General features: G+C 71.3%; 101 protein-coding genes, 1 tRNA gene and 10 pseudogenes (1 of these 112 cut by a window edge). 62 read left to right on the forward strand and 50 right to left on the reverse strand.

Translation table 11 applies throughout. From position 1 onward, the window contains the following. Positions 1-91: 91 nt before the first annotated feature. Positions 92-757, reverse strand: coding sequence for a response regulator (locus ACZ6Y1_RS24525; protein WP_469633601.1), 666 nt, complete (start codon positions 755-757; stop codon positions 92-94). A 425-nt stretch (positions 758-1,182) separates the two neighbouring features. On the opposite strand from ACZ6Y1_RS24525, the gene ACZ6Y1_RS24530 reads away from it, so the two are divergent. Together ACZ6Y1_RS24530 and ACZ6Y1_RS24535 are read left to right on the forward strand one after the other, a co-directional pair. Beyond that, positions 1,183-1,551 (forward strand): cyclic-phosphate processing receiver domain-containing protein, encoded by a 369-nt coding sequence (locus ACZ6Y1_RS24530; protein ID WP_469633603.1) that lies wholly within the window; start codon positions 1,183-1,185, stop codon positions 1,549-1,551. A gap of 258 nt (positions 1,552-1,809) precedes the next feature. After that, complete coding sequence (locus ACZ6Y1_RS24535) at positions 1,810-2,682, forward strand: potassium channel family protein (RefSeq protein ID WP_469633606.1); 873 nt, start codon at positions 1,810-1,812, stop codon at positions 2,680-2,682. Between the two features lie 167 nt (positions 2,683-2,849). On the opposite strand, the gene ACZ6Y1_RS24540 is transcribed toward ACZ6Y1_RS24535, so the two are convergent. Together ACZ6Y1_RS24540 and ACZ6Y1_RS24545 are read right to left on the reverse strand one after the other, a co-directional pair. Beyond that, positions 2,850-3,266, reverse strand: a complete 417-nt coding sequence (locus tag ACZ6Y1_RS24540; protein WP_469633609.1) for a hypothetical protein — start codon at positions 3,264-3,266, stop codon at positions 2,850-2,852. Between the two features lie 125 nt (positions 3,267-3,391). Continuing rightward, positions 3,392-4,534 (reverse strand): serine/threonine-protein kinase, encoded by a 1,143-nt coding sequence (locus tag ACZ6Y1_RS24545; RefSeq protein ID WP_469633612.1) that lies wholly within the window; start codon positions 4,532-4,534, stop codon positions 3,392-3,394. A gap of 121 nt (positions 4,535-4,655) precedes the next feature. Here ACZ6Y1_RS24545 and ACZ6Y1_RS24550 point away from each other — a divergent pair, with 121 nt between their 5' ends. From ACZ6Y1_RS24550 to ACZ6Y1_RS24560, 3 genes are all read left to right on the forward strand, one after another. Continuing rightward, positions 4,656-5,495: an IS5 family transposase gene (locus ACZ6Y1_RS24550; RefSeq protein WP_469633615.1), complete on the forward strand. Its 840-nt coding sequence runs from the start codon at positions 4,656-4,658 to the stop codon at positions 5,493-5,495. 888 nt (positions 5,496-6,383) lie between these two features. Further along, positions 6,384-6,665 (forward strand): hypothetical protein, encoded by a 282-nt coding sequence (locus ACZ6Y1_RS24555; protein ID WP_469633618.1) that lies wholly within the window; start codon positions 6,384-6,386, stop codon positions 6,663-6,665. Then, on the forward strand, positions 6,666-7,364 hold the full coding sequence (locus tag ACZ6Y1_RS24560) for a helix-turn-helix domain-containing protein (RefSeq protein ID WP_469633621.1): 699 nt from the start codon (positions 6,666-6,668) through the stop codon (positions 7,362-7,364). Positions 7,365-7,414: 50 nt separating this feature from the next. Here the strand turns inward: ACZ6Y1_RS24560 and ACZ6Y1_RS24565 are convergent, their stop codons facing one another. The 4 genes from ACZ6Y1_RS24565 to ACZ6Y1_RS24580 form a co-directional block, all read right to left on the reverse strand. Further along, positions 7,415-7,963 carry a transposase gene (locus ACZ6Y1_RS24565; protein ID WP_469633624.1) on the reverse strand — a complete coding sequence of 183 codons (549 nt, stop codon included), beginning with the start codon at positions 7,961-7,963 and terminating at the stop codon, positions 7,415-7,417. Next, entirely contained in the window at positions 7,911-8,414 is a 504-nt protein-coding gene (locus ACZ6Y1_RS24570; RefSeq protein ID WP_469633627.1) for a GNAT family N-acetyltransferase, read from the reverse strand. The genes ACZ6Y1_RS24565 and ACZ6Y1_RS24570 overlap by 53 nt, the downstream gene beginning before the upstream one ends. Before the next feature lie 1,221 nt (positions 8,415-9,635). After that, positions 9,636-12,533 (reverse strand): hypothetical protein, encoded by a 2,898-nt coding sequence (locus ACZ6Y1_RS24575; RefSeq protein WP_469633629.1) that lies wholly within the window; start codon positions 12,531-12,533, stop codon positions 9,636-9,638. 243 nt (positions 12,534-12,776) lie between these two features. Beyond that, positions 12,777-13,148, reverse strand: a complete 372-nt coding sequence (locus tag ACZ6Y1_RS24580; RefSeq protein ID WP_469633633.1) for a hypothetical protein — start codon at positions 13,146-13,148, stop codon at positions 12,777-12,779. 257 nt (positions 13,149-13,405) lie between these two features. Here ACZ6Y1_RS24580 and ACZ6Y1_RS24585 point away from each other — a divergent pair, with 257 nt between their 5' ends. The 10 genes and pseudogenes from ACZ6Y1_RS24585 to ACZ6Y1_RS24630 all read left to right on the forward strand — a co-directional run. Beyond that, positions 13,406-14,407: an alpha/beta hydrolase gene (locus ACZ6Y1_RS24585; protein WP_469633635.1), complete on the forward strand. Its 1,002-nt coding sequence runs from the start codon at positions 13,406-13,408 to the stop codon at positions 14,405-14,407. 374 nt (positions 14,408-14,781) lie between these two features. Then, positions 14,782-15,444, forward strand: a complete 663-nt coding sequence (locus ACZ6Y1_RS24590; RefSeq protein ID WP_469633638.1) for a hydrolase — start codon at positions 14,782-14,784, stop codon at positions 15,442-15,444. 2 nt (positions 15,445-15,446) lie between these two features. Beyond that, positions 15,447-15,938, forward strand: a complete 492-nt coding sequence (locus ACZ6Y1_RS24595) for a DoxX family protein (protein ID WP_469633640.1) — start codon at positions 15,447-15,449, stop codon at positions 15,936-15,938. A gap of 203 nt (positions 15,939-16,141) precedes the next feature. Continuing rightward, positions 16,142-16,711: a Dps family protein gene (locus ACZ6Y1_RS24600; RefSeq protein ID WP_469633644.1), complete on the forward strand. Its 570-nt coding sequence runs from the start codon at positions 16,142-16,144 to the stop codon at positions 16,709-16,711. Between the two features lie 80 nt (positions 16,712-16,791). After that, on the forward strand, positions 16,792-18,210 hold the full coding sequence (locus tag ACZ6Y1_RS24605) for a dihydrolipoyl dehydrogenase family protein (RefSeq protein WP_469634052.1): 1,419 nt from the start codon (positions 16,792-16,794) through the stop codon (positions 18,208-18,210). Positions 18,211-18,297: 87 nt separating this feature from the next. After that, entirely contained in the window at positions 18,298-19,128 is an 831-nt protein-coding gene (locus ACZ6Y1_RS24610; protein WP_469633647.1) for an alpha/beta fold hydrolase, read from the forward strand. A gap of 138 nt (positions 19,129-19,266) precedes the next feature. Then, the gene (locus ACZ6Y1_RS24615; RefSeq protein ID WP_469633650.1) at positions 19,267-20,220 is read left to right on the forward strand and encodes an alpha/beta hydrolase; all 954 of its coding nucleotides are present in this window, start codon (positions 19,267-19,269) and stop codon (positions 20,218-20,220) included. Further along, positions 20,217-22,121: an amidohydrolase gene (locus ACZ6Y1_RS24620; RefSeq protein WP_469633653.1), complete on the forward strand. Its 1,905-nt coding sequence runs from the start codon at positions 20,217-20,219 to the stop codon at positions 22,119-22,121. Before ACZ6Y1_RS24615 ends, ACZ6Y1_RS24620 begins: the two co-directional genes overlap by 4 nt. Before the next feature lie 17 nt (positions 22,122-22,138). After that, on the forward strand, positions 22,139-22,882 hold the full coding sequence (locus ACZ6Y1_RS24625) for a GPR1/FUN34/YaaH family transporter (protein ID WP_469633656.1): 744 nt from the start codon (positions 22,139-22,141) through the stop codon (positions 22,880-22,882). 49 nt (positions 22,883-22,931) lie between these two features. Next, a pseudogene (locus ACZ6Y1_RS24630) lies at positions 22,932-23,047 on the forward strand (5,10-methylene tetrahydromethanopterin reductase); the annotation flags it as partial. Between the two features lie 11 nt (positions 23,048-23,058). Here the strand turns inward: ACZ6Y1_RS24630 and ACZ6Y1_RS24635 are convergent. Together ACZ6Y1_RS24635 and ACZ6Y1_RS24640 are read right to left on the reverse strand one after the other, a co-directional pair. Beyond that, positions 23,059-24,060 carry an AraC-like ligand-binding domain-containing protein gene (locus tag ACZ6Y1_RS24635; protein WP_469633659.1) on the reverse strand — a complete coding sequence of 334 codons (1,002 nt, stop codon included), beginning with the start codon at positions 24,058-24,060 and terminating at the stop codon, positions 23,059-23,061. Positions 24,061-24,162: 102 nt separating this feature from the next. Beyond that, positions 24,163-26,862, reverse strand: a complete 2,700-nt coding sequence (locus ACZ6Y1_RS24640) for a helix-turn-helix transcriptional regulator (protein ID WP_469633661.1) — start codon at positions 26,860-26,862, stop codon at positions 24,163-24,165. A 474-nt stretch (positions 26,863-27,336) separates the two neighbouring features. On the opposite strand from ACZ6Y1_RS24640, the gene ACZ6Y1_RS24645 reads away from it, so the two are divergent. Then, positions 27,337-27,663 (forward strand): plasmid stabilization protein, encoded by a 327-nt coding sequence (locus ACZ6Y1_RS24645; RefSeq protein WP_469633663.1) that lies wholly within the window; start codon positions 27,337-27,339, stop codon positions 27,661-27,663. Between the two features lie 144 nt (positions 27,664-27,807). On the opposite strand, the gene ACZ6Y1_RS24650 is transcribed toward ACZ6Y1_RS24645, so the two are convergent. Then, complete coding sequence (locus ACZ6Y1_RS24650) at positions 27,808-28,206, reverse strand: STAS domain-containing protein (RefSeq protein ID WP_469633665.1); 399 nt, start codon at positions 28,204-28,206, stop codon at positions 27,808-27,810. Between the two features lie 421 nt (positions 28,207-28,627). On the opposite strand from ACZ6Y1_RS24650, the gene ACZ6Y1_RS24655 reads away from it, so the two are divergent. From ACZ6Y1_RS24655 to ACZ6Y1_RS24665, 3 genes are all read left to right on the forward strand, one after another. Next, complete coding sequence (locus ACZ6Y1_RS24655) at positions 28,628-29,077, forward strand: SRPBCC family protein (protein WP_469633667.1); 450 nt, start codon at positions 28,628-28,630, stop codon at positions 29,075-29,077. A 216-nt stretch (positions 29,078-29,293) separates the two neighbouring features. Further along, on the forward strand, positions 29,294-30,022 hold the full coding sequence (locus ACZ6Y1_RS24660; RefSeq protein WP_469633670.1) for an SDR family NAD(P)-dependent oxidoreductase: 729 nt from the start codon (positions 29,294-29,296) through the stop codon (positions 30,020-30,022). Positions 30,023-30,165: 143 nt separating this feature from the next. Beyond that, positions 30,166-31,311, forward strand: a complete 1,146-nt coding sequence (locus tag ACZ6Y1_RS24665) for a carboxylate-amine ligase (RefSeq protein WP_469633674.1) — start codon at positions 30,166-30,168, stop codon at positions 31,309-31,311. A gap of 2 nt (positions 31,312-31,313) precedes the next feature. Here ACZ6Y1_RS24665 and ACZ6Y1_RS24670 read toward each other — a convergent pair whose 3' ends face one another. Next, entirely contained in the window at positions 31,314-31,934 is a 621-nt protein-coding gene (locus ACZ6Y1_RS24670) for a 2OG-Fe dioxygenase family protein (protein WP_469633677.1), read from the reverse strand. A 412-nt stretch (positions 31,935-32,346) separates the two neighbouring features. Continuing rightward, positions 32,347-32,907, reverse strand: a complete 561-nt coding sequence (locus ACZ6Y1_RS24675) for a VanZ family protein (protein ID WP_469633680.1) — start codon at positions 32,905-32,907, stop codon at positions 32,347-32,349. Between the two features lie 93 nt (positions 32,908-33,000). Between ACZ6Y1_RS24675 and ACZ6Y1_RS24680 the strand changes: the two genes are divergently transcribed. Continuing rightward, on the forward strand, positions 33,001-33,888 hold the full coding sequence (locus ACZ6Y1_RS24680) for a YihY/virulence factor BrkB family protein (protein WP_469634055.1): 888 nt from the start codon (positions 33,001-33,003) through the stop codon (positions 33,886-33,888). A gap of 29 nt (positions 33,889-33,917) precedes the next feature. On the opposite strand, the gene ACZ6Y1_RS24685 is transcribed toward ACZ6Y1_RS24680, so the two are convergent. The 3 genes from ACZ6Y1_RS24685 to ACZ6Y1_RS24695 all read right to left on the reverse strand — a co-directional run bounded on the left by ACZ6Y1_RS24685 (position 33,918) and on the right by ACZ6Y1_RS24695 (position 37,289). After that, on the reverse strand, positions 33,918-34,286 hold the full coding sequence (locus ACZ6Y1_RS24685) for a DUF3618 domain-containing protein (protein WP_469633683.1): 369 nt from the start codon (positions 34,284-34,286) through the stop codon (positions 33,918-33,920). A gap of 140 nt (positions 34,287-34,426) precedes the next feature. After that, entirely contained in the window at positions 34,427-35,266 is an 840-nt protein-coding gene (locus ACZ6Y1_RS24690; protein WP_469633685.1) for a DUF429 domain-containing protein, read from the reverse strand. Positions 35,267-35,609: 343 nt separating this feature from the next. After that, positions 35,610-37,289 (reverse strand): carboxylesterase/lipase family protein, encoded by a 1,680-nt coding sequence (locus tag ACZ6Y1_RS24695; protein WP_469633688.1) that lies wholly within the window; start codon positions 37,287-37,289, stop codon positions 35,610-35,612. Positions 37,290-37,497: 208 nt separating this feature from the next. On the opposite strand from ACZ6Y1_RS24695, the gene ACZ6Y1_RS24700 reads away from it, so the two are divergent. From ACZ6Y1_RS24700 to ACZ6Y1_RS24710, 3 genes are all read left to right on the forward strand, one after another. After that, positions 37,498-38,418: a MerR family transcriptional regulator gene (locus ACZ6Y1_RS24700; RefSeq protein WP_469633691.1), complete on the forward strand. Its 921-nt coding sequence runs from the start codon at positions 37,498-37,500 to the stop codon at positions 38,416-38,418. A gap of 398 nt (positions 38,419-38,816) precedes the next feature. Then, a tRNA-Gly gene (locus ACZ6Y1_RS24705) sits at positions 38,817-38,890 on the forward strand. Positions 38,891-38,893: 3 nt separating this feature from the next. Then, positions 38,894-41,326 (forward strand): hypothetical protein, encoded by a 2,433-nt coding sequence (locus ACZ6Y1_RS24710; protein WP_469633694.1) that lies wholly within the window; start codon positions 38,894-38,896, stop codon positions 41,324-41,326. 183 nt (positions 41,327-41,509) lie between these two features. On the opposite strand, the gene ACZ6Y1_RS24715 is transcribed toward ACZ6Y1_RS24710, so the two are convergent. Both ACZ6Y1_RS24715 and ACZ6Y1_RS24720 read right to left on the reverse strand, forming a co-directional pair. Then, entirely contained in the window at positions 41,510-42,142 is a 633-nt protein-coding gene (locus tag ACZ6Y1_RS24715) for a response regulator (RefSeq protein ID WP_469633697.1), read from the reverse strand. Continuing rightward, positions 42,142-43,440 carry a sensor histidine kinase gene (locus ACZ6Y1_RS24720; protein WP_469633700.1) on the reverse strand — a complete coding sequence of 433 codons (1,299 nt, stop codon included), beginning with the start codon at positions 43,438-43,440 and terminating at the stop codon, positions 42,142-42,144. The genes ACZ6Y1_RS24715 and ACZ6Y1_RS24720 overlap by 1 nt, the downstream gene beginning before the upstream one ends. Positions 43,441-43,613: 173 nt before the next feature. On the opposite strand from ACZ6Y1_RS24720, the gene ACZ6Y1_RS24725 reads away from it, so the two are divergent. Both ACZ6Y1_RS24725 and ACZ6Y1_RS24730 read left to right on the forward strand, forming a co-directional pair. Next, the gene (locus ACZ6Y1_RS24725; RefSeq protein WP_469634058.1) at positions 43,614-44,351 is read left to right on the forward strand and encodes an ABC transporter ATP-binding protein; all 738 of its coding nucleotides are present in this window, start codon (positions 43,614-43,616) and stop codon (positions 44,349-44,351) included. After that, positions 44,345-46,801 (forward strand): ABC transporter permease, encoded by a 2,457-nt coding sequence (locus ACZ6Y1_RS24730; RefSeq protein WP_469633703.1) that lies wholly within the window; start codon positions 44,345-44,347, stop codon positions 46,799-46,801. Before ACZ6Y1_RS24725 ends, ACZ6Y1_RS24730 begins: the two co-directional genes overlap by 7 nt. A gap of 100 nt (positions 46,802-46,901) precedes the next feature. Here ACZ6Y1_RS24730 and ACZ6Y1_RS24735 read toward each other — a convergent pair whose 3' ends face one another. After that, positions 46,902-47,354: a hypothetical protein gene (locus ACZ6Y1_RS24735; RefSeq protein WP_469633706.1), complete on the reverse strand. Its 453-nt coding sequence runs from the start codon at positions 47,352-47,354 to the stop codon at positions 46,902-46,904. 336 nt (positions 47,355-47,690) lie between these two features. On the opposite strand from ACZ6Y1_RS24735, the gene ACZ6Y1_RS24740 reads away from it, so the two are divergent. Then, entirely contained in the window at positions 47,691-48,122 is a 432-nt protein-coding gene (locus tag ACZ6Y1_RS24740; protein WP_469633709.1) for a VOC family protein, read from the forward strand. A gap of 325 nt (positions 48,123-48,447) precedes the next feature. On the opposite strand, the gene ACZ6Y1_RS24745 is transcribed toward ACZ6Y1_RS24740, so the two are convergent. After that, positions 48,448-49,728, reverse strand: a complete 1,281-nt coding sequence (locus tag ACZ6Y1_RS24745) for an MFS transporter (RefSeq protein WP_469633712.1) — start codon at positions 49,726-49,728, stop codon at positions 48,448-48,450. A gap of 62 nt (positions 49,729-49,790) precedes the next feature. Between ACZ6Y1_RS24745 and ACZ6Y1_RS24750 the strand changes: the two genes are divergently transcribed. Beyond that, positions 49,791-50,768, forward strand: a complete 978-nt coding sequence (locus ACZ6Y1_RS24750; RefSeq protein ID WP_469633715.1) for a DUF5937 family protein — start codon at positions 49,791-49,793, stop codon at positions 50,766-50,768. Between the two features lie 181 nt (positions 50,769-50,949). Here ACZ6Y1_RS24750 and ACZ6Y1_RS24755 read toward each other — a convergent pair whose 3' ends face one another. Then, positions 50,950-51,459 carry an AAA family ATPase gene (locus tag ACZ6Y1_RS24755; RefSeq protein ID WP_469633718.1) on the reverse strand — a complete coding sequence of 170 codons (510 nt, stop codon included), beginning with the start codon at positions 51,457-51,459 and terminating at the stop codon, positions 50,950-50,952. A gap of 124 nt (positions 51,460-51,583) precedes the next feature. Between ACZ6Y1_RS24755 and ACZ6Y1_RS24760 the strand changes: the two genes are divergently transcribed. The 8 genes and pseudogenes from ACZ6Y1_RS24760 to ACZ6Y1_RS24795 all read left to right on the forward strand — a co-directional run. Beyond that, positions 51,584-52,171, forward strand: a complete 588-nt coding sequence (locus tag ACZ6Y1_RS24760; RefSeq protein WP_469633720.1) for a histidine phosphatase family protein — start codon at positions 51,584-51,586, stop codon at positions 52,169-52,171. 732 nt (positions 52,172-52,903) lie between these two features. Beyond that, positions 52,904-53,245, forward strand: coding sequence for a hypothetical protein (locus ACZ6Y1_RS24765; protein ID WP_469633723.1), 342 nt, complete (start codon positions 52,904-52,906; stop codon positions 53,243-53,245). 191 nt (positions 53,246-53,436) lie between these two features. Further along, positions 53,437-53,991 (forward strand): GNAT family N-acetyltransferase, encoded by a 555-nt coding sequence (locus ACZ6Y1_RS24770; protein WP_469633726.1) that lies wholly within the window; start codon positions 53,437-53,439, stop codon positions 53,989-53,991. 789 nt (positions 53,992-54,780) lie between these two features. After that, on the forward strand, positions 54,781-55,854 hold the full coding sequence (locus ACZ6Y1_RS24775) for a polyprenyl synthetase family protein (protein WP_469633729.1): 1,074 nt from the start codon (positions 54,781-54,783) through the stop codon (positions 55,852-55,854). Positions 55,855-56,029: 175 nt separating this feature from the next. Continuing rightward, positions 56,030-57,133, forward strand: a complete 1,104-nt coding sequence (locus ACZ6Y1_RS24780; RefSeq protein WP_469633732.1) for a terpene synthase family protein — start codon at positions 56,030-56,032, stop codon at positions 57,131-57,133. A gap of 157 nt (positions 57,134-57,290) precedes the next feature. Next, positions 57,291-58,067, forward strand: a complete 777-nt coding sequence (locus tag ACZ6Y1_RS24785; protein WP_469633735.1) for a hypothetical protein — start codon at positions 57,291-57,293, stop codon at positions 58,065-58,067. Positions 58,068-58,240: 173 nt separating this feature from the next. Next, complete coding sequence (locus ACZ6Y1_RS24790) at positions 58,241-59,308, forward strand: Rieske 2Fe-2S domain-containing protein (protein ID WP_469633739.1); 1,068 nt, start codon at positions 58,241-58,243, stop codon at positions 59,306-59,308. Positions 59,309-59,523: 215 nt separating this feature from the next. Further along, positions 59,524-59,746: pseudogene (locus ACZ6Y1_RS24795) on the forward strand (transposase family protein); the annotation flags it as partial. 139 nt (positions 59,747-59,885) lie between these two features. Here the strand turns inward: ACZ6Y1_RS24795 and ACZ6Y1_RS24800 are convergent. Then, the gene (locus tag ACZ6Y1_RS24800; RefSeq protein WP_469634061.1) at positions 59,886-60,455 is read right to left on the reverse strand and encodes an SMI1/KNR4 family protein; all 570 of its coding nucleotides are present in this window, start codon (positions 60,453-60,455) and stop codon (positions 59,886-59,888) included. A 178-nt stretch (positions 60,456-60,633) separates the two neighbouring features. Here ACZ6Y1_RS24800 and ACZ6Y1_RS24805 point away from each other — a divergent pair, with 178 nt between their 5' ends. Further along, on the forward strand, positions 60,634-60,984 hold the full coding sequence (locus tag ACZ6Y1_RS24805; RefSeq protein ID WP_469633742.1) for a polyprenyl synthetase family protein: 351 nt from the start codon (positions 60,634-60,636) through the stop codon (positions 60,982-60,984). Here ACZ6Y1_RS24805 and ACZ6Y1_RS24810 read toward each other — a convergent pair. Both ACZ6Y1_RS24810 and ACZ6Y1_RS24815 read right to left on the reverse strand, forming a co-directional pair. Continuing rightward, entirely contained in the window at positions 60,975-62,324 is a 1,350-nt protein-coding gene (locus tag ACZ6Y1_RS24810; protein WP_469633745.1) for a cytochrome P450, read from the reverse strand. The genes ACZ6Y1_RS24805 and ACZ6Y1_RS24810 overlap by 10 nt on opposite strands. 428 nt (positions 62,325-62,752) lie before the next feature. Beyond that, positions 62,753-63,214 carry a MarR family winged helix-turn-helix transcriptional regulator gene (locus ACZ6Y1_RS24815; protein ID WP_469633749.1) on the reverse strand — a complete coding sequence of 154 codons (462 nt, stop codon included), beginning with the start codon at positions 63,212-63,214 and terminating at the stop codon, positions 62,753-62,755. A 784-nt stretch (positions 63,215-63,998) separates the two neighbouring features. On the opposite strand from ACZ6Y1_RS24815, the gene ACZ6Y1_RS24820 reads away from it, so the two are divergent. Together ACZ6Y1_RS24820 and ACZ6Y1_RS24825 are read left to right on the forward strand one after the other, a co-directional pair. Further along, complete coding sequence (locus tag ACZ6Y1_RS24820) at positions 63,999-64,472, forward strand: SgcJ/EcaC family oxidoreductase (protein WP_469633753.1); 474 nt, start codon at positions 63,999-64,001, stop codon at positions 64,470-64,472. A gap of 334 nt (positions 64,473-64,806) precedes the next feature. After that, positions 64,807-65,929: pseudogene (locus ACZ6Y1_RS24825) on the forward strand (IS630 family transposase). A gap of 1 nt (position 65,930) precedes the next feature. On the opposite strand, the gene ACZ6Y1_RS24830 reads toward ACZ6Y1_RS24825, so the two are convergent. Together ACZ6Y1_RS24830 and ACZ6Y1_RS24835 are read right to left on the reverse strand one after the other, a co-directional pair. Beyond that, positions 65,931-66,254 (reverse strand): hypothetical protein, encoded by a 324-nt coding sequence (locus tag ACZ6Y1_RS24830; RefSeq protein ID WP_469633756.1) that lies wholly within the window; start codon positions 66,252-66,254, stop codon positions 65,931-65,933. Positions 66,255-66,313: 59 nt separating this feature from the next. After that, on the reverse strand, positions 66,314-66,445 hold the full coding sequence (locus ACZ6Y1_RS24835; RefSeq protein WP_469633760.1) for a hypothetical protein: 132 nt from the start codon (positions 66,443-66,445) through the stop codon (positions 66,314-66,316). A 980-nt stretch (positions 66,446-67,425) separates the two neighbouring features. Between ACZ6Y1_RS24835 and ACZ6Y1_RS24840 the strand changes: the two genes are divergently transcribed. From ACZ6Y1_RS24840 to ACZ6Y1_RS24855, 4 genes are all read left to right on the forward strand, one after another. Then, positions 67,426-68,406, forward strand: a complete 981-nt coding sequence (locus ACZ6Y1_RS24840) for a GlxA family transcriptional regulator (protein ID WP_469633763.1) — start codon at positions 67,426-67,428, stop codon at positions 68,404-68,406. 174 nt (positions 68,407-68,580) lie between these two features. Then, the gene (locus ACZ6Y1_RS24845; protein ID WP_469633766.1) at positions 68,581-69,993 is read left to right on the forward strand and encodes a DJ-1/PfpI family protein; all 1,413 of its coding nucleotides are present in this window, start codon (positions 68,581-68,583) and stop codon (positions 69,991-69,993) included. 481 nt (positions 69,994-70,474) lie between these two features. Continuing rightward, complete coding sequence (locus tag ACZ6Y1_RS24850; protein ID WP_469633769.1) at positions 70,475-70,915, forward strand: hypothetical protein; 441 nt, start codon at positions 70,475-70,477, stop codon at positions 70,913-70,915. Continuing rightward, positions 70,912-73,974 carry a hypothetical protein gene (locus tag ACZ6Y1_RS24855; protein ID WP_469633772.1) on the forward strand — a complete coding sequence of 1,021 codons (3,063 nt, stop codon included), beginning with the start codon at positions 70,912-70,914 and terminating at the stop codon, positions 73,972-73,974. The genes ACZ6Y1_RS24850 and ACZ6Y1_RS24855 overlap by 4 nt, the downstream gene beginning before the upstream one ends. Positions 73,975-74,868: 894 nt before the next feature. On the opposite strand, the gene ACZ6Y1_RS24860 is transcribed toward ACZ6Y1_RS24855, so the two are convergent. Further along, positions 74,869-75,564: a PAS domain-containing protein gene (locus ACZ6Y1_RS24860; protein WP_469633775.1), complete on the reverse strand. Its 696-nt coding sequence runs from the start codon at positions 75,562-75,564 to the stop codon at positions 74,869-74,871. Positions 75,565-75,986: 422 nt separating this feature from the next. Between ACZ6Y1_RS24860 and ACZ6Y1_RS24865 the strand changes: the two genes are divergently transcribed. Then, a complete protein-coding gene (locus tag ACZ6Y1_RS24865; protein WP_469634065.1) occupies positions 75,987-76,280 on the forward strand; it encodes a hypothetical protein in 294 nt (97 codons plus the stop codon). A 111-nt stretch (positions 76,281-76,391) separates the two neighbouring features. Here ACZ6Y1_RS24865 and ACZ6Y1_RS24870 read toward each other — a convergent pair. Continuing rightward, positions 76,392-76,457: pseudogene (locus ACZ6Y1_RS24870) on the reverse strand (DUF6207 family protein); the annotation flags it as partial. A 906-nt stretch (positions 76,458-77,363) separates the two neighbouring features. Beyond that, positions 77,364-77,652: pseudogene (locus ACZ6Y1_RS24875) on the reverse strand (transposase); the annotation flags it as partial. A gap of 857 nt (positions 77,653-78,509) precedes the next feature. On the opposite strand from ACZ6Y1_RS24875, the gene ACZ6Y1_RS24880 reads away from it, so the two are divergent. The 5 genes and pseudogenes from ACZ6Y1_RS24880 to ACZ6Y1_RS24900 all read left to right on the forward strand — a co-directional run bounded on the left by ACZ6Y1_RS24880 (position 78,510) and on the right by ACZ6Y1_RS24900 (position 81,273). Continuing rightward, positions 78,510-78,887 carry a hypothetical protein gene (locus tag ACZ6Y1_RS24880; protein ID WP_469633777.1) on the forward strand — a complete coding sequence of 126 codons (378 nt, stop codon included), beginning with the start codon at positions 78,510-78,512 and terminating at the stop codon, positions 78,885-78,887. Between the two features lie 49 nt (positions 78,888-78,936). Then, positions 78,937-79,288, forward strand: a pseudogene (locus tag ACZ6Y1_RS24885) (transposase); the annotation flags it as partial. Positions 79,289-79,473: 185 nt separating this feature from the next. Then, on the forward strand, positions 79,474-79,611 hold the full coding sequence (locus tag ACZ6Y1_RS24890) for a hypothetical protein (RefSeq protein WP_469633780.1): 138 nt from the start codon (positions 79,474-79,476) through the stop codon (positions 79,609-79,611). Positions 79,612-79,932: 321 nt separating this feature from the next. Then, on the forward strand, positions 79,933-80,166 hold the full coding sequence (locus ACZ6Y1_RS24895) for a DUF4436 family protein (protein ID WP_469633783.1): 234 nt from the start codon (positions 79,933-79,935) through the stop codon (positions 80,164-80,166). Between the two features lie 126 nt (positions 80,167-80,292). Beyond that, complete coding sequence (locus ACZ6Y1_RS24900; RefSeq protein WP_469633786.1) at positions 80,293-81,273, forward strand: PucR family transcriptional regulator; 981 nt, start codon at positions 80,293-80,295, stop codon at positions 81,271-81,273. 106 nt (positions 81,274-81,379) lie between these two features. Here ACZ6Y1_RS24900 and ACZ6Y1_RS24905 read toward each other — a convergent pair whose 3' ends face one another. The 3 genes from ACZ6Y1_RS24905 to ACZ6Y1_RS24915 are packed head-to-tail and all read right to left on the reverse strand — an operon-like array spanning position 81,380 to position 84,397. Continuing rightward, positions 81,380-82,678: an ArsB/NhaD family transporter gene (locus ACZ6Y1_RS24905; RefSeq protein ID WP_469633789.1), complete on the reverse strand. Its 1,299-nt coding sequence runs from the start codon at positions 82,676-82,678 to the stop codon at positions 81,380-81,382. Then, positions 82,675-83,142 (reverse strand): CBS domain-containing protein, encoded by a 468-nt coding sequence (locus tag ACZ6Y1_RS24910; protein WP_469633792.1) that lies wholly within the window; start codon positions 83,140-83,142, stop codon positions 82,675-82,677. The genes ACZ6Y1_RS24905 and ACZ6Y1_RS24910 overlap by 4 nt, the downstream gene beginning before the upstream one ends. Beyond that, positions 83,129-84,397: a cation:proton antiporter gene (locus tag ACZ6Y1_RS24915; RefSeq protein ID WP_469633795.1), complete on the reverse strand. Its 1,269-nt coding sequence runs from the start codon at positions 84,395-84,397 to the stop codon at positions 83,129-83,131. Before ACZ6Y1_RS24915 ends, ACZ6Y1_RS24910 begins: the two co-directional genes overlap by 14 nt. A 201-nt stretch (positions 84,398-84,598) precedes the next feature. On the opposite strand from ACZ6Y1_RS24915, the gene ACZ6Y1_RS24920 reads away from it, so the two are divergent. Then, on the forward strand, positions 84,599-84,808 hold the full coding sequence (locus tag ACZ6Y1_RS24920; protein WP_469633797.1) for a hypothetical protein: 210 nt from the start codon (positions 84,599-84,601) through the stop codon (positions 84,806-84,808). Between the two features lie 154 nt (positions 84,809-84,962). On the opposite strand, the gene ACZ6Y1_RS24925 is transcribed toward ACZ6Y1_RS24920, so the two are convergent. Then, positions 84,963-86,861 (reverse strand): NAD-binding protein, encoded by a 1,899-nt coding sequence (locus tag ACZ6Y1_RS24925; RefSeq protein ID WP_469633800.1) that lies wholly within the window; start codon positions 86,859-86,861, stop codon positions 84,963-84,965. 299 nt (positions 86,862-87,160) lie between these two features. On the opposite strand from ACZ6Y1_RS24925, the gene ACZ6Y1_RS24930 reads away from it, so the two are divergent. From ACZ6Y1_RS24930 to ACZ6Y1_RS24950, 5 genes are all read left to right on the forward strand, one after another. Further along, entirely contained in the window at positions 87,161-87,670 is a 510-nt protein-coding gene (locus ACZ6Y1_RS24930; protein WP_469633803.1) for a hypothetical protein, read from the forward strand. 88 nt (positions 87,671-87,758) lie between these two features. Then, on the forward strand, positions 87,759-89,282 hold the full coding sequence (locus tag ACZ6Y1_RS24935; protein ID WP_469633808.1) for a flotillin family protein: 1,524 nt from the start codon (positions 87,759-87,761) through the stop codon (positions 89,280-89,282). 103 nt (positions 89,283-89,385) lie between these two features. After that, entirely contained in the window at positions 89,386-89,640 is a 255-nt protein-coding gene (locus ACZ6Y1_RS24940) for a hypothetical protein (RefSeq protein ID WP_469633811.1), read from the forward strand. 48 nt (positions 89,641-89,688) lie between these two features. Beyond that, positions 89,689-90,096, forward strand: coding sequence for a hypothetical protein (locus tag ACZ6Y1_RS24945; protein ID WP_469633814.1), 408 nt, complete (start codon positions 89,689-89,691; stop codon positions 90,094-90,096). A gap of 12 nt (positions 90,097-90,108) precedes the next feature. After that, positions 90,109-90,543, forward strand: a complete 435-nt coding sequence (locus tag ACZ6Y1_RS24950) for a hypothetical protein (protein ID WP_469633817.1) — start codon at positions 90,109-90,111, stop codon at positions 90,541-90,543. 267 nt (positions 90,544-90,810) lie between these two features. Here the strand turns inward: ACZ6Y1_RS24950 and ACZ6Y1_RS24955 are convergent. Beyond that, positions 90,811-91,254: pseudogene (locus tag ACZ6Y1_RS24955) on the reverse strand (ISAzo13-like element transposase-related protein); the annotation flags it as partial. 256 nt (positions 91,255-91,510) lie between these two features. On the opposite strand from ACZ6Y1_RS24955, the gene ACZ6Y1_RS24960 reads away from it, so the two are divergent. Next, positions 91,511-92,152, forward strand: coding sequence for a hypothetical protein (locus ACZ6Y1_RS24960; RefSeq protein ID WP_469633820.1), 642 nt, complete (start codon positions 91,511-91,513; stop codon positions 92,150-92,152). Between the two features lie 337 nt (positions 92,153-92,489). Then, positions 92,490-92,885 (forward strand): DUF4241 domain-containing protein, encoded by a 396-nt coding sequence (locus tag ACZ6Y1_RS24965; RefSeq protein ID WP_469633823.1) that lies wholly within the window; start codon positions 92,490-92,492, stop codon positions 92,883-92,885. Positions 92,886-93,004: 119 nt separating this feature from the next. Here the strand turns inward: ACZ6Y1_RS24965 and ACZ6Y1_RS24970 are convergent, their stop codons facing one another. From ACZ6Y1_RS24970 to ACZ6Y1_RS24985, 4 genes and pseudogenes are all read right to left on the reverse strand, one after another. Continuing rightward, positions 93,005-93,325 (reverse strand): hypothetical protein, encoded by a 321-nt coding sequence (locus ACZ6Y1_RS24970; protein ID WP_469633826.1) that lies wholly within the window; start codon positions 93,323-93,325, stop codon positions 93,005-93,007. Between the two features lie 50 nt (positions 93,326-93,375). After that, positions 93,376-94,858 (reverse strand): annotated as a pseudogene (locus ACZ6Y1_RS24975) (NF041680 family putative transposase). A 424-nt stretch (positions 94,859-95,282) separates the two neighbouring features. Beyond that, a complete protein-coding gene (locus tag ACZ6Y1_RS24980; RefSeq protein WP_469633829.1) occupies positions 95,283-95,717 on the reverse strand; it encodes a hypothetical protein in 435 nt (144 codons plus the stop codon). Positions 95,718-96,023: 306 nt separating this feature from the next. Continuing rightward, positions 96,024-97,309: pseudogene (locus tag ACZ6Y1_RS24985) on the reverse strand (RHS repeat-associated core domain-containing protein); the annotation flags it as partial. Between the two features lie 78 nt (positions 97,310-97,387). Here ACZ6Y1_RS24985 and ACZ6Y1_RS24990 point away from each other — a divergent pair. Continuing rightward, positions 97,388-98,230, forward strand: a complete 843-nt coding sequence (locus ACZ6Y1_RS24990) for a glycosyltransferase family 2 protein (RefSeq protein WP_469633832.1) — start codon at positions 97,388-97,390, stop codon at positions 98,228-98,230. Here the strand turns inward: ACZ6Y1_RS24990 and ACZ6Y1_RS24995 are convergent. The 6 genes from ACZ6Y1_RS24995 to ACZ6Y1_RS25020 form a co-directional block, all read right to left on the reverse strand. Continuing rightward, the gene (locus ACZ6Y1_RS24995; protein ID WP_469633835.1) at positions 98,227-98,721 is read right to left on the reverse strand and encodes an NAD-dependent epimerase/dehydratase family protein; all 495 of its coding nucleotides are present in this window, start codon (positions 98,719-98,721) and stop codon (positions 98,227-98,229) included. The genes ACZ6Y1_RS24990 and ACZ6Y1_RS24995 overlap by 4 nt on opposite strands. 2 nt (positions 98,722-98,723) lie before the next feature. After that, on the reverse strand, positions 98,724-99,068 hold the full coding sequence (locus ACZ6Y1_RS25000) for an NAD-dependent epimerase/dehydratase family protein (protein WP_469633838.1): 345 nt from the start codon (positions 99,066-99,068) through the stop codon (positions 98,724-98,726). A 468-nt stretch (positions 99,069-99,536) separates the two neighbouring features. Beyond that, positions 99,537-100,034: a hypothetical protein gene (locus ACZ6Y1_RS25005; RefSeq protein WP_469633841.1), complete on the reverse strand. Its 498-nt coding sequence runs from the start codon at positions 100,032-100,034 to the stop codon at positions 99,537-99,539. Beyond that, positions 99,983-101,398 carry a hypothetical protein gene (locus ACZ6Y1_RS25010; protein ID WP_469633844.1) on the reverse strand — a complete coding sequence of 472 codons (1,416 nt, stop codon included), beginning with the start codon at positions 101,396-101,398 and terminating at the stop codon, positions 99,983-99,985. Before ACZ6Y1_RS25010 ends, ACZ6Y1_RS25005 begins: the two co-directional genes overlap by 52 nt. Next, the gene (locus ACZ6Y1_RS25015) at positions 101,398-101,841 is read right to left on the reverse strand and encodes a hypothetical protein (protein ID WP_469633846.1); all 444 of its coding nucleotides are present in this window, start codon (positions 101,839-101,841) and stop codon (positions 101,398-101,400) included. The genes ACZ6Y1_RS25010 and ACZ6Y1_RS25015 overlap by 1 nt, the downstream gene beginning before the upstream one ends. 265 nt (positions 101,842-102,106) lie before the next feature. Then, complete coding sequence (locus ACZ6Y1_RS25020) at positions 102,107-103,045, reverse strand: alpha/beta hydrolase (protein WP_469633849.1); 939 nt, start codon at positions 103,043-103,045, stop codon at positions 102,107-102,109. A 220-nt stretch (positions 103,046-103,265) separates the two neighbouring features. Here ACZ6Y1_RS25020 and ACZ6Y1_RS25025 point away from each other — a divergent pair, with 220 nt between their 5' ends. Beyond that, complete coding sequence (locus ACZ6Y1_RS25025; protein WP_469633852.1) at positions 103,266-104,225, forward strand: ArsR/SmtB family transcription factor; 960 nt, start codon at positions 103,266-103,268, stop codon at positions 104,223-104,225. Between the two features lie 38 nt (positions 104,226-104,263). Here the strand turns inward: ACZ6Y1_RS25025 and ACZ6Y1_RS25030 are convergent. Further along, positions 104,264-104,875 (reverse strand): annotated as a pseudogene (locus tag ACZ6Y1_RS25030) (transposase); the annotation flags it as partial. Between the two features lie 105 nt (positions 104,876-104,980). On the opposite strand from ACZ6Y1_RS25030, the gene ACZ6Y1_RS25035 reads away from it, so the two are divergent. Next, the gene (locus ACZ6Y1_RS25035; RefSeq protein ID WP_469633855.1) at positions 104,981-105,325 is read left to right on the forward strand and encodes a hypothetical protein; all 345 of its coding nucleotides are present in this window, start codon (positions 104,981-104,983) and stop codon (positions 105,323-105,325) included. 60 nt (positions 105,326-105,385) lie between these two features. Here the strand turns inward: ACZ6Y1_RS25035 and ACZ6Y1_RS25040 are convergent, their stop codons facing one another. After that, on the reverse strand, positions 105,386-105,595 hold the full coding sequence (locus tag ACZ6Y1_RS25040) for a hypothetical protein (protein WP_469633858.1): 210 nt from the start codon (positions 105,593-105,595) through the stop codon (positions 105,386-105,388). Between the two features lie 251 nt (positions 105,596-105,846). Here ACZ6Y1_RS25040 and ACZ6Y1_RS25045 point away from each other — a divergent pair, with 251 nt between their 5' ends. Further along, on the forward strand, positions 105,847-106,215 hold the full coding sequence (locus tag ACZ6Y1_RS25045; RefSeq protein ID WP_469633861.1) for a hypothetical protein: 369 nt from the start codon (positions 105,847-105,849) through the stop codon (positions 106,213-106,215). A 422-nt stretch (positions 106,216-106,637) separates the two neighbouring features. On the opposite strand, the gene ACZ6Y1_RS25050 is transcribed toward ACZ6Y1_RS25045, so the two are convergent. The 3 genes from ACZ6Y1_RS25050 to ACZ6Y1_RS25060 all read right to left on the reverse strand — a co-directional run bounded on the left by ACZ6Y1_RS25050 (position 106,638) and on the right by ACZ6Y1_RS25060 (position 110,261). Then, positions 106,638-107,987 (reverse strand): hypothetical protein, encoded by a 1,350-nt coding sequence (locus tag ACZ6Y1_RS25050; RefSeq protein WP_469633864.1) that lies wholly within the window; start codon positions 107,985-107,987, stop codon positions 106,638-106,640. Between the two features lie 661 nt (positions 107,988-108,648). Further along, complete coding sequence (locus tag ACZ6Y1_RS25055) at positions 108,649-108,966, reverse strand: hypothetical protein (protein ID WP_469633867.1); 318 nt, start codon at positions 108,964-108,966, stop codon at positions 108,649-108,651. 446 nt (positions 108,967-109,412) lie between these two features. Then, positions 109,413-110,261, reverse strand: a complete 849-nt coding sequence (locus tag ACZ6Y1_RS25060; RefSeq protein ID WP_469633869.1) for a LysR family transcriptional regulator — start codon at positions 110,259-110,261, stop codon at positions 109,413-109,415. A 104-nt stretch (positions 110,262-110,365) separates the two neighbouring features. Here ACZ6Y1_RS25060 and ACZ6Y1_RS25065 point away from each other — a divergent pair, with 104 nt between their 5' ends. Beyond that, entirely contained in the window at positions 110,366-111,109 is a 744-nt protein-coding gene (locus ACZ6Y1_RS25065; RefSeq protein WP_469633871.1) for an SDR family oxidoreductase, read from the forward strand. Between the two features lie 700 nt (positions 111,110-111,809). Beyond that, entirely contained in the window at positions 111,810-111,935 is a 126-nt protein-coding gene (locus tag ACZ6Y1_RS25070; RefSeq protein WP_469633873.1) for a hypothetical protein, read from the forward strand. Between the two features lie 456 nt (positions 111,936-112,391). On the opposite strand, the gene ACZ6Y1_RS25075 is transcribed toward ACZ6Y1_RS25070, so the two are convergent. Both ACZ6Y1_RS25075 and ACZ6Y1_RS25080 read right to left on the reverse strand, forming a co-directional pair. Then, complete coding sequence (locus ACZ6Y1_RS25075; RefSeq protein WP_469633876.1) at positions 112,392-112,529, reverse strand: hypothetical protein; 138 nt, start codon at positions 112,527-112,529, stop codon at positions 112,392-112,394. Then, a protein-coding gene (locus tag ACZ6Y1_RS25080; RefSeq protein ID WP_469633879.1) for a hypothetical protein crosses the window boundary here: on the reverse strand, positions 112,526-112,723 show its final stretch. 390 nt of this gene lie beyond the right edge of the window; only the last 198 of its 588 coding nucleotides appear in the window; its start codon lies beyond the right edge, outside the window; its stop codon occupies positions 112,526-112,528. Before ACZ6Y1_RS25080 ends, ACZ6Y1_RS25075 begins: the two co-directional genes overlap by 4 nt.

The following is a 112,723-nucleotide window of genomic DNA, read 5'->3' on the forward strand; positions in this document are numbered from 1 at the left end:
CCGACCCGAAGCCCTACGTCTGGACGAAGACCGCGGACGAGATCCTTGAACGCCTCGCCTCATATCTGAACAGAATTCCTGACTCAGAAGACTAGTCGCGCGACAGATAGTCGTGCGACAGACCGCTCTCCCAGGCCCACAAGGCGACCTCGACCCGGTTACGGGCATCCAGCTTGCCCTGCACCCGCGCGAGGTGGGCCTTGACCGCAGAGACCGAAAGACGCAGCTCCTGCCCGATCTCCGCATTGGTCAGCCCCCGCGCGGCCAGCACCACCACCTCCCTCTCCCGCACGGTGAGCTCCTCGCGGGCAGGCCGAGCACCCGGCGCCGGCCCCTTCCTCGATGCCATGTCGGCCAGCAGCCGCACCGTGACGGCAGGGGAGATGAGCGAATCGCCCACCGCGGCAGCACGTACGGCCTCCACCAGGAGGGCCGGGCTGGCGTCCTTGAGGAGGAAGCCGCTGGCACCGTTGCGCAGGGCGGTCCGCACATAGGTGTCGTCGTCGAAGGTCGTGACGATGACCACCTGAGCCGCCCCCTCCTCCCGCAGGAGGCGGGTGACCTCGAGGCCGTCGAGACCAGGCATCTGGATGTCGGCCAGCAGCACATCGGGATGCAGCCGCCGCACCGCCTCCAGCGCCTCGTTGCCGTCGGCCGCTTCGGCGAGCACGTCGATCCCCGGGGTGTTGTCGAGGATCATCCGGAAGCCGGTACGGACCAGCTGCTGGTCGTCGGCGATCACCACGGTGACGGACACGTCTCCTGGCCTCCTGCTCGGCGGCAGCACGACTGACGCCGCACCGGCCCCGTACGAGGCCCTCCAGTTGTACGCCGTATCCCCCCCACACGCAGCCGCGCCCCTCCGCAGCTCTCTCCCGCTGTCCGGTCGGACACCCCTCGGACACCCCTCGGACACCCCGGCCGACGGAACACGCCGGAGCCGGCCGGGACGTACTGGATGCCGCCGGACGGGCAGACGCTTCCGCTCGCCGACGCCGAGCGGCCGGCCGCGGCGCCGGGCTCGCTCTCGGGCGGACCGTACGGCGCCGACACGGACGAGCGCCGGCCCACTCGTACTGGCCCGACAGGAGCCCGCGGGACCACTTCGCCGGGGGCGCGACCCGCACAGTCGAGCCTCGACACCGCGTGGTCAGCCCGCCGGGCGGCTGTGACAATGCCCCAGTGAAAGAGCCCCTCGCTTCGCCGATACCCCTCGTCCTCGGCATAGACGACCTCCGCCCCCTGCCCCGGGCCACGCGGATTGCCCGCACCAGCCGCGAAGGCATCCAGCTGCTGGAGGAGCACCGCAACAGCTTCATCGACGAGCTGTGGCTCGACCACGATCTCGGCGGCGACGACACCATCATGCCGGTGGTGACCCTCATGGAAGAAGCCGCCTTCAACGGACAGCCCTTCCGGATCGGAGCCGTCTACGTCCACAGCGCCAACCCCATCGGTGCCGAAACCGTCGTCAGGTCACTCGCGCGCTGGAACTACCGTGTCCAGCGGACGACGGCCGACCTTGCAGGCCGTACGCCGACCACGCCATGAAGAGGGCTGCGGACACGGGCCCGGCCCCTGGCCGTGGACAACCGGTTCATTCCGGCCCGGCCCGCGCGGGCCGGTGCTGTTCCCGGCCCGGCGCGGCGCGCGACGGGGCAGAAGGCGAGACCATGGGTCCTGAGCCGGGCCGCTGCGGCGGCCGGCTGGGCGAGTCGTGCCTACCGGGCCCGGCCCGGCTGGTAGTCAGTCACCTGCGGGATCGGTGGGCTCTGCCACGAGGGCCCGGGACGACCTGGAGGAATCCTTATGGGCTGGCTGGTCACCGCGGCAGGTGCGGGGTTGGTGCTGATGGTCCTCCGGGACGTGTTCCACACCCTGTGGCACCCGACGCGCCACGGCGGCCTGAGCCGCCTGGTCATGACCGTGATGTGGCGCCTGTCGAAGACGTCCTCACGTCGTCGGGGCACGGGGCTCGCCGGCCCGGTCGGCATGGCGGCCGTCGTCGCCTGCTGGTCCATGACCGCGGTCCTCGGCTGGGCCCTCGTGTACTGGCCGCACATGCCGGAAGGCTTCACCTACGCGCCGGGTCTGCGGCCCTCCGATCACGCCGGATTCCTGGACGCGGCGTACGTGTCCCTGGTTCACATCTCCACGCTCGGCTTGGGGGACATCGCCCCCGCCGCGGGCTGGCTCAGGATCGCCGCCCCGCTGGAGGCCCTGGCGGGCTTCGCGCTGCTGAGCGCGACCGTGGCCTGGACACTGGGCATCTTCCCGGCTCTGGGTCGCCGCCGCGCCCTCGCGCTGCGGATCTCGCACCTGGTCCGCACCCACCCCGCAACGGACCAGGTCGACGCCGACGCGGGCGCCGAGATCCTCGACAGCCTGGCGTCCGACATCTGCGTGATCTGCGTCGACTTCCTGCAGTACGCGGAGTCCTACTACTTCCACGACGGCGACGACGCCATCTCGCTCGCCCGCCAAATCCCGGGCGCCATGCAACTGGCGGACCAGGCATCCGCCGCCCGCCATCCCGACGTCAGGATGTCGGCGGCCGTGTTGCGGGCCGCTCTGGACGACCTCGCGGCAATCATCGATCACCGCTTTCTGCACACCCGGGGGACAGCACGCCAGGTGTTCATGGCCTTCGCCCTTGACCACGGCTACTCGGAAGCGGCGTAGGCGTGATGGATGGACCCTAGTGAGCCAACTCGATCCGCCCATGTGGAGGGGCGGCGCCGGCGCGCGGGGATGGGGTGTGGCCACGGGACGGGCCCCGATCGGGGGCGGTTTCAGCGGCCGTGGTCCGGGGCGGGCCCCGTTCCCGCCTTCCGCTGGTTGATGGTGGGTCAGGCGGTGGTGACGCGGGTGAGGGTGTCACGGAGTCGACGGATGGCCTCTTCGGCGTCGGTGTACTGCTCGGGGGTGGGCAGGACCGCGTCGAAGGTCGGGCCGTAGTCGTCGGGCATGGCGCGCCAGTGCAGGACGGGTGTGAGGGCGGTGGTGGCCGCCCCGAGGAACCAGGCGAGTCGTCCGTGGACGCCGGCGAGGGCGATGGCCAGGACGGCGATCGCTTCCCGCAGGTGCGCCAGCCGGTCGATCGCGGGCAGGGCTTCCTGGGCGTGGGGTGTGCCGATGGCGGTGCGCAGGTCGGCGGAGGCCTTCGCGGCGATGGTGCGATCGGTAGGAGTCGGGATCCACCCCTGGTCACCGATCTGTTCTTCGGCTTGCGCCGCCAGGGCCTCGATGGTCGTCCGCATGTCCATGGGGTCAGCCTAGGTCGTCTCTTCCGGATCTTGTCGGGGCCGCGTCGCCGGGCATCGCCCAGTGGCCCCCTGCCGGGACAGCTGCCACAGTTCAAGGACGTTTATGCCCCTCCTTGGGGCCTCGCTCACGGAGGTGGCGTACCCGCCCGGACGGCGGCCCGGCGCTCCCGCAGTTCCTGCGTCTGGGCAACGGCGATACCCAGCCAGAGCAGGATGGGCAGGATCGCCGTTCCGAAGACCAGACCCGAGGTCATGGCGAGGGCCACCAGGCCAGCCAAACCGCCTCCGGTCCACAGCACGAGCGTGATCAGTATCGGCAGTGGGGAAGGAAGCGTGGCAGCGGGGGAGCCGACCGTCTGCACGGCGGTGGGCGAGACGGCCGTCTCAGTCGGGGCCTCGGCATGCGCCCGGGTACGAGGGCCGGACCGTGGCTCCTCCCCGGCGTCCTCAGGTTCCGCGCCGGCCGCCCCGTTGACCAAGTCGAGCAGCCTGTCGAGCGTCGGCCGCCTCGCAGGATCCTTCTGGAGGCAAGCGTCCAGGGCTGGCCGCAGCCGGGGCGGCAGGGCACTGAGGTCCAGCTCCCTGTGCACCACCTGGTACAGCACCGCGCGGCCGTCGCCGGCACTGAAGGGTTCCCTGCCCGTGACCGCGAAGAACAGCACGGAGCCCACAGAGAAGATGTCGCTGGACGGCGTCAGCTCCGCGCCCTCCGCCTGCTCTGGCGACATGAAGCCGGGTGTGCCGATGATCAGGCCGGTCCCGGTGAGCCGCGCGGCCCCCTCGAAAGCCCGGGCGATACCGAAGTCGATGAGCCGCGGACCGTTGTCGGTCACCAGGACGTTGGACGGCTTCAGGTCACGGTGAATCAGGCCGGCCCGGTGCACCGACTCCAGCGCCTCTGCCAGCCCCGCCGCGAGCCACAGCCCCCCAGCCTCGCTCAGCGGGCCCTGCCTGCCGACGAGATTTCCCAAGTCGGGTGCGTCGATGTAGTCGCTGGCCAGCCAAGGGACCTCGGCGTCGGGGTCGGCGTCGATGACGGGCGCGGTCCATGCGCCACCCACCCGGCGAGCGGATTCGATCTCTCGCCGGAAACGCGCCCGGAACTCCGGGTTCCTGGCGATTTCGGACCTGATGACCTTCACGGCCACCCGGCGTTCGCTCCGCGAACTGCCCAGATAGACCTTGCCCATACCGCCTTCTCCGAGGACACCGAGGAGACGGTAGGGGCCTATGCTGCGCGGATCCCCATCACCCAGACCACTGACCACACGTCGCCCCCGCCGTAGCCCTTGCCCGAAGTCCTTCCCCAGCAGTATCCACGTCGGAGACCGCCCGCGCGGCGCTAGGCCGATTCCTTCACATCATCGGATCGTTGGTTGATATGTTTCGTTGACTGATGCCCAGTGGGCCCGCATCGAGCCGTTGCTGCCGGACCGGACGCCGAAGCGGGGTGGACGGTGGCGTGATCACCGACAGGTGATCGACGCGATCGCGTTCAAGTACCGCGCCGGCAGGCCGTGGATGGACCTTCCCGAACACTTCGGGTCATGGAAGGGCGCCTACAACCGCCTGAGGAAATGGGCGGCCGACGGGACCTGGGAGAGGGTCTTCACCGAACTGCTCGCCCAGGCCGACGCCGCAGGCGACCTGAACTGGGTCGTAGCGGTCGACTCCACCATCGTCCGCGCTCACCAGCACGCCGCCGGAGCCCGTCAAAAGGGGCCCCCGGCCGGCGAGCCGTCCGACCATGCCCTCGGACGTTCCCGCGGCGGACTGACCACGAAAGTCCACCTCGCCGCCGACAGCCGCTGCCGGCCTCTGGCGTTCGTCCTCACACCCGGCCAGGCCGGTGACGCACCCGCATTCGTTCAGGTCATGGCCCGCTTACGGGTGCCCCGGCGGATCGGCCGTCCCAGGATCACCCCGGACGTGGTCCTGGCCGACAAGGCGTACTCGTCCCGGGCAATCCGTCGTCACCTCCGCCGACGCGGGATCCGCGCTGTGATCCCTCAGCCCGCGGGCCAAGCGGCCAACCGCAAGCGGCTGGGCCGGCTCGGTGGCCGCCCGCCCGCCTTCGACCGCGAGGCCTACAAGCAGCGGAACACCGTCGAACGCTGCATCAACAAGCTCAAGCAATGGCGCGGTCTGGCCACTCGCTACGACAAGACCGCCACCATCTACCTCGCCGGACTCCACTTCGCCGCCATATTCATCTGGTCAGCGAGGTGATCCGAAGGAAACGGCCTAGGACCCGTGCGGGCCGGGCCGGCGGCTACTGGCGTGAACACGAGCTGTTCTGCCGTGAGAGGCCGCACTCTTCATGGCCTCTTCCTCCCCTCCCATGGGGAGCCGACCGTGATGGACTCCGATCTTGAAGGGCGGACCAGACCATGTCTCCCACCTTTGATGTTGTTGTGACTGCCCCATGGCCCGTCCGGACTGTCGTGGCCCTCGCGTGCGAACTCGACACGGACACCGTCCCTTGTCCTGCCGAGGGCCACCGATGCGCTGGCTCCGCTGGGGGTGGAGCTGAGGGGGGACCTCTGACCCGGCACCTCCACCGCGGGCACTCCGCGGGTTCGGTAGCTGTCCGTGAGATGTGGCCGAGTGGGCCCGGACACGGCGAAAGCCGATGTCCGCACCCAGGGGTGCGTTCATCGGCTGCCGTGCAGGTCATGCGCCAACATGACCCGCAGATGACCCTGGTGTGCCGTGGTGGGAGCCAGTAGCAGTCAGGGGCGCCTGCGCGACGCGCTCGCCCTCGAAGGACTGGGCGCGTGCTTACGGAGTTCAGGTTAGGGATTCGGGGGCGGGGGTGGCGGCCGCCTGACCGGACACAAGTTGGGCCAATTGTTTCCACCCCGTCGGGCGGGCCATCACCGCAGGTCCGGCGCGTGTGACAGGTGGGGGGCAATTCCATCGGTTTGGGGCGTCCTCTGAGCCAATCGAGGCCTCTTGGCGCAGAGGGGGGCCGAGCTGGGACTCTTGGTCTGCAGTACCTCGTTCCGCTACGCGGGTGACGCCAATCACTCAGCGGAACAGGGCTTTTGGGAGCCAGTAGCAGCCGGTCGGCGGCCCTCGTGGCCGCCGCCCGGCCTTCGAAAGGTGTGCCTGAAAATGAATCCGATCGACGGGGCCCCGGCCCCGCACTCCGGCGTGCGCTTCGGCATGGCGCACGCCTTCGTCATCACCGCGTTCCTCGCGGCCGCGGTCCTCCTCACCCTCGTTGCGCACATGCCCGTGCAGGATGTTCTCGTCCTGCTGGGCGGCGCCGGCGCGGTCGGCGTCGCCGTCCTGGTCGCCACGAACGTCAAGAACGGCAAGGGCGGCGGCGGGGCGGGGCTGCTGCGGCGGCTGCTGAACGCCGCTGTCGGCCCCGGCAACGGGAGCGTGAACTAGATGGCCCGCGCGGGGCGGCCCGAAGTCCCGGTCGAACACACGGTGCCCGAGCTGGGCGAGCTCGCCCAGTTCCTCCGTGACAAGCGGGGCTCGACCCCGTACGCCACGCTCGCCACGTCCAGCTGGTGGAGCGCCTCGACCCTGAAGCGGGCAGCGTCCGGCAAGACGATGCCCTCGTGGAAGCACGTAGAGGGCTACCTGGAAGCCTGCGGCGTCGACAGCAGCACAGAGTACGACCGCGCAAGGGAGCTCCACTGCAGGGCGTCCAAGGCCTACCAGCGTCGTGCCCGGTCGGCGTACGTGCCGCGCCCCGATCTCGTCACCGACACGGCTGACATGAGCCGAGCCCTGCGGGACGCCTACGGGGCCGCCGGCCGCCCGCCGATCCGCGCCTTCTCGGAGAGGGCCGGAAGCTGGCGCCTGCCACGCACCACGGTTCACCGCATCCTCACCGCGCGGACCCTGCCGGTCGACGTCGCGCAGTACCTGAGCTTCCTTCAGGCCTGCGAGGTCCCCCTCGAAAAGCTCCCGGCATGGTTCGCCGCCTGGTCCAGGGTCCGGGGGATGAGCCCGCCCAGCGAGATCCGGCGTGATCGGGCCTTCCTGCCCGAGCTCGGTGAGCATTACCTCGAATGGGCATTGCAGCAACACCAGAAACCGGTTCAGATCTGGTCGAAGAAGCATCTGGCTGCAGCCTGACCGAGCGACGGAAGGCGGGGGCCCGCCCCTGAGGGGGCGCCCCCGCCGTCTTACCTCCCTCCCCGTCCTCTGACACCCTCTGGTCCGCGCGGCTCTGGGAGCACGGGAGGACCCATCGAGGGGAACTTTGGGGGCGAACGCATGGGGAGCGCATGGGGCAAACATGGGGCGGTGTGTGCACGCGGCCTCACCCCGCATCGCTCCTGGTCAAACTCCACATTCTGACCGGTGAGGCTCAGAAGCCGTATCCCAACGAGCCGGACCGGCGGGGGATCGCGTGGGCGCTCACGGAGCGTCCCGCCCGGCCGGTCGCGGGACTCGGCGATCAACCTGTGGTCGCGCCAGCGGCGGAAGAAGACGGAGACCCGGGCCCATGCGGGGAAGTCCGCGGGCATCGCCCGCCATGAGATCACACCCGCGACCAGGTAGCGGATCGTGTCCAGCAGCTGATGGTGGCGGTAGCCCCCGGGCCCCCACCCTGCCCCTACAAACGAGGTCGGGCGTCGGCAGCATCGGCCGGACGGCCACCCACCCGCCCAGCGTCGCTTACCTGTCGGGATGCTCCGGCAGGGCGAGCCAGTCCGACCAGGAGATCTCACGGCCGAGGAAGCGCGGCTGCTCGAACGGCCAGTCGGCGGCGATCCACTGCGGTACCAGCGTGTCGAGGGCCTGCTCGACCTTGCTGCCCACCAGCTCGTCCACCACCCACCAGGAGATCTCGGCGTCCGCGGCGGCTCTCTCCGGGGGGTCGATGTAGACACAGCCGAGCAGAGCCGTCTCCGCCGCGTCGAACAGCGCGTAGTTGAAGGACTGGTGAGCGGCGATCTCCTTCTCGTGCCGCAACAGGTCGGCCTGGTCGGCCTCGTAGGTCATGGTGGCCGCGGGCCACCCCCAGGCCGGACCGAAGATGGTCCACAGGCGCTCGCGCGAGCCCATCACAGCCGGATAGTCGAGCGGGGTGTCCGCCTCCCGGATCGGCCGCAGGTGATGCCCACCGCCCGGCAGCGGTACCAGGACAGGGTGGGCGAAGTCATCGGGAAGCCAGCTCATGGCGCCGACCGTAGCAGCGCGCGGCCGTCCGCTCCTTTGGATTTTCCCCGCATACCGCCAGGCCCTGCTCTCGTGCCGGACAGGTCCGCGACCACGCGATCGGGACTCCCGTTCGATCGGCAGACTCCATGATCGGTATGGCAACGGCTTCTGGGCCGGGCCGGCGCGCTCCCTGCGACGTCAAAAGCGGCCGCTGGTTCGGACAACAGGCCACGCTGACTGGACCGGGAAGGCTGTCGACAGTGGGAAGGTCGACCTCGGCCACGTCCAGTCCGGTGGCTTCGATGCCTGGAGCAGGGTCTTGTCGTGGGCCCCGCAGTGTTGCGCGGAGAGTTCCTCGACCTGAGGGTCGTGGGGGTCGACGGTGTCATCGAGGGCGGCGTCGGCCGCATCGAGACGGTCTGCCTCGGCCCGTAGGCCGGGGTGGGTCGCCAGGGTGATGAACACGCCCGGGTGCGGCCTCGCGTATGTAGGACAGGCGCATCCGGCGCATCAGCTTGTCGAGCTCCTCGCGCAGGGCGTGTGGGGGGAGGCATGGGCAGACGCGGCCCTTCTCCGCGCCCGAAGGCGGCGGGTCGGATGGTTGTCTGGGCGCGGTCAAACGCAAGTCGGTCGGTGAGGCGGCTACCAGCCGGGAATTCCCTGGAACGGACGCATAGGGAAGTCCTTCGCTCCGCGCCACCACCGTCCCACCGCTTTGCGTCGTCATGGCGCTCGCCGGTCACGGTGCGTTCAATTCAAGATCTTCTCGTGGCCGTTGGAGCCGCCCGAGGACACTCAGGAGAAGCCACTTGAAGGCCAAGGAGTCTGCCCGGGCGCAGCCGACACGGAGGGTGTCAGAGACGGCAGGCGACAACATGGCTGCGCTCGCGTTATCACTGCTGCGGTGGTGCCGACGCCTGGAGGCCGCTGCACGCAATCTCCACGCGTTCCTTACCACGCCCACAGTGCAGGGCTCCTCGCCCCCCGTGGGCTCACCTACGCTTCCGGCGGCCGTCCCTCACGCTCAGCCCCGCCCCTGCAGCACAATCCCGGGCGGGGCCGACGGGCGGCCGCTGCGACACCAGTTGTGGCCGCGCGTGATCTCGGCCGCCCAGTCCCGGGGGTCGGCACAGCACACGACAGACCGGCGGACGCCTCGCGCCGAAGACATGCTGAGGAGCATGCGCCGCCCCGGCGTCACAACCGCGGTGCGCGCCGGGACCCGGGCAGTAGGCCATGTCACAGGCCTGGACCACAGCACCCCTCGGGCGGCGGTCCGGGGCGGGCGCGGTGGTCGTCGTCGCGTCGGGTGGGCTCCGTTCGCCGTGTCTCGTCGAGCAGTGCGTGGGCGCGGGTCAGGACCTCGTGTTCCAGGGCCGCTGTCCACTCCTTGAACGCCACGTCGGCGGCCGCCCAGTTCACGCGGCGGCCGATGCGCAGGCGGTCGACGGACCGGCCGATGCCGTAACCGGCGGCCGCTGCCGCGGCGGGCAGCCAGAAGGTCCCCAGCCCTGCGGCCGCCAGGTGCCAGCCGCCGAACAACTCGTCCGGCGGCGCCCGGTCGAACCGGCTGTCCAGGATTCGGAGGAGTGCGAACATCAGGGACAGTGCGGCCGCGAACAGGTACACGACGCCGATGACCGGCGCCGCGACAGGGTGCTCGTCGCCTTCGAGACCCAGCACCCACAGCGGTGCGATCAGGAGGGCCAGCACGAGCCCGATGCCGAGGGTCCCCTCCAGGAGGCCGACCGGCTCTCCGTCGCGGACGACCAGTGGCACGAGCGGGCTGGTGCCGAGGAGCAGCCACACCAGCGCGATCGGGAGGTAGTACCTGATCGTGGGATCGGCGTCGTCGGCGGCCCGGGTGGGGTCGAGCACCTCACGGTACGCCTGCTCGTGACCCGACACCTGCGACAGCAGGGCGGACCGCCGGGCCGTGAGGGACTCCCGCAGGCCCTCCTCCCCGAGGCGGGGGCGTGCGGCCAGCTTCCGGCGGATGTCGCGCCGTGCAACCGTCTCGTCCAGCACCACCGCGAAAAGTCTTTCCCGGCTGTCGTACCCGCTCGCCCAGGGGCCGTGGGAGCGCGTGGGGGCGGGTACTTCGAGGGGTTGGTCGGCCAGGGCGACCTCGACCGCGGAGCGGATCGTGGAGTGAACGAACCGGTACCCCTTGCCGGTGGCCACGAGAAGACCGTGGTCGGTCGCCATGGACAGGAACGCCGAGAGCCGCCAGGGCACGCCGTAGTTCAGTCTCAGCCGCAGCCGGTCGATCACGTGCCGCACCAGCGCGAATCCGCCGGACACCGTGAAGACGCAGAAGCCGGCGAAGACCGCGTCCCCTGCCCACGCGCCGATCGAGAAGCTGTTCGTTCCCGCCAGCTCCGCACACCACCAGGCGGCCGCCGAGTACACCGGTCCTAGCACGGCCGCGGCGGCGACTCCCCGCAGCAGGACGCGGAGCAGGGAGCGCCTCGGCTCGGCCGCGGTGCCGCGGGTACGGAACGTGGCCAGGCCCGCGCCGGCTCCCACAACCAGGAGCGCGGCGGCCATGACCGCGGCGACGACCACGGCCGTCCCGAACGGCAGCCTTGCCATCAGCGCGTAGGCGAGCGTGACCACGTAACCCAGGGCCGCCGTCCTCAGCGGTGCACGCCACTGGCCGGGCAGGACGTGCGTCCAGCGCCCTACCCAGCGCAGAGCCGGCGCCTCCAGCAGCCCGCCGTACACCTGCGTGTACCAGAGCATGAGCAGCGACCAGCCGAACAAGAGCAGGACACCCGGGGCAATGGAGTAGGCACGGGTGCTCAGGACGACCCCTGCGATCGCCAGGTCCCGCAGGATCTCCTGCCGTACCCGCGGGGCGAAGCTTCGGGCGCCCAGGAGGCGGGCTTCGGCCGGGTCCGAGGCGGCCAGCAGGCTGACGCTGTCAAAGTATTCCTGCCCGCTGTACCTCATGGCGCGCGCAAGACCCCGCAGCCCGCCGGTCAGCTTCGGGTCCGAACGCATCGTGGGTACGGGTGGCACGGGGCGTCCGGGCGGCGGGGTCCTGCGGAGGATCCGGGTCCGCCGGGTCTTGCGGAGCGGGGCGGCGGGGGCGGGTTCCCGCAGCAGGCTGTCCACGTAGTGCCGCAGCGCCGCGTACTGCTCGCGCACGCGCTGCATGGCCTGTGCCGATTCCCATGTCGCCTGGAGATGGCGGGGGTCCGGAGAGGCGATCGCGAACTGCAGGACCTCGTCCTGCGAAGGGGCGTCCCAGTCTCCGGGTTCCACCGCGGCGACCACCGCCAGCATCAGCGGGGTGGTGCACCATTCCCTGATGCCCGGGTTGTCGGCGAGCAGGTCCTCGACGGGGTGGCGGTCATCGCCGAGCGAGGCGACCGCGTCGTCGAGCAGAGTGTCGGTGAGGGCCTGGATCCGGAGGCTGCCGGTCAGGGCCGGGCCGACGCCCATGGCCTGCGCCGTCGCCTCGCGGCTCGTTACGACCATCGGTTGCTCGCGGTGCCGGTCAAGGTGCCCGGTGATCGCCGCTGCCCATCCCTCCACGTGGGCTTCGGCGACGGCGTCCAAGCCCTCCAGGCACGGGACCAGCAGGCCGAGATGGAGCAGAGCCGCGACCTCGGCGCGCTTCAGGTCGAACCAGGTGGTCACCTGGGGGATCAGCCATTCCGTCACGTCGGCTGGGGCGGGACGGTCGTGCGGTACGACGACCGGTACCGGCACGGGTGTGGTCCACGGATTGCCGTCGCGGAGCAGGTCCTCCATGAGGCGCAGCATGAGGATCGACTTGCCCGCGCCCGGCTCGCCGAGGATCAGTAACTGCTGAGCGGATCGTTCGAACACCTCGCGTGGTGGGGTGCCGGGCGGAAGCGGTGTGGGCTGGTTGCCGCCGACGGCGAGTGTCATCGGGACGTCGACCAGGTGCAGCCGCCTGCGGGCGTCCTGGAGCTGGGGTGTGACCCACCCGAGCATGATCGCACCGGCCATGCGCCCTCGCCGGAGCTCCCAGAGTGCCGGCAGGTCGGGACTGCCCTGCGCGTCCTTCGGGGACCGCCGGGGCTGCACCACGGACACGTTCTCCACGTAGCCCGAGTTGGCGAACCCTCCGTGGGAGGCGTTCGCATTCCCGGTCCCGGACACGTGAGTTGTGGGGCCGGGAGCCTCGCCGGTGGCCGGCGTGGAGGCGACTTCGGGCGTCGTGTCGGCTGCCGTGTTCCGTTCGTCGGAGGGGCCGGAGGGGGACGGCACCCGGGGGTGGTGGTCTCCTGGTGCCATGAGCGGATGTCCCTCGCCTTCGGGTGTCTCTGCTCGCAACCCGTCTGCGGCCGGTGCTGATTGCCCGGTGCCGGTGCCAGCACCTGTGCCTGTCTGCCGAAGGCGGGGTCAGCTGTAATCGATGCCGCTGACGCCGCGGCTGTTCTCGCCGGAGGCGGTGACCGCGCCGGTGTCCTCGGCTTTCGCCGAACCGCTACCGCGCCGGCCCGGTCGGTGCCTGATGCCCGAGACGGCGCTCGCACCGCCGCTCGCGTCCGCCGTACCGGTCCGGACCGCCGTGTCTTGCGTACGAGGCGTCGGGTTGCGGGGGGAGGAAGGCTGAAGCAGCGCCCAGATCAGGGCGGCGATGCCGACGGCGGCCTGGACGGACGCCCCTGTGAGCTGTCCGGCGTCCGAGCCGTCCAGAACCCAGATCAACGGTGTGGAACCCATTCCCACCAGGGCCACCACGATGGCCGCGGTCTTCCGCGCAAGTGACATGCCTACCCCCTGCCCCGAAATCCCGCCGCTCTGGCCCGATAAGACCGACGGTGTGCCACTCGTATTGTCTCCCCGCGTCTTGCCCCGAAACTCGGGAACGACAAGGGAGCGTCCAACGCGTTGCCCGTGTGGTCCCTGAGCGACGAGGTCCCTTCAAGCGGCGGCCAGGCCGCGTCGATAACAAGATCAGGACCTGTGATCGGCACGGTGTTGAAAACCGGATGATGCGAAAGAAGCAGGGGCGCTAGCGTGCGCGCATGGATCTTGAAACTGGAAAGACCGTGCCCGCCGTTCCCGTTCCTCTCGATGCCGAACTGCAGGTCGCTTACGACGCCTACCTGGCGGAGGAACCGGACTTGGCGCCGATGAGCCCCGAGAGGCTGTCGGTGATCCGCGCGGAGGACGACGCCGCAGTCGCGGCGCTCGAGGACCTCAGTCATGGCGGGCGCTTCACCGTCTTCCAGCCTTCGGTGCCGGGCCTGGACGGCGCCCCCGAGATCCCGCTGCTGGTATGCACACCCTCCGGCGCGCCCGCGTCGCGGCCGGCGCTCTACTTCACACACGGCGGCGGCTTCTACTGTGGCGATCACCGCACCGGGCTCGACCAGATACTCGAGACGGCCGAGCGGCTCGGGGCCACACTGATCTCGGTCGGCTACCGGCTCGCGCCCGAGCACCCCTACCCCGCCCAGATCAACGACGCTTACGCCGGCCTGCTGTGGGTCGCCGACCACGCGGACGAGCTCGGCATCGACCCTGAGCGCATCGTCGTCACGGGCTTCAGCGCCGGCGGCACCCTCAGCGCAGCGCTCGCCCTGACCGTGCGCGACAAGGGCGGTCCCCGCCTGCTCGGCCAGCTGCTGATCGCCCCGCTGCTCGACGACCGCAACGACAGCGCCTCGGCCCTGCAGATGGACGACGTCGAACTCTTCGACCGCGGCCGCAACGGGTTCGCCTGGAGCTCGCTGCTCGGCAACGCCCGGGGCGGAGCTGACGTGCCGCAGTACGCCGCGCCCGCCCGCGCCACCGACCTGGCCGGCCTGCCGCCCACATTCCTCGACGTCGGCTCCGCCGAGTGCCTGCGCGATGAGATCCTCGCCTACGCCGACCGGATCTGGCAGGCCGGCGGCGAAGCCGAGCTGCACGTGTGGCCCGGTGGAATCCACGGTTTCGACCGGAAGGCCCCCGAGGCGCGGATCAGCAAGGCCGCTGTCGCGGCACGCCGCAACTGGCTCGAGCACCTTCTCGCCACCAGCTGACGGTCTCCTCCGGCGGTAGGCGGTAGTCGGTCGCGGGATCGACAACGTGCCGGCCAGGCGTCCCGTGGCAACGAGGTCGAGGAACCCTGCGACGGAACTCAGGCGGACAGCCGCCTGACACGGAGCCCTCCGAAGGTTCTGCACCGACAAGTGTCCGGAATCCCGGCTCCGTTCGGCACCGGCGGGCCGGAGAGCGTCCGCGTGCAGAGCCGACCGTGGGGCGTCGTGCACGCATGGGCAAGGGGCCCGGCACGCTCGGGCAATCCGGCTGACCTGGACGGATCTACGTTCAAGGAGTGCCGGTCACCACGATTCGGTGATCGGCCCCGGAACCGATTCGATCCCTTGACGCCGTTTCCCGAGAGGACGTTCCCATGTTCGACATCGCCCAGGTGCATGCCGCCCCCAGTGCGGACCTGCTCACGCCGGACAACTCCGTCATGCTCTTCGTCGACCACCAGCCCCAGATGTTCTTCGGGACGGGCAGCGGCGACCGCACCGCCATCATCAACAGCACCGTCGGCCTCGCGAAGGCGGCGCGCGCCTTCGACGTACCGGCGGTGCTCACCACGGTCGCCGCGGAGTCCTTCTCCGGCCCGCTCCTGCCCCAGCTCGCCGCCGTGTTCCCCGACCAGAAGCCGGTCGACCGCACCAGCATGAACGCCTGGGAGGACGAGGCCCTGGTCGAGGCGGTCCGCGCCACCGGCCGCAGGAAGATCATCCTGTCCGGGCTGTGGACCGAGGTCTGCCTCGTCCTGCCCGCCCTGTCCGCACTGGAGCAGGGGTACGAGGTCTACGTCGTCACCGACGCCTCCGGCGGCGTCACCCCCGCCGCCCACGAACACGCCCTCCAGCGGATGATCGCCGCCGGCGCGGTCCCCGTGACCTGGGTGCAGGTCCTGCTGGAACTCCAGCGTGACTGGGCGCGCCAGGACACGTACGGCGCCGTCATGGAGATCGTCAAGGAGCACGCCGGTGCCTACGGCCTCGGCGTCGTCTACGCGCAGACGGTCATCGGCGCGCACGCGGCCGGCTGACCTTGGACACCGGCCTGCTGGTCCTGCGGCTGCTGGTGGGTCTGCTCATCACCGGCCACGGAGTCCAGAAGATCAGCACGCACCTCGGCGGCAAGGGCCTCGACGGTGGGGCCCGCGAGTTCCGGTCCGACGGGTTCCGTGGCGGCGCCCTCACCGCCCTCGCAGCCGGCGGCGGCCAGATCGGCTCGGGCCTGCTGCTGTCCGCCGGCCTGCTGACCCCGCTGGCCGCGACCGGGGCCATCGGGGTGATGACCGTAGCCCTCACCGTGAAATGGCCGAACGGCCTCTGGGTGCAGAACGACGGCTACGAGTACCCCCTCGTCCTCATCGGAGCCACCGCCGCCCTGGCGGCCACCGGTCCGGGGGCCTGCTCCCTCGACGCCGCGCTGGGGCTGACGCCGTACCCCCTGTGGTGGACCGCCCTCGTGCTCGCGGCCGGGGTCGGCAGCGGGCTGCTCACCCGGCTCGTCCTGCACCGCCCCCCGGCCGCCTGACCGCGCCGACGGCCGCACCGCGCCGACGGCCTGACCGCGCCGACGGCCTCACCGCGCCAATGCCGACGGCCTGACCGCGCCAACGCCGACGGCCTCACCGCCCGGCCTCGTGACCGGCCCGGCCGCCGCCCGACGCCCCGCTCGAACCGCGGCCGGGCCCCACACCCGAACATTCGCGCACGACCCCAGGAGAAACACTTCCCATGGATCCCTCACACGGCGGCGGCCAGCCGCTGCTGCATCAGAAGGGCCCCGAGACCCAGCGTTTCGGCACGGTCAAGCAGCTGCCGCTCGGCCTGGGCCACGACACCCGCATGTACGCCGCCCAGCGCCTGAACCAGGTGCTCGCGGACACGCAGATCCTGTACTCCCTCTACAAGAAGCACCACTGGCTGGTCCGCGGTGCGACCTTCCACATGCTGCACGAACTGCTGGACCGTCATGCCGATGCCCAGCTCGCCCTCGTGGACGCCCTGGCCGAGCGGATCCAGAGCCTCGGCGGGGTCGCCGTCGGCGATCCTCGCCACGTCGCCGAGCTGACGTCGATTCCCCGCCCGCCCGACGGCGTCGAGCCGGTCCCGGTCATGCTGTCGCGGCTGCTCGACGCCCACGAGCGGGTCCTCGTCGACGCACGTGACGCCGCCGCCCGGCTCTCGGCCGAGGGCGACGAGGGCAGCAATGACCTGCTCGTCTCCGAGGTCGTCCGGACGGGCGAGGCCCAGGTGTGGTTCCTCGCCGAGCACCTCGTCGACACACCCCTGGTACGGGTGTGACACGGCACGGACTCCCGGGGCGCGAGGACACCACTCCCGAAAACGCCCTCCCGCAACCGCCGGGGCGGACGTACGACGTCGTGGTGATCGGAGCGGGACCGGGAGGGGAAGTCCTCGCCGACCGCGTCGCCCGCTCCGGCCTGAGCGTCGCCGTCGTCGAGGACGGGAGCGTCGGCGGAGCCTGCTCCTACACGGCGTGCGTACCCAGCAAAGCCCTCCTGCGGCCCGGCGCGGCCCTCGCGTCGGCCCGCACCGTCGAGGGAGCCCGGCAGTCGGTGACCGGTCCGCCCGACCCGGCGGACGTACTGGCCCGCCGCGACCGCTTCACGGCGCGCGGGGACGACAGCGGTCAGGCCGCCTGGCTCACCACGGCCGGAGCCGCCCTGGTGCGGGGCCGCGGCCGCATCGACGGGGAGCGCCAGGTGCGCGTCACCGCGGCCGACGGCACGGTCCGTACGCTGCACGCCCGGCTGGCCGTCGTACTGGCCACGGGATCCGAGGCCGTACTGCCGGACATCGACGGGTTGGACCGTGCCGGCGTCTGGACCAGCGAGCAGGCCACCACGGCCGACGAGGTGCCCGGCCGGCTCGTCGTCATCGGCGGCGGCGTCGTGGCCTGCGAGATGGCGACGGCGTGGCGCACGCTGGGCGCGGAGGTCACCCTCCTCGTCCGCGGCCGCGCCCTGCTTCCGGACTGGGAGCCCTGCGCGGGCGAGGAGGTGGCCCGAGGGCTGACCGGCCTCGGAGTCGGCGTTCGCTTCGGCGTCACGGCCGTCTCGGTGACCCGCGACGCGCACACGGCCGAGGTGACGGTCGAGACCGACGACGGCGGCACCCTCCTGTGCGACGAGCTGCTCGTGGCGGTGGGCCGCCGTCCGAACACCGCGGACCTCGGCCTGGAGAGCGTCATCCCGGGCCGCGCGGCGTCCGGCACGGCAGGGCTGCCGGTCGACGACACCGGCCGGGTGACCACGGTCGCCGGAGGCTGGCTGTACGCGGTCGGCGACGTCTCCGGCCGCGCACAGGTCACGCACATGGCCAAGTACCAGGCGAGGGCCTGCGCCGCCGCCCTCGTGGAACGCGCCGCCGGACGACCGGCCGACGGCGGGCCATGGCAGCCCTGGACCGCTGGCGCCGATCATCCGGCCGCCGCACAGGCGGTCTTCACCCTGCCCGAGGTGGCGAGCGTCGGACTGACCGAACGCGCGGCACGCGGGGCGGGATTCACCGTCCGGACCGTCGAGTACCGCACCGACGACGTCGCCGGAGCGGCACTGCACGCCGACGGCTACCGCGGCCACGCCAAGCTCGTGGTCGATGCCGACCGGGGCGTGGTCCTCGGCTGCACCCTGACCGGTCCCATGGCGACCGAACTGATCCACACGGCCACCGTGGCCATCGTGGGCGAGATCCCGCTCGACCGCCTGTGGCACGCGGTACCCGCCTTCCCGACGGTCAGCGAGATCTGGCTGCGCCTGCTGGAGGCCTACGGCCTCTGAGGCAAGGCCCCCACCCGGACCACCCACGCCACTCACCACCACCCACCACTCACCTTCAAATCACCTTCAGGCAAGAGGAGTACAGACATGCCGTACATCAAGGTCGCCGATGGCAATTCCGCGCCCGTCGAGCTCTACTACGAGGACCACGGCGCGGGCCGTCCCGTCGTGCTGATCCACGGCTGGCCGCTCAACGGCGCCTCCTGGGAGAAGCAGACCGCCGCGCTGCTCGCCGCGGGGAACCGGGTCATCACCTACGACCGGCGCGGCTTCGGCCGCTCCGACCAGCCCGCCGACGGCTACGACTACGACACCTTCGCCGCCGACCTGAACGAGGTCCTCACCGCCCTCGACCTGCGCGACGCCGTCCTGGTCGGCTTCTCCATGGGCACCGGCGAGGTGACCCGCTACCTCGGCACGTACGGCTCCGAGCGCATCTCCAGGGCCGTCATGATCGGCGTTGTCCCGCCCTTCCTGCTCAAGACCGACGACAACCCGGCCGGCGTCGACGCCGAGGTCTTCAAGGGTATCGAGGACGCCATCCGCGCGGACCGGTTCGCGTTCATGACCGACTTCCTCGCCGACTTCTACAACGTGGACGTCCTCGGCGGCGAGCGGATCAGCGACCAGGCGGTGCAGGCCAGCTGGAACGTCGCGGTCAGCGCGTCCGCCAAGGGCACCCTCGACTGCGTCCAGGCCTGGCTGACCGACTTCCGCGAGGACCTGCCCCGCATCGACGTGCCCACCCTGATCGTCCACGGGGACGCCGACCGCACCCTGCCCATCGACTCCACCGCGATCCCGCTGTCCCGCCTGATCGACGGCGCGGAGCTCAAGGTCGTCCCCGGCGGCCCGCACGGCCTGCTCTGGACGCACGCCGCCGAGGTCAACTCCGCCCTGCTCGCCTTCCTGGGCTGAGTCCGCTCCACCCCGGGTTGCCGGTGGCCGTCTTCCGCGCGGGAGCGGCCACCGGCACCCCTGGCCCCGGCCCGCCCCCGTACCCGCACCCGTACACCCGCACCCACCCACCCCACGACGACTGACGAAGGACTCCCCATGCAGAACCGCCCGGTGCTCGAAGGCGCCGCCCAGGCCTTTGCCGACGCCACCGCCACGCCGCCCTTCCTGTACCAGATCCCCGTTGCCGAGGGCCGCAAGGCCGTCGAGGGCGTACAGAGCGGTGAGGGCGTCGCCCTCCCGCCCGTGGACGAGGAGTGGATCACCGTGCCCGGCGGCCCGACGGGCGAGGTCCGCACCCGGATCGTCCGGCCGCGCGGCGCCACCGGCACGCTGCCCGTCATCCTCTACATCCACGGCGCGGGCTGGGTGTTCGGCGACGCCCGCACCCACGACCGCCTCGTGCGCGAACTCGCCGTCGGCGCGCACGCCGCCGTGGTCTTCCCCGAGTACGACCGCTCGCCCGAGGCCCGCTACCCCGTGGCCATCGAGCAGAACTACGAGGTCGCCCGGTGGATTACCGCACAGGGCGCGGCGAAGGACCTCGACCCCACCCGTATCGCCGTCGCCGGGGATTCCGTGGGCGGCAACATGAGCGCCGCCCTCACCCTGATGGCCAAGGAGCGCGGCGACGTACGCCTCCTCGCGCAGGTGCTGTTCTACCCGGTCACCGATGCCTCCTTCGACACCGGCTCCTACGTGGACTTCGCCGAGGGCTACTTCCTGCGCCGCGACGCCATGCGCTGGTTCTGGGACCAGTACACGACCGACGAGGCCGAGCGCGCGCACCCGACGGCCTCGCCGCTGCGCGCCACCGCCGAACAGCTCACGGGCCTGCCGCCCGCGCTCGTCATCACCGCCGAGGCCGACGTGCTGCGCGACGAGGGCGAAGCGTACGCCGCCCGCCTGCGCGAGGCCGGTGTCCCGGTCACGGCGCTGCGCGCCCTCGGCACCATCCACGACTTCGTGATGCTGGACGCCCTGCGCGACACCCGTGCCGCCCGCACGGCCGTGCGACTGGCCACCGACACCCTGCGGGAGGCCCTGGCATGAGCGCCCCCACCAGCATGCCGGTCGAGGGCATCACCCCCGCCCCGGGCCGGCACTCCGCCCCCGCAGACCTCGTCGTCCGCAACGCCAAGGTGTACACCGGGGACCCCACCCGGTCCACGGCCGGAGCGGTCGCCGTCCGCGCGGGCCGGATCCTGGCCCTGGGCGACGACCACGACCTCGCCGGGCTCATCGGCCCCGACACCCGCGTCGTCGACGCACTCGGCCGCCGGCTCGTCCCCGGACTGAACGACTCGCACCTCCACGTCATCCGCGGCGGCCTGAACTACGTACTGGAACTGCGCTGGGACGGCGTGCGCAGCCTGCGCCGCGCCCTGGCCATGCTGCGCGAGCAGGCCGGCCGCACCCCCAAGGGGCAGTGGATCCGCGTCGTCGGCGGCTGGACCCCCGAGCAGTTCGCCGAACGCCGCATGCCGACGGTCGCCGAACTGAACGCCGCCGCGCCCGACACCCCCGTCTTCGTCCTGCACCTGTACCAGTCGGCGCTCATGAACCGGGCCGCCGTCCGCGCCGCGGGGTTCACGCGCGACACCCCCGACCCGCGCGGCGGCCAGATCGTACGGGGCCGCGACGGAGAGCCCACCGGAGTCCTGCTGGCCGCCCCCGGCGCGCTCGTGCTGTACTCCACGCTCGCGCGGGCCCCGCGGCTGGACGGGGCCGACCGGCGCACCTCGACCGTCCACTTCCTGCGAGAACTCAACCGGTTCGGCCTCACCTCGGCACTGGACGCCGCCGGCGGCTTCCAGAACTTCCCCGACGACTACGCCGCCGTCGTCGACCTGGCCCGCTCGGGCGAACTGTCCCTGCGCATCGCCTACTACCTCTTCCCCCAGACCGCCGGCCAGGAACTCGCCGACCTGCGCCGCTGGACGCAGACGGTCCGGCCCGGCGACGGTGACGAGTGGCTGCGCCTGGCCGGCGCGGGCGAGAACCTCACCTGGGCGGCGGCCGACTTCGAGAACTTCGCCGAACCGCGGCCCGCCCTCGCACCGGACTACGAGGCCGAGTTCGAGCAGGCCGTACGCCTGCTGATGGAGAACGGCTGGGGATTTCGCCTGCACGCCACCTACGACGAGACCATCCGCCGCGACCTGGCCGTGTTCGAGAAGCTCGCCGCGGAAGGCCTCTTCCCCGGCGGGAACCGCTGGCTCTTCGACCACGCCGAAACGGTCAGCGACGGCAGCCTCGACCGGATCGCCGCCCTCGGCGGCTCCCTGTCCGTGCAGAACCGGATGTCCTTCCAGGGCAGCGTCTTCCTCGACCGCTACGGCGCCGAGGCCGCCTCCCGGACACCCCCCGTACGCGCCATGCTCGACCGCGGGCTGACCGTGGCCGCCGGTACGGACGCCACCCGCGTGTCCTCCTACAACCCGTGGGTGGCGCTGCACTGGCTCGTGACCGGCCGCACCGTCGGCGGAACGCCGCTCCACCCGCCCGCGAACCTCCTCGACCGGCAGCAGGCACTCGACCTGTACACCCGCGGAGGGGCCAGGCTGACCGGCGAGGAGGACGTCAAGGGCGTGCTGCGCGAAGGCTGCTACGCAGACCTCGCCGTGCTCTCCCACGACTACTTCACCGTGCCCGAGGAGACCATCCCCGACATCGAGTCGGTGCTCACAGTGGTAGGCGGGCGCATCGTGCACGCCACCGCGGAGTACGCGGGCCTGGAGGAGACGGTGCCTCCGATCTCCCCGGCGTGGAGCCCGGTCGCCCATTTCGGGGGGTACGCGGGGCACGCCCACGGCGACGGCGCCGGGCAGGCCGACACGGTGGCCGAGGCCGCCGCCGAGTCCGCACGGCACCGCGCGTGGCGGACCGCGCGCACCGGCACGGGCCCCCTGCCCGGGCCGGCCCACCCCGTCGACCCGTGCCTGGCGCACTGAACCGGAAGGACCAGCAGATGAGCGGCGACTCCACCGCCGGGCACACCGGCCCCGCCACCGAGGGGCAACCGGCACCCGGCCCCGGGCCAGGGCGCCACTTCGAACCCGACCTGCGGGCGATGACCCGGATCACGCTGCGCCCCATCGCCTCGCCGATGCCCCTGGGCTTCTTCACGGTCGCCATCGCCTCCGTCATGACCGGCTGCCTGCAACTGGGCCTCCTGGGACCGGCGGACCGGCAGGCCGTGGCGCTGTGCGTCCTGCCCGCGTTCGCCCTGCAACTCCTCGTCAGCTACCTGGCCTTCGGAGCCCGCGACGTGATCGCGGCCACCCTGATGGGCACCTTCGCCGGCAGCTGGCTCGCGTACGCCCTCGTCATGGGCGGCGGCGCGCACGGCGGGCCGAAGGTGCTGGGCGTCTTCAACCTGGCGTTCCTGTGCTTCGGAGCGCTCATGGCCGCCGTGACCCGGCCCAAGCGGGCCCTGTGGCTCGTCCTCGTGGCCTCCCTGCCCCGCTGGGCGGCGACCGGCCTCGGCGGGATCACCGGCACCGAATGGCTGACGCAGACGGCGGGAGCGCTGGGAATCCTGGTCGCGCTCGTCGCCACCTACGCGGCGTTCGCCCTGATGCTCGAAGACATGCGCAGCGAGGAAGTCCTGCCCATCGGCCGCAGCGGACCCGCGCACCACGCCATGGAGGGCGACCTCGCCGTGCAACTGCGCAACATCGAACGGCAGGCGGGCGTACGCCGCACCCTGTGAGCCCGCGCCCCACCGCCTCACCCGCCACCCGGCGGACCACACCCGCTGAATCTTCACGGTGGGGGACGTGACCCCCGACCCGACCAGGGGCCGGACCCCCCCGGACACGAACGGATCAGGGCGATGGTGACGATCGCCCTGAAGGCGGAGGAGGTGGGGCTGGACGACGGGGCCGGTCAGGCGGAAGTCCGGCCGGCCCCGCCGCGTCCGGGGCCCCCGGCCGGGTGCAGTCGCGCGGCCGCCTGCCATTCGCGGGGCGTCATGCCGTAGGCGGAACGGAAGGAACGGCTGAAGTGGGAGGGGCTGACGAACCCCCAGCGCTGGGCGACGGCCGCCACGACGGGGGCGGACCGGGCGGGCCGGGCCAGATCCCGGCGGCAGCGCTCCAGCCGTTCGCGCAGGATCCAGCGCCCCACCGTCGTGCCCTCGGCGTGGAACAGCCTGTGCAGATACCGCACCGACACGTGGTGGGCCGCCGCGATCCGCTCCGGGCCCAGGCCGGGATCGCCGAGGTGGAGCAGGACGTACTCCTGTACGCGGGCCAGCATCCCGCCGCCGTGCTCCGGAGCCTGCGGATCGAGCCGACCGCCCCGTTCCCGGATCAGGACGGTCAGCAGGTCGAAGGCGGACAGGGCGAGCTGGTTGCCGGTACGCGGACCGAAGCCGGCCGCCTGCTCGGCGAGCCGCCCCAAGAAGGCCGCGACCAGCCCGGACGTCCCGGACGCACCGTCGAACACGGTGCCGGTGGCTGCCCGCAGATCGGATTCCGAGACACCCAGGCTCGCCTTGGGCACCCGGAAGGCAGTGAAGCGGAAGGCCTCGGGCTGCTCGCGCCTGAAGGGCCTCCCGGCGTCCGAGCAGGTGAAGGAGCCGACCCCGACGAGGGCCTGGCGGTCCCCCTGGGTGAGCCGCGCGCTTCCCCGCTGTTGGAGGGTGACGGTCAGGTATTCCTCGCCGCCCTCGGTGATCCGGCGTGCACTGCGGTCCACCGTCTGGGGCCCGGCCTCGACCTCGGAGATCTGGAGGGGGCCGAGCCACCTGCTGGTGATCGTCCCGGCCGGGGGCACCGGCTCGTGCAGCCGGACATCGAGCGGGACGAAGGTGCCGGACACCAGCTCGTGCCAGTAGTCGGCACGTTCACCGGGCGGCAGCGTGAGAGTGGACATGACGACGGACATGAAGGGCTCCGAGTGCTGTGCGGGTCGTTCCGCTCCCACTCTCGGCTCCCCGACCCCCGTGGCCATCCGTCACATGACGTACGCCGTGGACGCGCGGGCGCCTCAGTCGCCCGGTTCCCGCTCCACCACATCGCGCAACTGGCTGCGCGCGGACACGCCCAGAACGGGGAAGGCCTGGTAGAGGTGGGTGCCGACCGTGCGCGGGGAGAGGAACAGCCGCTCGCCGATCTCCCGGTTGGTCAGCCCCTGGGCCGCGAGGCGGACGATCCGCTGCCGCTGCGGGGTCAGCGAGCGCAGGGCACTGTGCCGGGCCGACTCGACGGCGACGCCCGCCGCGCGCAGTTCGGACTCGGCGCGGGCCGCCCAGGCCTCGCAGCCGAGCCCCTCGAAGACCTCGCGCGCCTTGGTCAGGGCGCCGCGGGCGTCCGCGATCTGCCGCTGCCGGCGCAGCCACTCGCCGTACTCCAGCCACACCTGGCCCCGCTCGAAGGGCCAGCGCTCGCCCGCCCGGTCCTCCAGGGCCTCCCGGAAGTACGGTCCGGAGTCGGCCGGGTCGGCGAGCAAGGCCGTGGCGCGCAGCAGGATCTGGCGCAGCCTGGCCGAGGCACCGTCACCGACCTCGGCGCGGACGTGGGCGAGAACGGTTCGGGCGTCCTCGGCCCGTCCGGTGAGCACGGCCGCGGCCGCGAGGTCGGCGACGCCGTAGCAGGACAGGTGGTAGTGCAGCGACGCCCCCGTCCCGTCGTACAGGGCGCGCAGGTGGCGGTGGGCACTGTTGTGGTCCCCCAGGGCCGTGGCCGCCAGGCCCGCGGCGCGGTGCGCTCGGGCCACGGTGGCCAGCGCACCGGCCGGTTCGGTGACCGCGAGGACGGCCGCCGCGTGGCCCAGGGCGGCCTCCGGCTCACCGGTGAGAGCGCACACCGTGGCCAGGGCGGCCAGCGCACGGGCGGGTCCCAGCGTGTGCCGGCCCGCGAGGAACCGGTCGGCCAACCGCTCGACACCGAGGCGGGCGTCCGCCCAACGGCCGCCGTCGATGTGGGCGAAGGCCAAGTCCGCGGCGGTGGTGCCGGCGTGGAAGTCCGCAGCGCCCTCCCACTGCGGGTTGACCAGTTCGCCCAGGAGACTGATGGACGTCTCGGTCTCGTCGAGAAGCATGCACAGGACGCCCAGCGTGTGGCTCTCGGTGGGCATCAGGCCCGGGGAAGCCGTCACGGCGGGCAGCACGGCGCGGATCGCGGGCCCGTGGACGAAGGGGTCCGTGGATCCGGTGTCCCACAGGTGGAACGGATGGGCTGCCATGCCGTCGTCATCGGCGCGCTCCGTGAGCATGGGGCGGATCCGCTCCCGCTGCGCGGGCAGGCCCGAGTGGTACGCGATGCCGGTGGCGATGGTGGAGACGCCCGCGTCGATCTGAGCCGAGCCGGGCAGTTCGTCCGGCACCACCAGGGCGAAGGCGCGTTCCATGCGCAGGGTCAGCATGGCGACGAGGCCTCTGAGCGCCGATATCCAGCGCAGGGCCTCCGGGCCGACCTCCAGGCGGGAGGCATCTGCGGCGAGGGTTTCGGCCCGGTCGGTGTCTCCGGCGACGACGGCCGCGTAGGCCGCGGTCGACAGCAGCCGTGTCCGTTCGGTCGCCACGGGGTGGAGCTGGGCCGCGCGTTCGAGCCCGGCGACGGTCTCGGCGATGGCGCCGCGGGCGAGCGCCCGCATGGCGGTGCTCTCCAGCTCGCCCGAGACTGCCGGGTCGGGGGCGACCGCGGCGGCGGACAGCTGCCAGGCCCGCCGGTCGGGGTCTGCGCCGAGGACGGCCGCGAGTGCCAGGTGGGCGCGGTGCCGCTCGGCGAACGGTGCGGCTCCGTAGACGGCGGAACGGATCAGTGGGTGGCGGAAGCTGATGCGGTCCGCCTCCAGGCGCACCAGTCCGGCGCGCTCGGCGGGCAGCCACACGCCCATGTCGGGGCCGGACGGCAGGGCGGCGAGGACGTCGGCGAGGACGGCGCCTTCGGCGGCGGCGGCCACCAGCAGCGCGGCCCGCGTGGCGGCGGGCAGTTCACGGAGCTGTGCGGCGAAGGTGCGCTCCAGCAGTTCGGGGACGGGCAGGGGGCCGTTGGCGGGGAGCCGGCCGTCGCGGGCGCGGGAACGCGCCAGCTCGACCAGGGCCAGCGGGTTGCCGGCGGCGGTGTCGAGGAGGTGGCGGCGGGCCGGGCCGACGGGGGCGTTCGGCTGCGCGGCGAGGAGTTCCTCCGCCTCGGCGGGCGGGAGCGGGGGCACGACGAGCTCGGAGACGGCCGGGTCGAGCCAGTCCGGGCGGCAGCCGCGCGCGGCGACGACCAGGCCGATGGATTCGCCGTCCAGGCGGCGGGCGAGGAAGCCGAGCACCTGGCAGCTGCCGCGGTCGAGCCACTGGGCGTCATCGACGGCCAGCAGCAGCCGGGCGGTGGAGGCGACCTGGGACGTCAGGGTGAGCACGGCCAGACTCATCATCATCAGGTCGGGCGGGGTCGGATCGTCCCCGAGGCCGAACGCCGCCAGCAGCGCCGCCCGCTGACGGGGCGGCAGGCCCCCGACACCGTCCAGCACCGGCAGCAGCAGCTGGTGCAGGCCGGCGAAGGCGAGTTCGGACTCGGCGGCGTTGCCCCGCACCCGCAATACCTGGGCGCCGGCGCGCACGGCCTCCTCGACGCAGGTGTCCAGGAGCAGGGTCTTGCCCACTCCGGCCTCCCCGAGGAGCAGCACTGATGACGACCCGCGGGGGGAGAGTGCCTCGGCGATGAACGCCCGTTCTTCCTGACGTCCGATCACTGCGGGACTCCTGAAACCAGTTCGTGCGGAAACGCGGCCCCCGCTCGAACGGGCCGGAAGACCGGCGGAGGGCACTGGCCGGAGCATAGTCGCCGCCGCACCGCCGGCGAATTCGAGAACTGACACCCTCCCGCGTCCGCAGGCGGGGCGGCGCCGCGGAGGTTCGGGAACCTGCCCGCGAGGACGGGCTCTCCGGCCGCTGCACCGACCCCACCCGGCCCGAGCCGCGTCAGGGCGCCACCGCGCCCGCAGGAGTCTCTTGAGCCGCACTTCGGTCGGCGACCGGCGCAATCCGCTGTCCCCTTGGCGCAGGACGGGCAAACGGAGACGGCTCGGGGAAGACCGCTGGCCTCGTCCGCAGCCGTTCCGGTCCGGCTCCCGGACTGCTGCTCGTTTGGCCCGGGTGGAGGTGCGGGGAGTGGTGGCGGCCCTCAGCATGGCCGTGACCCGACAATGTCGAGACAGGGATGTGTCATGCCCAGAGGTTCCAGCGCGAAGCGTGAGCGCCAGTACGAGCACATCAAGGAGTCCGGTGAGGAGCGCGGCATGTCCGAGGGCCGCGCGAAGGAGATGGCCTCCCGGACGGTGAACAAGGAACGCGCGCGGGCGGGGGAGAGCAAGACCGCCGCCCGCAGTTCCACGCAGGGCAAGTCCGCTTCGCAGCGGGGCGGCGAGAAGTCGGGTGGTGGCGGTTCGTCGGAGCGGACCAAGGACGAGCTGTACGAGGAGGCGAAGAAGCGCAACATCGAGGGCCGCTCGACGATGACGAAGCAGCAGCTCAAGAACGCCCTCGGCCGCTGACTGCCCCTTACGGGGCATGCCCGCCCGCCGCGTGCCCGCCCGCCGCGTGCCCGCCCGACGCGTGCCCGCCCGCCGCGTGCCCGCCCGCCGCGTGCCCGCCGTATCGGGCAAGGGCGGCCAGGTGCCTCACTGAGGGGAGCGGCGTCAGACGCGGGCCAGCCAGCCGTTGGTGAAGTCGGCTTGGTCACGGGCACGCTGAGCCTTCTCCTCGAGGAGCCGACGGAAACCGGCGACCGCGTAGCGCTCGCCGGTGGCCGTTCGGCGGCCGGGGATGCCCGCCACGGTGGCCATGCACTGCTGGGGCTGGGTCTGCCAGCCGGTGACCAGAACCCGTAGGCGCATCCCCTCCGCACGTTGGTGCAGGTGCAGGAGGTGCAGGAGGCCGTCGACATCCATGGCCGTCACGGCGTGCAGGTCCACCAGGAGATCCCGGCCGTCCGTGGTCAGGTGGTCCAGCGCCCGCTGGAGCGGTTCTCCCGCACCGTCGTCGAGCTGTCCTGTGGCGCTGATCAGAATCTGGCTTCCGCGGTGCTGGACGTCCACGTCGATCAATGTTCCGCTCCCGTCACCCGCAGGCTCCGGACCCACGGGCTCTCATCCTGGCGCGGCACGGGGCCGCGCCGGTGCGCGGCGCGCTGAGGCGCTGGTCGCCGGAACGGGGCGGGGCGCTGACGGGGGCTGAGGATGTGGATGCCGATGTGGACGCCGACCATGCGCGAGCCGGGACTTCTGGTGTGCTCCAGGACCGCGGACAGGATGCCGGCGGCCCCCGCTGTTGCGGCGCGCGCAGAGCCGCGTGGTGAGCCGGCCGGTGGTGAAAGTCAGCTCGTTCGGGGAGTGCGTCGCCGGATCCCGGGGCAGCCGCGTCGGGGGAGGGCACCCATGGAGGGTCCCCGGGCCGGGGCTGGTCACCTGAGAGGCCGGCGTTCGGCCCCCGATGTATCCGACACCAGGAGGAAGAGGCATGTCGCAGGTCAAGGAGTCCATCGAGGTCGACGTCCCGGTCCGTGCCGCCTACGACCAGTGGACGCAGTTCGAGTCGTTCCCGCAGTTCATGGAGGGTGTCGAGCGCATCGAACAGCGGACCGACACCCTCACCCACTGGGTGACGAAGATCGCCGGTGTCCAGCGGGAGTTCGACGCGGAGATCACGGAGCAGGTCCCGGACACGAAGATCGCCTGGGTGACGGTCGGGGGAGAGGCGGAGCAGTCCGGGCTGGTGACGTTCCGGCCCATCGACCCCGCCCATACCGAGGTGACCTTCATGATGGACTTCGATCCCGAAGGGATGGCTGAGAACATCGCGGACAAGTTCGGGTTCGTCGACCGGCAGGTCAAGGGAGACCTGAGGCGGTTCAAGCACTTCATCGAGGACCGCGGCGCCCCGACCGGCCAGTGGCGCGGCCAGGTCTGACCCCACACCAGAACCGCATGACGGGCCGGGGCCGCGCCGAGCGCGCAGCCCCGGCCCGCGACGGCCCACGCCGCAAACCGCTGCCTGACCGGGCTTCCTCAGGCGCGGCGACACACCGCCGCGGCGTGTACCGGCAGCGCATCGCTCCGCTCACCGGCGGGCGGGCCGTAAGGTCGGCCACGACGAGCTGAGACCTCATGAAGGAGGAAGGCGATCGTGAGTCGGATCCTGGTGACGGGCTCTTCGGACGGTCTGGGACGAGCTGCGGCGGACGCACTGCTGTCCGCCGGCCACGAGGTCGTGGTGCACGCCCGCAATCACGGGCGCGCGGTTGCCATCCAGGACCTGGCCGACCGAGGGGCGAGCATCGTCCTGGGCGACTTCGGGGACCGCGGGGCGGTACGGCGCATCGCTGCCGAGCTGCAGGACGCGGCACCGCTCGACGCAGTGATCCACAACGCCGGCGTGTGGCAGGGGCCTGCCGTCATGCCGGTCAACGTCATCGCCCCGTACCTGCTCACGGCCCTGCTGGACGGGCCGCGCCGACTGGTCTACTTGAGCAGCGGCTCGCACTACCAGGGGCGAGCCGTCCTGGAAGGCACGGATTGGCAGGGCGACGTGCCGGGCTCGTACGCCGACAGCAAGCTGTTCGTCACCACGCTCGCGGCCGCGGTGGCCCGCTTGCGGCCCGGAGTACTGAGCAACGCCGTGGACCCGGGCTGGGTGCCCACGAAGATGGGCGGACCCGGCGCGCCGGACGACCTCGAGCTCGGTCATCGCACGCAGGCGTGGCTTGCCTCCAGCGATGACCCACAGGCACTGACCAGCGGTGGCTACTGGTACCACCAGCAGCGGCAACAGCCGCACGCCTCGGTGCACGACGTGGACTTCCAGAACCGCCTCCTGCACATGCTGCGCGAAGAAACGGGCACCGCCCTGTCCTGACCGGCGCCGGACCTGCAGGCCGAGCACATCAGGGGGGCCGGGCAGCACGCTCCCGGGCCGGATGTCCACCCGGGAGGCCGGCTGTCCCTACCCCCGGCGCACGACGGGTCGTGCGAGCGGGCGTCTGCGGGGATGCTGGACTCATGAGCGAGTACCTACCGCCTCCAGCGGACGACGCAGGGGCGGTGACGATCGGTGTGGAGGAGGAGTTCTTCCTCATCGACCCCGATACCCGCCTGGTCGTCGCGGCCGGTCCCGCTGTGGCCCGGCGTGCCGCGACCGAGGCAGGTGATCTGGTGACCGAGGAGTTCGCGCTGTGCCAGGTCGAGGGCCGGACACCGCCCTGCCGGTCGGCTGCGGAACTGCGCCGACACCTGGAGCGGGTACGCGGCGCACTGGTCGCGGCGGCCCGGTCCGAAGGGGTCCGGCTGTGCGCGTCGGGTACGCCCGTCCTGCAGGAGGCCGGGCCCGTCGCGGTGGCCGACCACCCGCGCTACCAGGCGGGCCGGGCTCAGTACCGGAGCATGATGGACGACTTCGCGATCAGCGCTCTCCATGTTCACGTGCACCTTCCCGACCGCCCGATCGCCGTGTTGACGGCCAACCATCTGCGGCCCTGGCTGCCGCTGCTGATCGCGCTGAGTGCGAACTCCCCGTTCGAGAGGGGCCGCGATACCGGCTACGCCAGCTACCGGTCGGTCATCCGCGGCCGTTTCCCCTGCCTGGGGCCGCCCCCGTACGCGGTGTCCTGGCAGGAGCACGAGCAGCTCGCCGAGACGATCGCCGGCACCGAAGCCATGCTGGACGCGGGCATGCCGTTCTGGGACCTGCGGCCCAACCCGCGGCTTCCCACTCTGGAGATCAGGGCGATGGACGTGCTGCAGGACCTGGATGACACCGTTGCCGTCGCCGTCCTGTTGCGCGCTCTGGTCGTCACCGCCGCCGGTCTGGCGCGGCGCGGTGACTGCGGGCCGGCCTGGCCCGGGGAGGTGCTGCGGGCGGCGTGCTGGAGGGCTGCCCGCGATGGTTGGAGCGGTGACTGCTTCGATCCGGTGACCGGCCGGTACAAGCCGGTCGCGAAGCTCGCCGAGGAGCTGACGGCCTTCGCGAGGCAGGCGCTGGAGGACGCCGGGGACCTGGGCGAGGTCACCGCGTTGTTCGGTCGCCTGGCAAGGCGCGGCGACGGCGCGGCCCGGCAGCGGACCTGGGCCGCGGGCGGCAGCGGCCGCGCCACGGTGGTGGACCACCTCGTCATGGCGACCGCCGGCCGCGATGGGGGGCGGGAGTGAGGTCAGCGGGCGGCGAGGGTGGTCACCAGGACGTCCCGGTGCCCCGGCCGGGCGGCGTCGTGCGGCTGCAGCGGGGAGACGGCGTGCCAGGTTGCCCGGTCGTCGCTCAGTAGCAGGCTCCCGGGTTCGCTGAGCGTGGCCGACGCGATCTCCAGGCCGTCGGCGTCGTACACGGTGCTGCGGCCTCCGGTCACGTTGCTGCGGCCGATGAGCAGCGAGGACACCAGGGTGACCCCGTCCTTGTGGCGGCCCTCGGGGGTGGGCTGGCCCAGGCTGTCTGGTTGCGCCAGGACTCGGAAGGGATGCACCCGGACGATCCACTGTCCTGTGTCGTCCAGACCGGAGGCGACCGCGCCGAGCAGCCGGATCAGGGCTTCCAGCGCGGGCTCGCCCGCGAACGACGGGGTAAGGGGTGCGAAACGGCGCTCGACGTCCACGTACAGCGGATTGCTGGCCTGGGGCTGCACGAAGGTCTCATGGGGGAGAGGGCTGATCTCGCCCGATCGCGACAGCAGGAACCGCCCGAAGCGGCGCAGTCGGCTCGTGCCCTGCTCGGCCGCGTAGGGATCCGCGATGAGATCCTCCCAGTGCCCTGCCAGCCGCTCCCAGTCTGCATGGTCCACGCCCAGGCACCGGGAGGTGACAGCCGCCTCCATCAGATGCCAGCCTGTGGCGGCAACGGCCGCACGCGCCTCCTCGACGGAAGCACTCACCGCGCCGGCGGTGCGACCGCCCCCACCGGCACTCGCCGTCTCCCGGCCGGGCTGTGGGCCTGCGCTCTCATGCTCCATGGGCACATGCTCGCCCGCGGTCCGCCATCCGGCATCCGCAGCGATTACGCACCGCCCGCCGCTCTGGGCTGCGGGGGCGGTGCACACGTGGATGGCGGGGTGGCGTGTGCTCCGAGTGGGTGGCTGCGGTCAGGGGTGCCCGGCTCGCCGGATCAGGGTTCCTTCCGCGTCTTGCGGCGCCGGCCTCATCCCATAGGCGGGCGGCGGTCCGCGTCCGGTCATGGGGCGCAGTACCAGACACGCGTCACGAAGCGCGGCGGTGCCACCAGTGCCGGCGTCGCGGGTGCACGGCGCGGCCCAGCCGCAGGCCGATCAGGAGGTAACCGAGCAGCGCCCCCGTGGTGTTGAGGATGACGTCGTCGATGTCGAAGACGCGTCCGGTGACGAGGGCGCCCTGGATCAGTTCCACCAGCGTCATCAGGCACACGGTCACCGCGGCGACCCTCAGCAGTCCGCGGGCGGGCGGCAGCAGGACGGGCAGGAGCACGCCGAACGGAACGCCCAGCAGCAGGTTGCCGCCCACCTGGCGGGCCGCCTCGACCGTCGACGCCCCCTCCAGGTAGGCGCCGATCGAGCGGCCGGGCCGGACATTGGCGTGCACGAGGTCCGCCGAGGCGGCGGAGGGTTCCAGGGTCAGCCGGGCCAGGACCACGCTGAACAGGACGGTTCCGGCGAAGGCGGCCAGCATGGCGAGGGCCCGTACGGCCGGGTGGGCGGGGCGGGCCGGGCTGGTCTTCGTACCGGTGTCCTGTCGGACCGCTTCCTGCGGCTCTTCGTCGCGCCGTCGCGCGTGGCTCCACGTCATGCGGGCGCGTCTACCCGGCGGGCGGACGGGTACGCGGGGCCGCGCGGGCGCATGTGCGCGGGCCCGCGAGGGCACGCGCACGGGGTGACCGACATCCCCCGCACCACTGCGCGGCAAGACGCTCCGCCCGCCGCCGCTTCCACCGCCCGCGCCCTCGCGGCGCGCACGCGCGCCGAGTTGCGGCGCACGGCCGTCCGCGTGTGGACGGACAACCTGGCCGACCACGCGGCCGCCCTCACCTACTACGCGCTGCTGGCGTTGCTGCCGGCGCTCGTCATCGCCGTCTCCGTCGTGGGGCTGCTGGGCGGGGCGCGGCGGGACCGGCTCATCGCCGACCTGACCGCCTACGCGCCGCCGCAGTCGGCGCAGGTGCTCCGCGAGGCGCTGGGCGCCATCCCCGATGGGCATTCCTCGATGTGGGCCCTGCTGCTCGGCGGAGTGGTGAGCGCGCTGTGGTCGGCGTGCAGTTACCTGGCGGTGTTCCGCCGTGCCCTGCACACGATGCACCGGGTGCCGGACACGCGGCGGCCGCTGCGTGCCGCGCACACCCTCGTCGTCCACGCGTCGCTGCTGCTGGTGCTGCTCGTCGTCGGCGCCGTGGGTCTGGTCGTGTCCGGGCCGCCGGCCCGGTGGGCCGCGCGGACCCTGGGGGCGGGCGAGGCCGTCGCGTTCCTGCGCTGGCCGGTGCTCCTGGTGGTGGTGACCCTTCTGGTGCTGGTCCTGTTCCGGACCGGGCCGGCCCAGAGCCGGGGCACCCGGCGGGGGCTGCCAGGCGGGGTGCTGGCGGCGCTCCTGTGGCTGGCCGCCTCGGGGCTCTTCACGCTGTACACGCAACTGGACACGTACGGCCGGCTGTACGGGTCGCTGGCCGGGATCGTGGTCTTCGTGATCTGGCTCTGGTTCGCCAATCTCGCGCTGGTCACCGGCGCTCAGTTCAACGCGGAACGGGCGCGGCGGCCGACGGCCGGGCCGCGGGCCTGAGGCCCCGCGGCCCGGCCGCCCCAGGGGCACTACTTCGTGCGGCGGGCGCGGCGGGCGCGGCGGGCGCGGCGGGCGAGCACGGCGGCCGTCAGGACGCCGGCGACGGTGGCCAGCGCGGTGCGGTTGGCCCGTGCCAGGGTCGCGGCCCGGCCGGCCCCGGCCCTGGCGGCGGGGAGGTCGCGGCGCCCGGCGAGCCGTCCGGCGCGGGCGGCGGTGTCCCGGACGCGCGTCGCGGTGCGGAGCGCCCCGGCGCGGACGGGCTCGGGGGTCTTGTCCTCCACGAGACGCCCGACGTGCACGGCCGTTTCCCTGAGGCGGCCGGTGGCGCGTATGACGTGCCTGCGGAGCTCCGCCGGGCCGGGGACGGACTTGTCGTTGGCGTGCGGTATCAGCGTCATGGCGGTGCCTCTCCTTGAAGTACGTGTTCTCGGGCGTGAGTTGTCGGCGTTCGGCTGTGTGCTGCGCGGGTACCCGGCGATGCCCGGATCACGCGCGCCGGGCCGCGACACGGCCCGTCAGCCCGGATCGGCGAGGACGGTCAGGGAGCTACTCCGTCCCGCACGACGGTGAGTGGGAGGTTTCGGTGAGGGAGGTGTATCCAGCCCTCGATCGCGGCCATGGCACGCTCCTCATCCGTGGTCGGCACGTAGGTCATCCCGCACGCTGTGGCCCGGGCTACGACCGCGGAGATCAGGGCGTCCAGGTCGTGGTCGCTGCGCCTGCACCGGTCGCGTACACGTTCGCCGAGGTTGAGGCTCAAGCCGTCGGCGAGGCCGGCAAGGATCCCGGCCCTCGCAGCAAGAGCGCCGGGCTTGGAGCCCTTGTAACTGCCCTGGCCGGCAAGCCCCCACTGGATCAGCGCGAACGCCGGGTAGACCTCGGCGACCGCGCCGGAGCCGTCGCGGGGAACAGAGGGGCCCGCCTCGGCCAGACGTTCCAACAGGTTTACTGCCCGCATGGCGACGATGCCCAGCTTGTCGGCAGCGACCGACAGGGGGCGCTGCTTCCCGGCCCCGGTGCGCTTCCAGGCCAGGTCATCGGTCAGACGATGGGTGAACGTGCCCAGCCCGTCAGGACCGCCCGGGTGAGGCATGTACCGGGACCGTACGGGCAGCTTCGTGCCGGCCTGGTGGGCGGCGAGCAGGGACATGAACGTCACCGGCCAGCCGACAGGCGAGTCCAGGCCGGTCTTGTCGGCACTGCGCATGGCCGCCAGCAGGTCTTCGTCGTTCCTGGCACTGAGCAGCTCGACGACGGGTTGCTCCGCCCAGGTGACGCGGCAGACCCCGGTCGTTCCGGAGTATCCGGCCAGGTCGATACCCACTGTCACCATGGGCGGGTCTGCGGCGGCGGTTCGGGTCCACTCGTCTGCGGTCATGAGCTCAACTTCGTTCTGCTTCCTTTCCGGATGAGCAAAGCCGGTAACAGGTCCGCGGGCAACTGCCTCGTCCGGCGCCGACCGGATACCCACGGCGAGGTCGTGGCGGGTGGCGTCGTGGACCTCGGGGTCGCGTTCGGCGCGTACACGAATGGCGCCGCTGCCGGACCTTCCTGCTGGGGTACGCCGACGGCGACGGCGACGGACAGATCAGCCGCAGCGAGTTCCACCAGGCCATGAACGGCGCGTACGGGGACAGCACCTGGAACGAGACCTCTTCCCGTCCATCAGGAAGCCTGGCGCGCTCAAGCCGACCGTGCAGCCAGAATTCGAGATCTGCATCTCACTGGGACAGGCGGTCCCAGAACGAGCACTGGTGCGCGGAATACGTGTCGACAGCGCGGATCCCGCCCGGTTCCGGAGCCAGTGACTGCACCCACGGCGCTTGAGGTGACGAAGCGCGGAGGGCGGGCCAGAGCGGGGCGTCGGTGGTGTTCGGGTTTCCGGTGCGGGCGAAGCTCGTCCAGTAGCCGACCATTCGGTCCGACAGGGCGCGCTGGCCTTCGTTCAGCGGTCGTTCGGTGGGGAACGGGGTGAACAGGAAGGGCATTTCGAAGCCGTGCGCCGCGCCGTAGGGGAAGTCCGGGTTCGCCGGCAGGCCGGCGAGGACGGGAGCGTGCGGATCGTTGAACTCGTAGCCGTAGAGGGAGAGGCCGGGGGCGTGCCCCGCGATGGCCCGGCCGGCTGCCAGCGTGGTGCACGTGAAGGACCGGTCGGTCAGCACCGACGCCCAGGCCAGCGCGGGAGAGGAGTGGCGGGCTGCCGGATACCGCGCCTCGACGGCCGGGGCCGCGGCCCCGAAGGCCTCCGCCAAGCGGGCTCGGTAGTCGTCCTCGGTGCGGATCGGGAACGCGGCGAGCGACAGGCCGACGAACATCCGCATCTCGTCGTGGTTGGTGCCCAGGATGACCGGCAGGCGGTGGAAGCGTCCCGACTCCAACGCCCGGGCAGGTGCCACGGGCAGCAGCCCGTTGCCGAAGGCGGGCCGGTTGAAGGACTGCATCAGCTGTGCGGTGGCGAGACGATCCGTGCTCCGCCCGCGCAGGCACGCCAGAACCTCCTCGCTTCCGCCCTCGGTACAGCCCAGTTGCCGGGCGGCTTCCGCGCCGGCCGTCTGCACATCGGCCTGTGAGGCAAACGGCTCGTACGCCGGTGTTCCGGGGGCGAGCGCGCCGCTCGGGAAGGAGGTGAAGCAGGAACCACTCTGGAGGACGGCCCGCTGGAAGAGTCCGGCGGCTGTCGGCGAGGTGAGGTGGGCACAGATGCTGAGGGCGCCCGCGGACTCACCGAACAGCGTGACACTGCGCGGATCTCCGCCGAAACGCCCGGCGTTCGCCCGCACCCAGCGCAGGGCGGCCTGCTGGTCCGCCAGGCCGAACGGCGGGGCGGCGCCCAACCCGGAGTGGCCGAAGTAGCCGAAGATCCCCAACCGGTAATTGACCGTGACGACGATGGCGTCACCCTGGACGGCGAGGCGTTCGGCGCTGTAGTCACTGCCGGAACCGCCCAGGAACGCACCGCCGTGCATCCACACCATCACGGGCCGCTTCCTCGCAGCCGGCTCGGCCGTGGGCACCGTGACGTTGAGGTAGAGGCAGTCCTCCGAACCGGTGACCCCGCTCGCACCCGGTGGCGGCATCTGCACGCACCGTTCAGCGGGCCTCGTCGCGTCCCGGACACCCTGCCACGCAGTGGCGGGCACGGGAGCACGCCAGCGCAGCGGTCCGGTCGGCGGCGCGGCGTACGGGATGCCGTCGAAGGTGGTGTGCGAGCCGTGGGACACGCCCCGTACCAGGCCCTGCTCCGTCCGTACGACCGTACGGTCCTGCCTCTGGGAGTCAGGGGACCCGGGGCCCGCGCCGGCCGCGGGTGGGGCGGTGGCCGACACCAGCGCCACCGCGCACAGCAGGGGGAGGAGCGCCGCGCGGAGTCCGGCCTTCCGGTACGGGCGCGGTGCTGACATGGGCGGGGGCATGAGTACCACCGTTCTTGGTCGGGGCGGAAGGGGACGGGAAGTCACGGAACGCAACGGGAGGCCATGGGAGGCCATGGCACGCGGCCACACCGGTCCAGGCGCGACGGCACGTAACCTGAGCTGCGAGAACGGTGCGGACCGACCCGCCGGCGATCAATACGCTAGAACCTCCCGCGCACTGGAGGTTCAAGGGACTGTGACGCAAGACACGTGGAGCATCGGTGAACTCGCGGCCGCAACGGGCCTTCCCGTCAAAACGCTCCGCTACTACTCCGACAGCGGTCTGCTGCCGGTGGCCGCTCGCAGCACCGGCGGTCATCGGCGCTACGGCCCCGAGGCCTGGGAGCGGATCCGGCTCATCAGACGCCTGCGGGCGCTGGACACCCCGATCGCGACGATCACCCAGGTGGTCACGGGGGAGCGCACACTCGGCGAACTGGTGGCGACCGAACTCGAAGCGGTGCAGGAGCGACTGTCCGAACTGCGGTGGCGCGAGGCCACGCTGAAGGCACTGGACGACTGCCCGGGCGAGGAACGGCTCCGGCGCCTGGAGATACTCTCCCGCGTGCAGCGGCTGCCGGAGGCGCACCGCACGCTCACTGATCACTGGTACCGCGCGCTGTCCGCGGCCATGCCCAAACCCCGACTCGACATCATGGTCGCCATGCTGGCCCCCGCCCCACCGCAGGACCCCGTCCCCGCCTCGGCCCTTGCCTACGCCGAGCTGCACCTGCTCATTTCCACGCCCGGTTTCACCCGCTGGACCCAGGACCACGACGAGGAGATGAGGGACGGCCCGGCCTTCTACGCGGAGATCGACGAAGCCGCCACGCTGACGGCCGCCGCTCTGGCCCAAGGCCTGGCGCCCGGTGCCGGTGACGCGGTGGACGCGTTCGTATCCGCACACGCGCGGGCCCGACGGGAGTCCGACACCCCCGCCTTCCGCGCACACCTCCACGGACTGGTGTCACGGTCATCCGGCTTCGACCCCCGACTGGAGCGGTACTGGGCCCTGGTCGGCACCGCGACGGGCGGGCGCGTGCTGAACATGACCGTGGCGCATCGATGGCTCACCGACGGCCTGTCCATGTCGATCGCCGCAACGGATACCCGGTAGTGCTGCGACCCCCGCCCACTCAGGCTCGAACGGCATCCGACCTGGTTGAAGACGAAGATGCTGTCAGCGATCATTCCCTCTGCCGGGGCCGGGGTCCCAGACCGTCCACCAGACGTGTGCGGGCCGCCGTGACTGCGGGAACTCGAACACCAGGTGGTGGGGTGTCGCCGGCGGCGCGGGCGCTGAAGCGGAGCAGGTTTCCCTCACCGTCGATCGACGCGACGTCGCCGGGCAAGCACAGCGGAGCGGTGAGACGTTCCGCAGGTCAGGAACTGGAAGTGACGCGCGGCCGGTGGGGCTGCGCGGTCCGATCCGGCATGCCGCCCGCCGCGCGACCGGGTGGCTCGCGATTTTCAATTGCCGGGCCCAGACGATCGTTCTAGGGTCGGGGCATCGAACGGCGTGTAGCTCAGTCAGTCAGAGCACCGGGCTTCCTACCCGGGGGGCGCAGGGGCGGAACCTGCCACGCCGGCTTATGAACGCGAACGCTGACCAGCAGCCTCCCACCGAGCGCGGCCGACCCGCCGGTGCGCCCGCAGCCGCGACGACCGGCCTGGCCACCACCTCGTCCTCGTACGCCGCAGGCGAGTTGGCACGTGCACTGCGCACCTCCCTCTCGCACGCCGATCCGGCCACCCGCGACCGCGCCCTCGGCCGGATGCGGAAATGGCGCGCGGTGCTCGCAGGCACGGCGGACGGCTCGCTCACCGTCGGTTCGCGCACGCCGGTCGCCGGCCTGCCCGCCTGGGTCACCCCCGAGGTCCTCCGCGGCGGATTCGCCACCGGAACGCCGGGCGCGGGCGGGCCCCTCGCGCCGTACGAAGCGGACGCCGCCCGCCGGGCCGGCGTCCCGGCCGACCGAGCGGTGCTCTTCGCGCACGCGCTGACGGAGCGGGGCCTCGAGGAACTGTGGGAACTGCTGGACACCGGCCGCTATGAGGTGTCCCTGCCCGAGGAGGCGGCCCTGCTCACCGTCGCCTGGCTGGTCCGTGCCGAAGACTTCGGCTCGGCCGCAGCCCTGGTGACGGAGCTTCAGCCGTTCGCCGACCGGCTGCGGTTCCTGCCCCGCCCGGCCGACCGGCCCGCCCCCGATACGAGCGCCGTGCACCGCCGCAGCGTCGGCGAGGTCTCGGACGCGCTGCGGGCCCGCGGGCCCAAGACCGCCATCGAGGTGCAGCGCGAAGCCCTCGGGGTGTGGCGGCCCTTCGACGACGAGCTCCTCGGCTACTGGCTGCAGCACGGCGAAGCGATCGCTCCCGTCCGTACCGCAGCGGTTCGTCCCGGACCGGAGCACATGCCCGGCCCCGGCCCGGCCGCTCCCCGGTCCGGCCGTGGTGGCGGCGACGCGCGCGCAGAGGCGGCCGCCCTGCTGGAGCGCTACCGCGCCCTCGCCGCGGTCCACACACAGTGCCGCAAGCACCGCGACCCGAAGTCCAACACGGGCATCATGCTGCGGGCCCTGGAGGAGGCCGCCGCAGGTCGCCCGCTCGAGCCCCGGCTCGCCGGGCTGCTGCGCCACGCCATCACCTCGGTCATCGCCAAGCGGGGCCTGCCCGGTTCGGAGCGGCACGCCCGGCTGCGCGCCGAGCAGGCGCGCCAGGCGGCCCTGCCGGCGCACCACGAGATCGCCGCCGCCGTGGCGGACCGTCTCACACCGCTGGACCAGCGCGCCGGCACGCCCGACGTCGAGGGGCTGCTGGCACCGGTTACGGAGACGGAGGAAGACGGGACCGGCCTGCCCGCCGGAACCGTTGTCCCGCCGCGTCTGCGGCAGGTGGTCCGTACCGCGCTCAGCGCCCCGCCGGAGGAACTCGTCGCGCGCGGCCTGGTGCCGTCCGCGGAGGTGCTGGCCGAGCTCGTTCCGCAGCTGGTCGCCAACGCCACCGCACAGCGCTACGCCGACCCCGCCCTGCGCACGCTCGTGGCGGCCACGTACCGGGCGTTCCGCAACCGGCGTTCGCTGCTGCTGCTCAACCTGGCGCACCAGGTACGGGTGGACGAGCTGCCCTGGATGCGCGCGGTCGCCGGCCACGGCAGCGACGCCGATGGGGAGGAACGGGCGCGGGCGGCCGCGAAGGCCGCGCTGCGCCGCCTCGGAGACCTGGCCGTCGGTGCGTTCCCCGGAACGCTGCTGCCGAACCCGCTGGTGCGCGAGATGTCCCACCTGGCACGCCGGGCCGACCTCTCCGCGCCGTTCACCGAGGAGCTCGCGGCCGACATTTTCATGGGGACCTTCAGTTCGAAGTTCCTGACCGCCGCGCGCGTCGCGGCCGACCTCCTGGAGGGCAGCCTCTACACCCGCTACTACGGGATCGACTGCCCCGCGGTACGCAACATGGCGGTGGTGCACGCCGCAGACGGCCTCGGCCGGACGGGACCGGCCCGGACGGCACCCGCGTTCGATCGGCTGTGCGCGGATCGGGCCGGTACGGACACGGCCCGCTCCTGGTCGCCGGCCGGCAACGGCACGGTCATCGAGCAGGCGCAGATCCTGACCACCCACAACCTGGCCGTCCTGGTGCGGCACGCGGCCATCGCCCCGGAGGCGGGCTGGGAGGCCCTGGCCGAGGAGGGCTTCGCGGTGGTGTGCCGCCTCGTCGCCCGCGTCCACGGTCACCCGCGCCCGCTCGGCACCATCAAGGACGCGGCATACGCCTGGCGGCAGACGCTGTTCTTCCTGTCGCTGTGCCCGCCCGCCCGGCAGGCCGCGCTCGTCCAGCGGATGGCGACGGAGGCCGCCGCGCGGCCGTGGCACACGGCCGCCCGGCTCGCCCCGGTGATCGCCGGACTGCGGCTGGTCGCGGGCGGCGGCGCCTTCGACGCCGACGGCACCGCACTCGGCGGTCTGGCGCGCCGCTTCCAGGGCTGGACCACCACCGGTCACTGGATGGGCTCGGCCGTCCGCTGACCGGCCGAGGCCGACCGAGCGGTCCCGGCATGGTTCGAAGGGCAGGGGGCCCGAGCCCGCCGTCGGCCCTTCGGCGGTGCACCACAGGCGCCGCTGCCTCCACCCCCACCGTCGGCCGCGGCACCCGGATGAAGGGGTCGTGCCGATGTCAGCCAGGCATGGCGGCCCGGTGCCCTCGGTCGGTCATGCCCGCAGGTAAGTGAGGACGGCCAGGACCCTGCGATGGGTCTTGTCCGTCGGAGGCAGGTCCAGCTTGGTGAGGATGTTGCCGATGTGCTTGCCGATCGCCGCTTCGGAAACCACCAACTCCTCGGCGATCGCGCCGTTGGACTTGCCTTCGGCGATCAGTGCCAGCACCTCGCGTTCGCGCGGGGTGAGCTGCTCCAGCGGATCGCGGCGGCGGCGCAGCAACTGGCGTACCACCTCGGGGTCGACCACCGTCCCGCCGTCCGCCACCCTGTGCAGCGCTTCCACGAACTCTTCGACCTGGCCGACCCGGTCCTTGAGCAGGTAGCCGACGCCTGATCCATCGCCGGAGTCCAGGAGTTCCGCGGCGTACGTCCGCTGCACGTACTGGCTGAGCACCAGGACCGGGAGAGTGGGGCGTTTCTCGCGCAGCCGCACGGCCGCGTGCAGCCCTTCGTCCTGGAAACCGGGCGGCATACGTACGTCCGTCACCACGATGTCGGGGGAGTGTTCCTCGACAGCGGCCATCAGTGCCCGTGCGTCCCCGACGGCCGACACCACCTCGTGGCCGCAGCGGCTGAGCAGGCCGATCAGTCCCTCTCGCAGCAGCACGCTGTCTTCGGCCAGCACTACGCGGAGCGGTCGGCCGCCTCGGTCAACTCGCAAGGAAACTCCACACGCAACAGAGTCGGTCCACCCGGTGGACTGGTCAGGGCAAGTCTGCCATCCAGGACCGATACCCGGTCCGCGAGACCGGTGAGGCCGCTGCCCGCCGAGGGGTCCGCGCCGCCGCGGCCGTCGTCACGCACTTCGAGGAACAGACGTCCGTCGCGATGGCCACCCCTCACCTGCGCGCGCTGGGCCCTGCTGTGCTTGGCGACGTTGGCCAGTGCCTCGCAGACCACGAAGTACGCTGCGGACTCGACGGCCTCGGCCGGCCGGGCCGGCAGGTCGAGGTCGACGTCGACGGGGACCACACAGCGGTCGGCGGCATCGCTGACCGCGGCGTGCAGGCCGTAGTCCGTGAGGACCTTGGGATAGACGCCCTGAATGAGTTCGCGCAGTTCCGCCAGCGCCTCCACCGCCTCCTCGTGCGCCCTGGTGAGCTGATCGGCGAGCGGGCCGGGCGGGGCATCTAGGCGGGCCAGCCCGAGGGCCATCGTCATGGCCACAAGCCGCTGTTGGGCGCCGTCGTGCAGATCCCGCTCGATACGCCGCCGCTCGGCCTCGAAGGCATCCACCAACCGCGCGCGGGAGCGAGCCAGTTCGATCACCTGCGCATCGAGCTCGCCCTCGCGGGAGGCGATCAGGAGCCGCGCCAGCGCTGCGCGGGCGCCCGCCGTGGCGCCGAGCACATACGCGCCCAGGACCATCAGGAGCAGGCCCGCTACGGCGACGCCGAACGCGGTCGGCCATGTGGTGACCGTCCAATGCTTGAGCACCTTCGCCTCGTGGCCGCCGCCGACCGTGGCCATCAGCAGCGGGGTGGCCACCATCGACAGCGGGCAGAACAGGGCGACCGTGACGGCCAGGGCGTCGACCGGCCAGAGCACCCCCGCGAACAGCAGCGCGTACCCGAGCTCCCGCCAGGTTCCCTGTTCGCGCAGTCGGGTGGTGAGCCAGGCCCACAGCCCCGGCGCGGCCGGCACCCGGTGCCGACTCGACACCGGGTTGCGGTCGATCAGACGCAGCCTGCACCGCTCCACCCAGGCCACCGGTATCCCGCCGAGGGCCACCAGAACGAGCAGGGGCAGCCCCACCAGGACGATGGCGAGCGCGCCGCAGACCGCTGCCACCGTAACGATCCCCATCAAGGCGGCGACGCCGGTCACCACGCCGGTGAGCAGATAGGCGGTGGCGCGCCAGGGCCAGGCCGACAGCAGGAAGCCCGGACGGGACATGGCCTGCCACACGTTTCGCGAGTGCATGTGCATGACCGTAAGCGGCCCCACCGGTCCGCTGCCATCGGTCCACACCCCGTATCGGGGGTGGGCCTGGCACTACCCCAAGTCTCGTTCGGGCCGTACTGCGTCACGCGGGCCTTCCGCTGTTTCGTGGAGGGACCGAACGAGCCAAGGAGCAGACAGTGGTGAGGGAAGACTTGAGCAACGACGCGATCCGATTGCGCGCGGTGACCCGGCGGTACGCCTCGGGCGGTCCGTCCGTCACCGCTCTCGACGAGGTGTCGCTCGCCTTCCCGAGGGGGACGTTCACCGCCGTGATGGGCCCGTCCGGGTCCGGCAAGTCGACCCTGCTGCAGTGCGCCGCGGGCCTTGACCGGCCCACGTCCGGCTCGGTCACCGTGGGCGACACCGAGTTGACCGGGCTGAGCGAGACCAAACTGACCCTGCTGCGCCGCGAGCGCATCGGCTTCGTGTTCCAGGCGTTCAACCTGCTGCCCTCGCTGACCGCCGAACAGAACGTCGCCCTGCCGCTGCGGCTGGCCGGCCGCCGCCCGAAGAAGGTCCAGGTGCGCGGGGTGCTCGAACAGGTCGGACTCGGCGACCGTGCGCGGCACCGCCCGACGGAGATGTCCGGCGGCCAGCAGCAGCGGGTTGCCCTGGCCCGCGCCCTGATCACCCGCCCCGAAGTGCTGTTCGGCGACGAGCCGACCGGCGCGCTCGACTCGCGGACCAGCCATGAGGTGCTGACCCTGCTGCGCGGCATGGTCGACCGGGAGGGTCAGACGACCATCATGGTCAGCCACGACCCCGTTGCGGCCTCCTACGCCGACCGCGTCGTCTTCCTCGTCGACGGCCGGGTCAACGGTGAGCTGACCGGTGCCTCCGCCGAGGACATCGCGGCGCGCATGACCAAGCTCGAGGCGGCGCCGTGCTGAGCACCACGCTGCGCACCATGCGCACCCGCTGGGTCACCTTCGTCGGCAGTTTCGTCGCCCTCTGCCTGGGCGTGGCGCTGATCGCCGTCATGGGGCTGGCCCTGGCCTCCTCGCTGGACGCTCCCGACCGGGGGCCGGAACGGTTCGCCGCCGCGCCGGTCGTCGTCAAGGGCCAAGACACCCTCGCGGTGCCCACCGCCACCGGCGACCGCACCCGCAGGCTCGCGCAGCCGCGCGCCGTACCCGACGACGCGGTCGCGAAGCTGCGGGACCTCGGGACCGTCGTCGAGGACCGGTCGTTCGCCGTGCGGGCCGAGGGCGGCCCCGCCGATCTGGTGGCGCACCCCTGGTCCACGGCGGCCTTCGCGCCGTACCACCTGGCCGCAGGACGCGCGCCGGTGGCCGCGGACGAGGTCGTCGTCAGTGGCGACTGGGCCCGTCCGGGCCTCCGCGTGCGGACCGACGGCGGCACGGTGCACGTGGTCGGCACGGTGGCCGGGCGCGGCTTCGAGAACGCCGTGTTCTACACCGACACCCGCGCCGCCGAACTGTCGCCGCGCAGCCTCCAACTCGTTGTCGACGCCGACGCGGCGGCCGTGCGCGAGGCGGTACGCGGCAGCGAAGGCGTACGGGTCCTCACCGGGGACGCGCGCCGGTACGCCGACGCCGACCCCGACCGGGACGCCGAGGCCCTCACCGCGATGAACGCCTTGTTCGGCACGGCCGGCGGCGTCACCGGGTTCGTGTCGGTGTTCGTGGTGGCTTCGACCTTCGCGTTCGCGGTGGCCCAGCGACGCCGCGAGTTCGGGCTGCTGCGCGCCGCCGGGGCGACCCCGGGACAGATCCGCCGCATGGTCGTCCACGAGGCCCTAGCGGTCGGTGTGCTCGCCTCGGCCGCCGGCTGTGTGCTCGGTTCCTACGGGGCTCCGAGGCTCGCCGCGTGGGCGGTCGACGAGAGCCTCGCGCCCCGCTGGTTCACCATCGGCGACTACACCTGGCCCTACCACCTGGCGTTCTGGACGGGCCTGTTCGTGGCCCTGTGCGGTGTGATGGCCGCGTCCAGGCGGGCCGGGCGCATCGGTCCCACCGAGGCACTGCGGGAGGCGTCCGTAGACACCCGGCCGATGACACGGGGCCGCCGGCTGTTCGGAGCGGCCCTGCTGGTCACCGCCGCGGCGACGCTGGCCCTGGCCCTGGTGACGGACCCGGGGGACCTGCTGCATCGCAAGACCTACGTGAGCCGGCCGATGCTGCTGATCACCGCGGTCGCGTTGCTCGCGCCGGCGCTGGTGCGGCCTCTGGCCCGGCTGATCGCCTGGTTGCCGGCCCAACTGCCGGGCGCCTGCGGGATGCTGGTGCGGGAGAACGCCGCCGCCGGGGTACGCCGCACCGCTGCCGTCGCGGCGCCTGTCCTGGTCACCGTGGCGCTGACGGGCTCACTGCTCGGCGCCACCGCCACCCTCAACGAGGCGAAGGCCACCGAGGTGCGCGAGCGGACGGCTGCCGACTTCGTGGTCACTGCGGGGGGCAGCGCCGGCTTCGACGAGGCGACGCTGCAGCGGCTTCTGGCCGTGCCCGGCGTGCAGGCCTCCGCGAGCTCGTCGACCGCCGTGTACGTGTTGGAGGACGGCGTGGCGCTCATCAGGTCCGATGCCAGGGCCCTCGAGCCGGAACCGCTCGTGGCAACGGCGCGTCTGCCGCTCGCCGCGGGGAAGGCGAGCGACCTGGACGACGACTCGATCATCGTCAACGAGGAGTGGGAGAAGCACACCGTGGGCGAGCGGGTGGACGTATGGCTCGGTGACGGCACGCGGAAATCCCTGAGGATTGCCGCGGTCATGACCATCGGCACAGGCAACAACGGCGTCTACGTCACCCCGCGCAACGCCCCCGCGGCGTCGGTCGACCGGGTCGACGTACGCCTCGCGGACCATGCCGACCCGGGCACCGTGGCCGCCGGTCTGCGTCAGGCGGTACGGGCGTCGGGCGGGAAGGTCCTCACGAGGGACGCCTGGGTGCGGGCGACGTACCCCGAGACCAACCGGACGACCCGGATGGGCTTCTTCCTGGTCCTGGGGATCGCTCTCCTCTACACCGGCATCTCGCTGGCCAACACGATGGTCATGGCGACCTCCGACCGCGTCCGCGAGCTGGCGGTGCTACGGCTGGCCGGTGCCACCAGATGGCAGGTGCTGCGGCTGGTGGCCGCCGAGGCGCTGATGGTCGTCATCGTCGGCGGACTGCTGGGAGCGCTGGTCGCCGGTCTCAACCTGGTGGGCATGTGGAGCGCGCTGGGTCTGCTCTCGGTGTGGACGTCCATCGAGATCCCGTGGGCGACGCTCGGGGCGGCCCTGGGTACCTGCGCGGTACTCGCCGTCATCTCGGCGGTCGCTCCGGCCGGCCTCTCCTTGCGCCGTGGGGCGGTCGAACTGGCGGGCGTACGCGAGTGACCTCCGCTTCCGGCACCGGCCGGCCCGGACGCAACCTCCCTGACGGGGCCGTGCATCCTGACGCCGGGGTCCCGCGCGACCCCGGCGTCAGGGGGGGACATCAGCAGGTGACGGCGACCTCGTGGACGACCGGGTTGGCGAGCCAGGGGAACGAGGCCACGCCGAAGGAGGCGCGGACGGTCGACCCGCAGGGGGCGGTGACGACCTGGCCGCGCACCTCGACGGTCGACGCGGTGAAGATGACGGGCAGTTCGCGCGCGACGGACGAGCCGCTGCCGACGACCTCCACCGACAGAGTCGTGAACAGCTGCTTCGGCTCGGGGGCCGGGCTGCCCGGGGAGGGCGGGCCGGCGAGTCCGACCCTGCCGAAGAACTCGATGGTGGTGCCGGTGACATCGGCGCACGCCCGGGTGGCCAGACCTGCCTGGAGGCCGGAGCTGCCGCAGGTGGTAACCGTCTCCGCGGCGGCCGCGGGGGCGGCGGCGAAGGCGGGGGTGGTCGTCAAGACGGTCAGGCCTGCGACACCGGCGGCAAGAAGGGCCAAGCGGTTCATCGGGAATCTCCCCATCGTCATGGATCACCGCCGGCGGACCCCACCGACGGTTCTTGTGTCATGTGATATTTCACATGACACAAGAACCTAAGGTGATCACGAGCTGAACCGTTCGAGCCCGCCCCGTGACACCTTCCCTCGGCATCGCCGCTGCGAGCGAGCCCGTGGCGCGGTCCGCTCACTGCCTGCCTCGCCCGGGGCGCTCACCTCCGTCGGCAGCCTCCTGCACGACACCACCGTCTCGCCCCAACGCAGCGGATCACGGCAGGCGCCGCTCCCGACACCGTACGGGCCCCCGACCTGGGGAGATGAGCAGGGCCCTGTTATCGTGCGCCGATGTCAACGATCAAACAGTTCCAAGTGACCTTCGACTGCGCGGAGCCTGCGCGCCTCGCCGCCTTCTGGTGCGAGGTGCTGGGGTACGTCGTGCCGACGGTCCCGGAGGGATTTTCCACGTGGGAGGAGTACCACCGCTCGCTGCCGCCCGAGGACGAGGTCTACTTCGCGTGCGCTGATCCCTCGGGTGTGGCTCCGCGCCTGCTCTTCCAGCGAGTTCCCGAAGGCAAGGTCGTCAAGAACCGGGTGCATCTCGATGTGCGGGCCGGCGCCGGGCTCGTGGGTGAGGAGCGCCTGGCCACACTCGAGGCCGAATGCGCACGGCTGATGGCGCTCGGCGCGAAACACGTCCTGACGCAGCGCGCCGATGGCGTCAACGAGTCCTGCATCACGATGCAGGACATCGAGGGCAACGAGTTCTGCCTCGCCTGATTCTCACCCGAGACTGCGAAGTGGAAAGCCGTCCCCGGCCTTCGGGAACCAAGGACTGTGCGCCCCGCGGGCGCGTACCCGGGTACGGACGAGGCGAGGGCGGGGTCGCCCGGATGACAGCGCCAATCCGCCCGCGCGCCAATCCGCCCGCGGCCCTTGGCCCGTCGCGCAGGCGGGCGGCGACGTCCTTGGCAAGGCCGAGCAGGACTCGGCGGTGCTCGACGGGGTTCAGGACGTCGTGCCGTGGGCGGTTCCGGGTCATGGCCGGCGCCCGCGGCTCTCTCCGCCGTCGGTCGGCGAGGTCGTGAGGGGCGGCCGCGCCGCGCTATCGCACGCCGAGTGTGGTGATGCGGCGCAGCGGGGAGAGGGCGGTGGGAAGCCAGGCGCAGGCCAGGGCGGCCGCTGCGACGGTGAGGGCGGTGCGGGTGTCGGTGAGGGCGGCGAGGGTGCCTGCGGTCGTGGCGCCGAGTGCGACGGCGCCGGTGAAGAAGACGCGCATGGTGCCGTTGACCCGGGCCAGGAGGTGGTTCGGGGTGGCCTGCTGACGGAAGGTCATCATCAGCACGGAGTCGAAGCCGATCTTGAGCATGATCAGTGCCCAGGCCAGGGCGGCGAGCGGCGCGGGGACAGGGTGGCCGAGCAGGGGGAGGGTCAGCGCGAGGGGAGCCACGGCGATGCCGACCAGCACGGCGGCGCGGCCCGCGCCGAGCCGGCGGGCCAGCCGGACCGCGCTCAGCGCGCCGGTCAGTCCGCCGATGCCGCCGGCGCCCAGGAACAGGCCCAGTTCACCTTCGCTCCAGCCCAGTTCGGTCAGGGTCAGGACGGGCAGCAGGGTCGTCACCCCGGCAATGCCGATGTTGACCAGGGATCCCGACAGCAGTACGGCGCGCAGGACCGGTCGGCGGGCGACGAAGGCCAGGCCCTCGGTGATCTCCCGTCCCAGTGGCCGACGCGGGGCCGTGGCCGAGGCGGTCGGGTGCTCGCGCAGAACGAGAGCGGACAGCCAGGCCGCGGACCACAAGTAGCCGACGGCCATGGCCAGAAGCACGGTGGGCGGGCTCAGCAGTCCGGCGGTCCAGCCGGCCAGCGGGGGTGCGGCGATCACCGCTGTCTGGGTGAGAGTGGCCAGGCGGGCGTTGGTGGGGGCGAGCAGCGCGCCGGGGGCGAGGTCCTTGACCAGGCTCTGGGTGGCCAGGTCGAAGAAGACGGTCGCCGTCCCCTGCACCGTCACGACGGCCAGCAGGTGGACCATGGTCAGTGCGTGGCACCAGTAGGCGACCGGGACGGTCGCCAGCGCCGACGCGCGCACCAGGTCGGCCGCGACCATCACGGGCCGCCGTGGCACCCGGTCCAGCCACGCGCCCACCGGCAGACCCAGCAGCACGAACGGCAGCGTCATTGCGGTGCGCAGCAGCGCGGTTGCCGAGGCGCCCGCGTGCAGCGCCGTCACCGCCGTCAACGGGACGGCCACCTGGCCGATCTGGGCGCCCCACAGGGCGACCCCGGAGGCGGTCAGGTACCGGGCTCGGTCCCGCCCCGAGACAGCGGGCGGGCGGCTGTTCGAGGGGGCCGGCGCGGCGGAGGGCTTGTCGATCATGTCGGTCATGGCAGGAAGCCTCGGGGACCGGCCCACGCCCGCTCAACGGATTCACACTAGGGTGAATCCTCGTGCCGACTCTCACCCTGTCCCTGGAGACCGCCGACCTCAGCCGACTGCGCTGGGCCCTGTCCCCGGCCTGGGAACTGCTGGCGTCGGTCAGGGCGCTCGCCCGGCCCGCCGGCCGCGCCGTCCACATGCCATGGCTGTCCGCCCACCGAGGTGATCCACTGCTGAGCGAGCCGGTGGCCCGCGAACTGGCCGTCGCGACCCCGGGGCGGCTCCCCGGCTTCCTCGCCCCCACCCCCACCTCACCCCTGACCGACCTGGACGACGAGCTCGCCCACGTCCGCGCCACCCCGGTCGAGACCCTGAGGCACGACCTGACCGCCGTCTACGGCGACCGGCTCCCCATGATCCTCCACCCGCTCCTGCGCGCACCCCGACGCGAACTGGACGCTCTCACCGATCACCTGCACCGCTACTGGCAGCGCACCTTGGCCCCGCACTGGCCCCGCATCCGCGCCCTCCTGGAATCCGACATCCACCACCGCGCCCGCACCCTCACCGAGCGCGGACCCGCGGCCATGCTCGCCGACATCCACTCCGACCTCGCCTACGACCACAGCGCCGGCACCCTGCGCATCACGCTGCGCCACGGCGTCCCGGACCAGGCCGACCGGCGGCTGGAGGGGCGCGGCCTGGTGCTGGTGCCCTCGGCCTTCGCCTGGCCGGACCTGTACGTGAAGACCATCGAGCCGTGGACGCCGGTGATCCGCTATCCCGTCCGCGGCGTCGGCACGCTGTGGGAGGCCGCCGACACCGCCACCGACCTGGCCGCGGCCCTCGGCGCCACCCGCGCCAGGCTCCTGGACCTCCTGGAGAGTCCGGCCACCACCCTGGAACTCGCCCACCGCACCGGCCTGGTCCCCGGCGGCGTCTCCGCCCACCTCCACCGCCTCACCCGCGCCGGGCTGATCGCCCCCCACCGCGCCGGCCGCACCGTGCTGTACGCCAGAACCACCCGCGGCGAAGCCCTCTACCGCTGACTCACACCAACAGCCGCCACATCCGGGGTGCTCGTGGGTGGGGCATGCCGGAGTTGCTTCCCCATCGTCCGACCGCCTCGGTGGTGTCCCGGCGCCGCACCCTCTCCCACCCCCGGGCGCCTGGGCCGTTCCTCTGGCTCAGGCGTTTGCACGACGATGCCCTCGACTGGGGGCACGCCGGTCACTGAAGCCTGAGCACGGCTTCCGCGGTCGCCTCCGGGGTGAGTGCCGACGAGTCCAGGACGTTCTTCTCGTAGGGGCCGAGGTCGGCGAAGCCGTCGTAGATGTCGTTGAGGATCTGCCGGTCGGTGAGCGGGTGCTGGGAGCGGGACGTCCCGCGGGCGAGCGTGATGTCCCGGTCGGGCCGCAGCACCACGTAGACCAGTCCGACACCAGCGGCCTTCGCGGCTTCCTCGTACTCCTTCACGAACCACGGCCCCACCACCCCGTCGACCACGGTGTGGTAGCCCCCTGCGGCGTAGCCGGCGGCAGCCCGGGCGATCACACCCGTGACCGTCCGGTTCTGCTCGTGCGCCGCAGGCTGGTACGGCGCCAGCGCTCCTTGCTTGATAGCCGCGTAGAAGTCGTCCGTGTGCAGATGCACGCTGGGAGAGAGCTTGCTCTCGGCCAGGATGCGCGCGACGGTCGTCTTCCCCGACCCCGAAGGGCCGCTCACCAGGATGATCTTCATTCCACCCACCCTAAGAGGTCCATCTCATTCAGTGAGCCCACAGCAGAGGGTGAGGGGCCGGCGACAGTGGTGAAGACGACGTAGCCCCCTCGGCGCGCCACAAGATCAGATAGCGTGCGCGCGTATGGGTGAGCTGATAGTGATCAGGCACGGCCAGACCGAGTGGAGCGTGTCGGGCCGGCACGCCGGACGGACCGATATTCCGCTGACTGACGCGGGCGAGGCTGCGGCCAGGGCTCTTGCTCCGAGGCTGGCCCGCCGCCGTCTCGTCGCCGTGTTCAGCAGCCCGCTGAGCCGCGCCATGAAGACGGCCGAGTTGGCCGGCCTGACTGGCGTCAGGCCCGATCCCGACCTGTTGGAGTGGGACTACGGCGGCTACGAGGGCCTGACCGCCGAGCAGATCCGCGCGTCGAGGCCGGGCTGGGACCTGTGGCGCGACGGCGTCGTACCCGGCGACGCCGACCATCCCGGTGAGCGGCTCGCACAGGTGGCCGCGCGGACGGACGCGGTGTTGGACCGTGTACGTCCGCTGCTGAGCGACGGCGATGTCGCCGTCGTCGCGCACGGTCACCTGGCCCGCGTGCTCACCGTACGCTGGCTCGGCCTCGACCCGTCTGCGAGCCGACTACTCGGCCACCCTCATCCAGGCACTCTCGGCTTCCTGGCCACGGAGGACGGGCAGCCCTTCATCTCCGGCTGGAACGTTCCGTAGCGCAAGCCTGCCCGCCTCCGCGGCAGCCGGCGAGCCAGGCCATGGGAAGGACCGGGCGGGGGAGCTCGGCCCAGTCCCGGGCCTTCGTCCATTCGGCGATCCTGCGGTGGGCCGTCGCACCGGACGCCCCGGCTTGCCGGCGCTGACGTGCTGCGCTGATACGACGCTGTCACGTCCCTGTCGACTGCCTTGGCCGACCTGACACAGGCAACGGGCCCGGATCGGGGACGGCACGAATCCGCCCTAGAGCAGGACCAGAAGCAGGGCGGACCATGGCTACTGAACCTCCGGAACACCGTCTGCCCGGACGCCCGTTTCAAAACGCGTGGCGCCTTGACCGGGCGTCGGGTGGGCGCCTTGGCATGGGCGCATTGCTCGTGTTCACCGCCAGCGGCAGCGGCAGCGGCGGCGGCGACGAGGCGCCCGTCTCGTGGAAACGCCCTGCGGCACGCTGCCCAGGCCCTCGTGGAGAAGTCGGTCGGCGTCCCGCTCGTGGCGGCGGGCTCGGTGCCACGTGCGAGTCCGAGCGGGACACCCAGGACCCCGGTGAGTACGGGCGCGACGGTCTGCGGGACGGGAACGACCCGTGGGTCGGCACAACCGGTCGGGCCGGATGCGCGTCCTCCTTCGCGGAGCGACGACCGCCTGGAGGGCATCATCGACACGTTCACCGACGAGCGCAGGGGTCGGAACCGCCGGCCGGCCGGGGTCGTCCTGGTCCTGTTGGGCGTCGTGGCGGGTGTTGTGCTCACCGCCGTGTTCCTGACCGTGGTGTGGTGGCCCCGGACCGAGGTGACGTACCGCAGCGCCGCGCCCTCCTCGGTGGTCTACGCCGACGAGGCACAGCACTACCTGGAACTGGTCCACCGGCACACCCCGTCCGGGCGGGACACCTACCGGCTCGTGGCCGGCCGGTACACCGGTGCCGCCTACGGACACTGGCTGGACGTCGACACCACCGTGGCGGAGAAGGGCATCGAGTCCACGACATGGACGCAGGACGGAGTCCGCGTCCGATTCACCACGGGCCACGAGATATTCGTCCCCGCCCGTTTCTTCATGTTCGGCAGGTGAGCCCGGCGCGATCGCGCACCGTCCGTGCGGTGCGCCCGACCAGGGGGCGTCTTCGCGGGTGTTCGGGCACGCACGGGGTTCCGGCCTCCACCCCCGGACTGTAGTCGGAACAGCGCGGGGGAAAGCAGTTGCCGCACGTCGGGCGCCCTGCTCGAATCGCCCTCGTGGACACCTACTTGCAAACCGGCCGCATGACGCTTCGCCGCTTCACCGAGGCAGACGCCGACGACTTGGCCGCCTTGCACGGTCACCCCGACGTCATGCGGCACATCGACAACGGCCGTCCGGTGCCCCGGCCAGTCGTCGTGCAGCAGCAGCTCCCGCACATCCTGCGCGAGTACGACGAGCTCCCGAGCGGGCAGGGCTGCTTCGTCGCGGCGGAGAAGTCGTCCGGGAAGTTCCTCGGGTGGCTCTCACTGCGGCCCGCGACCAGCGTCGGCCTGAACGGCGGAACGGAGCTGGGCTACCGCATGCTGCCCTCCGTCTGGGGCCTGGGCTATGCCGCCGAGGGCGCGCGGGCACTGGTGCACCACGCGTTCGCCGAGCTGGAAGTGGACCTGATCGTAGCCACCACGATGACGGTCAACACCGCCTCCCGGCGCGTCATGGAAAAGGCGGGGTTGTCCTTGATCCGCACGTTCTTCGAGGAGTGGCCGGAATACATCGAGGGTGCTGAGCACGGCGACGTGGAGTACGCGATCACGCGCGACACCTGGGCTCAGCAGCACGAGGCTCAGCAGTCATAACCGGAGCCGCTCCCGGGTTCTGCGCTTCCCGGAGAGGCACTACGCCAGAGAGATCCTCCGCTGCTTCGGAGGCGGCCATCGGGCTGGTCGGAGCCGCGGTGGCCGGGGGGTCGGGGGCCGAGATGTGGAGATGGCCGTGTGCGATTCAAGGGCGGTGGATCCATGTCTGCAACGGGACGCTGACCGCACCGGTCGCGGGCCCTGGTGGGTCGTCTGCGAGGTTCTGTGGCCTGGTCCCGTCAATCTCCCCACCCTGACCGTGACGGTCGCCGACGTGCTCGGCGCACCGCGGGCCATGGCCAGCCGGTGGCGGCGCAGCCGACCGGGTGACCATCGCATCCGCCTCGTTGTCCGGACGACTGCTCCTCGCGGGGCCTCTTTCACCGGCCGGTAGTCACATGGTGCTCATGAGGGGCGTCGAGCTGTTGGCGCTACCAACCTCCTCAGATGCTGCTACGCATGAGGATCACCTCCGCGAGGCGTGGGCGGGCTGCGGCAGCCGTCTGGCCAGCGATTCTTTGGCGGGGGCCGCCACAGGCACCGACGCCCTGTCACGAGCACAAGGGGCGCGTGGGGGCGTATTGAGGTTGAGGGGAGCGTGAGGGGGGCGCGAAGCGTGTGTGCTGTGAACGGTTGTGCGCCGGGTGTGCCCCAGACGCTTCGCCCGGCCCTGCACCACCGGTTCCCACGGCGGGTGGGGCGGGCAGGGTTCCGCCGCCGGAGCGGAGCAGAGGCCGGCCCGGCGTCGGACTTGGGAGCGGAATGACGAGCGTGTCGGGGATACCAGCCGTGCCTGCCTTGTCCGGGCCGGACACCGATTCGATGTGCCGGGCCGTGGACGCCGTTCTGGAGCGGTTTCTGCAGGGCAAGGCGCGGGCCGCCGTGGGGGAGGGCCTGCCGGCGGAAGTGCCTCGTCTCCTGGCGGATTTTCTGAGGGCGGGCGGTAAGCGGGTGCGGCCCGTGCTGTGTCTGCTGGGCTGGCAGGCCGCCGGCAGATCCGGCCTCGACACAGCGGCGGTGCGGGTCGCGGCGTCGCTGGAGCTGTTCCATGCCTTCGCCCTGGTCCACGACGATCTGATGGACCACTCCGCGACCCGCCGCGGCCGGCCCACGCTCCATCACCTCCTGGCCGCCCGCCACCGGGCCGGCCGCACCGAAGTGGCGGCCGACCGGCTCGGATCGGCGGGCGCCCTGCTGGTCGGGGACGTCGCCTTGGCGTGGTCCGCCGAGCTCCTCCACACCGCCTGCCTCACCCCGTTCCAGCTGGCGGGGGCTCTCGCGCGCACGGATGCCATGCGCACGGAGGTGATGTACGGGCAGTACCTGGACCTGCTCTCCACCGGCCGTCCCGGTCCGGGAACGGACATTCCGTGGAAGGTCATCCGCTGCAAGACGGCCGGCTACACCTTCGTCCACCCCCTCTTGCTCGGGGCCGAACTCGCCGGCGCGGGCCCGGCCGTGACCGGGGCGCTGGCCGAGTACGGTCGGGCGGCGGGGGAGGCGTTCCAGCTCCGCGACGACCTGCTGGGCGTCTACGGCCACCCCGAGGAGACCGGTAAGCCGAACGCGGACGATCTGCGCGAGGGCAAGCACACCCTCCTGGCCGCTCTCGCCTACCAGCGCGCCGATCCCGTGCAGCGTGGCGTCCTCGACCGATATCTGGGGGACGCGGGCCTCGGCGAGGAGGGCGCCGCCCTCGTCCGGGAGGTGCTGGAGGCCACCGGCGCCCGAGCTGCGGTTCAGGAGACGGTGCAGAAACGTTCCTGCGATGCGCTCCGGGCACTGGACCACGTCCTGCTGCCGACGCCCGTACGGACCGCCCTCGCAGACCTCGCCGGGGCCCTGACCAACAGAACCACCTGACCAGCGCACCTGCCCCGCCGGCCCGCCCCGCAACCAAGCCCGGGCCGGCCGGCAGGCGGGGCGGGCGCGGAGGTGGGACAGCCCCCTCTCACCCGCCAGCCGCCCCCCCCGGTTCACCGGCAGCCGCCCCCCTTTCGCCATCGTCCCTCTCTCACCCGCCAGGGAGACAGCCCCCATGACATTCGCGACCTCACCGCGCGAGCCGGCCCTCGTCCGCGCGGTCGATGACTACCGCACCCGCGCCGGGACGGTCCGGCTCTGGGACGGCACTGTCCTGGCTGACCTGGTCTCCCCGCGCCACGACCTGGCGCGCCGCCCGCGGCCGTTTCCCGTGCAGCGCAACTACTTCCACACCGCCGCCCTCGAGGCCGGCGCCCGCTGGCTACGCGAGACGGTGCCCATGGAGGGGGCCGAGTACGACCGCCTGCTCGCCGAGGACGTCGGCGGGTTCGTCTCCTGGGTCTACCCCGACGCGCTTCCCGGGCAGATACGGGCGCTGATGGACTTCCATCACTGGGCGGTGTGGCTGGACGATGTCATGGACCGCAAGACCGTCCCCGAGACGAGCCTGCAGGCCTGCGACGTGCTGGAGTTGCTCGGCACGGTCGAGCTGGCCCCCTTCGACGACTTCTTCGCGCGCATGCGCGCGCACGGCCTGCACGAGGCCCATGCCGCACGGTTCCTGACGGCGATGCGTCTGTACGGGGCCTCATCACGCCGGGAGGTGCAGGCCCGCGAAGGCCACGCCGACTTCACCTCGCTCGCCCACTACATCGCCAACCGGCGGGCTTCCGCGGCGATGCCGGTGTACTTCGCGCTGATCGCCTGGATCTCCCGCGTCGACCTGCCCGCAGCCGTCTACGAGCACCCTCTCGTCGTCCGGCTGGAAAACGCCTGCTCCGACTACGCCCTCCTCTACAACGACGCCGGCTCCTTCACCAAGGAGTACCTCGCCGGCCGGAGGGAGGGCACCTGTGTACGCCTGCTCTCCCGCGAGCTGGGCCTGTCGGTCCAGGCCACCGTGTACGAGATCGCCGACATGGCCGCGGCCGCCGCCGATGACCTGGAGCGTGCCGGCGACCTCGTCGACGACAGTGATCTGCCCGGCCCCGTACGCGAGCAGGTCCACCGCTACGCCGACGGCCTGCGCAAGTTCACCGGCGGCGTCAACCACTGGAGCAACCACACCCTGCGCTACGCCATCGGCCAGCCCTTCACGGACACGCCGCCCGTCTCGCGTGCCGGCGACGTCCACCACCTGCGCACCGCAACCGCATGACCGCGTACAACCGACACCGCCGGTGCCGGTGCCGGTGCCGGTGGCGGTGGACGGGGGGTGTCCAGTGAACCGGACGCCGGTGCGCGCGCTGTGCCCACCCGGACGAGCCGTACCCCTCTCCCTAATCGCTTCGGAACTTCACGACAGGCGGTGTCCCATGTCCGTGGCCCACGGGTGGCCGGCCGAAACCGCGACCCGCGTCCAGGCGGCACTGACTGCCGCCGCACGAGAGCTGTCAGCGCTCGATGCCCGTCTGGAGCACTACCGGGTGCCGGAGGGAGGGTATGAGGCGCTGACCGGCCGCCCGGGGACGGAGGTGTTCAGTCTGGAGGCTCGGATCGGCCCGGCCCACCGCAGGCCCGGATACACGATGTGGGCAGTGCTGCAGGTCTTCGACCCGGCCCAGCCGAACCTGGCCCTGCTCAAGGTGCTGGAGCGCAGGGACGCCGACGGGATGCCGGACGAGGACATCAAACGCCCCCTCTACAACACCGATCTCGACCGGCGGCTCTGCCGAAGGTTCATCCCCGCGTGCAACACCGCGCTCGCCCGCCTCGACCCCGAGGGCCAGGGCCGGGGCCTGCACGTGGACTGCTACCACGGCCATGTCGCACCCAGCGACCTGATCACGGCCGCCGGGCTGGCGCTGGAGCAGTTCCGGGACTTCCGCCGACAGGGACAGCCGGCCCTGATCTGGGCGGACTTCCACGACCCGGTCGCCGTCACCCTGGTACGGCTCCTGAGGCGTCTGACCGCCCGCCATGACACCACCATGCTTGCCCGCACCCCCACCCCCTCCCGGACGCAGGTCCTGCTCGGCGGACCGGACACGATCTACCGGGTCGCCGGCATGTCGAGCGCCGTCGACGAGGGCATCACCATCGCCCGCCGCTACCTCACCACCCCGGCCCACGGCAAAAGGGCCAGCCCCTGACCGGACCCCAGCGGCCCTCCCACCACCTTGTCCCGCCGGCGAGGAGTTCCGGGACGGCCCTTCGGCGGCAAGCGCCGGTCCGTACCGGCCGCACCCGCCCCACCACCCCGCAAGACCCATCAGGCGGATGAGGCGCCGCGCACGGCGCCCGCCGGAGCGCGAAGGAGCAAGCCATGCCCGAGTGGAAGAAATGGGTACTGAAGGAGACCGGCCGCCAGGAACGCCCCTACCAGGTCCAGGGCGCGCCCCTGCCCTACCCGCAGGGCTGGCACATGATGGCCGCCTCCAGCGACCTGGCGCCGGGTGGGATCATCACGCGCCGCCTCATGGGCAAGGACGTCGTGCTCTACCGCACCCGAAGCGGTCTGCTGCGGGCCATCACCCCGCACTGCCCGCACTTGGGCGCTCACCTCGGCTGCAACAGCACCCTGGAGGGCGAGGACATCGTCTGTCCCTTCCACCGCTTTGCCTTCGCACCCGATGGCAGCCTCGCCCGCCCCGGCCCCGGCTACACCGGAGCCCCGGTGCGGGGGCGACTGGGGCAGTACCCGGTTCGGGAGAGCGACGGGGCGGTCTTCGTGTGGGGCTCCGGCACGGACGCGATGGGCACCCCCACCTGGGAGGTCCCGCAACTCCTGCCGGCCGGGATGGCCCCTCCCCGGTTCACGGTCTTCGACCTCGACGGCCATCCGCAGGAGATCGGCGAGAACGGCGTGGACACCGGCCACTTGCGCGGCCTGCACGGCTGGCAGGACACCGAAATCCTGCACCCGCCCAAGGAAGAAGGCCACCACTATTCCATCGGGCTACGCGTCTCACGGCAATTCCCGCCCTTCGGCGTCGTGAGCAGCGAGACCGAACTCGGCCTGTACGGCCTGGGAATCTGGCGCGTTCACGTCCAGGTACCCGCCGCCAACCTGGAAATTGTGATGCTCGTCTTCCCGCGACCGGTCGAACCCTGGCGCGTGCACCTGACGGTCGGTCTCGTCACCCGACTGCGCAGGACCCCCGGAGGCTGGAGCAGGAACATCCCCCAGGGCATGCTCGACGTAGTGGGCAGCGCGATCTCATCCATCAACACCCGCGCAGTGCTGCGGGATCTCGCCCTGGACTTCCCCATATGGAGCCACAAGGAGTACACCAGCCCCCCACTCATCGCGAAGGGTGACGGCCCGATCGGCTCCTACCGCAAATGGTGCCGACAGTTCTATCCGGAACAGCCGCACACAACCAAGCCCTGACCACATCCGCTGAGACGACTGACAGCGAGACCACCGAGGTGGCACCGGCCCCGGCGCCGACCCCCACCACCAGGGCAGGGGGTCACATTTCGGCCTCACCCTCGAACTGGAACCGTAGGTCCCGGCCTTCGAGCGCGCCCGCCCCTGCCGTGCGGAAGTCGCGCCGGGGCCGCTGCTCGCTGAGGCGGCCGGGGGCCTGCGCCGGTTCGCGCTGCCTACTACAGGTCCTGCGCGAGACGGATCCTGATCACGTCCTGCTCGACGGGACGCTTGCCGAGTGCGACCGCGTCGGCGACAGCCGGGCCGCCTTCTCCCAGAAGCACCGCCGTCACGGCGTGAACGTGCAGGTCGTGGCCGATCCCACCGGCAAGCTGCTGGGGATCTCGCCCGCGCTCCCCGGCCGGCACTCACGACCTGACCGCGGCCCGCGCCCACCGTGCCGGGGCTGCTGCAGCCCCAACCGAATGCCCGTCCTCACCGCAGCCATCCGCACCCTGGAACGTCAACGCTGCCGAGGCTCATTGCCGTTCCACGGTGAGGGCGGGTCGGCACTGGTTGTCATCCAGTGAGGACCGTCTCAAGACCAGACAAGTCGACCTTCGGTGAACCGACAGACCGGCGAGCTTCCATCGGCGATCCTCGTCAGCGTCTCCGCGACCGAGTCGAAATACCGGGCCATCGACTCGTACTCGCCCGTGACCGACGTCTCACCCACGAACCAGCTGCCGACACGCCCGTCCCGCACATCGATGAACTTTCCCCTCCAGCCGTCCTGGTCCGACAGGAACGGGATCCACTCGTTACGCCAGAACGGGTAGTCCGGCTGGTCCAGAGGGTCGAATCCGCAGGACGTGGAGCGGTTCGCGTAAAGCCTCTCCATTGCCCGGATACCCAGAAAGAAGCTTCCCTCGTCGGGGAACCCGTCGAAGCCGCAGCACATCACGTCGTCGTCGAAATCTTCCTCCGACAGATCCAGATTGTTCTGCAACAGCCACATCCGCAGGTCCCCGTGCAGGGAGATCCCCATCCGCTCTTCGGCTGCCGCGAGCATCTGTTCCGTAGCGGGCCCCGGCAGATCCGCGTGATCGGCCGGCGCGTGCTCCGAAAGAAGACCCATCACACGCGACCAACTCGCAGCCACACTCATCATCTTCTGCCCTCTGCCCTCTGGCCTCTCTCCAGGCATGTCTCCGTCCGACTACGCCACCGCGGAGGTCGAGAAGTACCGGCCGGAGAACCTTGCCGGCATAGTACTTCGAGCGTGCGTTCCATCCCTTCCCACGCTCATCTTCCGCCCCGAAGCGCAGGGTCGGCCCCTCAGTGAAGTGACCGCCCGCAATCTGACGCTGTGCTGGTCGCAGCAGCTCCCGCACGACTGCGGCCTGACGGCCGGGCAGCCGGCTTCGGCGCTGCACGTACTCGACGAGATGCGTACCGAGGTCGTGTACGGGCACCATCCGGACCTGTTGCGCGCCCGGTCACCGGAGCCGCCGAGTCCGGAGCGGGCGCTGACGGTGGCCCACTACAAGACCGCGACCTACACCGTGGAGCGGCCGCTGCACCTGGGCGCGGTCCTGGCGGCGCATGACCCGTCGGTCACCCGTGGGCTGTCCCCGTTCGCCCTGCCGCTGGGTGAGGCGTTCCAGTTGGGGTCAGCCGAACTCCCCTACCCGTGAGCGCTTCGGCGGGGAGTGGCGACCATGACCAGGTCCCGGGGTGTGAGCAGCGCACTGAAGCGGGGGCGCGCGGGAGCGCGACCGGGCGCCGGGCGCAGTTTCCAGCGGGGGACGATGACGGACAGAGCGGTGGTCATCTCGGCGAGGGCGAAGTTGTCGCCGATGCACCGGCGGCGGCCGGTGAGGAAGGGGAGGTAGGCCTGGCGCGCGGCCGGCGTGGGCGGGGCGTTCCAGCGGTCCGGGTCAAAGGCGTTCGGGCGGGGGAAGACGGCCGGGTCGTGGTGGAGCTGGTAGGCGCTGAAGAGGAAGTCCGTCCCGGCGGCGAACCGGTGACCGCCCAGCTCCACGTCCTCGGCAGCCACCCGGGACAGGATCCACACGACGGGGTAGAGCCGCATGGTCTCGAGGAGGACGTTGCGGGTCACCGGCAGGTGCCGGAAGTCCTCCTGCCGGGCGGGGCGTCCCTCCAGGACGGTCTCCAGCTCCTGCACCAGGCGGCGTTCCACCTCCGGGTGACGTGCCAGCAGGTGGAAGACCCATGCCAGGGTCGTGGCCGTGGTCTCGCCGCCCGCGAGGAGCAGGGTGACGACCTGGTCCCGGAGCTCGGCGTCGCTGAAGACGTCCCCGTCGGCGTCCGTGCCCAGCAGCGCGGTCATCAGGCGGCTGCGGTCCGTGCCGGAGGAACGCGAGGCCTCGATGGTCCGTCCGGCCAGCGCGCGTATCTGCCGGCAAGCCTCGTCGAAGCGCCGGTTGCCGGGCAGGGGCAGCCGGTCCACGAACGGGAACACCGAGCGGACCGCCGTCCCGTCCACGAGGGCCTTCGTCTGCGCGGCGAGCCGCCGGCCGTCGGGCAGGCCGGCTGCGGGGAACAGGACGCGCCCGAGAACACCCCCGGCCAGGCCGTGCATGGCGTCCAGGACGGGGATCTCCTGCCCCGGCCGCCAGCGGGCGGCCAGCGCGCTGCTCTCCTCCTGTATCGCCTCGCCGTAGGCGGTGATCTGCGCGGTGGAGAACGCCGGTTGCATCAGTCGGCGCTGCCGCCGCTGATCGGCGTGCAGCGCGGTGACCAGGCCGTTCCCGGCGTACTGGCGAGCCCTCTCGAACAGGGGACCACCCTTGTCGAAGCTCTCGGCCCGCCCGACCAGGACCTCGCCGACCAGCTGCGGCGCACACACCAGGTGGAGCCGCCTGGGGCCGATATCCACCCGCACGACGTCGCCGGCGGCCCGGCACGCCGCCAGCCAGCGGGCCGGATCCCGGACCAGGGTCGGTGCGTGGCCGAGGACCGGCCACGCACCGGGCGCCCTGGGCAGCTGCGGCAGTAAGGAGGCGGACGACATGGGCTCCCACCCTCAGGACGTCGAAGGGGCAACGGTCAGGTTGGTCTCGTGCCGTCCCGGCACGTGTGATCGCACGACGAGGATGGCACGAAAGCAAGCCGATGATCCATGAGTCGGGGAGATCCGCGTCGCCGGCAACCGGCAACCGGCAACCGGCAACCGGCTCTGGCCCGCTCGCGGGGCGGGGGAGGGGGCGTTGATGCCCCGGCTGACCGTACCGGGCAACGAGGCCGCTGGCCGGTCTGTTGGGCGATGCGAGGACGGCGGAGCAGCCGCGGCCGGGGTCGGCGGCCTGCACGCGACGCTGGAGTCGGCGCGCCCCCGACCGCTGGCCGCGATCCGGGGCGGCCCAGTCGTGCTCCCTGCATGACCTCCGACACCCGGTGCAAAGTCCGCTTTCGCCACATGTCCTGCGGTGCGTTGCGGAGTCAGTCGCTGGTGGAGTCGCGGAGCTGTTCGGCCGCGGTGCGGTAGGCGTCGGTGGCGCGGGTGAAGTAGTCGAACAGGACTTCCAGCTGCTGGGGTGTGTAGCCGCTGAGGAGCTCGCCGATCTGCTGCCGTGCGGGCGCCATGACCTCGTCGAGGCCGGCCGGCTGTCCGACGGGTTCGACGATCACCTTCCGGCGGTCTCCGGGAGAGGGGGCACGGCGCACGTATCCGGCCGCCTCCAGCCGGTCGATCAGCCGCGTGGTGGGACCGGTCGTCAGACCGGTTCGCGCGCCGAGTTCTCCGGGGGTCATCGGCCCGGCCAGGTCCAGCACGTTCAGCGCGTAGAGGTCGGTGGCGCCCAGCGCGCACGCCCGGGCGCTGGCATGCCCGTGGAGCATGACGGCACTGACGTACCGGCGGTAGGCCTCGCCGGCCCCGGGCGGCATGGCATGCGTTGACATGAACTCCCCCACTCCCTAATCTCTTCTCCGGAGAAGATACTTCTTTGGAGAAGTTCCATTGCGCAAGAAGTATCTTCTCCTGTGAAGTTACCATGGGAGACCCGTGAGCACCGACGCCGCCCAGACCGACCACGCGGCAGCGATCCAGGCCGCACAGCCGCCCGAGCCCCGACCCCGGGAACGGGTCACCGGGCCTGGCGCTGCATGCTCAAGCGGACCCTCGGCTTCGCGGCCCTCCGCGCCGCCGCCGGCCGCTCGACGCAACCTCCGATGTCCACCCATGCCACCGGTCACGCCGACTGGACGCAGGTGCCCGCCACCGTGACCGCCACCCCCGCCGGCACGGCAGACGCCAAGGACCAAAGCAATATCTGCGCCACTCCGGCCGCCCTCGCCGATGCCTGGGGCCGGGGCGACGCACCGCCTACGCGGACCAGTTCACCCGACGCCACCTACGCCCACCCGCGTGGGCATCCACTACCAGGGGCGGCCGCGACATCGCCGACGCCCACCGTGCCTTGTCCGACGGCTTCGTCAAGGGCACCTGCGTTTCCACGGCCCCGACGCAGCCGTGGTGCAGTCGCGACCACACCTATGACGGCACCGAACCCACCGCCGACGAGCTGACCAAAACCCAGACCTACCCACTGGTCCGCGCGAACGACGCCCACTGGCGCATGGCGCATTGCCGCCTTCCACAACACCGAACGCCGGAGCGTCCTGGAGCGCATCTCCTCGAAGTGACCGTCCCTCTCCCACCTCGCACGAAGGACAAAGACGCGACATGACGACCAGCCGGCCCACCCCGCCCAACCGCCCCGAGGACACCGCCGCCATCCACGCCCTTCTCCGGCGCAGCGTCGCCGCCTGGTCCGTAGGCGACGGCGCCGCCTACGGAGCCTGCTTCACCCCCGACGCCACCGACCTCACCTACGCGGGCACCCTCTACCGCGGCGCCGCGGAGATCGGCCGCGCCCACCAAGCCCTGTTCGACAGCTTCCTCAAGGCCACCCGACTCGACCTCGACGTGACGGACTTGCGCTTCTACGGCCCCGACACCGCAGTGGTGGTGACGCGCGGCGACGTCCGCAAGCGCGGCGCCAAGCCCGGCCGACCCGGCAAACTCGCCACCTACACCCTCGTCCGCGACAGCGACGGCCAGTGGCGCATCGCCGCCGTGCAGAAGACCCGACACAAGCGTCTCCTGGAGGCACTCTCCTTCCGAGCCCAGCCCGCCACCCGCCCCAGTCCGCGCTGACACCTGACACCCGACAGACCCACCCCTCGCGCCACCCGGCACGCAAGGGACCCGAAAACATGAACGCCCTGCCCGCCGACGAACGCCCCACCGTGCTGGTCACCGGGGCGGGCTGCCCCGCCACCGGTTCCGGCCGGTACGGCAGCACGACGGGCGACTCCCCCTGCTGATGTCACACCCTCCTTCCGCTGGGCAGAACGAGCGGCCGGGGGTCGCCGAAGCTGCGCACCCCTCGCATAGTGCCTAGTGCCTAGTGCACTGACCGGGTTGGTTCGCCGGGTTGGTGGTCGGGGCGGTTGGATATGCGGTGACGTCCGATCCGACCGCTGGAGGCGTGGCGGCTGAGCCCGTCAGAGTGCGCAGACCGACCGACGAGGAAGGCCGGCGGCTGCAGCAGATCGTGCGCCGGGGCAGCACCAGTTCGGTGCGCTACCGGCGCGCGATGATGCTGCTGGCCTCGGCCGGCGGGAACCGCGTCCCGGTGATCGCCCATCTGGTCCAGGCCGATGAGGACACGTCCGCGACGTAATCCACGAGTTCAATGAGATCGGCTTGGCCTGCTTGGACCCTCGGTGGGCGGGAGGCCGTCCCCGCCTGCTCAGTCCTGACGGCGAGGACTTCGTCGTCCAGACGGCCACCACTCGACCGGCCAAGCGCGGCCAGCCCTTCACCCGCTGGTCGATCCGCAAGCTCGCCGCCCACCTGTGCCGCGTTCACGGCCGGGGCATCCGCATCGGCCGCGAGGCCTTACGCTGCCTGCTCGCCCGCCGCGGCATCACCTTCCAACGCACCAAGAACTGGAAGGAGTCCCCGGACCCCGACCGCGACGCGAAGCTGGACCGTATCGAGGAGGTCCTGGATCGCTTCCCGGACCGGGTCTTCGCCTTCGACGAGTTCGGGCCACTCGGCATCCGACCCACAGCCGGCACGGGCTGAGCCGCTGCCGGCCACCCCGAACGGCACCCAGCGACCTACCACCGCACCCACGGGATACGGTACTTCCACGGCTGCTACTCGGTAGGCGACGACACCCTCTGGGGTGTCAACCGCCGCAAGAAGGGCGCCGCGAACACCCTGACCGCACTGAAGTCGATCCGCGCCGCCCGACCCGACGGCGCACCCATCTACGTGATCCTGGACAACCTGTCCGTCGCTCACAAGGGAGAGAAGATCCGCCGCTGGGCGAACAAGCAACGCGTCGAGCTCTGCTTCACCCCGACCTACGCGTCCCGGGCGAACCCGATCGAGGCCCACTTCGGGCCGCTGCGGCAGTTCACGGTCGCCAACTCGAACCATCGTGACCACACCGTGCAGACCCGGCCCTGCACGCCTACCTGCGCTGGCGCAACAACGCACGACACCCCGACGTCCTCGCAGCCCAACGCCGTGAGCGCGCCCGCATCCGCAGCGAGAGGGGCATCCGCTGGGGCGGACGACCTCTCGCCTCTGCAGCCTGACCTACCGCGCGGCCCGCAAGGCCGCCGCGATCTGAGCGACGTCCAGGTCGACGACGACTTCCTCTCCGTCCCACACGCCGCGCGAGGTGATCGCATGGCCGATGAAGGCCAGCTCGGCAGCATCGTCACGAAGTTCGTACTCTTCGCGGCTCTCCTCTCCGACCCTCCCCAGTTCCTCGCGATCCCAGGCAGCGACCGCGGACTCAGCCACGGCCCGAGGCAACCGCACGCTGATCCGACTGATCCGGGGATCGAGATGAGCCCCGACGGCCGCCAGCACGGTCCGGTCCTGCTGATACCTCACATGCTGCTCACGATCTTCCACCAGCCGAGGGTACTCATGCCGAATCGAGGCCGGGTTCCAAACCCGGTGAACGTATGCGGTCAGGGCACTGGGTAGTGGTCGAAGGAGCGGTTCTCCTGTATGAGGATGACGATGTGGTCCACGTCCTCGACGGTGCCCGTGCGGTAGTGCGGGTCGATCTCCGTGGCCCGCGCGATGCTGGCCCCCAGCACGGACAACGCCGTAGATTCCCCGGGCACCTTCAAGAACCCACGCCGGCCGTAACCAGTCCACGCACTGCCCCTCTTCGCGCCGTGGACCCGACCTCGCAGCGGTAGCGCAGCCGCACTGCTCATTCGGCCAGGTAGGCCACAGCCTCACCGCAGAAGCCTTCCGTCAACGCCGCCACGCACCGCACGGTTGGCGAGGACGCCGGCAACCCGAGGGAAGCCCCCTCGCACCCGAGCGCGATCGCCGCGCGCGCGGCCCCGTACCCGTGCGGCCGGGCCTCCGGATTCGGCGGCTGCGCTTGCGGCTATGCGGTCCCAGCGGATGGCGGCGGTGCCGATCGAGCACGTGGCGACCGCGCTCGGCACCAGTGAGGCCGCGGCCCGCCGCCACCTCAGCGACTATCTCCACCGCCGACCAACGTGCCCTCCGCAGCGATGGCACGGTCCAGGTGAGCGCGCGGCTGGTCCAGGCGGGCGAGGGCTCCGTCCGCGACGTGATCCATCGCTTCAACGAGATCGGGGGGCTCGCATGCCTCAGCGCTCAGTGAGCGGGGGAGCCGTTCCCGCCTGCTCAACCGTGACGACGAGGACTTCGTTGCCGGCGCTACGCCCAGTGGGAGCAGGCCGGCACCGGGGCCGCACCCCTGTGCGAGGTCCAGGTCCGCAACGGCGCGGTGGGCACCGTGAAGTGGACGGTGTCGGTCGACTCCACCGCCGCGAGGGCTCACCGGCACGCGGCCGTGGCCCGCAAAAAGGGGTGACCAGACGTGTGGACAGGGGCGCCTTGGGGCGGCGCGGTGATGGCGCCGGTGGCCTTCGGGTCCGCCGGTCGTGGGTGGTCCGGCGGACCCGAACGCCGCGCCTTCGCCGTCAACACCGACCCCGACGGGCCGTCGCCCCGGTGCTTTCGAGTGCCGAATCCGTCCGGTACCAGCCCCCGGGAGACCTCGTGCGGGCGGCCCGGGCCGGCCTACAGTGACGGGGTGAACGACGAGACGAACGGGTGCACCGGGCGGGTCCTGGTCCTGGTGCTGCCCAAGGTGAACCTGCTGGACCTCGGTGGTCCTGTGCAGGTGTTCGACGCCGCGGCACATTTCGGCGGCGGCTACCGGCTGGAGTACGTCGGCGAGACAGACGGCCTGCGGTCCGCCCAGGGCCTGCAGCTGGCCGGTCTGGCACCGCTGCCGACGACCCGGCCGACGGCCGGCGATCTGGTGCTCGTACCGGGGCCCCGGCTGACCGGATCCGACCGGCTGGTCGAGCCCGCCGTGGTGCGCTGGGTCCGCGAGGCCTACGACGCGGGTGCCCGGGTGGCGTCGGTGTGCACCGGTGCCGCCGTCCTGGGGGAAGCGGGACTGCTGGACGGCAGGTTGTGCACGACCCACTGGTCGCTCACCTCGGCGATGCGCGAGCGGTACCCGCGGGCCCGGGTGCGCGAGGCCGCGCTCTACGTGCACGACGGGCGGATCAGCACCAGTGCGGGGATCTCGTCGGGGATCGATCTCGCGCTGTCCCTGGTCGAGCGGGACCGCGGCCCGGAACTGGCCGCGCGGGTCGCCCGCGAACTGGTGCTGTACCTGCGGCGGGACGGGGACGCGACGCAGATCAGTCCGTTCCTGCGGCACCGCGACCACGTCCATCCCGCGGTGCACCGGGTGCAGGACCACTTGGCCCAGCACCTGGACGCCGCCTTCACCCTGCGGGAACTCGCCGGCGTCGCCGGGCTGTCCCCGCGTGGTCTGACGCGGGCCTTCACCGTGGTCACCGGCATCACCCCGTTCGCCTACCAGCGGCAACTGCGGCTGGAGCGGGCCCGCTCCCTGCTGTCGGGTACCGATCTGACGGTGGAGGCGGTCGCGGCCCGCTGCGGCTTCCGCGACGCGCGACAGCTGCGCCGGGTGGTCGCCGACGCCTTCGGAGCCCCTCCCTCGCGGCTGCGCGCACCGGCGCGGCCGACCGCCTGACGGACCCGGCCCCCGCGGGAGGGCCGGCGCCCCTCCACCCCCCGTGCGCTTCCGCTTCGCGTTTCCACGGGTTCCCCCGATTCCACGAAGTCGTTTCCACCAGGGCCGACGGCACCACGCTGCCGATCGGTGCCCGGATTGTCGAGGTATGTGTTGTCCGAAGTGAGTTCCGAAGTGGGTTCTGGTTCCGAAGCGCGCAAGGTGCGCCGGGCCCTGCGCCGGATCGGCTGGGTACTGCTGGCCACGGCGCTGTCCGCGGCGTCCTTCGCGGGGATCGCCTTCGCGGGGGTGAGCGCGTCGATGGCCGACAGTTTCGCCGCCGCCCCCCGCGGATCCGATGCCGGGGCGTGGCCGGCCGCCCGGCCGGTGCCGCCCGGCCGGATCACGGTGGCGGTCGCGGTCGGCAACGCGGGCTCGGTGGCCACCGACGTACTCGCGCCCTACCAGGTGTTCGCCGAGTCGCGGGAGATGTTCGTCTACACGGTGGCCGCCGAACGCCGTGTCAGCCCGCTGTCCGGCGGCGCCCATCTGCTGCCCGACCACACGCTGGCCGAGGTGGCGGACGGCACCCTGCCGGAACCCGACGTGGTGGTCGTGCCCGCGGTGACCGACCCCACCGGCGCGGGCGAGGAGGGGCTGCGCCGGTGGATCGTCGAACGCCACCGCAAGGGCGCCCGGATCCTCGGGGTGTGCGCGGGTTCCGAGCTGCTGGCCGCCGCCGGTCTGCTCGACGGCCGCGACGCCACGTCGTTCTGGTCCAACATCGGCTCTCTGGAGAGCAGTTATCCGAAGGTCAACTGGAAGCGCGGGCAGCGCTACGTCGAGGACGGGCGGGTGACCACCACCGCGGGCGTCACCTCCGGCACTGTTGGCGCCCTGCGGGTGGTCGGGGAACTGGCCGGCGAGACGGAAGCGACCCGTATCGGCACCGGGCTGTCCTACCCGGGATGGACTCCGGACGGACCGACCGCGATACCGGCCAACCACCTCGCCCTCGGCGACCTGCCGTACGCCCTCAACGCCGCGTTTCCGTGGCTGCGGCCCACCACGGCCATCGGTCTGGTCGACGGGGTCGAGGAGATCAACGCGGCCGCGGCCGTCGAAGGGTACGGCGGAGTCTCCTTCGCCACGCGGACGGTGGTGATCGGCGCCGGCGACACCGTCACCACCCGCCACGGCCTGGTCCTCGTCACCCGGCCGGCGACGGGGGACGCCCACGGCGCGGAGCGCTTCGTGGTACCCGGCGTCAGGGATGCCGCCGGCCTCGGCACCGCACTGAGCGGCTGGGCCCGCCGCAACGGGCTCACCACCGAACTGCCCGACGGGGAACGGCGGTCCGGGGAGTTCGGCTTCGATCCCGTCCTGCGGGACCTCGCGGAGCACAGCGACCGCCGTACGGCGCTGGCCACCGCCAAGTTCTCCGAGTACCCCTCGGCCCATCTGGAACTGACGGGCGCGCCCTGGCCCTGGCGGTCCACCCTGCTGGCCGCGGCGACGGTCGTCCTGAGCGTGGGAGTGGGGCTGGCACCGACGGCGACACGCCGGGTGATGCGACGGCGGCGCCTCCCACGGCGTCCGGCGGCGTAGTCCCCGGACGCCGTGAGCACGCCGGCGCGCAGAGGCGCTGCGGGACATGGACGTGGTTCCCATTCTCGTCGGGAGGCGCACCCCGCCGGGCGGTTGCGGGGTCGGCGGGCGTTCGGGGGCCCGCCCGTGTCTTGAAGTCGGCGGCCGGCACGGACCCCGGCGTGTGCGAAGGACCGGCTGATCGGCCGCCGACAGCCCGATGCGGTCGAGGTAGGCGGCCGCGACGGTCGGCTTGTTCTTTTGCGCCTTTGGCGTTCCGCGGTTTGACCGGTCAGAGCTTCAGTGGTTCGTAGGTGCCGTTCCGGCAGGTGAAGACGGTCGGCACGACGGCGCACATGAAGAAGGCCCATCAGATCGCCGCAGAGGAAGAGCAGTCCGCGCCACTCGTTCGGGCTGCGTCCCCCGGTTGCACCGGACGGAACGCGACGGCGTCGGTAGCCTCGCCGGCATGACGTCACCCCGGCGCCAGGAAAGGGGTTCCATGTCGGATCCGATGACCGTGCTGGCCATGACGGGGGCGACGACCGTCGTGGCGGCCATGGCCACCAGCGCCTGGGAGGGCACCCGGGAGCGCGTCGTCGAGCTCTTCCGCCGCCGTGGCGACGAGCGGTCCACCGCGCTGCAGGCCCAGTTGGACGGCGACGCGGAACTGGTCGCGGGCGAGAGCGACGACACCGACGGCGTACGCGACGACCTCGTACGCCCCTGGGCGCGCCGGATCGGCGCCCTGCTGCGCGAACACCCGGAGACGGCTGACGAGTTGCGCGTCCTGATCGAGGAGGTTTCCGTGCCCCCGGCCGCCCAGGAGTGGTCGCAGCACATCACCGCGCACGCCGGCGGCACCGCCTTCGGCGCCCAGGGACCCGGCAGCAGCGTGCATGTGCACCATCACCGGCCGGCCGTCGGCGAATCCCCGGCATGACCGAGCCGGACCCGTCGGCACGTCAGCACGTCACCGCGGAAGGGGGGTTCGCGTATGGCGTGGTCGGCGCCGACCTTCATGTGTACGTGGACGGGCCGCCCTCCTACGTCCTGGAGGAATGGCTGCCCCCGCCCGAGCCGGACCCGGAATGGCTGCGGGAGCTGCCCAGCCGCCTGCTCAGCGCCCGGCACGAGATCGTCCCCTTCACCGCCCGCACGGATGAGCTCGCCGACCTCCGAGCGTGGCGCGGCGCCGTCGGCCGGAGGCTCGCCGTCCGCTGGCTGCACGGGCCCGGCGGCCAGGGCAAGAGCCGCCTCGCGGCGGCGTTCGCCCGGGACAGCATCGCCGAAGGGTGGAAGGTCGTCAGGGCCGTGCACGCCTCCGGCAACGTGCTCCCGGGCGGCGCCGGCGGCGACCTTCGCGCCGCGGGCGCCGCCGGGGTACTGCTGGTCGTCGACTACGCCGACCACTGGCCGCTGCCCCACCTCACCTGGTTACTGAGCAACCGGCTGCTCTACCGCCCCGACCTGCCGACCCGGGTGCTGCTGCTGGCCCGCAGTACGGATCAGTGGCCGGCTGTGCAGGCCGCCCTTCACGACTCCCAGGCGGCCACTTCCCTCCACGCCCTGGAGCCCCTGCGGGAGCGCGGCGGCGAACGGGCAGAGATGTTCGAGGCCGCCCGGGACGAATTCGCCGCCCGCCTCGGAGCCACCCCGGGCGCGCCCGGTACCCCGCCGATACGGGTGCCCTCGCCTGTACCCCTGGACGGACCGGACTTCGGGCTGACCCTGGCCGTCCACATGGCGGCCCTGGTCGCCGTCGACGCCCACCTCCACGGCCGCCGTCCGCCCACCGACGCCGCCGGCCTGGTCACGTACCTCCTCAACCGCGAACAGGCCCACTGGACGCGGCTCCACACCCAGGACGAGGGCCGCGCGACGGCCGCAGTGGGGCGGACGTACACGACTCCGCCGCAGGTGATGAACCGCGCCGTGTTCGCCGCCGCACTGACGGGGCCCATGCGCTGGGAGATCGGCCAGATCGTCGTCGACCGGGTGACCGGAAGCCCGCCCGCCGCACCGCACCCCTCCGAGCGGGTCCTCGCCGACCACAACGTCTGCTACCCGCCCTCCGGATCCGGGCCAGCCGTCGTCCTCGAACCGCTGCTGCCCGACCGGCTCGCCGAGGACTTCCTCGCCCTCACCCTTCCCGGCCACTGCGCGCAGAGCGTCTACCCGCCGTCCTCATGGGCCCCGGAGGCGCTCGGCCGCCTCCTGCTGCACGGCGGCGAGAGGCGGCCGGAGTCGTGGACACCCCGCGCGTTGATCTTCCTGGCCGCGTCCGCCGAACGCTGGCGGCACATGCGCCATGACCACCTTTACCCGCTGCTGCGGCGGGCACCATGGCTCGCCGTCGCCGCCGGCGGACGGGCACTCGGCGCGGTCGCCGCGCTCGACGACATCGACATGGAACTCCTGGAGGCGATCGAGGCCTGTCTGCCCCGGCACGAGCACCCCGACCTCGACCCGGGCCGCGCGGTCCTGGTGGAACGGCTCGCCCGGCACTGGCTGACGGACACCGACGTCCCGGACCAGCACGCCGTCGTCCACAACAAGCTGGCAGACGCCTTGGACGGCGCCGGACGGTACGAGGAGGCATACCACTCAAGGCTGCGGGTCGTCGAGCTCCTGGAACGGCTGGAGGCCGAGCGGCCCGGCTCGCAGACCCCGCACCTGGCCGGGGCATACGGCGACCTCTTCATCAGCCACACCACTCTGGGCCGGCCGCACGAGGCCGTCGAAGCGGCGGGACGGGCCGTACACTTCGCGCGCCTCCTGGCCGAGGCCGGCCCCGAGGTCCAGTACACCGGGCTCGGCCCCGCCGGCCGATTCGTCGGGCTCGAACCCGACGGTCGGTTCGCCGGGCTCGGCCCCGCCGACCGACAGGCCCGGTGGGCGATGGCCCTCTGCGTCCACGGGCAGGCGCTCGTCACCGCCGGGCGGCAGGCGGACGGGTTTCGCGCCCATGCCGCGGCGCTCGACGTGCTTGTCCTGCTCTCCGAGCGGGACGCCGAGCTGGACGGCAACGACCTCGGCCAGAGCCTTCTCAACATCGGCGCCGACCTCTCCGACGCAGGGCGCGGCGCCGCCGCGGTCGCCGCGACGGAGGGAGCGGTGCACCTCCTCGGGCCCCGGAGGGCCGGTGACCCGCCCGACCACCCGGGGACCTACGCGCTGGCCCTGTCCAACCTCGCCATCTTCCTGCTCACCTGGCACCACGCCCTCCCCGTCGGCACCGACTGGCGGAGGCGGGCCCTCGACGCAAGCACCCGGGCGGTCAAGATCAACCGGCATCGTGCCGAGGCGAACCCGGACGCGCTGACCCCCTCGCTGGAACAGTCCCTGCGGGCCCACTCCGACGCCCTGAATGCGAAGGGCCGCGCCGCAGAAGCACGTGTGATCCGCGCCGAGGCCGACGAACTGCGCAGCCGCATGCGACCACCGCCCGACGTGAGCGGTGTGCCCCGGGCGCACTACCCACCGCAGCAGGCCCTCGGGACGATCGAGACAATCGAGGCGATCGACGCCTTGGAGACCGCCGTGTACCGGTACATGGCGCGGGTCCGGGCAGGGGTCTACACCCGGCGCCTCGTCGCCGCGCTCCTCCCGGTGGCGGCACGCGAAGGCGCCACCGGCCTCGCCGCGCGTACGGAGATCGCCGACGCGTACCGGCGGCTGGCTGAGGGCGGCTTGACGAGGGACCGCCTCGATTACGCGGAGGCGCTCGTCGAACTTGCTCTCCATCGTTGGGGCATGTCACATGACACGGGGGTTGAAGAGCGGCTGCGCCGTGCGGTCGGGGTGTACGAGGACCTGATGGCGGAAGCCGGCAATTCCGGCTCCTACCGCGAGGACGTGGTCCGCATCCTCGGGCTCCTGGCACGGTTCCACGAGGGGACGGGCGCGGAGGAAGAGGCCAGGGCAGTGCGCCGGGTGATCCGTCGGCACCACCTGCCCTGGCGGTGGCTCGTACGTCCGGCGCGGCGCCGAGCCCCTTGAAAAGCCGGCAGCGGGTCGACATAAGGGCCGAACGCTGTCACCAGCCGCAATCGAGGGGTGTCACGTCCGGCGACGTGCGGCGGGGCCGCGCTCTGCGAAGTGCCGGGTGACCACGTCGGCGCCGGGGCGGGCGTACCGCTCCACGGAGCGGACCGAGGCGTGGCGGCAGCGGGCCGGCAGCATCGGCGTGGAGGTGGCCCTCCGTGTCGTCGCTGGGTGAGCGCGGAGTGCCGCAGCCGGTGCAGCGTGAAGCCGTCCGGGTCCTCGATGTCCTCAGGTGAGGCAAGCGGGTTGGCCAGCAGCCGCATGTTCTCCTCGAAGATCGCCTCAGCGCGGCGATACGACAGTCGGGCTCGGCCGGCCTCGGAACACACATCCAGAGTCGGCGTTCCGGCCGGAGTCTTACCTCCGGTGAGGAACAGCGGGCCGCGGGTGCGGCCCGCGATCAGGCGTGGCAGCAGCGGGGCGGTGCCGGACTGCCAGCGCATCCTCGGTCGCGCCGCCCTCGGCCAGGGTCCGGCCCCGGTGTCCAGCCGCCGCAGGGCGGCGATCTGGTTCTCGGCCAGGGCCTTGGTGCGGTCCGGCGGTGCCGGCCGCCGCTCGATGCCGATTGTCGGGTCGCCCACGATCCAGCCCTGACGCTGCCACGAGCCGATCGCCTTGCGCGCGATCGACAGTTCCTGGTTGACGGTGTCGGCGTCTCTCTCGTCCGCCCGCGCCACCGCCCGCTCGGCCGGCACCTCTCGGACATCGACACGATGAGCCGCTGCCAGCAGCACTACGGCTCCGAGCAGTTTGGTTCGACGCCAGGCACGCCCTTGGCTCCACCGCTCCCTGAAACTGACGTGCGGACAGCGCATCCCACGCTGCCCATCCGGTCCGGCCCCGTGGCGGTCAGGTGGTGTGCAGGCGGGTCGCGAGCAGGGCGACGTCGTCTTCGGCAGGACCGATGGCGACGGCGGCCCGGGCCGCCAGGTCCTGGACCACCACCACGTCGTCGTCCGTGAACGGCCCCGAGCCCCCGGCCCTGCCCAGGAACACGCCCCCGACCGGACGCTCTCGCGTCGGCAGCGGCACGAAGCCGGCCAGCTCGGAACAGGTCTTTTCCACACCCAGCGTGGTGCCGACCCGGGTGGACGCGGTGTCCAGCAGCGCTAGGCGCTGGTGGGCCTTCTCCAGATCGTCCATGTACTGGCGCAGCCCGCTGACCTCGACGCCGATGCCGCAAAGGCGCACTATCCGGCCCTTGCGCTCCAGCCGGTGGTAGACCGCGCTCCACTGCCTGCGCCGAAACGGCGAGGACGCGCGTGTGGTGCCGGTGACCGTCAGCGTCCGGGGCTGTCCATCGGCGAGGACCATGCGCAGGATTTCGTCTGAGCGGTGGATGTTCGGCAGTACCTCGGTCATGGTCCGGCCCAGGAACGCCGCGGCCGGCACCCCACCCATCCGGCCCATGGCGGCATTGACATACAAGTAGCGCAGTTCTCGGTCCAGCACGGCCACCGCGGCGGAGGTACCGTCCAGGATGTTCCGGAGGATCCCGTACTCGCCGGCCTGCTCCAGCACATCAGCGGACGATGCCTCCGCCACTGCGGACAGAAGGGCTTCGTGAGTACCAGAGAAGAGCCACCTGGGCGGCAGCCGGTCAGAGCCCACTGGGGAGCCTCCTCACCCCCACCCAGACGAGGTCATGCCTGGTCCCATGCTGGACCTGCCCGCAGTTCACCGCATCCGCAGCCCGGAGGCCCCTGCTCGGTAGTGGGCTTCGCAATACCCTTCGAGACAGGTTCTGGCTCGCCGAACCGGCCTCCGCCATGTGGAGGGACTGGGCTGGTACGTCCGGGACGAGTACAGGTGGAAGTGCACCGGCAGGGAGAGGCCGCGGTCTGGGCAGCCGGAGACATGGCCGAACAACTGCCCGGCTGCCCGCCCACGACCCGCGGGGCATGTTCACCGACGGGGAGCCGGCTCAGCACCGCAAGCGCGCCATGTCCACCTCAGGCGTGAAGGCCATGCTCACCCAGGCCGAGGCATCACGCGAACTCGCCCTGGACCCAGACACCCTGGACGGCGACAAAAACGCACTGTGCACGCCGGCGGGCGTCGTGGACCTTCCGCCACCGGCGACCTGCACAAGCCCGACCCGACCCGGGACCTGCACTCGCGCGCGCCTAACTGGCCCCCGAGGGCACGCCCCCCAGGTTCCACGCAAGCAGATGAGGGCCAACACGTCCCTGGTCGTTATCGTCGGCCAGCCTCGCTCCTCTCACGGGGCGTGCCGTCCCGGGCGCAGGACGTCGGCGTAGATCCGGGCCCGGACACAGGGCTCGCCGGGATCCCGTGGCACCGGGCCGACACCCCGACGTTGCCCAGCGGTCCTCCAGCGCACTCATGACGGCCCGGACGGTGTCCTCGTCCCCGCCGCTGATGTCCAGCACCACCAGGCCGGGCTCCGCGATGTGCTTCTCGCCGATCGGCTTCATGACCGCTGCGACGTGGGTGAAAATCGGGGCGGTTCGCCGGCGGCTTCGGCTCCACCCGCACGAGGGATTGGAACCTGGCTCCGCCCGTCATCACCGGCGGGACGCTGTCCGGGACCGGCGCCAGGCCCTCAACGGCATCCCGTGGAAGCGCTCCACCGAGCGGTGGGCGTCCCGCAAGATCGGTCAGGATGAGGTACGAGCCGGTCGGTCGCCCTGCTGTCTTGCTACTGCTCAGGAGGGTCGAAGAAGTCGCATCGCCTCCCCATGGTCGGGCCGGGCCTGGTGGGCCACCGCAGGTGAGTCCCGTCCGGCCTTTCGCGTCTACATACTCCGAATGCGTGACAGTGGGAGAACGAGGCAGGGATGGGGGGAATTCAAGATGCGTCTTGCTCACACCGCACGGAAGTTCCGAGGTGAAGCGCTCCTCGATCACCGCCCTGGTCACCGCCGCCCTCCTCGCCGCAAGTGGGACAGCCACTGGGGCCACCCACGACAGAGCTGATCAACCGGGAGGGAAGAACCAACCGGCCCACAACGTTCAGGCCCCCGCAACGAAGTCCGCTGCGGCAGACGTCTACACCTGGATCGACGGCCCGCATGTCAGCATCCCACCTGGTCAGACCCGCGACTCCCAGGCGACCTGCCCCTTCGGGCAAGTGCCCACCGGCGGCGGCTACAACGCCTTCGACGGAGGCAACGTCAACCTCATGGTCAGAACGAATTCGCCAACGAGCGATGGCTGGCGCGCAGTCGCCCGGAACACCAGTCCAACCGCGACGATCGTCTTCTGGTCCGTGGCCCTTTGCGCGCCTGGTGCACAGGTCCAGACCCCGCCGCCCGCTCAGCACACCAGGTAGAACATCGGCAACGGGCGCCGCACAACCGTCCCAGTACCCGCTGCGAAGCGGAGTGCCGCTGAATGTGGGCCAGGAGCCGGTCCCAGGCTCCGTCCGCCGACCAGCGGCGGAACCGTTCATAGTCTGTCTTCCACGGTCCGTAGCCCTTTGGGCAGGTCCCGCCAGGCAGCACCGGTGGACAGTTTCCTCCGGATCCTGTTCAAGACCTGGCGCTGGTCCCGGACGGGGCGACCCATCCGGGGTGGAGCCAGCAATGGTCCTATGACTTCCCAGGCCTGATCCGCCAGTCCACGTCGTGGCACCACGAACGGGCATGCCGGCCGATGTGGCGCTGACACGTCCACACCGACGCCTCGCCCGGCCCAACAGCGCTGACGAACTCCCCGCGCAGGCCGCCGTGATGATGGTCCGCGCTTGCGTGCGAGACGGGGCGCAGCGAGGTCTTTTGGTACGGGGTTCAAGCGTTTTTCTGGGGCGCGGCCCAGGGTGCCACACGGTGTCCGGCGCTGCCCTCCGGGCCCTGGCGGGCCCTGCGGGCGATATTGCCGGGCGCCCTTCGGGCGCGTTCACCGGCAATTCCGGTCCGCTGGCGCGGACTGCCTTTTGCCGGGCGCCTGCGGCGCGCACCGGCCCAAGACACGCGGCGGCCCCTGGGACAAACGCCCGGTACACCGTCGAAGAGCCTGAGGCGGTCGCCGTACGGCCTCGACGGGGCCTTAGCGGCGGTGTACCGGGGCGCGTCCCCCGTCCTGGACGGGCTCACGCTGTACGAGGCGAAGGCCCTCGCGGTGACGCTTGCGGTGTGCGCGGTCTTGACGACGCTGGAGAACCCCGCTGCGACGCGCGAAGACGTCACCCGGACCTGTTACGGGTCCCCGGCTCCGGAGATGGCGGCGCGCGTCGGATGCGGGTGAAGTCCGCGGCCCTCGGAGCACACGTGCCGGTGCGGGGCTGGGTGATCCTCGCGAGTCGCGGGTGGGGAAGGTCGAATAGGTGAAAGAAACGGCGGAGCGCCGCCCCTTTGGTTGCCTAACCTCGGGCCTTCATGACGGTTGCTCGATCAGCCTCCTGGCCGGTTGCTTCACTGCCTGTGATCTGGGCTGATGCAACCCGGCCGGTCGTCATCTCTGCCACGGTGCTTTCACCTGTCGGGTGACGCATCCATCCGGGGTGTCACAGCTGGCAGGCTGTGCTCATGGACATGAAGGCGCTCAGCGCAGATGACTACGAGTCGGTGCACCGGGCAAGCCGAGCTTTGGCGTCGCGATACGGGATGGTGACGCTCAACGCCATGATGGAGGCATGGGAGGCGTTGGTCGAGGACGCCGAAGAGGGGTTCGACGCCGAACTCATCCGGGAGTACGCGGACAGGCTTTGCTGCCGTCGCTGGATCGCGGAAGCATGGCCTGTGTTCACCGACAGGATTCGGGCCGCGCGGCAAGCGGAGCTCGACGCCCTGGATGCCCGCTTCCAACTGGCCACCGTGCCCCTGAACGGCCAGGCAGACGATGCCCGATGGCACTCCCGGCGACCGCGGCTGATGGAAGGCGAACCTTTGCTGGACCTGAGCTGATGTTCAGCCGCAGATCAGACCTACTGGAGAACGCCTCTGAACTGGGAGAATAGGGCATGTCTGCATAGCGGGACATACCCGCGTCTCCCAGGCCGGTGCTGTGCTGTTGGTCGAGACCGCCCGCAAGAATGGACTCGACAGAGCGATATCGACGGCGCTCGCGCCCTGGCGACGTCCTCGGGCGGTGCACGATCCGGGCAAGGCAGATCCTGTTGGATGTGGCGCTCACAGTCGCGCTGGGCGGGGACTGTCTGGCCGATGTCGGCATGCTGCGGGCCGGGCCTGCAGCAATTCGGCCGGTGGCCTCCGGCCCGACCGTCTCTCGTCTGGTCGACACCCTCGCCGCAGCCGGGACGAAGGCCCTGGAAGCGAGCCGCACCGCCTGGGCCGATGCTCGCGAGTACCTATGACGGATATCCCCGTGGTCATGAAGCACTATCCGCCGGAGTGCAAGGCGGATGCGGTCGCGTGTACGAGTCGCGGCCGGGAGCGATGATCAGGTCGGTCGCCGCTGATCTGGGGGTCAACCCGGAGACGCTGCGGAACTGGGGCCTGGCGGCTGGCGCGAGCCGGCCCCGGGGACGCCGTGCCGAGGGACGACCGAGGCGCCCACGCCGCTGGAGGCGGAGAACGCGCCCTGGGCGAGAAGGTCCGCGAGCTGGAGGAGGAACGCGAGATCCTGCGGAAGGCGGTGCAGTATCTCGCCGGGGAGACGCGCTGGTGAACCGCTTCCAGTTCGTCGCCGACCACCAGCGCCGGTACGGCGTGAAGCGGCTGTGCACCATCCTCGGCACCGCCCGCTCCAGCTCCTACTGCTGGCGCCGGACGGCCGCGGACCAGGCAACCCGGCAGGCGGCCGACGCCCGGGTCCCGGGCTCGCCACCCGATACGGGCCGTGCGCCTCGAATCGGACGGAACCTACGGCGCCCCAGGGGTCACTGCCGAGCTCAGGGGGGAAGGCGTCCGACGACGAACAGCACGAAGAGCCAGCCGGGCACCGTGGTCACGGGAGCGGCGGAAGCGGAGGACAGGGTGTCCGGCATCGGTGCATTGGGCGAGAGGACTGGTCTGGCCGGCGATGGGCTGGAGGGCGGCGGCGACCCTGTTCGTCCTGGGGGCCTTCCGGAACACGGCGCCCGGCGCGCCCCCCATCGAATGCCTGCTGGACTGCACGGCCTTTCCTGTGGGCCCGAGGCGATCGTCGCATTGCCGTCGGCCGTCAGTCTTTCCCCGCCCTTGGCTGCCGGTGAAGGACCGCTTGCTGCCTATGGCAACCTGATTGCGCGTCAACGGGTTGGCCGACGCGACGAGAACGGGGGAGTGCGTGACCGAGCGAGAAGCACTGCAAGACCGGCTGACGGAGTATGCCGAGTGCCTGCGTGATGCCTGTACCACCGGGCGCCGGATGACGCGCTCCGAGCTGGAGGCACGCCGCTCCGAGGGGGAGCGGGCCGCAGAGCTCGGTCTCACTCTGCGCGTGATGATCCGCGAGCACCTGGCCGTGTCCCAGGACGTCCTCACCCGGGTGCCGATCCAGCAGGCAGGCTCCCTCCTTGCGGTAACCGAACAGGCAGTGGACGCCTTCGTCGAAGGCTACGAGCGCGCCCAGCACCAGGCCGTGCGCCAGGAGGAGGCCGCACGCCGCGAGTTCATCGACGACCTCCTCTACGGGCGCAGCGATCTCGGGAGACTGTCCGAGCGCGCAGAGCGCTTCGGACTGCGCCTCTCCCAGGCCCACGCGGTGGCCGTGGCGAGCGGGTCGGAGCCGTACGGAGACGGCTACCCGGTGGCCCGCGGGATCGAGTCGGCCGTGCTGGCCCGGTTCGCGGGTCGGCAGATCCTGCTCACCACGAAGGACGGGCGGCTGATCTGTGTGGCCCCCGGCGACCAGCCGGACGTCCTGGCGTTCTTCGCCAAGCAGGCGTACGCCGCCACCGACGGCGGCAAAGTGGCCATAGGCCGCTCCCATCCCGGCGCCGGCGGCGTGGTGCACTCCTACGAGGAGGCGCTCAACGCCCTCGACCTGGCCGAGCGGATGGGCCTGGCCGGACCGGTGCTGCACGCCGCGGACCTGCTGGTCTACCCGGTCCTGACGCGGGACCGGCAGGCTATGGCCGACCTGGTGGAAAACGTGCTGGGCCCGCTCCGCAACTGGCGCGGCGGCGCCCAGACGTTCATTGACACACTTACCGCGTACTTCGACAGCGGCTGCGTGGCGACCGAGGCCGCGCGTCGGCTGTCGCTGAGCGTGCGGGCGCTGACCTACCGGCTGGAGCGGATCCACAGCCTCACCGGCGCCGACCCCGCCGACCCGGTCAACCGCTACACCCTCCAGACGGCTGTGATCGGCGCCCGCCTGCTCGACTGGCCCCACACCGAGGCGTGAGCCCGTGCCTCAGGGCGTGCGGTTTCCGCGGGCCGCCCTGTGCTCCCGGACGCGGCAGCGCGGCCAGTGCGCCAGGCGATGGAGACGGCTTCCATACGCCGGTTTCCTACGCCATGGCGAAGTAGCGCAGCCACAGGTACAGGGCGGAGATGGCGATGGTCACGGCGGTGACGATGAGGCCGTATCTGGTGAACTGCCAGAAGGTGATGGGATGGCGGTTGCGTTCGGCGATGCCGAGGACGACGACGTTGGCGGAGGCGCCGATGGCGGTGGCGTTGCCGCCGAGGTCGGCGCCGAGGGCGAGGGCCCACCACAGGACGTGGTCAGGGTCGCCTCCCATGTCGGTGACGAGCTCACTGGTGATGGGCGCCATGGTGGCGACGTAGGGGATGTTGTCGACGATCCCCGACAGGACGGCGGAGCCGCCCAGCAGGAGCATGGAACCGCCCAGTTCGGCGCCTCCGATGGCGTCGGCGAGGTGGCCGGCCAGCTCTGCGATGACGCCGGTCTCGATGAGGGCGCCGACCATGACGAACAGGCCGGCGAAGAACGCCAGGGTGGGCCATTCGACCTCGCCGAGCACCTCCCCGGTCTCGACCTTGGAGATCGCAACCAGCAGGCCGGTGCCGAGGAGGGCGACGACGCTGGGCGCGTAGTGCAGGACGGGATGCAGAACGAAACCGGCCACGACCAGCGCCAGGACGCCCAGGCCCTGCACGAGCAGTCGCGGTTCCTTGATCGCCTCGCGTTCCCGCAGCTCCATGATCTCGGCAGCGCGCTTCTCGTCGTAGACGAAGGACTTCGCGAACATGACTCGGCACAACAGCACCAGGACAACGGTCAGGACCGCGGCCAGCGGGGCGAGGTGGACCAGGAAGTCGTTGAAGGTCAGGCCGGCCCGGCTGGCGATGATGATGTTGGGCGGGTCACCGACCAGGGTGGCGGTGCCACCGATATTGGAGGCGAACACCTCAGCGAGCAGGAACGGCACCGGCGACAGCTTCATCCGGTCGCACACCAGGAGCGTCACCGGGGCGACCAGCAGCACCGTGGTGACGTTGTCCAGCAGCGCCGAAGCCACGGCCGTGATGACGATCAGCATGGCCATCACCCGGTACGGTCTGGCCTTGGCCTTCTTCACCGACCAGATCGCCAGGTACTCGAACAGGCCGGTCCGCTTGAGGACCCCGACGATCATCATCATGCCGAGCAGCAGGAAGATGACGTTCCAGTCGATGCCGGTCTCATCCGAGTGGAAGGCCGACGCGTCGTCGGTGGCACCGATGGCCAGCATCAGCGCCGCGCCGGCCAGGGCGGCGGCGACGCGGTGGACCCACTCGGTGATGATCAGCAAGTAGACGCCCGCGAAAACCGCGACCGCCGCCCAGCTCTGCCAGCCGCTCACCCCTGACCCCCCACGTCGAGAAGATGACGCATCAAAGATGCGGCCGAGACGACGCCGACCAGCCGGCGCCCCTCGCCGTCCCGGTCGATGACGGCGACCAGCGGTACGTGGGTACGTGCCATGAGCGCTGCGATCTGCAGCGCACCGGCCTCGGGGCCGACGAATGCCGGCCTGAAGGCATGCGCCGGGATCCACTGAGCGACGGTCTTTCCGGCGAGGCCCTCGGTGAGGGAGTCGGCGTGCCGGTCGTCGATGACCGCGGCCAGCAGCGGATCCTCCATGACGTACTCGGGCACCAGCTGCCGCACCAGCTGGGATCCGGGGACGACCGCGTACGGGGTCCCGTCCCTCTCCAGGACCAGAAGGGCGGCGAGGTCGTGCTCGGCGAGCAGGCGTACCGCGTCCACGGCCGGGTCGTCGGTCCTCACATACGGGTAGGGCTCGGCGAGATCACGGGCGATCATGCTGCTTCTCCTGGTCGAGTGCACTGCGCGGGGCGAAAACGGTGACGGTCGGCTCGGCGGCCCGGTCGTCGTCAGGGATGCCGGTGAGATCTTCCACATCGAAGAGGCGGGCGATGGGGACGTCGGTGCTGGAGTGGGCGATGATCGAGAACGCGATACAGACGGCGATCAGCGTGTACGCCTCCTCCCCTTGGGGGATTCCGGCCTGGAGCACGAGCAGGCCGTAGACCACGGACGCGAAGCCCTTGGGCCCGAACCAGGCGGCCACCAGCTTCTGCCGCCGCTCGATCCGTGCCCCCAGCAGCGAGACCAGCAGCGAGGCGGGGCGGATCAGGACGATCGCCAGCACCACGGCCACGTACCCGCCCACTGACAGATCACCGAAGAGCGCCGGCGTCAGCAGCGCACCGAAGACGAGGAGAGCTGCGAACTTCGCCAGCTCCGCGAGCATCTCGCCCAGCGGCTCGAACACTGTCTTCGCCTCGGGCGAGACGGAGGCCAGGACGGCGCCGGCGGAGAACGCCGCGAGGTAGGGGTTGGCGTGGGTGAGGTGACATGCGCCGTACAGGATGATCCCGGTCGCGAGCGGCAGCAGAGGCTGGAGCTTCGGCTCCGCCCCCAGCAGCCGCAGCCGGACCAGACCCGCCACCGCCAGCGGCAGAACGACACCGAAAACCAGACCGAGCCCGAGCTCCAGGGCGATCTCGCCGACGGAGGCGCCCGCCTGACCGGTAGTGGGACCGGCCGCGGCGATCAGGAGCAGGACGACGGGCAGCGCGAGACCGTCGTTGATTCCGCTCTCGACGTTCAGCAGCTGCCGCAGCTTCGCCGGGACTTCCCTGCGGCCCACGATCGCCGAGGCGAAGACCGGATCGGTCGGCGCGAGCACGGCGCCGACGAGACAGGAGGTCGTCCAGTCCAGCCCGACGAGGTAGTGGGTGATCAGCGCCATGCCGGCCATGGCCAGCGGCATGCCGAGCCCCAGCGCGCGGGCCGGGTTCTTCCAGTTCTGCCGCAGCTTCGGGAAGGAGACGTGCATCCCGTCGGTGAACAGCACCGCGAACAGGGCCAGATCGGCAGTCACGGAGACGATCTCGCTGTCCGCCGTGATGTGGATCAGCCCGAGGAAACCGTCACTGACCAGCGCCCCGCCGAGCAGGAACAGCAGCGAGGTGGACAGGACCGTGCGGGCGGCAAGCCCGGACAGCAGCACGGCGACCAGCAGCCCCACACCAAAGACAGCGACGAGCACCATGACTCAGACTCCGATCAGCGAAGAGAGCTCTCCCTATCGCCGACCAGGCTTCCCGGCACACCACGGCGGACTTTACACGTTCCATACGCTCCGTTGACGGTTCCCTGACAGCAGTTCGACTCTCTGGAACTTGCCGGAGTCCGGCATGAACAAGTCCCGGGCAACCCGTCCATCGTGGGCGTTCGATCCAGGAAGGTACCGATGAACGGCAACCCCACCTACCACGCGATCGCCCTCGCGGCGGGCACACTGCTCGCGCTGCCTGTCCCCTTGGCGATCCTCACCGGCTGGACGCCACCCGGCCTGCGAGGCCGACAACTGCCCGCCCGCCCCTACGCCTGGGCCGTGCTCTGCCTCTACACCCTCATGCCGCGCAGGCCGAGCGCACGGCGCGCAGAGCCGGCCAAGTAGGCGGCCTGATCAACGGACGACCGCGGCATTGGAGGAACCTGTGGTGAGGGGTGTTCCTGTGCGGCAGCGCCCGGCGCGAGGTGTACGGAGCCCGCTGAGGAGTCGGGCTGCGGGGGCTGCCGCCGCCGGTTCCGCCGCAGCCGGATGTGTCCGGTCAGCCCGAGGCGTGGACGTCCCGGCGGCCGAGGAGCTCGGCCAGCCCCGGGCGCGTGGCAGCGAGTACGACTCGGTCCTGAGGTTTGAGGACGTAGCCCGGATGGACGTCCCACACCAGACGCGTGTGGGGCTCGGCCGCCTCGCCGGGCGTGGACGACAGGTCCGGTAGCCGTTCCTCCGGCGAAGCGGTGTCCAGGGCGATCACCCGCCATGCCCCCGGCCTGAAGGATTCGGCGACGGTACGGCCTTCCAGCTGCACGTGCCCGGCGACGTCCAGGGCTGCGAAGAGCAGCACTCGCCGCTCCACCGGGATGGCCCCGAGGATCTGCCGGCCCATCATGGCGCCGGCGAAGGCGGGCGCGGCCAGGTGGGTGACGCTGCGGCTGCGGGTGAGAGCAGCAGGGTGTGCGGCGCGCAGCGTGCGGTAGACGGCGGTGGCGAAGTCGTCCTCATACAGACGCATGACAACCCGGAGGTCCGGTCTGACCGCGCGCGCGTACAGGGCGGCCTCCAGGTTGGTGGTGTCGGCGCTGGTCAGGGCCAGGAGCGCGTGGGCGCGGTGGATCCGAGCGGCCTCCAGCACGCCCTCCTCGGTGACGTCCCCGAGGACGACGGGCACCCTCATGCGGCGGGCGAGCGCGAGACCGCGGGCATCCGGGTCGGACTCGACGCACACCACCGGGATGTCCAACTCCCGCAGTCGGGCGAGGACCCGGGCCCCGATCTTGCCCAGGCCCAGCAGGACCACGTGCCCGGACAGTCCGCGGGGCGGGCGGCGCAGCGCCGACGCGCTGCGGAACGCCCCCAGGCCCTCCAGCGCGGCGGCGACCAGCACCGGCAGGAGCAGCAGGCCGACGAAGCCGGCCAGGATCTGCAGCGTCTTGCGCTCGGGAGCCTCGTCGACCGCCGGGTCGTTGATCGCGAAGATGTCGAGCAGCGTGATGTACGCGGCGTGCAGGGGGTGGTCGCCAGTGGTCAGCCAGGACGCCACCGCCAGGCCCGTCACCGCGGCCACGATGCCGGCCAGCGACCAGCGCAGCCGCCGCGAGAAGAGCGACGCCACCGGCAGCGACGTCCTGGCCAGGCGACGCCCTGGTACCGGCGAACCCGCATGCGTCATCGCCTCCAGCGCCACGATGCCGCGGCCGGTCGCGGCTGCCACCGACCGGTCATCGGGCAGCAGCTGTGGGCCCTGGTCACCGCTGCGGTCCGAGCCTTCGCTTCCGGCCGGATCAGCGGCGGTCGCGGACAGCAGCGCCAGGGTGCACAGGCCAGGATCGGCGACTCGGCCGCGCCCCGGAGGCGTACGCTCCACCGCACGCAACAGCAGACCGTCCGCCTGGACGACCTTGCTGGTTCCGGCGATCGCGCTGGCAGCGAGCGCCGGCGCGGCGGTGTCCGCGTCCGAGAGAACGGTCGTCGACGAGTCCAGCTCGCGCAGATCGACACCCGGCTCGGCGACGACCGCCGCCTGGTCAAGCAGCTCCTCGAGGTGCTGACCGAGCTTGCGGTTGTACAGGCGGATCACCAGCCGCAGCCGCGGGTTGAGGCGGCGAGCCACGAGCGCGGCCCGCACGTTCGTGTTGTCGTCCTCGTACACGAGCGCCAGCGCGGCCGCACCTGCCACCCCCGCCGTGACCAGCGCTTCCTCGTCCGGCTCCGCCGCCTCCACGACACGCAGATCCCCACTGGCCGCGTGCTCTGTCGAGCTCGGTCCTGCCTGCCTGCTACCGGGTACACGCCCGCGCAGCCCGAGACTCCGTACGGTCCACCGGCCGACAGCCACATGCGGCGCGTGCGCACCCGCCGGGACCACGAGCGTCACCCGTTCCCGGTACACGTCCCGCAGCTCGGCGGCCAGTCGACGGGCCAGGCCGTCATCGCCACAGACGACCATCTGACCAGCGGGAAGGGGAAGTTGAGCCTGCGGGGTATTCGACACGGCCCCAGGATGCCTTGTACCCGGCATCCATGCGCACCGGGTTTCCGGCGTTTACGGCTACGGCGCTCCGCGCGGGCGCCGCGGCCGACCGACCGACCGACCGACCGACAAGCAGACCTCCGATCCCCCAACGCCTCGACCATGTGCGTCAAAGAGGCGTAAAGATTGCCGATCACAGGCAATGTGTGAGTCCGCGTTCTCCTGCCAGTCTGCAGTTGTCCAGCGGGAAGGCAGCGGTCAGACGGGGAGGGCCCATGGGCTTGTTTCTGGGTCTCGGCATCGGGGGAGCCGTGCTGCTCGCTGCCTCGCTGGTGTTCGACGGGGTGCTCGAAGGGGTCTTCGACGGCGCCCTGGACGGACTGTTCGACGGGTGGCTGTCGCTGCCGGTGATCGCGGGCTTCGTCTCGATGCTCGGCTTCACGGGGGCGATCGTGCTCGGGTCCACGGGGCTCGGGCAGGGAGCGGCAGCCACCGCGGGGGCGCTGGCCGGAGCAGGCGTGGGCTGGGCGACGTACGGCTTCAGCCGGACCCTGCAACGGGACGGCGACGGCAGCGCCCCCCAGCAGGCGGACCTCGTCGGTTCAGCGGGCCGGGTGGTCACCGCCATCCCCGCAGACGGCTACGGCGAGGTTCTGCTGTCGCTCGGCGGCCAGCCGCTGAAGTACGCCGCGACCGCCGACGCCCCGATAGAGCGGGGGGCCGAAATCTGGGTGACGGCCACGCCGTCCACGACCTCGGTCAACGTCCGCGCCGTCAACCGCTGAGCAGCATCACCAAAGGCCCTCCGCCTTCGGATCCTCTTTCCATCAGCCCTTGAGTCTGCCCCCGCCCGGGAGGCAGGGGGGAACCGCCATGAGTCCTGTTGTCACCGCGGTCGTGGGAGTCGTCGTACTCCTCGTCCTGCTCGCCCTCGTCGTCGTCACCCGCTACAAGGTCGCCGGACCCAGCGAGGCGTTCATCATCACCGGGCGCCGCGGCAAACGCTCCACCGATCCGGAGACCGGTCGGATATCGACCGACAACACCGGCCAGAAGGTCGTGGTCGGCGGCGGGGTGTTCGTCGTCCCGTTCGTCCAGCAGCGCTACACCCTCGACCTGTCCAGCCGGCACATCCCGATCGCCGTCCGCGGCGCGGTGACCCTGCGCGGCATCAAGGCCAACCTCGAAGGCGTCGCGATCGTCAAGGTCGGCGGCAACGAGGACGCCATCCGCGCCGCCGCCCAGCGCTTCCTCCAACAGCAGGACGGCATCGTCGGCTTCACCCAGGAAGTGCTCTCCGGCGCCCTGCGCGCCATCGTCGGCCGCATGTCGGTGGAGGACATCATCCGCGACCGGGCCGCGTTCGCCGGCCAGGTCGCGGAGGAAGCCGAGGCCAGCCTGTCAGGGCAGGGCCTGGTCCTGGACGCCTTCCAGATCCAGGACATCACCACAGAAGGCTCCTACCTGGAGGACCTCGGCCGCCCCGAGGCCGCCCGCGCCAAGCAGGAAGCCGACATCGCCGAGGCCAACGCCCGCCAGGCCGCCGAACAGGCCCGCCTGAAGGCCGAGGAGGAGATCGCCGTCGCCCAACGCACCCTCTACCTGCGCCAGGCCGAGATCAAGGCCGAGACCGACGCGGCGACCGCCCAGGCCAACGCCGCCGGCCCCCTGGCCGACGCCGACCGCCAGCAGCAGATCCTCACCGAACAGGAGAAGGTCGCCGAACGCCAGGCGGCCCTGACCGACCGCCAGCTCGACACCCAGGTCCGCAAGCCCGCCGACGCCCGCCGCTACCAGGCCGAACAGGAAGCGGAAGCGCTCCGGGTCGCCCGCGTCAAGCAGGCCGAAGCCGAGCGCCTGGCAGCCATCGCCGCCGCCCAGGCGGAAGCCGAACGGGCCCGCCTGACCGGTGAAGGCGAGAAGCAGCGCCGCTCCGCCCTCGCCGAGGCCGACGCGATCGAGGGCGCCAAGCGCGGTGAGGCCGAACGCGCCCGCCGCGCCGCCATCGCCGAAGCCGTACGCCTGGAGGGCGACGCGGAGGCCGCGGCCATCTTGGCCAAGGGCGCCGCCGAGGCCGAGGCCATGCAGAAGAAGGCGGACGCCTTCGAAAGCTACGGCGAGGCCGCGAAGATCCAGATGCTGGTCGAGATCCTCCCGCAGGTGGTCGCGAAGGCCGCCGAACCGCTGAGCGCCATCGACAAGATGACCGTCATCTCCACCGACGGCGCGAGCAAGCTCACCCGCACCGTCGCCGACAACGTCGCCCAGGGCATGGAACTCCTCGGCTCCACCACCGGCGTCGACCTCGCCCAACTCCTGGGCGGCCTGACCGCCGCCAAGACGTCCGTCACGCCCGAGCCGAACTCGGCCAACGGCAAGATCGAAATCGTCGGCTAGCCCGCACAACGTCGGGGGGCCCGCCCGCGAGCGGGCCCAAGGACGCGAGCGCAGGCAGACACGAAACGAGGGGGGAGACCAGCTGAACTACGACCGTGAGCCAGTGTTCAGACGAAGCAAGTGGGGCACCCAGAGGTACTACTACAACCCGCGCAACCCCATCGGACTCACCCTGATCATCATCACCCCGATCCTTGCCGGGACGATCCTGCTCCTCATGGCGAACCGGGCAGGCCCGTTCGCCCCGGAGCCGGCGCCCACATGGAGTCCGCCCGGATACGAATACTCCTGGCCACCACCGCCGAGCACCCCCACTCCATGGCCGGCTCCGCTGCCGACCAGCACGCCCGAGCCTTGAGCGGGCAATCCGCAAGAGTGCGTGAAATGAAAGCAGGAGAGGTAAGAAATGGCAGCCGATGAGGCGACTCTGAAAGAGTCTGTCTTTGCGGGCACCGCACCGGAGGAGGCTGAGAAGAGGGCCCGAGACGCGCGCCGCATTGAGGGGTGGTCGATCGTCTGGATGCTGCTTGCCATGGTGATCTGGGGATGCTTCGTCTTCCTCATGGTCGCCGACTACGGCCCCGAGGTGTCCTCGTACAAGGGGTCCCACGCTCTGTGCCAAGGCCCGTTCGCCGACCCGTCGCCTCAAGACAGGATCTGCCGCAGCGACGCACTGCGGCAGTGGCCCGCACTGATGGGCATCCTCGCCCTGGCGTTCCTGGCAACCGTCACCGCTGCGGCAACCATCGTGTACGCCAAGGTCCTCTTCCGCCTTGCTCACGGCGACGGGTACGGCCTGCGGCCACGGGGCTGAGGTTGCGTGTGCGTGGACACCAGAAGGGTGCCCTGGTCACCAGGGCGTCGGGCAGCATGCGTCATCGCAGGTCGTGATGGCAAGGCGCTCTTCGGTTGGGCAGGGTGGGTTTCCTCTCCGGGAGCCGAGACGGCCCGGACGGCCGGTCTGTGGTCGGGGCTGGCCGTTGGCGTCGCGTTGTTCTTCTGGTGGGCGATTCTCAGGGTCCGGCTTGAGGTCGGCCCTGACGAAATCGTTGCGGTCAACCCGTGGGGGACCCACCGCGTGGGGCTGGACGAGGTGGGGTCGGTGCGGCTGGGTGCGTGGGGTGCGGAGTTCCATCACCCAGACGGCTTCAAGCCCACGGCTTACGCGCTGAGCGAGCTGGCCACGGGAACCTTTCAGGACCGGCGCTTCGCGGAGCTGCTGGCTGTTCTGGAGGCGAACTCTGATTCCTCGTCGCAGTGACCCCTGACGGGGACGGTGGTCAGCAGCTGGCCGGCCGGGGTTCGCAGAAGGTTCCGTCGCGGAGCATCGCGAAGAGGACGTCGGCCCTGCGCCTGGCGAGGCAGAGCAGAGCCTGACAAGTGAATCGCTGCTGACGTGTCGAAAAGCAGACGGACGACGCAATATCACCGGGGTGTGGAAACAACCCCGGGATGAGCCTGGCGGGTTCCCGTCCCGGTTCGAGGTGCTGGCTGCCTCAAGCGTCTTGGCGTTGGACTGCAGACGTCAGCCTTCCGACCGCAGCAGAGCGGCAACGGTGTCCGCGCTGACCCGGTGCCGGGCCCGGGTCAGCTCCCTCGCAAGGGCGCGGGTCGACTTCACCGTCCATCACAGCGGCGACATCGGATCACCCCGCACGTCCGACTCGACCAGCGCCAACAAAGCAGGCCGCAGCCCCGGATCGAGGTCCCCGACTCGCTTGCGGCCGCCGCCCGGACGCCGAACCCGGCCCAGGGGTTCCTCGCCGGCCTCCAGCTCGAACACACCCTTGCGCACCGTCGTCTCGCTCACCGTGGCCGCCCGGGCGACGGCGCGAACACCGCCGTGCCCCACGAAGAGACGGGCCTCGGCGGCCAGCAACAACCGGCGCTGGCGCTCGTCCACCCGCGGGAACAACACCTCAAACTCCAGAGAGAGTTGACGGTGCCCGTAGGCCGCGACGACCCGGCCCACGGCGCGTACGCCCGTGTTACTCGACCGCGCCGGGAGGAGAACCGAGTGAGAGCCGCGGCCGAGATCGCATCTCACGGTTCCGCAGTGCGCTGCCTGACTCTGCAACACAGCTGCTCACAGAACAAACCGACGCACTCTGTCCCGGCTCGACTCAGATGCGGCCGGGAACCGAAGACCCGCCCCTCACGCGGGCATTCGCGGTCACGGACCGGTCACACCTACCCCACAGGCGCCCAGGACCGGCGAACATGGCGCGATGCGCACACATCACCTGATCCCCGTCCTCACCACCGCGGCCGCCGCCGCACTCGCCCTAACCGCCTGCAACCCTCAGGCCAGCAGCAACAGCAAGCCCCCAGCACCCGGCACACAGGCCCCGGCCCCCTCGGCCGCGCCGTCCAGCGGCGCACCCGCTGCGAAGACGGCCACGCTTCCGAACCTCGTCGGCAAGGGCCTCCAGACCGCCCAGGACGAGGCGCAGGCAGCAGGGTTCTATGCCCTCAAGTCTCACGACGCGCTCGGCCGCGACAGGCTCCAGGCCCTCGACCGGAACTGGAAGGTCTGCTCCCAGGCTCCGGCCGCCGGCTCGAACATCAGCACCAGTACCAGCATCGACTTCGGCGCGGTCAAGCTCGAGGAGACCTGCCCGGCCACCGACGCAGCCCCACCCAAGCCCGCCGGCGACACCATGCCGAACTTCGTCGGACAGGGCATGAAGGCCGTCCGGGCCGCACTCCCGTCCAACGCGTCGATCACCGTGAAGGACGCTGTGCAGAGCCGCATGGTCCTCCAGGAGTCCAACTGGAAGGTCTGCTCCCAGGACCCCAAGCCCGGATCCGCACTGAACGGCCAGCCCGTCGCCTTCACCGTCGCCAAGACAGACGAGACCTGCCCCTGACCTCCACCGCTTCCGCCGTCCGGCCTGCTCCCCGGCCAGGGCACGCGGTAGACGCCGGGAGTTGCCGGGCCGTTCGTGAGACATGAAGTGAGTCGGGGACGCGCGATTGGCAGCCGGGCCGGGCGGCCACTTGGCACCTGGAGGCGACATTCGCGCCCGGCGCTTACGTGGGAACGGTCTACGACGAACCGACAACTCTCGTCGTCGCAAGGGGCATCGAGCGGGTGACCACCATGCGTGTACCGAGGGGCCGCCTTGTCGTCGATGCGCCGTGGGACGACGGCGACGTCTCCCGGTACGGGAAAGGGTCCCCACGAGGTCTCCGCGGGAGCTGGCCGTGCGCATTCCTCCGGGCGTCTACCCAGCGGAGATCGCGTGGACGGCGGGTCCGTACGAGTTCTTCGGCGAGCAGTTCGACGGCGTGCGGTCCGCAGCGACGCGCCCGTGCCTCAGCAGCGACCCTGTGATCGGGTGGGAGATGGGCCTGGGCGTCGATGAGGACATCGCCGGCCTTCCACCAGGCGAGACTGCCGGGTTCGGAGCCGACCACCATGTTGGCTGCTTCGCCGACGCGGGGGCGTGGGCGACCTCGTCGGCGTCCTTTCGCAGATGCGTGGATGGCCTGTCGCCCGCGGAGCCCAGTGCTCAGGCTCCGCGGGCAAGTCACCACTGGGGAAGCGGACGAGCAGCTCATCGAGGCCGATCAGGACGGCTCCTTTGCCGACGCGGCTGACCTTGGCGCAGGTGCCCCGGGCCGCACCTCGACATCAGGTGTACCTCGGCCTGGGACACCACCCCTGAGCTTGACGTTTATCGTCTGGCTCCGGCGGAGGGGCTCACCGTGAACGACGTTCAGATCCAGTTGCCCCAGCCGAACGTGGCGATGTAGGCCCGGCGGAGGGCATCCCGGCCACGACCGCTGCCGATGTGGATCACTGCCAGTGCTAGAAGGAACCAGGCCGTGAAGGCGCCAAAAATGATCAAAGTCCATCGAGGGCCGGAGAAACTGGCGATGACGATCAAGGCGATGACGGTCACGCCCAAGCCCATGTGGGCGGCGGGCAGGTCTGAACGTAGGGCCTCGCGCAGAGCGCGGCGTTCTGCCTTCATGTCCTGGGTATAGCGAGAACGAGCTGCGCTTTCGTCGTTCTCCCACTTAGACCAGTTCTCCATGGTCGGCCCCCTGTAGATCGATCTCCGGCTGGGGCTGTAGCCCGAGCAGCCTATTGACGGCCATCATCGGTTGTTCTCCGGGGCTTCGTCCCCTTCTTGTGGTGTGCGGGTCGGGTGTAGGACTCGCCGGTGGCGAGGACGCGTCCAACGTCGTGGCAGGCGGCGGGCCGCCGGTTCTTCGAGCCGAGCGGCCGACCAGGGTTGGGGCGGGTGGGTTTCGGTGCACGAGCTGGCGTGCCCGTCTTCGCGCGCAGGTTCCTGAACCCGCGGCGGACTCGGGCCGGTGTCAGCCTGTTCGGTTCCGCCGGTCGTTCCCACGGCCGGCGGAGGTCAGCGGCGAGGGGGCGGGCGAGTCGAAGTTGGGCGTGCGCGGCCAGGACGAGCCAGCTCCATCGGTCGGCTGCGGCAGAGTCGCGGTGCATGGGCCGGGTCCAGCCGAGGGTCTGTTTGAGCAGGCGGAACGTGTGCTCAACGTCGAACCTGCGCAGGAAGGCCTGCCAGGACCGGTCGACGTCCTCGGCGGCGGAGCCGGTGCCCGACCACCACAGCCAGACTGGCTTGTTGACTCCGCCGCTGGGTAGCTTCGACACGGTCAACCGATCACGGTGCCCTCGGTGATCGGCAGGGGCCCCTCGTGATCCCCCCCCACGCAGCCCTGCGGGTCAGCCGGGGGTGGAGCCGGTCCCACGCCTGCGCGGTCGCGGTCCCGTACCGCTCTGTGTCGGTCACGGTCACCACCGCCGCCTCGCCCCAGCTCTCGGGGCGGCCGAAGACGAACTCACCACCGTGCTTGGGCGGGCGCCCACCATGCGGCGGGCAGATCCACGGCACTGGAACCGGCTTGCGTATCACCCGGTCCGAGCGGAGCCGACCCAACACCTCGACCGGCGTGTCCATCAGAAGGTGGGCGATCCGAGGCGCGTCGTAGCCGGCGTCGAGGACAACCAGGACCTCAGGATCACCCTGGCGCCACTGGTCCGCCGCGACGAGGCGTTCGACAACCTCGCGGACCTGCTCGGCGGTGACCGCCGCCAGGTCCGCGCCAGGCTCCAGCCGGATCGCGTCCAGCAGGGCAGTCCATGATGTGCGGCCGGATTCCAGTGCGGCGACGATCGCGTACGGCCATCCAGGCACCATCTGGTGCTTGCCCAAACCCCGGCCGAAGGTGTGACAGAAGGATCGGTCCGAGCACGTGTCCGCGTCCGGCCGCAGCTACGGCGAGACGTCCACCGCGAGCACGAGGCGACCGTCGGCGGCCCGGGGCGGCGGTACCCCGACCAGGGCGCGGCGGAGCCGGGCGACATCGATCCGGCCTTGGTTCAGGCCGGCGTAGAGAGCACCGTGCCCCTGCCTGTGCTCAGGCGCGAGGGCCAGGTCCACAAGGGTGCGGACCGGGCCGTCGGTGCACAACAACGCACCGCACAGCTCGAAGAGCGCATCGCCCCGGGCAAGCGGGGAGCTGTACAGCTCAGTGCGGAACGCCGTCACCGCTGTGAACGCGCCTCGTTGAATCCCGTGCTCGACCTGATCCACGATCCAGCCTCCACGCGCCGCGCCGACCTCTTCTCTCAGGAGCAGGCTCCAGCCCCGAGGACACGCCGTGAACTGGGACAAGTCCGAGCCCTGTTCGATGCCGGACCATAAGGCACAAGCTGAGTGCTTGTTCGGACTTGGTCGACGCATGCCGCCGCCCGCTACCAGGAAGCCTCGATGGCAGGATCGGAGTGCGGGTCCCCTCATTCCGGTCCACGTCGTCGAACGGCGGCGGCAGCGGACGTCCCTCCGTGAACGCCGTGAGCGCTTGAATGACCCAGGAAACGCCGAGCAGGTCCGCTGCCGCGCAGGCCCGCCGGGCAGCGGCCGCCTTGCCGTACTCGGGGCCACGCGCGCTGCCGCCACCGCAGTACTTCTGGCCCTTCCGTAAGCCGTTCCTCGCCGACTTCCTGCCCGTTGCCAATCAATCGCTAAAAAGCTCATTTTTGAGCAATGCGGAGGCGGAGTCGATTTCCTCTTTGTTGAAACCCGTCCTGAACCTCAGCTCGTCATCACCCAGAAGTTCTGTCGTCGCCTTAATCAGGGGGCGCCAAAGTCGTGCAATAGAAGAGGGGAACTCCAGTCTTGAGTATGTTGCGGATTCCTGGTGGCTTGTTGACTCCGAGATTCTTAGGATCCTATTGCGTGATGGGGGCGGTGAAACGAAAGTGACATCCACCCGCCCGAGAGGCAGGGCTTGTCGGATATCGCGAGCGAAACGCAGGATTTCAAGTGGGTATTGCGGGGGAATTCCGGCCGATGTAAGCCGCTCCTCTGGGATGGTGTGCATCTCCTTCGTGACCTGGAAAATAATCTTGAACTCATACACTGTCATCACGGCGTCAGGCTTGTCAGTCATGACGTACACCCGGCTTCTTCATTCCAGCTCATCGTAATAGGTTTTCCCTTCCCGAGGGGTGAAAGCGGTGCCCCCGTTGCCTTCTTCGATGACTACGAAATCTTTGTCGGTATCCCAGTATGCCACTCGGCCTCTCTTTAGGAACTTCGGCGGCAGGACCGTGGGTACGTCTCCATTGATGATGCCGTCGATGTAGTACTCCAATGTCTTTGGATCGACGTCTCTGGCGTAGTGTTCGAAGCCTCCGGGGTCGTTGAAACGCTGTCGTGAGTGGTCTGCGATGTTCTTGGATATCGGATCGACCTGTGGACAGGGGGAAAGTCCCAGAGGGTCGGCCCATGTCAGGGGTTGTGAATATAGGAAACTGGATTTGGTGCTGGACCCAAGCCGATCGGGTCTATGCTCAGGTAGCGGCCTGATTCGGGGTCGTACTGGCGGTGGAAATTGTAGTGGAGGCCGGTTTCTGAATCGAAATACTGGCCCGGGAAGCGGAGGGGGGTGTAGGCGGTGGCGTTGCGGGTCCAGGTGGTGGAGCCCCAGAGGGTGGAGCGGGCGCGCCAGGCGATGTCGCCTGACTCGTCCACCAGTTCGCGCGGGGTGCCAATGAGGTCCGTGACGATGGAGAAGAAGCGGTCATCGGTGGTGCCGAGGACGTGCTCCGCCTGGGTCAGGGGGTGCAGGCCGCTGTGGGTCCAGGTGAGGACTACCGGGCCGGTGGCCTCCTCGCACAAGGTGCTGCCATCCCACGTGAAGAGAGTTTCCTCCACCACCTCGCCGGTGGCTGCGAGGCGTTGTTTGGCCGTGCGGCGGGAGAGGGCGTCGTAGCGGTAGCGCCAGTGCGTGCCGTCGGGGGTGGTGACCCCGGTCATGCGGTCTTCCGCGTCCCACGTGTAGTGCCAGGTGTCCGGCTTGCGGGAGAGACGGGGCTTCTGGCGCAGGACGGTTCGGCCGAGGGAGTCGTATTCGTAGCGGATCGAGCCGGCGCGGGTGATGCGGGTGCCCTGGTACGAGCGGTCGCCCTGGGCCTCGGCGCCGGGGTGGCGGGTGGGCCAGGAGGCAGAGGTCTGGTTGCCGGCCTCGTCGTAGGCGTAGCGCTCCGACCAGTTGGCGGCTTCGACGGAGGTGACGCGGGCTGCCGCGTTCACGGTGAAGGTGCGCGGGCCTGCGAGGGCGTCGTCGATCGCGGTGAGGGCGCCGTCGGCGCGGTAGCTGTAGCCGCGGCGTTGGAGGGTGCGGCCGTCCTGGCTGAGGAGGTGCTGGTCCGTGAGGCGGCCGAGCGGGTCGTAGGCATGGGTGAGGGCGAGGTCCGGGCCGATGGTGCGGGTGAGCTCGCGGCCCGCCGCGTCGCGCTCGAAGGTGATCGTGCGGCCCGACGTGGTGAGGTGGGTGCGGTGGCCGGCGGCGTCATACGTCCACTTGGATTGCGTGCCGGTGGGGGTGGTGCGACCGGTGCGGCGGCCAAGGGCGTCGTAGGTGTAGGAGACGGTTCGGCCGTCGGTGGTTTCCGAGAGCAGGCGTCCGGATGCGTCGCGTCGGCGGGTCAGGACCGTGCCGTCCGGGGTGACCGCCCGGGCGAGCTGGTCGAAGACGTCGCGCTCGCCGTTCAGCTGGTGCAGGGAAGGACCTGATTGGGTGTGACCCGACCGCGCGTGGGCGTGGCCGTGCTGACGATGGGCGACCGGATGCCCGAGCTGCGCGCCCTGCTGGACTCGGTGGCCAAGCAGGACGAGGCCGCCGTACGGGTCGTCGTGGTCGGAAACGGATGCGCGCTGCCCGGGCTGCCGGACGGTGTGGTCGGGGTGGAGCTGGCCGAGAACCTCGGCGTCTCGGGCGGCCGCAACGTCGCCTGGCGGAGGCTGCGGGAGTTCGGGGACGTCGACGTACTGGTGGATCTGGACGACGACGGGCTGCTCGTCGACGCCGGTGTCGTGCGGCGGATCGCCGATCTGTACGAAGCCGGGGCGGGGCGGCTGGGCATCGTCAGTTTCCGGATCGCCGACGAGAGCGGTGAGACGCAGCGGCGGCACATCCCGCGTCTGCGGGCGAAGGACCCGATGCGGCGCGGGCTGGTCACCACCTTGCTCGGCGGCGGCCACGCCCTGTCGATGCAGATGCTGGAGCAGACGGGCGGCTGGCCCGACGCGTTCTTCTTCACGCACGAGGAAACCGACCTCGCCTGGCGGGCGCTCGACGCCGGGTGGGAGATTCTGTACGAGCCCACACTCGTGCTCCAGCACCCCAGGACCTCGCCCGCCCGGCACGCGGTCTACTACCGGATGACCGCCCGCAACCGGGTCTGGCTCGCCAAGCGTCACCTGCCCGCACTCCTCGTCCCCGTCTACCTCGGTGTCTGGACCCTGCTGACCGTCGCCCGGACGCGATCGGCGGCCGGGCTGCGCGCCTGGTTCGGCGGGTTCGCCGAAGGAGTGCGGGTCGATGCCGGACCCCGCAGGCCGATGCGGTGGCGGACCGTCGTACGGATGGCCGCGCTGGGCAGGCCGCCCGTCATCTAGCGCTGAGCGGCGGTGGCCCGCGCCGCCAGCCAGGACAGCCCAGGACGTTCTCCATCCGGCGGGTCGAGGCGTACCCGCCGAGCGGCGACGTCGCGGATGCTGGTGCCCACGCCGGTACCGATGTTGAGGGTCGGGGTGGGCCCGGGGCTGGTCAGCGCGCGCAAGGTGTCCTCGGCGATGTCGTCGTCGTGCGTGAGGTCGCGGACTTGACGGCCGCCCCCGTTCAGCTGCAGCGGCAGTCCGAGGGCGGCGCGGGCAGCGAACCAGGCCACCGCCCAGGAGTGGCTGTTCGGCTTTGCAATCTGCGGTTCCCCGTAGACGGAGAAGTACCGGACGATGCCGTACGAGAGGTCCGGCCGGCCGAGGATGAGCGCGATCTGCTCCTCGCCCCAGGCCTTGGTGTTCCCGTACACCGGCACCGGTCGCATCCGGTCGTCCTCGCGGAACTGGGGCGGGATCCGTCCCTGGACGGCCTCCAACAGTCGGCGCATGGTCAGCAGCTCCTGGCTGTGGGCCTCCTCGGGCTGCCGTCGCCGTAGACACTGGCCGACGACACGAACACCAGAAGGCGGATGCGGGTACTGGCGGCGACGGCGTTCAGGACCGCCTGCGTGCCAGCGGTGTTGGTGCCGATGGGGGCGAGCGGCTCGCGGGTGGTCTCTCCGGCTGGATCCGCCTTGCCGGCGCAGGCCTTGCCGGCAGCCTCGCCGCCGGTGAGACCGTGTGCTGCAGGACGATGAAGGGGCAGCTGCTCGCATTCGACCTCAACACCGGCGTCCGTCCCGCGTCCCGCGCTGGACGTATTCGGCGGCGAAACAGGCCTTCCGCACCTTGGCAACAGCCGGAGGCGTGGTCTTCGCGGGCAGTTCCCGCGGAGAACTCGACAAGGGCGGCCTACACGCGATCAACGCCACGACCGGCGAGCGCGCTTGGGCGCACCGCGAACGCGGAGCCGTACACCAGCATCCGGCACCGACGTTCGGCACCGTGAGCATCAGAACCTTCGGGGGGCGGTTCTACAGGTTCGACGCGATCCGCGGTCACAGCGGAGTACGGACCGGTGTACTTCCTGGCTCGCGACGGCTACGCCTACGCCATCGACCCGGTAACCGGAGAGGCGATGTCCGACTGCACCGGAGGGTGAGGCTCAGGCTGAGGGCGCTTCCCACCCAGGGGTATTCGTCAGCCGGAAGGGCGCCCGTTTCCCCTGCCCGCCCGTCGGGGCGGCCTGGGGTGGCGGACGGTGCGGTGGCGGGCGGCGCGGTGGATGAGCGGCCGGGCAGGCCGCCGCCACAGGATCCGGCCGCTACGGACCCGCCCGGCCCGGCCCCTGCGCCGGATCTCCGAGCGGCTCCAGGACCACGGAACCCGGCAGGGCGGCGGCCATGTCGTGGGCGTAGACCGCGGGCCGCACCCAGATGTACCAGTTGCCAGCGGCGACGACGGTCTGGCCGTACGTCCGGCGCGCCACCGCGATGCCGTCGCCGACCTCGTCCCTGCTGAAGCGGGCCGTGCTCAGCAGGGAGATCTGGTTGGTGACGGTCGTTCCGCGGTGCTGCACCTCGCAGGTGGCGTTCGAGCCGTACGCGTACACGTTGCGCACCGTCACCTTGCAGTCGAAGCCGCCCTTGGCCAGGGCGGCGATCACGTCGTCGACCGTCGCGTACTCGGGACCGGTCGGCACCTGGCTCGGCATCGGCGTCAACGGCTTCGGCTTCGGACCGCGGTCGCCCCCGGCCAGCCCGCAGCCGCTCAGCGTGAGCAGCAGACCCAGCAGCAGCGGGAGTGACTTCCGTGTGTGCATGGGTCAGTTGCTCCTCGGCGGGAGGGGCGCCGGCCCCGGGCTGGGGGAGGGGGTGCCCGGTTCTGCGGGACCGGTTCCCGTTCCGGTGGAAGGCCCGTGCCCTCATGGTAGATCGGGTCGGCGGAGACGTGGTGTCCGGCCGGGGTCTGCGACTCGAGCTGCCGCACGGCCGTGGCCCGTTGCTCGTCCGTCAGCGCGTTCCAGGCCATCGCGTCGTCCAGGTGCGGTTCCAGCCTGTCCCAGTTCTCGCCCCGGGTCCTGATGTCGTTGGCGCGGTTCTCCGACTCGTCGCCGTACTGCTCGTTCAGTTCCCGCACCCCGGGCGTGTCCGCGGCGTAGAGGGTGAACAGCTGTTTGTCGGTCCTCGCTCCGTAGGGCTCCTCCCGCAGGCCCTGGAGGTGGTAGGCGCTCAGGCGGACGTTCTCGTCGGGGTTCTCCTCGATGTACTTGGTCAGCTGCGCGTCGTCGAGATTCCCGAGGTAGGTGCCGTCCGGCAGGGTGAACGCCTCACGGTTGCGCCCCATCACCTCCCGCGCGGTGTCCGACTTCATGTGCGTGATGCCGAGGGACTTGTCGGGCTTGACCGTCTGCTGCAGCGTCCAGTCGAAGATGCGGCCGGCCTGGGCCAGGGGGCCGGTCAGGCCGGGGCTGAAGTTCTGGTACCACTGCTGCTCCTGCCACAGGATCGCCAGCAGCAGCTTGCGGCTGATGCCCGTCTCGGCGGCGGCCCGGTTCACGGCGGCGAACTGGGCCGGAGAGACGTTGATCGGGTGCAGGCCGTCCGTACCGCCCGCCAGAGCCAGCGCGACGGCGAGCGGGGACCCGGGCGTCAGGGCCTCCTTGGCCAGCTGCGGGTCGGAGACCGCGGTCAGCCCCTCGATCGTGCGCAGGGCGCGCGCCGTGTCCGTGTCGGCCTGGGTGGCCTTGCGCAGGGCGTCGGTGATGATCCCCTGTGCGTGGTTGACCGGTTCGAGGTGCTCGGTACTGCCCTGCGGCACCATCACGGGACGGGACAGCTGGACCCGGCCGCTGTCGTCGACCTTCAGGTCGCGGCTGCGGGCGTAGTCCAGGGCGCTGTTCAGGTCCCGCTGCGCGGCTGTGATCGCCTCGGCGAGGTCGTCGTAGGCCTTGGCCATCGCGCGCAGGGCGAGGGCGGACGTCTCGTAGTCGTCGGCGTGCTTCACGAACCGTTCGGCGGCGGCGCGGCCCGACTCGCCGACCCAGCACCGGTCGACCGTCCGGGCGACGTCCTGACGCGCGTACGAGGCGAGGCCGTCGCACTGCTTGGCAACAGCCACCGCGTCGTCGGCCGCGGTCCGCCACTTCTGCGGGTCGGCCTGCTTCAGTTCCGGTACGGAGACCATCAGACGTCCTCCAGTACCCCGCCGGCCGCGCGGAGCCGGTCGGCTATCGCCTGGTCCTCGGCGGTGATGGCGTTCGTACCCGAGGTCAGGGCGCCGGCCGCGCCGTCGACCAGGTCCGCGAGCTCCCTGAGCCTGCGCTGCCAGGCACCGACGCAGTCGTTGCTCGCCGCCCCGGCCACCCACCCGCTGTGGCTGCGGCCCACGGCCTCGGCGTCGTCGAGCGAGGACTTGCCGCGGGCCTCGGCGTTGGCCGCACGGATACCGGCGGCCTTGGCATGCACGGGGCCGTCATGGAGCCCGAGGTCGGGGTCGCCCGTAGCGGCGGCCGGCGAGGCGGAGGGGCTCGGCTGGGGAGTCGGCGCGGGCGAGGGCCCGGCGGAGGCCAAGCGCATGGCCGCTTCCCCCTTCGCCTGCGTCCATTCCGCTGCGAAATCGAACGTCATTTCCCCAGCCTTGCACACCCTGATAGCCCCTGCTGCAGCCTTTTGTGACAGGGCGTCAACCCTGTCGGACCGGCATCGGAGCGGTGTCCGCACAACCCGCGGCCCGCACGGGCGGTGTCTGTCTGGCTGCCGCGCTGCCGTCGACATACCGCTGGCCAGGAAAGCTGGAGGTGGTGCGGCACCCTGCATCCGTTGCGGAGGCGGCACCGCAACCTCCCTCCGGGTCGTGCTTCGACGGGCCACCGGCCGCCTCCTCAAGGTCCCGCTACAACAGATGGCGGGCGAAGAAGGTCCCCACCCGGCGTCGTACCTCGGCGAGGGTCTCAACCGGGCCGCCGGTGCCGACGAGCGCGGCGCGCGTTGTCGCTGTCACAAGACCGGCGGTCTGCAGCCGCGCGACGAGCGAGCCGTAGTCGGTAAACGCCCAGTGGTTCGCCTCAGCGAGCAGCACAGGGTGGCCGGGAAGACTGGCCCAGGAAGACTCGATACGGGCGGCGCCCTCGAAACCGTCGGTGCGGAACAGCAGCAGCGGCCGGTCGGCTTCGACCTGCGTCGGGTACAGGTCGAGGTAGCCCTCCAGGTTCGCCACCGCGCCGACCCTGCGGTCGTGGCGCGCTGCGTACACCGCCGCCGTGCCGCCTGCGGAGTGCCCGTAGAACCCGATCCGGCATGGGTCCATGAACGGGGCGAGCGGCAGGTCGCCGAGCCGGTCCAGGACCAGGCGGAGGTCCGCGATCCGGGTGTCCACCATCGTGCGGAAGATCGCCGGGTCCGGCGGTCCGATCAGGACGGTCGTCCGCAAGCCGGTCGGCAGCTCCACCTGAGAAGCGTCCCCGGGGTGGTCGACGAGGACGACCACTCGGCCATGGCTTGCCAGGTCCTCGGCGAGGGTTGTGCCGAGCGCGCGGGAGTCACCGCCGCCGGGTGAGTACACCAGTACCGGCCGCCGCCCGGGCAGCGGCGGCGCGCCCACGTACCCGTGGGTGAGGACCGCGCCCCAGTCCACCACCCTCGGCTCCGGCAGCCCCGGGTGGCGACCCGGGGCGTACTCGGCGAACACCGCGGCCTCGGCCCGGGTGAGCTGCGGCGCCCGTGAAAAGCCGCGTACTGATCGGGCCGGGTACAGGACGGTCAGCATCAACTCCCGCACGCCGCCCACCCACGGATCGGTACGGGCGGGGTCCGTCAGATGGACCTTCTGCATGCCCACGGGGTACGGGCCCGCGGGCGCGGGCAGCCGGAGGATCAAGCTGCTACCGGAGGCGGACGCAGCCGTGGGCAGCAGGGCGGCGGCACTCCCGAATAGGGTGCCTTTCAGAAGAGTGCGTCGAGAAGTCATACGAAAATCGTGAGGGCGGGGGCCGTCACGAGGCGAAGGTTCAGGCCCTGGCCGAAAGGCTGGCCCAGGAAGAGGAGTTGTGAGGGTGCTGCGAATCCAGTTCACCGCGCAGGACTTCGCCCGGATCCGCTTCGCACCCCGCCCGTCGCCGCTCCAGGAGCTGCACGCCGCTCTGACGACAGCCGTGACCCGGCGTGGCGGACCTCTGTTCGCGCCGTGGCGCGGCCGTGTCCTGCGCTCCCTCCCGGCCGCAACTGCACCGCTCGCCGACCTGGTTCCGGCGGGCCGCCCGCCCTCCTTCATCGACGTCCTCGGCGACACCATGGGCGACGGCTTCGAACAGGTCCACGCCGCCGATCCCGGCCTCGTCCGCTCCGAGCTGGAGCGTGTCTACGGGGAGGTGCCCGCCCCTCGCTGGATCCGCGGCCTGCACGCGGGCGATGAGACGTCCTGGCGCACCCTGCACCGCGCCCAGCAGGCCGCGTACGAGACGGTTCTCGCCCCGGTCTGGTCCGTCGTACAAGATCTGCACCGTGAGGAGTTCACTCGCTACGCCTTGACGGTCGCCGAGCACGGCGTGGCCGCTACGCTGACCGGCCTGGCCCCCGGCAGCCGGCTCCACGAGGGTGTATGGGAATGGCCCGGAGCAGCGCAGGCCCGCGACGTCCGCCTCGACGGGCGCGGCCTGGTTCTGCTGCCCACCTTCCACCACCCGGCGGGCCCGCTTCTTCAGGACGCCCCGGGCCGTTCTGCAGTCCTGACGTACCCAGCCGGCCCCGGGCTCCCGCCCACTGCGGGGCGCCCGGGCGTCCCCGCGGCCGAGACCCTGGCCTCCGTCCTGGGCCGCACCCGGCTGGACGCCCTGCGCCTCCTCGCCGAGCCTCACACCACGACATCTCTGGCCCGGGCCCTCAACGTCAGCAACGCGACAGCCTCATCCCACGCGGCGGTGCTCAGATCGGCCGGCATGGCGACGACGACCCGTACAGGCCGCTCGGTCACCCACCGGCGCACGGCACTCGGCACGCTGGTTGCAGGCACCTGACCGCCGTAGTTCGCCGCAAGAGGGCCCGCAGGCTCATTCCACTCCTTTGAAGCGAAGTCCTTGTCCGCGATCAGCAGCAGGCCGGGCCGGTCGGTGACCGCGTCCGGTTCGCGGTGCAGCATCGCTGTCAGCACCTCGCGCTCGTCGAGCTTCGGGTTCGCCAGGGCCCACAGGATCGGCATCCCGGTCGGGGTGCAGACCAGGTACAGCCGCAGTCCCCAGAAGAACCGGGAGTGGCTGGCGCAGTATCCGTATCCGGCCCAGCCGGCCAGGTCCGACCGCTTCACCGTGGGCCGTGAGCGGCCGCACTCGACCGGGGTGGAGTCGATGATCCAGTGGTTGTCGAACCAGGAGTCGCTGTCCGTCGCGAGGAGCCCTATCGCCCACTTGACCAGCGGGAGCGCGGCCCGTAGCCGCTTGTTTCAGCCCGGTTGTTTGGGCGCGTACGGGAACATCGCGCCCAAGCGGGAGTGGACGAACCGCAGCCACCTGGACTCCGAGGTGAAGCCCAGCATTGCCTGGGCGACGGCGAGGCAGACGAGCTGGGAGTCCGTCAACCGGGGCGGGCGTCCCCGCCGTCGGGTATCCCCGATCGTGTCGTCGATCTTCACGTACAGTGCGGTGAGCAGGGCGTCCAGGTCATTCGTCACAGATCGATCTTGGGCGCCCTGCTTGCGTTCCCAGGGGCACCGCCAGTTTCCAGGATGGCTCCTCTGGGTTGGGTGCGCGCACACTGACATAGGGGGTACGGGGTCATGAGCTGGTACGTGCTGGTGGAAGCCAACAAGTCATGGAGCGGCGACAGCACTTGGGAGCTGGTGGAAAGGATCCCGGTCGAAGGCGGACAGGAGGCGGCTCTCGCCCGGGCCGAGGAGATGAGTCGGACCTACGTGCGAGGCGTCGACTCGGAGAAAGCCGGCCGCCTCGTGTTCCGTACGTCTCCGACGAGCTGGCTCGTTGAGCAGAGCAGGTCGGTCTGGTACGACAGTTCGAACAGCCCCTCCACGCTCTGCGAGCACATGCGCATCTGCGTCGCCGAGCTGGTCCTTGCACGGGAGCCGGTCCCCGCCGATCCGCCCAAGAAGGGCTGGCTGCGCTGACGACCGACCGAGGCCTGATCGAGCTGGTGAGCGTGCTCCGAGGCCGGCTCAATCAGGAAGTCACAACGGCTGCCTTCGACCACTGATCACATTGGAATGACTCGTCTGGGATTCAGTGAACCCGCGCGCTGAATGGAGGCTGGCACGGAAGCGTCCGGTGCGCAGGTCGTCGACGACGGCCGCCATCGTCCGGCGGAAGCGGCGGCGCTGCTCGGGAGTGAGGCGCTCCAGGTCGGCGGTGAAGTGGGGCAGGGCCTCGTACGCGGGCACGGTGAACTCCTTCAGGAAGCCCGAAGCCCCGGCCGGTGGGTGGATTCCAGGGATCGTCGCAACAGGTGATCACTGGCGTGTCTGGCGGCAGTGTAAGCAGGTGGCTTGACTGGGAACTGCTAGCCGAGCCGCTGCTGCGTTGTCGGCGGGAGTGTGCTGCCTGTTCCGGCGAACCCGGGGTTGGGGGGTTCACAGAGTTCCGCCTGACCCCCGATCCTCAGCCCTCCACGGGCAGCAACAGAATGAGCCTCATGAATGACGGATCGCACTGGCCGACGGACAAACTGACCGCGCTCCGACTCGGTAGGAGGCTGGTTGCGGAAGTTCCGGCGTCGCGGCCAGATCGCCGTGCATTCGTGGACATCCGCCCCACGCGGAGCGAGCCCGATGTCCAGGCGCGGGGCGAGGGATGGGTCCGCAGCGATGCTGAACGTGGCTTTCGGCTGGAGCATGGGGAGTACGACCACGAGCGCATGGATGGCTTCGACTACGACATCGGCTCAGCCCTTATCGAGTCCGCCGACGCCCCGGACGAGCCTGAGCTGAACACCGTACTCAACGCATGGGGCGTCCAGCCCGACCTCTTCGTCTATCCCTGGGAAAGCGACGATCCCAGGTAGGCGCTGATCAGCTCAGTATGTCGGCACAGCTGGTGCTTTGCGCCGGCGCCCACGGCCCGCTTGCGTGGCCCGGACCCCAGTCTCGCCTGGTGCCTTTCAGCCCATAACGGACCGACCTCGGCGACGAGTTCGGCGATCACACCGGTCGACAGTCCTGTGATCCGCCGATCGCTGACGATCGCTGCACGAGCCCCCGTTCCCCACCACACGAACATGATCAGGGATCAAGCCCCAGCGCCAACCATGCACGAGCTCGTTAAAGGACCGAGGCGCCATTTCAGTGTCAGGGGCGGTGCCCGAGGTGTAGCGGATGCCACGGTGGGCGCGGTGGTGGCACGTCCCTCGGAAATCTCCGAGCGCCTGCGACGAGAAGCAGGGCGCAGACAGTGGCACCCTGCCGCCCGGCGGTCCAGTACGCCAGCTCAGTCGCCCCCACAGCTCGACCCGCAGCTCGACCCGCAACTGGAGCCGCAACTGGAGCCGCAGCCCCCGCCTCCATGGTGCCGGGGGCCGGAGCCGTTCCCGCGTCCCCGGGGCGAGGAACGGCGGGGCTGGCTCCTGCGGCGCTCCTCCGCCTTGCGCTGTTCCTCCCGGTGGCGCTCGGCCCTCTCCTGGCTTTCGCGGAGCCGCTCACGCTGCCTGGTGGGGCCGTCTGCCGGATCCCACGGGCCCAGCCCGTGCCGGCGGTCCGGGCGGAGCGGGGCAGTGGTGACGGTCTCGTACATCTGCGCCGTCTCCTGGTGGAGGTGGTATTCGGCACAGGCGTACGCGAGGACGACTTCGTCGCCCTCCGCGAGGGTGCCGTAGAGGACCGCTTCGAAGGGCTCGTGCCAGGGGTCGATGTCGTGGTGCCCGTTCACCACTGCGTACGCCGAGCCGCTGCCCAGGAGCCGCGTCCGTGCGCGGGTGTCGCTCTTGCCGGCAACGTACGCGATCAGGGGCGCCGCCGAGCGGGTGCGGGCGTCCGCGCACACCCAGTGGCGCCCGTCGGCCCCGGCACGTACGCCGACGATCAGAGCCGGCTGGAGCTCCTCGTGCAGGCGTCGGGCGGCCAGGTAGGCGAGCTGCCCCCGGCCGTAGACGGTGGTACCGGCCACCAGGAGCACCAGAGCGATGCGTTGCTGCCCCACGGCGTCGAAGGCGGTGCCGGACGCGGTCAGGTCCCCGGACAGGCCGTCGGCCAGGATGGCCGCCGCGAGCAGGCAGAGCGCCAGCCCGAGGTAGACCTGCTGGTGTCCGCGGTGGCCGTCCGCTTCCGGGGTGCCATCGGGCAGCGGGAAGCGCCGCCCTCCCGCGGCAGCGAGGGCCAGCGCCCGCTGCCGGCGCCGGGCCCGCAGCCGCAGCCGGCCTCCGATGGCCGCGACGGCGCAGGCGGCGAGAACGACCAGCCACCCGGCCCGCGCCGGACGGTCCACGTCACCGGACCGGGCCAGAGTGAGAACCGCCTCTCCACCGACGATCACGGCCGCCGGAATGGCCGCGACCGGAACGTACCGATACCACAGGGGCAGGGCGGTCAGCAGCACCAGCCCCGGATACCTCAGCCAGTCCGTCCCGTCTCCGGGGCCTCTGTGCCAGGCCGCGGCCGCGGACGAGAGCCCGAACAGGAGGACGTACGCCGCCGCCACCAGGGCAGCCAGGATCCATCCGCCCACGGCGGGAGCGAGGACGGGCGGTACCGCCGCCCTGCGCCACCGCTCGGCGTCGGCCACAGCCCAGGTGGCGACGCCGCCTCCGGACCCGGGCCGGGAAGCGACACCGTCCCGGCTCACGGACCATGTCCTGACACCCTCCCGGACCCCGGGCCGGCCCCCGGCGCCATCGATCGGCACCATTCCGGCCGGCAAGTACTTGATGTGATACGCCGTCACCGGACCACCGCCACTCGCCCCCGCACGTTCATCCGCACACTCCTGACACTCCTACGCTCGCTCCTCGGTCTTGGTGGTTCACGCCTCAACAGCCCGACCCCTCGGAGAGGCGGCTCTGCTCGGGGAGCAGGACGGCCGGCAACCGGGCCTCCAGCACCAGGTGGCCGGGGGAGCGGCAGGTCGAAATGCCGCTCCATCACCCCGGGGACGGTCCGGTGCACCTCGCCGGTTCGCTCGCCCCTCGTCCGGCATGCCCTGTGCGCGCAGCAACTTCCGTTCTGGTAAAGGACTTCGGGGTCGCCGGTAACCTGGCCGTTGCCCCAGGAGTCGTCCAGGTGCAGATTGAACGAGCACACCTCGCCCTCGCCCTCGGAGATCGCCGGATCGTCCCGGAACTCTCCGAACCAGCCCCCACACGCCCCCGCGAAGGACCACCCGCCGCTCACCCCCAGCCGCAGCCCGCCCCGTCCCAGGCGAGATCGTTGCGTCGGCGAGGCGAGGCTGTGCCCGCTCGGCTGGGTCTCACCAGCGCGCATGAGCTTGGGGCGGGGGAGTGGGGCGGTCAACGAGCCGAGCCGCTCATTTCTCTGAGGGCGCTGACGCTCGACCAGGCGCTGGCGAGGATTATGAGCCCGCCTACGATGAACGTCACGTTTGACGTGGTCGAGTTGTCGGACCTCTGCTCCTCCAGGTTCTTGCTCCCGGTCTGCCTGCCGTTCGAGTAGCTCACGCAGGTGTCGCCCGCCGACATCTTCTTGCCGCCGCAGTCGTCAGACGAGCCCTGGAATCCCACCCAGACGATCGCCACGCCGATGGCAAGGAAGAAGAGACTCGCCAGGAGGTTCTGCGCGGGGGTGTTCTCTCTGCGTGTTGAGGCCATGACATCCAGCTTTCCATCCGTAGGTGTAGGGGTTCCGATCACGAGGCTGCCCCCGGCCGGGGCGGCCGTACAGGTCACGCAGCCGGTCATTGGTGACCGGCGGCCAAGGGAACGTACGGCGAGCCTGGTTCTGCGCGTCGGTCACGCCGGATCCGGTGGCCGGCTCACCCGGTGCCGAAGCTCACCAACGGCGACGACGTGACGACCACGGAGACTGGCACGCCGCTGGCCAGCTGCGGTGGGTAGTTCGGTTCGGGTTGAGCCGAGGCGTGATAGGTGTCACCAAGGCAGGTTCGTTGCCACTTGGCGTCGGCGCCTGGCCGTGCCGGAGCGCGGGCAACGCCGGTGCAGGCCAGTCGCTTCGTACCGCACGATGTGCCGGGTGCTGATGGAGGCCGGACGACGACCCCGAAATCGCGCGGTGCCCCGGGGTTCACCGCCCACGGTTACAGGGCGGTGGCGGCGCGGACCAGTCCCGCGACCGCCGTTGAACGACTGTGTGGGGGCCAGGCGATGACCGTGGTGACGTGGGGGGCATCGGTGACCGGTACGGCGGTGACTCCGTCGCGCAGGCCTGTGCGGCCTGACTCCGGGACGACCGCGCAGGCGCGGCCGAGGGCGATGAGCTGGGTGAGCTGCGTGTGGTCGCGCACCTGCGGTCCGGGCCCGTCCGGGAAGGTGCCGTCGGGGCGGGGCCAGCGGGGCAGGGGAAGGTCGGCAATTGCGGTGACCTCGGCGAGCCGCAGGTGGGGGCGGGTGCTGAGGGGGTGGCCTGCGGGGAGGAACGCGACCTGGCCCTCGGAGTGCAGGTCCTCGGTGTCGAAGCCGGCCGTGTCGTCGAAGGGCCGGTGCAGCAGAGCTACGTCGGCCCGGCCGGTGCGCAGCACCGTAACCTGCTCGCCCGGCCCGCACAGCACGACGTCCACGGCGACGGCGCCGGGCTCGGCGGCGTAGGCCTCGAGGAGTTTGGCCAGCAGTTCATCGGAGGCACCCGCCTTCGCGGCCAGGACCACGGTGGGGCTGCCTGTCGCGGCGAGGGCGGCCCGGCGGGTGCGCCGTTCTGCGGCCTCGATGGCGTCCAGAGCCGCCCGCGCCTCCCGCAGCAGCACCGCCCCGGACTCGGTCAGGGCCACGCCCCGGCTGCCTCGCTCCAGCAGCAGGGCGCCCAGGCTTCGTTCGAGCCCGGCGATCGCCCGTGACAGCGGGGGTTGGGCGATTCCGAGCCGCTGCGCGGCCCGGCCGAAGTGCAGTTCTTCGGCGACCGCGACGAAGTACCTCAGCTCACGTGTCTCCACCCTGCCACCCTAACCGGGCCGGCCAGGAGTGATACCCAGGCGGTATCGCCGCCCACCCAGTCGGTCTTGGACGCCCTGCCCGGCGGGGGAGGAGCATCGGTGTCATGACTGAGACGAACATCGTGAACCACCCCAAGGTCGCGCTGGTGACCGGGGCCAACAAGGGCATCGGGTACGAGATCGCCGCCGGACTCGGCACCCTCGGCTGGACGGTCGGGGTCGGCGCGCGGGACGAGGAACGGCGCGAGGCCGCCGTGGCCAAGCTCCGCGCGGCCGGCGCGGACGTGTTCGGCGTGCCCCTGGACGTAACCGACGACGCGAGCGTGTCCGCGGCGGCCCGCCTGATCGAGGAGCAGGCCGGGCGGCTGGATGCGCTCGTCAACAACGCCGGCATCACCGGCGGTACGCCGCAGGAGCCCACGACGGTCGACGTGGACCGGGTACGGGCGGCCGTGGAGACCAACGTGATCGGCGTCATCCGTGTCACCAACGCCCTGCTCCCTCTGCTGCGCCGCTCGTCGGCGCCGCGCATCGTGAACGTCTCCAGCAGCGTCGGCTCCCTCGCACGCCAGACCACACCTGGCGCCGAAACGGGCCCGATCTCCATCGCGTACGCTCCGTCGAAGACGTTCCTCAACGCCGTCACCGTGCAGTACGCCAAGGAACTGGCCGACACCCGCATCCTGATCAACGCCGTCTGCCCTGGCTTCACGGCGACCGACCTGAACGGCTTCCGGGGAGTGCGCACCCCCCAGCAGGGCGCAGCCGCCGCGATCCGGCTGGCCACCGTATCGGCCGACGGGCCGACGGGCCGCTTCTTCGACGACGAGGGAGAGGTCCCCTGGTGACGCGCTTCCGGTTCGCGCTACCCCCGGGGAGATGACGTACGCGCCTCCTCGTGACCGTCGGCGTCACGCCATGTCGGTACGGCCGCCGAGCCCGAGCCGCCGGCGGACCACGAAGTGAGGGATCGAAGGCACCGTGCGTCTGTGACACGTAGCCTGCCTTCCAGGTGACCACCAGGCTGCTTCGGGCCGGCCCTTCTGCCTGCCTTTTGGGCTCCGCCGGTGACAACTGTCGAGCCTCGGTACACGGGTGCGGTGGATGAGCTCGCCGACTTCAGGGCGCTTTTGCCAAGGGGGGAGGGCGCGGGGCCTCTGTGGAGGTAGTTATGGGCTCGGTTGGAGTGGACGCTGGTGAGGACGACGTGCCTTTGGGCCTGGCCATAGCCGGACGGTGCGCTCGCCTCACGCAGTGACGGAATGAATGACGGCGGTGGTACGGTCGCGGCTCTCGACCAGATCGGTGGACGTACGGTCCGTGCTACCCGCTGCCCCCACCGGCTGGCCCCGCACGCCGGGCGAGGTAGACGGGAGCGACGCACCATCCGCTGGAGTCGATGTGCCGACGAGGCCGGGGAATCGACTTGCCCGCGAAACGCCAGACCGCCTCCACCGGCCAGCGGGCATGGCCGGCCGCCTGGCCACTCCGGCCGGCCAAGCGCCGTACCGCCGGCGAGGCGCTCTCGCCGAACCAGGCTTCGTCCAGTTGTTCCAGGGATTGGGCCTGCACCGCAACTACCACGGACACCGACCCGTCGACACGGAGATCAAGCTCCTCGCCGTCCACCACCTCGGGAAACTCATCACCAGCACCACACAATTCCCCTCTTGACTCCGGGCCCGAGGAAGTCGTGCGACAGCCTCTCGCCTGTCCGGCCCGTGTTCCCAAATCCTCAACTCAACCAGCTCGGTACGCCCACCTGGCTCGAAGAACCGGCAGCCCGCCACCCGTTACCACGTGGGTAAAACGACCATAGGACCCTCGCGCGTCACGTCCGTTTCTTCGCCCACATGCTCGCTTAGCTGCAAGGCCGCCAACTGTGGGCCCGGATCGAGGCTGCGACCAATGCCGACCTGCGAAGCCTCCAGCAATTCGCCAGTACCTGGAAGGCGACATGGAGACTGTCACCGCCGGGCTCGCACAGCCTGGAAATCCGGAGGTGTCGAGGGCCATGTCAATCGGATCAAGATGCTATAGCGCCAAATGTTCGGCCGCGCAGGCTTCGAACTGCTCCGCAAGCGAGTCCTGCTTAAACGACGGCATGTGCGAACCGCTGCCGAGGTCGAATCACACCGGCCCCGGCTCGCTGCCATCGGCCAGCAGCACCTCCACCGAACCCTCGTGCGCGGCCCCCGACGCCGACATCCTTCGTAGGTGGATCGCCGATCCGGGATTCTTTGAGGTGGGGGCGATGCGCTGCGTCAAGGTGCGAGCTCCTGCTTGATCTGTGCGACCTGGGGGCCCGAGTCGGTCTTCGGCATCGCCCAGCGGTACGCCTGCCCAGCGCCATCGGTGTAGAGGAGCATGCCGCCCGCCTGCGTCACCTTGACATCGAAGACGACGCCAGCCCAATCGAATGTCCCGGGCGAGATGAAGCTCGCATTGAAGCTATCAGCGAC

The sequence above is a fragment of the Streptomyces sp. NPDC053432 genome (assembly GCF_055585365.1).

Bases quoted from the DNA above. Each gene is read 5' to 3' on its own strand.
- ACZ6Y1_RS24535 (WP_469633606.1), top strand. From the start codon at position 1,810: ATGGGCTGGCTGGTCACCGCGGCAGGTGCGGGGTTGGTGCTGATGGTC.
- ACZ6Y1_RS24540 (WP_469633609.1), bottom strand. From the start codon at position 3,266: ATGGACATGCGGACGACCATCGAGGCCCTGGCGGCGCAAGCCGAAGAA.
- ACZ6Y1_RS24555 (WP_469633618.1), top strand. From the start codon at position 6,384: ATGAATCCGATCGACGGGGCCCCGGCCCCGCACTCCGGCGTGCGCTTC.
- ACZ6Y1_RS24560 (WP_469633621.1), top strand. From the start codon at position 6,666: ATGGCCCGCGCGGGGCGGCCCGAAGTCCCGGTCGAACACACGGTGCCC.
- ACZ6Y1_RS24570 (WP_469633627.1), bottom strand. From the start codon at position 8,414: ATGAGCTGGCTTCCCGATGACTTCGCCCACCCTGTCCTGGTACCGCTG.
- ACZ6Y1_RS24580 (WP_469633633.1), bottom strand. From the start codon at position 13,148: ATGTCACTTGCGCGGAAGACCGCGGCCATCGTGGTGGCCCTGGTGGGA.
- ACZ6Y1_RS24585 (WP_469633635.1), top strand. From the start codon at position 13,406: ATGGATCTTGAAACTGGAAAGACCGTGCCCGCCGTTCCCGTTCCTCTC.
- ACZ6Y1_RS24590 (WP_469633638.1), top strand. From the start codon at position 14,782: ATGTTCGACATCGCCCAGGTGCATGCCGCCCCCAGTGCGGACCTGCTC.
- ACZ6Y1_RS24600 (WP_469633644.1), top strand. From the start codon at position 16,142: ATGGATCCCTCACACGGCGGCGGCCAGCCGCTGCTGCATCAGAAGGGC.
- ACZ6Y1_RS24610 (WP_469633647.1), top strand. From the start codon at position 18,298: ATGCCGTACATCAAGGTCGCCGATGGCAATTCCGCGCCCGTCGAGCTC.
- ACZ6Y1_RS24615 (WP_469633650.1), top strand. From the start codon at position 19,267: ATGCAGAACCGCCCGGTGCTCGAAGGCGCCGCCCAGGCCTTTGCCGAC.
- ACZ6Y1_RS24620 (WP_469633653.1), top strand. From the start codon at position 20,217: ATGAGCGCCCCCACCAGCATGCCGGTCGAGGGCATCACCCCCGCCCCG.
- ACZ6Y1_RS24625 (WP_469633656.1), top strand. From the start codon at position 22,139: ATGAGCGGCGACTCCACCGCCGGGCACACCGGCCCCGCCACCGAGGGG.
- ACZ6Y1_RS24635 (WP_469633659.1), bottom strand. From the start codon at position 24,060: ATGTCCGTCGTCATGTCCACTCTCACGCTGCCGCCCGGTGAACGTGCC.
- ACZ6Y1_RS24645 (WP_469633663.1), top strand. From the start codon at position 27,337: ATGCCCAGAGGTTCCAGCGCGAAGCGTGAGCGCCAGTACGAGCACATC.
- ACZ6Y1_RS24655 (WP_469633667.1), top strand. From the start codon at position 28,628: ATGTCGCAGGTCAAGGAGTCCATCGAGGTCGACGTCCCGGTCCGTGCC.
- ACZ6Y1_RS24665 (WP_469633674.1), top strand. From the start codon at position 30,166: ATGAGCGAGTACCTACCGCCTCCAGCGGACGACGCAGGGGCGGTGACG.
- ACZ6Y1_RS24675 (WP_469633680.1), bottom strand. From the start codon at position 32,907: ATGACGTGGAGCCACGCGCGACGGCGCGACGAAGAGCCGCAGGAAGCG.
- ACZ6Y1_RS24685 (WP_469633683.1), bottom strand. From the start codon at position 34,286: ATGACGCTGATACCGCACGCCAACGACAAGTCCGTCCCCGGCCCGGCG.
- ACZ6Y1_RS24690 (WP_469633685.1), bottom strand. From the start codon at position 35,266: ATGACCGCAGACGAGTGGACCCGAACCGCCGCCGCAGACCCGCCCATG.
- ACZ6Y1_RS24695 (WP_469633688.1), bottom strand. From the start codon at position 37,289: ATGTCAGCACCGCGCCCGTACCGGAAGGCCGGACTCCGCGCGGCGCTC.
- ACZ6Y1_RS24710 (WP_469633694.1), top strand. From the start codon at position 38,894: ATGAACGCGAACGCTGACCAGCAGCCTCCCACCGAGCGCGGCCGACCC.
- ACZ6Y1_RS24720 (WP_469633700.1), bottom strand. From the start codon at position 43,440: ATGCACTCGCGAAACGTGTGGCAGGCCATGTCCCGTCCGGGCTTCCTG.
- ACZ6Y1_RS24735 (WP_469633706.1), bottom strand. From the start codon at position 47,354: ATGAACCGCTTGGCCCTTCTTGCCGCCGGTGTCGCAGGCCTGACCGTC.
- ACZ6Y1_RS24740 (WP_469633709.1), top strand. From the start codon at position 47,691: ATGTCAACGATCAAACAGTTCCAAGTGACCTTCGACTGCGCGGAGCCT.
- ACZ6Y1_RS24745 (WP_469633712.1), bottom strand. From the start codon at position 49,728: ATGACCGACATGATCGACAAGCCCTCCGCCGCGCCGGCCCCCTCGAAC.
- ACZ6Y1_RS24755 (WP_469633718.1), bottom strand. From the start codon at position 51,459: ATGAAGATCATCCTGGTGAGCGGCCCTTCGGGGTCGGGGAAGACGACC.
- ACZ6Y1_RS24760 (WP_469633720.1), top strand. From the start codon at position 51,584: ATGGGTGAGCTGATAGTGATCAGGCACGGCCAGACCGAGTGGAGCGTG.
- ACZ6Y1_RS24770 (WP_469633726.1), top strand. From the start codon at position 53,437: ATGACGCTTCGCCGCTTCACCGAGGCAGACGCCGACGACTTGGCCGCC.
- ACZ6Y1_RS24780 (WP_469633732.1), top strand. From the start codon at position 56,030: ATGACATTCGCGACCTCACCGCGCGAGCCGGCCCTCGTCCGCGCGGTC.
- ACZ6Y1_RS24785 (WP_469633735.1), top strand. From the start codon at position 57,291: ATGTCCGTGGCCCACGGGTGGCCGGCCGAAACCGCGACCCGCGTCCAG.
- ACZ6Y1_RS24790 (WP_469633739.1), top strand. From the start codon at position 58,241: ATGCCCGAGTGGAAGAAATGGGTACTGAAGGAGACCGGCCGCCAGGAA.
- ACZ6Y1_RS24800 (WP_469634061.1), bottom strand. From the start codon at position 60,455: ATGAGTGTGGCTGCGAGTTGGTCGCGTGTGATGGGTCTTCTTTCGGAG.
- ACZ6Y1_RS24810 (WP_469633745.1), bottom strand. From the start codon at position 62,324: ATGTCGTCCGCCTCCTTACTGCCGCAGCTGCCCAGGGCGCCCGGTGCG.
- ACZ6Y1_RS24815 (WP_469633749.1), bottom strand. From the start codon at position 63,214: ATGTCAACGCATGCCATGCCGCCCGGGGCCGGCGAGGCCTACCGCCGG.
- ACZ6Y1_RS24820 (WP_469633753.1), top strand. From the start codon at position 63,999: ATGACGACCAGCCGGCCCACCCCGCCCAACCGCCCCGAGGACACCGCC.
- ACZ6Y1_RS24850 (WP_469633769.1), top strand. From the start codon at position 70,475: ATGTCGGATCCGATGACCGTGCTGGCCATGACGGGGGCGACGACCGTC.
- ACZ6Y1_RS24855 (WP_469633772.1), top strand. From the start codon at position 70,912: ATGACCGAGCCGGACCCGTCGGCACGTCAGCACGTCACCGCGGAAGGG.
- ACZ6Y1_RS24865 (WP_469634065.1), top strand. From the start codon at position 75,987: ATGCTCACCCAGGCCGAGGCATCACGCGAACTCGCCCTGGACCCAGAC.
- ACZ6Y1_RS24880 (WP_469633777.1), top strand. From the start codon at position 78,510: ATGGACATGAAGGCGCTCAGCGCAGATGACTACGAGTCGGTGCACCGG.
- ACZ6Y1_RS24900 (WP_469633786.1), top strand. From the start codon at position 80,293: ATGACGCGCTCCGAGCTGGAGGCACGCCGCTCCGAGGGGGAGCGGGCC.
- ACZ6Y1_RS24910 (WP_469633792.1), bottom strand. From the start codon at position 83,142: ATGATCGCCCGTGATCTCGCCGAGCCCTACCCGTATGTGAGGACCGAC.
- ACZ6Y1_RS24915 (WP_469633795.1), bottom strand. From the start codon at position 84,397: ATGGTGCTCGTCGCTGTCTTTGGTGTGGGGCTGCTGGTCGCCGTGCTG.
- ACZ6Y1_RS24920 (WP_469633797.1), top strand. From the start codon at position 84,599: ATGAACGGCAACCCCACCTACCACGCGATCGCCCTCGCGGCGGGCACA.
- ACZ6Y1_RS24925 (WP_469633800.1), bottom strand. From the start codon at position 86,861: ATGGTCGTCTGTGGCGATGACGGCCTGGCCCGTCGACTGGCCGCCGAG.
- ACZ6Y1_RS24930 (WP_469633803.1), top strand. From the start codon at position 87,161: ATGGGCTTGTTTCTGGGTCTCGGCATCGGGGGAGCCGTGCTGCTCGCT.
- ACZ6Y1_RS24935 (WP_469633808.1), top strand. From the start codon at position 87,759: ATGAGTCCTGTTGTCACCGCGGTCGTGGGAGTCGTCGTACTCCTCGTC.
- ACZ6Y1_RS24945 (WP_469633814.1), top strand. From the start codon at position 89,689: ATGGCAGCCGATGAGGCGACTCTGAAAGAGTCTGTCTTTGCGGGCACC.
- ACZ6Y1_RS24960 (WP_469633820.1), top strand. From the start codon at position 91,511: ATGCGCACACATCACCTGATCCCCGTCCTCACCACCGCGGCCGCCGCC.
- ACZ6Y1_RS24970 (WP_469633826.1), bottom strand. From the start codon at position 93,325: ATGGAGAACTGGTCTAAGTGGGAGAACGACGAAAGCGCAGCTCGTTCT.
- ACZ6Y1_RS24980 (WP_469633829.1), bottom strand. From the start codon at position 95,717: ATGACTGACAAGCCTGACGCCGTGATGACAGTGTATGAGTTCAAGATT.
- ACZ6Y1_RS24990 (WP_469633832.1), top strand. From the start codon at position 97,388: ATGGGCGACCGGATGCCCGAGCTGCGCGCCCTGCTGGACTCGGTGGCC.
- ACZ6Y1_RS24995 (WP_469633835.1), bottom strand. From the start codon at position 98,721: ATGCGCCGACTGTTGGAGGCCGTCCAGGGACGGATCCCGCCCCAGTTC.
- ACZ6Y1_RS25005 (WP_469633841.1), bottom strand. From the start codon at position 100,034: ATGCACACACGGAAGTCACTCCCGCTGCTGCTGGGTCTGCTGCTCACG.
- ACZ6Y1_RS25010 (WP_469633844.1), bottom strand. From the start codon at position 101,398: ATGGTCTCCGTACCGGAACTGAAGCAGGCCGACCCGCAGAAGTGGCGG.
- ACZ6Y1_RS25015 (WP_469633846.1), bottom strand. From the start codon at position 101,841: ATGACGTTCGATTTCGCAGCGGAATGGACGCAGGCGAAGGGGGAAGCG.
- ACZ6Y1_RS25020 (WP_469633849.1), bottom strand. From the start codon at position 103,045: ATGCAGAAGGTCCATCTGACGGACCCCGCCCGTACCGATCCGTGGGTG.
- ACZ6Y1_RS25035 (WP_469633855.1), top strand. From the start codon at position 104,981: ATGAGCTGGTACGTGCTGGTGGAAGCCAACAAGTCATGGAGCGGCGAC.
- ACZ6Y1_RS25045 (WP_469633861.1), top strand. From the start codon at position 105,847: ATGAATGACGGATCGCACTGGCCGACGGACAAACTGACCGCGCTCCGA.
- ACZ6Y1_RS25055 (WP_469633867.1), bottom strand. From the start codon at position 108,966: ATGGCCTCAACACGCAGAGAGAACACCCCCGCGCAGAACCTCCTGGCG.
- ACZ6Y1_RS25065 (WP_469633871.1), top strand. From the start codon at position 110,366: ATGACTGAGACGAACATCGTGAACCACCCCAAGGTCGCGCTGGTGACC.